The sequence below is a fragment of the Pseudomonas sp. NPDC088890 genome (assembly GCF_044900155.1).
In the GTDB taxonomy this organism is placed as follows: Bacteria; Pseudomonadota; Gammaproteobacteria; order Pseudomonadales; family Pseudomonadaceae; genus Aquipseudomonas; species Aquipseudomonas urmiensis.
Genome location: NZ_JBJDNG010000012.1, coordinates 1,941 through 113,750, shown reverse-complemented (window position 1 = coordinate 113,750; position 111,810 = coordinate 1,941). Strand labels below are relative to the sequence as shown.

Here is a 111,810-nt window from a genome sequence, read left to right as displayed (position 1 = left end):
TTCTCGCATCGAGCTGATCTTCGCTCAGCCGCAGCCCACGCCAGCCCTGCAGAGCGCCCTGGCCGCCTGCCGCCTTTAGCGCTGATCGTTGCGCCAGCGATTGTGCTCCTGGCGCCACTGCTGCATCTCGATGACGTTATCGCTGCGTGGCGGGGTCTTGATCTCGAACGGGTAGGGCGCCAGCTCGATCTGCATGGTGTGTGCGCCGAACTGGGTGACAGTGCCGGGGTGGCGTTGCTCGCCAGTGACAGTGAATTCGAAGTTATAGATCCGCGCCAGGCGCTTGCGGCCGTTGGCATCAGGCACGAAGGCAATGCGCTTGAGCGCGACGGCGTCGTCCAACAGCTCCAGGTCGAGTTTGGCGCAATGCTGCTTGACCCGTGCCAGGGCCTTCTCGCGCAGGCCATGGTTGTGCCACAGCCAGGCGCCGACCGTGGCTAGCAGCATCAGGACGAAGAGGTTCTCCAGGGTCAACATTTGCGTAGGCTCCAAACAAGTAGATCCAGCTTAACTGCGTCCCTGGTCTGTCGTACAGGTGGCAATCGAGTTCATACTGCGCGACGCTCTCATCCTGAATCGGCTTTGGAAAACTCCGCATGAAACGTACACCGCATCTGCTCGCTATCCAGTCCCATGTGGTCTTTGGCCACGCCGGAAACAGCGCCGCGGTGTTTCCCATGCAGCGGATCGGGGTCAACGTCTGGCCACTCAATACCGTGCAATTCTCCAATCACACTCAGTATGGCCAGTGGGCGGGAGAAGTGCTTGCTCCAGCGCAAATTCCTGCGTTGGTAGAAGGCATTTGCAACATTGGCGAGTTGGGCCACTGCGATGCGGTGTTGTCCGGCTACCTGGGCAGTGCCGAGCAAGGTCGGGCGATTCTCGCTGGCGTGGAACGGATCAAGGCGGTCAACCCCAAGGCGCTGTACCTGTGCGATCCGGTCATGGGCCATGCCGAGAAGGGCTGCATCGTCCCCGAGGAAGTCAGTGAGTTCCTGCTCGAACAAGCGGCTTCAAAGGCCGATATCCTGTGCCCCAATCAGCTTGAACTGGACAGCTTCAGTGGGCGTCGGGCGCAGTCGCTGGAAGATTGTGTGGCGATGGCGCGCGGCCTGCTCGAGCGGGGGCCGCAAGTGGTGCTGGTCAAGCACCTGAGCTACCCGGGCCGCGCTGAAGATACCTTTGAAATGCTGTTGGTGACCCGCGAAGAAAGCTGGCACCTGCGTCGGCCGCTGCTGTGCTTCCCGCGTCAGCCGGTAGGCGTCGGCGACCTGACCTCTGGTCTGTTCCTGGCCCGGGTGCTGTTGGGTGACAGCTGGGTGCAGGCGTTCGAGTTCAGCGCGGCCGCCGTGCACGAGGTTCTGCTCGAAACCCAGGCCAGCGCCAGCTACGAATTGCAGCTGGTACGGGCCCAGGATCGTATTGCCCATCCGCGCGTGCGCTTCGAAGCACAGCGCCTGACGGTTTAAATGGCGTCGGTCTTCAGGTCCTGGTAGCGCTTTTCCAGCTCCTGACGGATCTGCCGGCGCTGCTTGCCTTGCAGGAAGCGGCGTTTCTCTTCGCTGCTCTGCGGTAGGCGCGCAGGCACCGGCACCGGACGCCGATTGTCATCGACTGCAACCATGGTGAAGAAGCAGCTGTTGGAGTGGCGCACCGAGCGCTCGCGAATGTTCTCGGTTACCACTTTGATGCCCACCTCCATCGAGGTGTTGCCGGTGTAGTTGACCGAGGCCAGGAAGGTGACCAGTTCGCCGACGTGGACCGGCTCGCGGAATACCACCTGATCGACCGACAGGGTCACCACGTAAGTGCCGGCATAGCGGCTGGCGCACGCATAAGCCACCTCATCGAGGTACTTGAGCAAGGTGCCGCCGTGTACGTTGCCGGAGAAGTTGGCCATGTCCGGAGTCATCAGGACGGTCATAGTCAGCTGGGCGTTTCCAGGTTCCATAGTGTGCTCACGGTGAGGTTGCGCTGAAACGGGGCGGGCATCTTCGGACACTTCTTCGACCCCTGTTGAAATTTCCCATCCTGGTACGGGACGTCGGCAGGCGCTCCATCGTCACGCGATTCGCGCCATTAGCTGAGGCGAAGCGGCCGACATGTTTCTGCATATTGCACCAACGTTTTGCGCAGAGGCGCGATGTTAACCTGAGCAAGCCCATGCAACATGGGCTTTCCTGCATTTAACACAGTATGTATCTGCTGCTCGCTGATGATGACCTCGGCAGAGGAGCGGTCTGCCCGGGCAACGTGAAAAAGGAGTACCACGCCATGCATGCCATCAGCTTTATTCAGGACCTGGCAGTGATCATGCTGGTGGCGGGGGTGGTCACCATCCTGTTCCATCGCTTCAAGCAACCGGTGGTGCTTGGCTATATCGTTGCCGGCTTCATCATTGGCCCGCACACCCCACCGTTTGGCCTGATTCACGACGAAGACACGATCAAGACCCTGGCCGAGCTGGGGGTGATCTTCCTGATGTTCTGCCTGGGCCTGGAATTCAGCCTACGCAAGTTATTCAAGGTCGGCGCGACGGCATTTATCGCGGCGTTCCTGGAAATCGTCCTGATGATCTGGATCGGTTTCGAAATCGGTCGCTGGTTCGGCTGGAGCACCATGGATTCGCTGTTCCTCGGGGCGATCCTGGCGATTTCCTCGACCACCATCATCGTCAAGGCGCTCAATGACCTGAAGATGAAGAACGAGCGCTTCGCCCAGCTGATCTTCGGCGTGCTCATCGTTGAAGACATCTTGGGCATCGGCATCATTGCCCTGCTGTCGGGTATCGCCGTCAGCGGTTCGGTCAGCTCCGGCGAAGTATTCTCCACCGTCGGCAAGCTGTCGCTGTTCATGATCGTCGCGCTGGTCATTGGTATCTTGCTGGTGCCGCGGCTGTTGGCCTATGTGGCCAAGTTCGAAAGCAACGAAATGCTGCTGATTACCGTGCTGGGCCTGTGCTTCGGCTTCTGCCTGCTGGTGGTCAAGCTTGAGTACAGCATGGTCCTAGGCGCCTTCCTGATCGGCGCGATCATGGCCGAATCGCGCCAACTGCTGAAGATCGAGCGGCTGATCGAGCCGGTTCGCGACCTGTTCAGTGCGATTTTCTTCGTTGCCATCGGCCTGATGATCGACCCCCAGGTGCTGATCGATTACGCCTGGCCGATCGTGGTGATCACCTTGGCGGTGGTATTGGGCAAGATGCTCTCCTGTGGCATGGGGGCTTTTATCGCCGGCAATGATGGCCGCACTTCACTTCGGGTGGGCATGGGCCTTTCGCAGATCGGCGAGTTCTCTTTCATCATTGCCGCGCTGGGCATGACGTTGCAGGTCACCAGCGACTTTCTTTATCCGGTTGCGGTGGCCGTCTCGGCGATCACCACACTGCTCACGCCTTACTTGATTCGTGCGGCCGATCCGCTGTCGATCAAGCTTGGCAACATTGTCCCGAGCCGTGTTTCGCGAGTGCTGTCGCTGTATGGCGAATGGTTGCGCAGTATTCAGCCGCAAGGCGAGGGAGCAATGCTGGCGGCGATGATCCGGCGCATCTTGCTGCAGGTCGGGGTCAACCTAGCGCTGGTGATCGCGATCTTCTTCAGTGGCGGTTACTTCGCCGAACGGCTCGGCAGTTGGTTGAGCCAGTGGGTGGGCGACATCGGCCAGCAGAAGGCGCTGATCTGGGGCGCGGCACTGCTGTTGTCGTTGCCATTCCTGATCGCCGCCTATCGCAAGCTCAAGGCGCTATCGATGCTGTTGGCGGAGATGGGCGTGAAGCCAGAGATGGCCGGGCGGCATACCCAGCGTGTGCGTCGGGTGATCGCCGAGGTGATCCCGCTGCTGTCGCTGCTGGTGATCTTCCTGCTGCTGTCGGCGTTGTCGGCGAGCATTCTGCCGACCAATGAGTTGCTGCTGGTGATCGTAGTGGTGGCGGCAGTGGTCGTGGCGCTGCTGTGGCGCTGGTTGATTCGGGTGCATACGCGCATGCAGATCGCGTTGCTGGAGACCCTGGAAAACAACCGTGATCACTCGCACTGACAGATAAATGCTCTCTGCGCGAGATTTCATCGAAGTCCGAGGGGATGACACGGTAGCGAGTCGCCAGGCGCAGAAAGCCTGGCGATTTTACGGCCATTAATGGCTAAGAGCCATCATCTTGTGCGGATAACTCTCGTTCAGCTTTCCAGCCAGACGTCACGCGCCCAATGCCAGACCGATTCCCAGCTTTCTTCGGTGACGATCTCTTCTTCGCCGGACCACAGCACCACGGTGCCGTCCTCTTCGACGCAGTAGTAGTCGTCGCCATCCTGGCAGATCGGAATCAATTCACGTGGAACGCCAGCGTCCCAGGCAATGGCCGCCACTTCCGGCAGGTAGGTGTGCGACTGCGGATCGGTCGCGGTCACTGGCTCAAGGCTGCCATAGACCACATCGCTGACGGTCAGCAGAAATTCCTTGAACACGAACGGAATGTTGATGAACAGCTGCTCCTCGACCTCGACCAGCTGATCTTCATCAGGAAGCTCCAGGGGCACCGGTACCGGCTCATTGGCTTCACGCAGTTGTTCGATCACTTCTTCCACGGTTCACATCCTCTACCTTGATGACAACGCTGCGCGTTATACCCTAGTAGCCCGCTGAGGCAAAAGCAAAAACCCCGGGCAAGCCCGGGGTTTTTTTGTTGCAGCGTGTCAGGATCAGCCGTTCTGGCGGATACCGGCGAGCAGCCAAGGCTGGTTTTCGCCCTGAGCGCGCTCCATGTGCCAGCTTTCGCTGAAAGCTTCACCCTGATCGAAGCGCGAGGTCTTCGACTGACCACGGAAGGTCAGGGTGGCGATGGTCTTGTCGGCGCGATCATCGACGCCTTCCAGTTGCACATCGAGGTTATCGATGTAGGTGGACTGGAAGCCATCACCCAGGTCAGCACGCTCGCGCTTGAGGAACTCGAGCAGTTGCGGGGTAACGAACTCGGCGATCTTGTCCATCTCGTTGGCATCCCAGTGCTGCTGCAGCGACTGGAAGTGGCTGCGCGCGGCGGCCAGGAAGCTTTGCTCGTTGAACCAGGCCGGGGCGTTGATCACCGGCGCGGCGGCGGCAGGTGCGGCGGCGCCACCGAAGATCGACGGTTGAGCCGGTTGCTGGGTGTGTGCTTCGCGCTGGAACGGCGCGTGGCCGGCAGGCGCAGCGTGAGCCTGTTGCTGGCGACGGCGGGCGGCGATGAAGCGGAACACCAGGAAGGCGATCAGGCCCATGATCAGGAAGTCCATGATCTGCATGCCCTGGAAGCCGTCACCCATGAACATGGAGGCCAGCAGGCCACCGGCCGCGAGGCCGGCAAGTGGGCCCAGCCAGCGCGAAGCACCGCTGGCGGCGGCCGGCGCGCGACCTGGAGCGGTCGGTGCGGCAGCAGGCGTGGTTGGCGTAGCCTGGCGAGTCTGGTGGATAGGCGCGGAGCCCGAGCTCTTGCCGCCGCCGAAGCGTTTGGCGTTGGCGTCCAGGCTCAGCGTCAGGCCGACGCACAGCGCCAGGGCGATGCTAAGAAAACGTTGCATAAGTGGGATATCCCCTGATTGTGGATTGCACGCGCGTCATGGTGCACATGATGGAGCAGACATGGCTAGCGCCATAATGTTTCCAGCTTTTGCCTGAATGGTTCTACGGAAAGAGGAAAACAGGCTGTAGGGCTTTTGCTTCATGGTTGTAAGAGAAATCGTGCCGTGTCAGTTCTGGCTTCATCGCGGGCAAGCCCGCTCCTACAGGGAAAGGGAAAATCCGTGTAGGAAGGGCATGTCCTGCGATGAGGCCAGTACGGCTTCAGATTGCCTCGAGCTTGGCATACCCCAGCATCAACCACTTGCTGCCCTCGGCGAAGTTCACCTGCACTCGCGCCTGCGCGCCCGAGCCTTCGAAGTTGAGGATTACACCCTCGCCAAACACCGAATGCTGCACGCGCTGGCCGAGGGAGAAGGCTGTCTGCGGAATGCTGGCATTGGCGAAGATGCTGCTCGATTGTGTCTGCGCACCGCCGAACGGGCGGCTTACCGAGTTGGACAGGCGTACTTCCTGTACCAGCCCCGGCGGGATCTCCCGGACGAAGCGCGACACCTTGTTGTAGGTCTCGCTGCCATACAGGCGCCGGGTTTCGGCGTAGGTCATGTACAGCTGGCGCATGGCGCGGGTGATGCCCACATAGGCCAGGCGGCGCTCTTCGGCCAGACGACCGGGCTCCTCCAGGCTCATCTTGTGCGGGAACAGGCCTTCTTCCATGCCCACCAGGAACACGTAGGGGAATTCCAGGCCCTTGGCGCTGTGCAGGGTCATCAGCTGGATGCTGTCTTCGTGCTCGTCCGCCTGCGATTCACCGGCTTCCAGCGAAGCGTGGCCAAGAAATGCCGACAGCGGGGACAGCTCGGCGTCTTCTTCGCTGCTTTCGAAGTTACGCGCGGCGCTGACCAGTTCCTCAAGGTTTTCTACCCGCGCCTGGCCTTTTTCACCTTTCTCTTCCTGGTGATAGATGATCAGCCCGGACTGCTCGATAACGGTTTGAGTCATCAGGTGCAGTGGCATCTCAGCAGCTTTGGCGGCGAGGTTCTCGATCAGTTCGATGAACGCGCCCAGGGCGCTGGCAGCGCGACCCTTGAGGCCTTTGGCGGCGAGTAGTTGGCACATCGCCTCCCACATCGACAGTTGACTGTGGCGGGCGTGGTCGCGGATCGCCTCGACGGTTTTCTCGCCAATGCCACGGGGCGGCACGTTGATCACCCGTTCCAACGCTGCATCGTTACCACGGCCTTCGAGCAGGCGTAGGTAGGCCATCGCGTTCTTGATCTCGGCGCGCTCGAAGAAGCGCTGGCCGCCATAGATACGGTACGGGATACGCTCGCGCAGCAACGCCTCTTCGAGCACCCGCGATTGGGCGTTGGAGCGATACAAGATGGCAATGTCGCTGCGCGCGCTGCCTTGCTTGATCACGCTTTCGATCGACTCGACCACGTAGCGCGCTTCATCGTGCTCGTTGTAGGCGGCGTACAGCGTCAGCGGCTCGCCTTCGCCGACGTCGGTCCACAGCTCCTTGCCCAGGCGATCGCTGTTGTTGGCGATCAGGGCGTTGGCGGCCTTGAGGATGCCGCCGGTGGAGCGGTAGTTCTGCTCCAGGCGGATCATCTCGGCGTCGGGGAAGTCGTCGGTGTACTGATGGATGTTCTCGATCTTGGCGCCGCGCCAGCCATAGATCGACTGGTCGTCATCGCCCACCACCATCAGGCTGTCGCCGCCTTTGGCCAGCAGGCGCAACCAGGCGTACTGGACGGCGTTGGTATCCTGGAACTCGTCTACCAGCAGGTGGCGGAAGCGCCGCTGGTAGTGCTCGAGTAGACCTGGGTTGTCGCGCCACAAGTCCAGCGCGCGCAGCAGCAGCTCGGAGAAGTCGATGACCCCGGCGCGCTCACAGGCCTGCTCGTAGGCCACGTAGATGCTGCGCATGGTGCCCAGGAACAGGTCGCCACCCGGCTGGATGTGCTGCGGGCGCAGGCCTTCATCCTTCTGCCCGTTGATGAACCACTGCGCTTGGCGGACCGGCCAGCGTTGTTCGTCGAGGCCCAGTTCACGGATCACCCGTTTGACCAGCCGTTGCTGATCATCGCTGTCGAGGATCTGGAAGTTCTGCGCCAGCCGCGCTTCCTGCCAGTGCGCCCGCAGCAGGCGGTGCGCCAGGCCGTGGAAGGTGCCCACCCACATGCCGGCGGGGTTGATCCCCATCAACTGCTCGATCCGCTGGCGCATTTCGGCTGCGGCCTTGTTGGTGAAGGTCACCGACAGGATCGAGTGCGGCGAGGCCTGTTCGACCTGGATCAGCCAGGCGATACGGTGCACCAGCACGCGGGTTTTTCCGGAACCGGCGCCGGCAAGCACCAGTTGACGCCCCACCGAGGCTGCTACGGCCTGGCGTTGGGCATCGTTGAGAGAGTTCAGCAGGAGGGAGAGGTCATCTGTGCGCATCCGGCCATTCTAGGGCGGCGTCGGGGAACGGGCAAACCTCTACTGTATAAATATTCACCTGGCAGACTGGCCATTCATCGGGCTGACCGATGCGTCAGTGTGCCTGGCATGACTTAGAGCAGTTTGGCCGCAAGCAGCGTTTGTGTATTCTCCCAGCACGTTTGCGGTCATCCCTAACAAGAACACAACAAGAACCAGCCCTATGACCCAGGATTGCACGACGATCGGCGCATCGTCGCAGACCAGGAGCGTGCGACGGCAATTTGCCACCCAGCTCTCCATCGAGCGCACCCGCCTGCTCTACCAAGGCTCGCTGCTGCCAACACTGTTCATGCTGCTCAACGGCTTGCTCTGCGCCTGGCTGTTGTGGAGCCCTGGGCGCTATCTGCTGGTTGCTGCGTGGCTGGTCTGGCTGTTGGCGCTGGTGGCCCTTCGGGTGATCCAGGTCGCCGCGTTCGACAGGGCCACGGCTGAGCGTCAAGCCAGCCCCAACTGGTGGCGCATGTTCCTGGCAGGCTCTGCCTTCAGTGGCCTGACCCTGGCCTGCGCCGCAATCGCCTGGGTGCCTGTGGATAATTTCGCCGAACAGGCGTGGATCTTCGGTCTGCTGGGGATGGCGGCGTTGTCGGCAAGCGTCGCCTATGCCGTCAGCCTGCCGGCGTTTCTCAGTTTTGCCTTGCCCTGTCTGCTACCGCCGATTGCCTACTTGTTCTATTTCGAGGCCGGTCACCAGCGTGGCTGGGGCTGGCTTGGCCTGATCTTGCTGGCGGCGCTGATGGTGGTGGCCTGGCAGGTCAACCGGTTGATCGACCGTAGCCTGGTGCGGCGTTTCCAGAACCAGGCGCTGAGCGAGGACCTGCAGCGCATCTACGCGCAAAAAGCCCTCGAAGAGCAGCAGCGCCTCGCCTCGACGGTGTTCGAGGCGTGTAATGAAGGCATCGTTATCCTCAACGCCGAGTTCTCACTGCTGGCAGTCAACCAGGCGTTTTGCCAGATGACCGGCTACGCGCGTGCCGAACTGCTGGCGCGTGACCTGCTCGAGCTGCCTTGTAGCAGCGATGTGCGTCGTCACAACCTAGCCATCGATCAAGCCCTGCGCCAACACGGCCACTGGCAGGGCGAACTGGTGGAGGCGCGCAAAAATGGCGAGCTATACCCGCAATGGTTGCAGCTCACTGGGGTGCGCGATGCCCACGGCAATCTGAGCAATGTGGTCGGCTTCTTCACCGATCTGTCGGCCCGGCGAGCATCGGAAGAGCGTCTGCGTTACTTGGCCCACTATGACGAATTGAGCGGTCTGGCCAACCGCGCGCTATTCCGCCTGCGCTTGCATGAGGCCGGCCAGCGGGTGCGGGTCAGTGGCCGTAGCCTGGCGTTGCTGCATATCGACCTGGATCGCTTCAAGCTGCTTAACGAAAGCCTCGGTCATGAACTGGCCGACCAACTGATCAAGAAAATCGCCCAGCGCATCGCCAATGCCGTGCCGGAGGCCGATACCGTGGCGCGGCTGTCGGGTGACGAATTCGCAGTGTTGTTCGATGGCTACAGCAATCTCTCCAGCCTGGTGCGGGTGACTACCCGGCTGTTGGACAAATTGCGCGTACCGCAGCGCCTGGATGGCCACGAGGTGGTCATCAGCGCCTCGGTAGGCATCAGTGTGCTGGCCGATGCCAGCTTCGATGGCAATACCCTGATCAGCCAGGCCGACATGGCCAAGCAGCATGCTAAGCATCTGGGCGGGGATAACTTCCAGTTCTATACCGAAAGCCTGCGCGCCAGTACCGTCGAGCGCCTGCAGTTGGAGAACCAACTGCGCAAGGCCATCGATGAAGGCCAACTGCTGGTTTATTACCAGCCCAAGTTGTGCCTGCGCACCGGCCGCCTGCATGCCGCAGAAGCCCTGGTGCGCTGGCAGCATCCGCAGTTGGGGATGGTCCCGCCAGGGGAGTTCATAGGTCTGGCGGAAGAGACCGGGTTGATCGCACCGATGGGCGAATTCGTCTTGCGTCAGGCCTGCTGGCAAGCCTGTGAATGGCTGCGCGAAGGGCTGCAGATTCGCGTGTCGGTGAACCTGTCGGTCTATCAACTGCGCCAGGGCAAGTTGATCAGCCTGGTGCGCCAAGTGCTGGAGGAAACCGGCCTGGCGCCGCATCTGCTGGAGTTGGAACTGACCGAGAGCCAATTGCTCGACAGCGTCGAGCACATCATCGCCACCTTCGAGCAACTGCATGAGCTGGGGGTGAAACTGGCCATCGATGACTTCGGCACCGGCTACTCGTCACTGAGCTACCTCAAGCGCTTCCCGGTCGACTACGTGAAGATCGACCAGGCGTTCATCCGCGGGCTGCACGAGGGCAGTCAGGATGCCGCCATCACCCGCGCGATCATCGTCATGGCCCAGAGCCTGGGGTTGGGCGTGGTGGCCGAAGGGGTGGAAACCAATGAACAGCTGAGCTTTTTACGCGAGCAGGGCTGCGATGAGGCTCAGGGCTATTTGATCAGTCGCCCTGTCGATGCTTGGGCGTTCAAGGCACTGTTGCAAAGCGCATTGCAAGGTGTGACCAAGTAGGGAGCCCAGGAGGGCCCCCCACCGCGTGGGTCAGTGGGTGACCAGAATATCGGTGATGCTATGGATCAACTGCCCTTGGTAGAAGATATCCACTTTAGGGATGTTGCTGTGATCGCCCGGCATTTTGAAGGACACGGTTTTTTCCGTGACGACCTGAGGATAGATACCCTCGACAGCTTCCAGCTTGAGCTCCAGGGCCAGCGCAAAGGACTTGTCCTGAATGTCGCGAACGCTGAGGGTGGGATTGAGTCCCGGGTGTGCAACCACAACGGAGCCATATACCCGGAAGCTGACGCTGCCAGGCATGTTGTCCATTTGTGCAACCCAACCTTTGGTTTCGATAGTCATATTGCGTACTCCTTCCATGAATGCAACGTGTGTTGCGGAGTCGCCATATTTCACTTGTTCGATCTGCACATGCAGTTAGAAAACTTTCAGCTATGCCAAGCTCTTCCCTGGCGAGTCAGCAGGGTGTTGGCAGATTCGGGGCCATTACTGCCTGCGTGATAGGGGCGCGGTGCCTGGAAGTGTTCTTCCCAACCTTTGAGCATCGGGTCGATCCAGGCCCAGGCCGCCTCGACCTCGTCGCGGCGCATGAACAAGGTCGAGTCGCCGTCGAGCACATCCAGCAGCAGCCGCTCGTAGGCTTCCCAGCGACGGGTCTGGCCGAATACCTGTGCCAGGTTCAGGTCAAGTTCCACCGGTTCCAGGCGCATGCCCTTGCCTGGGCTTTTGGTCATCATGCGCAGGCTGATGCGCTCGTCGGGTTGCAGTTGGATAAGCAGTTGGTTGACCTGGCCGCCGCTGAACAGCTCATGCGGCACCGGCTTGAACTGGATGACGATCTGCGAGGTGCGGCGCGCCATGCGTTTGCCGGTGCGCAGGTAGAACGGCACGCCGGCCCAGCGCCAGTTGTCGATCTGCGCCTGGACGGCAACGAAGGTCTCGGTGTCGCTGTCATTGTCGACGTCTTTTTCAAAATAGTAGGCCGGCACTTCCTGGCCACCGATGCGCCCGGCACTGTATTGGCCGCGCACGGTCTTGTCCTGCACATCCTGGCCAGTGATCGGCTTGAGCGCGCGGAGAATCTTCACCTTCTCGTCGCGCACCGCTTCGGCGTCGAATTGCGCTGGGGGCTCCATCGCCACCAGGCACAGCAACTGCAGCAGGTGGTTTTGCAGCATGTCGCGGGTGGCGCCAGCACGGTCGTAGTAACCGCCACGATTCTCCACCCCCAAGGTTTCACAGACGCTGATCTGCACGTGATCGACCTGGCCATTGCGCCAAACCGGCTCCAGCAGGGCATTGGCAAAGCGCAGCGCCATCAGGTTCTGCACAGTTTCCTTGCCCAGGTAGTGGTCGATACGAAACACCTGCGATTCATCGAATACTGCGCCGATCGCTTCGTTGATCGCGGTGGCCGACTCCAGCGAATGGCCGATGGGCTTCTCCAGCACGATACGTGCTTCGTGATCGGCCAGCCCGGCGATGCGCAGGTGATTGGCAATGGGCACGAACAGGTTGGGCGCGGTCGCCAGGTAGTAGATCCGCGCCAGTCCTCCTGGCTCGCCGAGATAGCGCGCCAGGCGGCCGAAGTCGGCGCTTTGCGAGGCGTCCATGGGGAAGTAATCGAGCCTGGCGCTGAAGCGCCACCAGACTTCCTCTTCGAAATCGTGGCGGGCGATCTGGGCCCGGCAATGGCGCTCGGCGAGTTTCAGGTAGTCGTCACGGCTCAGGTTGCGCCGGGCCAGAGAGATGATCCGCACCGCATTGTGCAGGCGTGCCTCGCGATACAGGTGGTAGAGCGCCGGCAGCAATTTGTGCAGGGCCAGGTCGCCCGTGCCGCCGAAGACCAGAATGTCGCAAGGAATAGTCAAGCCACCACTCTCCACGTTCGTTTAACTGGGCGGGTTGCCGGTCATGTAGTATAACTACAAGAAAGCTACATCCCGGCCAGCCGATCATAACCGAGTCCAGCCCGTGAATCTGTTGCAACATATCGCCCAATCGCGCCATCTGCTGCGCAAATCGGAACTGAAAGTGGCTGACCATGTGCTACTTGATCCGGCTGCCGTCATGCACAGTTCCATGGCGGATCTGGCGCATAACGTCGGTATCAGCGAGCCGACCATCGTGCGTTTCTGCAGGGCGATTGGCTGCTCTGGATTTCAGGACCTCAAGCTCAAGCTTGCGCAAAGCCTGGCCGCTGGCGCCAGCTTCGGCCAGTTCGCGATCCATGAAGACGACTCGGTCGCCGACTACAGCCTGAAGATCTTCGACACCACCCTGCACACCTTGATGGAAGTGCGCGAGCATCTCGATCCGCACGCGCTGCAGCAGGCGGTAACGGCCATGGCCCATGCCCAGCGCGTGGAGTTCTATGGTTTTGGCGCGTCGGGTGCGGTGGCTGCCGATGCCCAGCACAAGTTCTTCCGCCTGCTGCTCAGCGCGGCGGCCTATTCCGACCCGCACATGCAGGCGATGTCGGCAGTGACCTTGAAGCCTGGCGATGTGGCGGTGTGTATCTCTCAGTCGGGGCGTTCCAAGGATCTGTTGATCACCGCCAACCTGGTGCGTGAGAGCGGCGCCAACCTGATTACCCTGTGCCCGAGCCAGACGCCGTTGGCCGAGTTGTCCACGGTCAATCTGGCGATCGATGTGCATGAAGACACCGAGATCTACACCCCGCTGACCTCGCGTATTGCTCACCTGGTGGTGATCGACGTGCTGGCCATGGGCGTGGCCATGGCGCGTGGGCCGAGCCTGGTCAATCACCTCAAGAGCGTCAAGCGCAGCTTGCGTAGCCTGAGGTTGTCGCCCAAGTCGATCAAGGCCATGGACGATTGATTCAGGGTACCGGTGGCGGTTTCATCGCGGGGCAAGCCCGCTTCCAGGTGAGACCGGCACTGACGCGGCACATTTCATCGATCTGTCACCCTTCGGCCGCGAAATCGTAAAATCTTCGAGCCAGTCTGAAACTCCCGCACTCGATCAGGGAGACAGGCAATGGCTCGTGACTTCGATGGCTCGTATCAACCCAACGCCAAGGCTCGCAAGCAAGCTGAGAAAGATCAGCGCCGGATGGAGTTTCGTCGCGCGATCGAAAGCTACTCCGAGCAACGTCAATTGCTGCGCGAAATCGCCGATTATCCCGATCTGAGGGAGATTACCGTGTGGCAGGTATCGGCGGCAGCTTCCCCGAAAAACGCTCCACAAGCGCGCTGATCAGCGCACGTTCGCTGCGAATGAACGCCAGAAATGCCAAGGCCACCGGCGACTGCCGCTTGGCCTTGGACTGCACCACGCACCAGCTGCGGTACAGCGGCAGTTCCTCGACCGGCAACTCCTTGAGCACTCCGGTGGCCAATTCCATGTTCACCGCGTGGCGGGTCAGCAGGGCAACTCCCAAGCCTGCGATCACGCATTCGCGCTGGGCATCGGCGGAGGCCACTTCGAGGGTCTGGGTGAAGTGCACGCGCTTGTCCTTGAAGTACTCCTCGCAGGCCTTGCGCGTACCCGAACCCTGTTCACGGATCAGCAGGGTATGAGGTTCCAGGTCCTGCAGGCGCAACTGCTCCAGCTTGCACAGCGGATGATCCGGCGGCGCCACGGCAACGATCGGATTGTTCAGGAATGGCAAGAACTCCAGGCCCATGTCCTGCGGCACCATGGACATGATGATCAGGTCGTCGCGGTTATCCGAAAGGCGCCGAATGGCCTGGGCGCGATTGACCACCGTCAGGGTCAGGTTGACCTCCGGGTGACGCTGTTTGAAGGCAGCGAACAGGTGTGGCACGAAGTACTTGGCGCTGGATTCGATCGCCAGTTTCAACTGCCCTTGCAGTGAACCCTGCATGTCCGACAGCTGCATATCGAGGTTCTCCAGCCGCCCGAAGATATCCCGGCTGGCGCGCTGCAAGGCCTCGGCGGCTTCGGTGAGGTAGAGTTTCTTGCCGACATATTCGAACAGTGGCTGACCGACCAGCTCTTCAAGCTGGCGGATCTGTAGACTAACGGCGGGTTGCGTCAGCGCCATCTCCTCGGCGGCCCGGCTGTAAGAACGCAAATCGCACACCTCATTGAAGATCTGCAATTGACGCAATGTCATACGCATCAATGACTTACGCATTTTTCTCCGCGCTCCGGCAAAACCTTGTTACGTGACTATAAGCTTTTGCTAATGCTGCCTCTAATAAATATTGATTTTTGTTTATCGTCCTTCAGCGCTAGGGTGAATATGCGACTGGCCAACTGCATCTGGTCACGCGCCGACCGGTAGAACCGGATCGTATGTTCCATCGGCTTTGGGAAGACTCCAGTGATAAAAAAAATCCTGATCGCCAACCGGGGTGAAATCGCAGTTCGGATCGTGCGGGCCTGCGCCGAAATGGGCATTCGCTCGGTGGCGATCTTTTCCGACGCCGACCGGCATGCCTTGCACGTCAAGCGCGCCGACGAGGCCTACAGCATTGGTGCCGAGCCATTGGCCGGCTATTTGAACCCGCGCAAGCTGGTCAACCTGGCTGTGGAAACCGGCTGTGATGCCTTGCATCCTGGCTACGGTTTCCTTTCGGAAAACGCCGAACTGGCAGAAATCTGCGCCGAGCGCGGGATCAAGTTCATCGGCCCGTCCGCCGACGTCATTCGCCGCATGGGCGACAAGACCGAAGCGCGCCGCACCATGATCCAGGCCGGGGTGCCCGTGACCCCAGGTACCGAAGGCAACGTGGCGGATATCCACGAAGCCTTGAGTGAAGGCGAGCGTATTGGCTACCCGGTCATGCTCAAGGCCACCTCCGGTGGCGGCGGCCGTGGTATTCGTCGCTGCAACAGCCGTGAGGAGCTCGAGCAAGCCTTCCCCCGGGTGATCTCCGAAGCGACCAAGGCGTTCGGTTCGGCCGAAGTGTTCCTGGAAAAGTGCATCGTCAATCCCAAGCACATCGAGGCGCAGATCCTGGGTGACAGCTTTGGCAATGTGGTGCACCTGTTCGAGCGTGATTGCTCGATCCAGCGCCGCAACCAGAAGCTCATCGAGATCGCCCCAAGCCCACAGCTGACACCGGAGCAGCGCGCCTACATCGGCGACCTGGCAGTACGTGCGGCCAAGGCGGTGGACTACGAGAACGCCGGTACCGTGGAGTTCCTGCTCGCCGATGGCGAGGTCTACTTCATGGAAATGAACACCCGGGTTCAGGTGGAACACACCATCACTGAAGAAATCACCGGCATCGACGTGGTCCGTGAGCAGATTCGCATCGCCTCCGGCCTGCCACTGTCGGTCAAGCAGGAAGACATCCAGCATCGCGGCTATGCATTGCAGTTCCGCATCAATGCCGAAGACCCGAAGAACAACTTCCTGCCCAGCTTCGGCAAGATCACCCGTTACTACGCACCGGGCGGCCCAGGCGTGCGTACCGACACGGCGATCTATACCGGCTACACCATTCCGCCGTTCTACGACTCGATGTGCCTGAAACTGGTGGTCTGGGCGTTGACCTGGGAAGAGGCCATGGACCGCGGCCTGCGGGCCCTGGACGACATGCGTGTGCAGGGGGTCAAGACCACCGCCGCGTACTACCAGGAAATCCTGCGTAATCCGGAATTCCGTAGCGGCCAGTTCAATACCAGCTTCGTTGAAAGCCACCCAGAACTGACCAACTACTCGATCAAGCGCAAACCCGAAGAGCTGGCCCTGGCCATCGCCGCCGCCATCGCCGCCCACGCAGGCCTGTGAGGAACCCCATAATGTCCAAGAAAATTCACGTAACCGACACGATCCTGCGCGACGCCCACCAGTCCCTGCTGGCCACCCGCATGCGCACCGAAGACATGCTGCCGATCTGCGAAAAGCTCGACAAGGTCGGCTACTGGTCGCTGGAAGTGTGGGGCGGCGCCACCTTCGACGCCTGCGTGCGCTTCCTCAAGGAAGACCCGTGGGAGCGCCTGCGCAAACTGCGTGCGGCACTGCCCAACACCCGCCTGCAGATGCTCCTGCGCGGGCAGAACCTGCTCGGCTACCGCCACTACAGCGATGATGTGGTCAAAGCCTTCGTGGCCAAGGCTGCGGTCAACGGCATCGACGTATTCCGCATCTTCGATGCGATGAACGACGTGCGTAACTTGCGCGTGGCCATCGAAGCGGTCAAGGCTGCCGGCAAGCACGCCCAGGGCACCATCGCCTACACCACCAGCCCGGTGCACACCATCGATGCCTTCGTTGCCCAGGCCAAGCAGATGGAAGCCATGGGTTGCGACTCGGTGGCAATCAAGGACATGGCCGGCCTGCTGACCCCATACGCCACCGGCGAGCTGGTCAAGGCGCTGAAGGCCGAGCAGTCGCTGCCGGTGTTCATCCACTCGCACGACACCGCCGGCCTGGCTGCCATGTGCCAGCTCAAGGCGGTAGAAAACGGCGCCGACCACATCGACACCGCCATCTCCAGCTTCGCCTGGGGCACCAGCCACCCAGGCACCGAGTCGATGGTCGCCGCGCTCAAGGGCAGCGAGTTCGATACCGGTCTGGATCTGGAATTGCTGCAGGAAATCGGCCTGTACTTCTACGCGGTGCGTAAGAAGTACCACCAGTTCGAGAGCGAATTCACTGCGGTGGACACTCGCGTTCAGGTCAACCAGGTGCCTGGTGGGATGATTTCCAACCTGGCCAACCAACTCAAGGAGCAGGGCGCTCTCAACCGCATGAACGAAGTGCTGGCGGAGATCCCGCGGGTGCGTGAAGACCTCGGCTTCCCGCCGCTGGTCACCCCGACTTCGCAGATCGTCGGTACCCAGGCGTTCTTCAACGTGCTGGCCGGTGAGCGCTACAAAACCATCACCAACGAGGTGAAGCTGTACCTGCAAGGCGGTTACGGCAAAGCGCCTGGCGTGGTCAACGAGCAGCTGCGCCGCCAGGCGATCGGCAGCGAAGAGGTGATCGACGTCCGCCCAGCCGATCTGCTCAAACCAGAAATGACCAAGCTGCGTGCCGAGATCGGTGCCCTAGCTAAAAGCGAAGAGGACGTACTGACCTTCGCCATGTTCCCGGACATTGGCCGCAAGTTCCTCGAAGAACGTGAAGCTGGCAGCCTCAAGCCTGAAGAGCTGCTGCCAATCCCTGAAGCGGGCGCTGCCGCGTCGGTGGGCGGCGAGGGCGTACCGACCGAGTTCGTCATCGACGTCCACGGCGAGACCTACCGCGTCGACATCACCGGTGTCGGCGTCAAGGCCGAAGGCAAGCGGCACTTCTATCTGTCGATCGATGGCATGCCGGAAGAAGTGGTGTTCGAGCCGCTCAACGACTTCGTTGGCGGTGGCGGCAGCAAGCGCAAGCAGGCCAGTGGTCCCGGCCACGTCAGCACCACCATGCCGGGCAACATCGTCGATGTGCTGGTCAAGGAAGGTGATGTGGTCAAGGCGGGTCAGGCGGTACTGATCACCGAAGCGATGAAGATGGAGACCGAAGTGCAAGCGGCCATCGCAGGCAAAGTCGTCGCCATTCATGTGGCTAAAGGTGACCGGGTAACCCCGGGCGAAATCCTGATCGAGATCGAAGGCTGAGGCCAGCCTTCATCTACAAGCGGTTAACCTCACTGGGGAGCGATAGCTCCCCTTTTTTTTGTGTTTGACCGCTATCGCGGGGCAAGCCTACCCGTGGGAGCGGGCTTGCCCCGCGATAGCGGTGGTACTGACAACGCCTCACTTCAGCTTGGCACGACAAGCTTGCAGTGATTCCACCTGCCCCTGGGCCGGTTGGTTATCCTCGCTCAACCACCGCTCAAACCCCGCCGCCACCCCTGGCCACTCTTCATCGGTAATCGAGTACCAGGCCGTATCGCGGTTCTGCCCCTTGATCACCATGTGATTGCGGAATACCCCCTCGTAGGTAAAGCCAAAGCGCTCCGCCGCCCGCTTGGAACGGGCGTTGGCGTTGTTGCACTTCCACTCCAGGCGACGATTGCCCAGCTCAAAACCCAGCTTGCCCAGCAAAAACACCGCTTCAGTACCCTTCGGTGTGCGCTGCATGGCTGCACTAAAGGCGATGTGGCCGATCTCGATGCGGCCATGCTCGGGCACGATCGACATCAGGCTGAGAATGCCCTGCACCTGGCCGTTGGTGCGGTCGATGACACTATAGAACAGCGGGTCGCGACTGGCCGCGTTGCCCTCCAGCCAGCGGTCGAAGGCGGCGCGCTCGGCAAATGGGCCGTATGGCAGGTAGTTCCACAGCGTCGGGTCAGACTCGGGGCCTTGCAGCACATCCCACAGGTCTTCGCCATGGCGTCTCGCATCAAGCTTTTCCAGGCGAATGAACCGCCCCTCGATGGGCTCGGCCTGAGGAACGATAGCGGGCTTCCAGTGCGACAGCTGACTCATATGTGGCTCCTGTGTTACAGCGCTTTGCGAAATTGGATGAAGCCCGGACGTTCCGCGACCTGTTCGTACAGGCTGATGGCGGTAGCGTTGGTCTCGTGAGTCAGCCAGTGCACCTTGATGCAGCCAGCGGCCTTGGCTGTGGCATACACCTGTTCGATCAACCGGCGGCCAACACCCAGGCCACGCTGATCTGCGTCTACGTACAGATCCTGCAGGTAGCAGGAATTTTCGATGCTCCAGTTGGAACGATGATAGATCCAGTTGACCATGCCCACCGCCTTGCCATCGACCCAGGCCAGCGCTGAATGGGTGGGCTCCTGCGGGTCGAGCAGGCGCTGCCAGGTTACCGTGCTGACCTCGGCGGGCAGCTCGGTCTGGTAGAAGCGCAGATAGGCTTGCCACAGAGGCAGCCAGGCGGCGTGGTCGTTGGCATTGACCGGGCGGATGGTGACGGTGGACATGGGGCTATCCCTTCAGAGTGGGCGCATATGCGCGGCAAGTTGTTGGTCCTGATGATCGGCGCTGTTGGCCAAGCCTTCGCGCACGCCTGCGATGTCCTCGGCCGAACGGTTCTGACTGAGCTTGCGCGCACCTTGCAGGCGGGTGATGGGCAAGCGGAAACCGACAATCGCGCGCAGCATGCCGTCGATGTAGTCACTGGGCGCGTCACTGACTTTCCATGGTTGGCTGCGGCCTTGCTCATGCAGGCCGCTCAGGCGGCTGACGATGTCCAGCAGGCCGGCTGCATCGTGGATCACTTGAGCACAGCCGTAGGCATGCACGGCCAGGTAGTTCCAGGTGGGGACCACCTTGTGGTGCTCGGCCTTGCTTGGGTAGAAGCTCGGGCTGACGTAGGCGTCGGGCCCGGCGAACACCATCAACGCTTCGCCGCCTTGTTCCAGGGCCTGCCATTGCGTGTTGGCCTTGGCCAGGTGGCCGTAGACGGTGCCGAACTCGCCTTCGCCTGTGTCGATCAGTACTGGTAGGTGGCTGGCGAGCAAGCCTTGCTCGCCATGCGTCACCAGCACGGCCAGGCGGGTTTCCAGCATCTGCTGGTGCAGGCGCCCAAGGTCGTGCTCCTGATGGGGTTTGCTGTTGTACATGGCAGGTTCCTTGTCGAATGGCCCCATCCTAGGCAGGCTATTGGTCTAGGTTAAGAGCCATTCAAGACAGATTTGATAGGTCCAATCCCATGAGCGAACGCCCCATCGTGTTGCCCTTCGACCCCGCTGGGATCGTCCTCGATCAACGTCGCGGCCTCAGCCAGCAGCTCTACCAGGCTTTGCGTGCGCGGGTGCTGGATGGCCGCCTGAGCAGCGGCACACGGCTGCCGGCCACCCGCGATCTGGCCAGCATGTTGGCGCTTTCGCGCAACAGCGTAGTGCGTGCCTACGACCAGTTGTATGCCGAGGGTTACATCGAAAGCCGGGTAGGGGACGGCACCTATGTAAGTCAGCTGCCAAAACTATCCACACAACTGTCCACAGGGTTATCCCGTGGGTTATCAACAGGCTTATCCACATTTCCTGTGTCTGATACTGTTGATTTGTCCAGCAGTGACCGCTCCAGCGAGCCTCTGGAGCGTCTGAAAAATCATCATTTGCCTGCGCCCAGAAGCGGTCCACCGCGGGCGTTTCGGGTGGGTATTCCTGCCTTCGATCTATTCCCATTCGACGTGTGGGCCAAGCTGCAAGCGGGTTTCTGGCGAAATCCAGAGCCTGCGCAGCTAGGCTATGGCGACCCGGCAGGAGAGCCTCAGCTGCGTGAATTGATTGCCGCCTACCTGCGCCGCTCCAGGGGCATGTCGTGCAGCGCTGGACAAATTGTGATCACCAGTGGCGCACAGGAGGCCATCAGCCTTTGTGCACAGTTGCTATTGCATCCCGGCGAGGCGGTGGCTGTGGAAAACCCAGGGTATCGCGCCGCTGGGCACGCCTTTGCCCTCGCCGGTGGGCGAGTGCGTGGGGTGCCAGTGGATGACGAGGGGCTCGATTGCGCCAAGCTCGCACAATTGGCTGATTGTCGTTTGGCCTATGTAACGCCGGCCCATCAGTACCCCACAGGGGTGACCATGAGCCTGGCCCGGCGTTTGTCGCTGCTGGCCTGGGCCGAGCGCCAGGATGGCTGGATCATCGAGGACGACTACGACGGTGAGTACCGCTACAGCGGCGCGCCGCTGGCGCCGTTGGCGGCACTCGATCGGCAGGGGCGGGTGCTGTACGTCGGCACCTTCGGCAAGATCGCCTTTCCCGCGCTGCGCTTGGGTTACCTGGTGTTGCCGCAGCGTTTGGTCGAGGCGTTCAGTCAGGCCCGGGCCTTGGCGGTGCGGCATTCGGAAGTGGGTACCCAGTGTGTGATGGCCCAGTTCATGGCCCAGGGGCATTTTCTGCGGCATATCCGTCGCATGCGCCGGGCGGCGTTGAGCCGGCGCAATGTGCTCAAGGCAGGGTGGCCGGAGGGAGTTGCCGGCTTGGGGGCGATGCCGGAGGTGTCGGCGGGGCTGCATGTGAAAGTGGCTGTGGATAACCTTGCCCGCGAGCGTGAATTGGTCGCACAGGCCGAGGCGGTAGGGGTGGAGGTGAATCCGTTGAGTAGTTACTGGTTGGAGGACAGCGAGGTGCCTGTGGATAAGCGGGCGGGGCTGGTGCTGGGGTTTGCGGCGGTGCCGCAGGCGCAGATTGCCGATGCGTTGATGCGCTTGCGTAAGGCCTGGAGGTAGCCAGACCTACTTTGCGGCCTATCGCGGGGCAAGCCCGCTCCCACGATTCAAGCGCTCTAGGGATCGTTGCGTGGGAGCGGGCTTGCCCCGCGATGGGCTGCGTCGCAGCCCCAAAATCTCCAATCAGGTCCCGGACTTGATTCGCGTCCAAGCCCGAGTCCGCGCCCGTTCGGCATCCCGTGGCAGCGGCTTGAGCGTGTACAGCTTGGCCATCGCTTCCTCGGTCGGATACAGATTCGGGTTATTCCGAATCGCTGGGCTGACCTTCTGCGTCGCATCCTTGTTCGGATTCGGATACCCGACAAAGTCGCTGATCGGCGCAATTACCTCCGGGCGCAGCAGGTAGTTGATGAACACATGCGCATCCTCAGGATTGGCCGCGCCTTTCGGAATCGCCAGCATATCGAACCAGATCGGCGCACCTTCTTTGGGCAGGCGCATATCCACCACCACGCCATTCTTGGCATCGCGCGCGCGGTTGGCGGCTTGGGAGAAGCTGCCGGAGTAGCCTACGGCCACACAGATATCGCCATTGGCGATGTCCGCCATGTACTTGGAGGAGTGGAAGTAGGTGATGTGCGGGCGAATCTTCAGCAACAGTGCTTCGGCTTTCTTGTAGTCATCCGGCTTGCCGCTATTAGGGTCCAGGCCCAGGTACTTCAACGCCAGTGGCAGGATCTCGGACGGCGAATCGAGCAGGGCCACACCACACTGTTTGAGCTTGGCGATGTTTTCTTCCTTGAAGATCAGGTCCCAGCTGTCCACCGGGGCATCGGCGCCGAGCACAGCCTTGACCTTGTCTGGGTTGAAGCCGATCAGCACGGTGCCGTACATGTAGGGCACGGCGAACTTGTTACCGGGATCGTTGGCTTCGATCAGCTTCATCAGTGCTGGGTCCAGGTGCTGCCAGTTCGGCAGCTTGCTGCGGTCCAGCGGCTGGAACACGCCAGCCTCGATCTGCTTGGCCAGGAACACGTTGGACGGCACCACCACGTCATACCCGGAGTTGCCGGTGAGCAGCTTGGCTTCCAACGCCTCGTTGGTGTCGAAGATGTCGTAGACCAGCTTGACCTGGCTGTCCTTCTGGAAGTCGGTCAGGGTCTGCGGGGTGATGTAGTCGAACCAGTTGTAGACGCGCAGGGTGCGCTGTTCGGCATGGGCTTGCAGGGCGCCAGCGGCAAGGCCGGCGACCAGCAAGGGGGCAAACAGTCGCTTGAGTCGTTTCATGGCCTGGCTCCTGGTTGGGCGCGCTGGAAGCCCTCCAGCACATTGACCGCGTTGATGCCGATTTCCTCCACAGCGTAGCCGCCTTCCATCACGAACAAGGTTGGCTTGCCGAGCCGGGCGATGCGCTCGCCCATTTGCAGGTAGTCGGGGCTGTCGAGTTTGAACTGCGAGATCGGGTCATCCTTGAAGGTGTCCACGCCCAGGGATATCACCAGCACGTCCGCTGCATAGGCATCGATGCGCTGGCAGGCGTCTTCCAGGGCCTGGCTCCAGGCCGCCCAGTCGCTACCGGCGGGCAACGGATAATTGATGTTGCAGCCTTCGCCAGCGCGCTCGCCAGTCTCGTCGGCGTAGCCGAGGAAGAACGGGAACTCATCGACCGGATCGCCGTGGATCGAGGCGAAGAACACATCGTTGCGGCTGTAGAAGATGTCCTGGGTGCCGTTGCCGTGGTGGTAGTCGACGTCGAGGATCGCCACCTTGCTGTGGCCTTGGTCGAGAAAGGCTTGGGCAGCGATGGCGGCGTTGTTCAGGTAGCAGTAGCCGCCCATGACTTCGCCAGCAGCGTGGTGCCCAGGAGGTCGGCACAGGGCGAACGCCGAATGGGCGCCTTGCTGGATGGCCGCCTGTGCGGTCAGCGCGACCTGCGCGGCGCTGTAGGCTGCTTGCCAGGTGCCCGCAGTGATCGGCGCGCCGGCATCGAAGCTGTAGTAGCCCAGCTCGCCGTGCAGCCCGGTCGGTTTGACCTGGCGCAGGGTGCGTGCCGGCCAGGTGAACGGCAGCAAGTCGCCGTCATGGCCCAGTGCGGCCCAGCGGGCCCAGGCGCCTTCGAAGAAGTTCAGGTAGTCGGCGCTGTGGATCCGCTGTAGGGGTGCACGGCCGAAATCGGTCGGGCCTTGGACTGGGCCCAGGTTGCGCTTTTTGACTTGATCGAGGACATGATCAGCGCGCGAGGGCATTTCAAAGCAAGGCATCAGCTTGCCATCGATCAGCTCGCAACGGCCGTGGTGCAGGCGGTGATCATCGGAATAGATCGTCAGCATTTGTTGTTCTCCGAAGGTTACTGGCGTTGGCCCATTGTCAGTGGCTGGCCGGTGCTGGAGAACGATGGTGGTGGCCAAAAGGGGATCGATGTGGCCAAGGCGTGTGAGTCGGTAAGCACGTTTTGTGGTTGATAGGTCGGGCCTCTTCGCGGGCAAGCCCGCTCCCACAGGGTTTTGCATTGCCCCTAAGATCTGTGTTGCAGGCGTGTATGCCGCTCTTGAAGCTGGCGCGGTACCTGTGGGAGCGGGCTTGCCCGCGAAGAGGCCGGAACGGGTCAACCGCGAAAATGGCTGGGCGCCACGCCGCTCCAGCGCTGGAAGGCATGGCGGAAACTGGCGGTCTCGCTGAAGCCCAAGGTCTCGGCAATCCGATAGATCGGCATTTGGTCCTCGGCCAGCAGCTGCTTGGCCCGCTCGAAGCGCAGCTCATCCAGCAGCTGTTGATAACTACTGCCCAGCGCTTGCAGATGGCGGCGCAGGGTGCGCGACGAGCAGTTCATCTGCCGCGCCAAACCTTCCAGCCCAGGCGCTGCGTCCAACTGCTGGATCAGCAACTGGCGAATCCGCCCCAGCCAGGCCTGGCGCCCGGTGAACTCAAGGTTCAATAGCCGGCAGCGCTCGCTCATGGCTTTATGAGTTACCGGATCGGCCAACGGCAGCGGCATGTCCAACCAGCGCCGTTCGAAGGCAAAGGCGTTGTCGCCGGCGGCAAACCCCAACGGGCAGGGGAATGCACCGCTATAAAGCGCGTGATAGCTGGGTTGGGCATGTTCGAAGCGTGCTGCCAGCAACGGCAGCGGGCGGCCAAGCAGGTCGTCGCAGATGGTTTTCAGCGACACCAGGCAGAACTCGGCATTGAAAGTCGCCAGCGCTGGGCTGTCGCGGTAATCGCTGGCGCTGAACCAGATTCGCTGGCCATCGTCGATCAGGCGAAGCTCGAAGACTGTTCCCAGCAGTGCCGGATAGCGCAGGGCCAGGCGCAGGGCGTCACCCAAAGTGGCACTGGAGAGCAAGGCGTAACCGAGCATGCCGTAGCACGACACATGCATGCGCCGGCCCAGCTCCAGGCCGATCTCCTCGCGCCGGGCCACGGCGTTGGCACACACCTGCAATTCTTGCTGAGTGGTGATGCGCGCATCGGCATGGCCCAGGTCAGCCGGGCCAATGCCGCTGCCGGCTAGCAGGCTCGACGCATCGCAGCCGCTCTCTTGGAAAACCTTGAGAATCAGCGAAACGGCGTTGAGGGTGGTCAGGTGGCTGTGCAGCATGCTCGGCAATCCCGTGGGTTGGGAGCCATTATGGAGCAAGTTGTGTGCCGGGCGTCTGTTCCAAGCCGGGATAAAAAAAGGGCCCGGAGCGTGCGCTCGGGCCCTTGAAAGGTCGAGAGGTGTCTAGTCCCTCAAACCTGGTGAGACAGGTTGCAGTCGTCGGTTACGCCTTCAGCGGCACCAGACGTGGAGCGATCATGTTTTCCGGACGCAGGATGTCGTTGAGCATCGCTTCGTCCAGCAGCTTCTCTTCGCGCACCAACTCCAATACGCCGCGGCCGGTTTCCAGGGCAACGCGGGCGATACGGGTGGCGTTTTCGTAGCCGATGTACGGGTTCAGGGCGGTGACCAGGCCGATCGAGTGCTCGACCAGTTCACGGCAGCGCTGTTCGTTGGCAGTGATGCCGACGATGCAGTGCTCGCGCAGCATGTCCATGGCGCGTTGCAGCAGGCGGATCGAGTCGAAGATCTTGTAGGCGATCAGCGGCTCCATCACGTTCAGCTGCAGCTGGCCACCTTCGGCGGCGACGGTCAGTGCCAGGTCGTTGCCCATGATGGCGAAGGCCACTTGGTTGACGGCTTCCGGGATTACCGGGTTGACCTTGCCTGGCATGATCGAGCTGCCTGGCTGACGCGCTGGCAGGTTGATTTCGTTGATGCCGGTACGTGGGCCGCTGGACAGCAGGCGCAGGTCGTTGCAGATCTTCGACAGCTTGACCGCGGTACGCTTGAGCATGCCGGAGAACAGCACGAAGGCGCCCATGTCGGAGGTGGCTTCGATCAGGTCGGCAGCCGGAACCAGCGGCTGGCCGCTGATGGTTGCCAGGCGCTGTACCGCCAGCATCTGGTAGCCCGGGTCGGCGTTGATGCCGGTACCGATGGCGGTGCCGCCCAGGTTGATTTCGGTGAGCAGTTCCGGCGCCAGCGAACGCAGACGGTTGAGGTCTTCGGTCATGGTGGTGGCGAAGGCGCGGAATTCCTGGCCGAGGGTCATCGGCACGGCGTCTTGCAGCTGGGTACGGCCCATCTTCAGGACGTGGTCGAACTCTTTACCCTTGGCCGCGAAGGCTTGGATCAGGCTGTCGAGGCTGGCCAGCAGGGCGTCGTGACCCAGCAGCAGACCCAGGCGGATCGCGGTCGGGTAGGCGTCGTTGGTCGACTGCGCCATGTTGACGTCGTTGTTCGGGTGCAAGTACTGGTACTCACCCTTCTGGTGACCCATGGCCTCCAGCGCGATGTTGGCGATCACTTCGTTGGCGTTCATGTTGGTAGAAGTACCAGCACCGCCTTGAATCATGTCCACCACGAACTGCTCATGGTAGTCACCGCGGATCAAACGGGCGCAAGCCTCGCTGATGGCGGCGTGCTTGGCATCGCTCAAGTGCCCCAGCTCACGGTTGGCGTCAGCAGCTGCCTGCTTGACCATCGCCAGGCCGACTACCAGTTTCGGGTAGTGCGACAGCGGAACACCGGAGAGGTGGAAGTTGTTGGCAGCGCGCAGAGTCTGGATGCCGTAGTAGGCATCGGCAGGGACTTCAAGGGTACCAAGCAGATCTTTTTCGACGCGGAACGATGCAGCGGAGGACATGATGGATATCATCTCGAGTTTGACCCGGCACCTGCCGGAATGGCGCCAATCCTAGGCCGGGGCAGATTTGTCGGCCAATGCTGTTAGACGCTAACCTATGCACAAACGGCATAGTGATTGATGTGACGTCAATTGACATTCGAGCGTGTTCCATTTTGGTGCACGCCGGGAGATGGCTTCATGAACCTCGAAAGCAAATGGCTGGAAGATTTCAGCGCGCTGGCCTCAACGCGTAGTTTTTCCCAGGCGGCGGAGCGACGTTTCGTCACCCAGCCAGCCTTCAGTCGACGCATACGCAGCCTGGAAGCAGCACTTGGCCTGACCTTGGTGAATCGTTCCCGCACGCCGATCGAACTGACTGAGGCGGGGCAGCTGTTTCTCGTCACGGCGCGTACGGTTGTCGACCAGTTGAGCGAAGTTCTGCGCCATTTGCATCATCTAGAAGGTGGCCAAGGCGAGGTCATCCAGGTAGCGGCGGCGCACTCGTTGGCGTCGGGGTTTTTCCCCCGTTGGGTGGCCCAGTTGCGCAACGATGGTTTGAACATCGCCACGCGCCTGGTTGCGACCAACGTCGGTGATGCGGTGCATGCCTTGCGCGAAGGTGGCTGCGATTTGATGCTGGCCTTCTATGACCCCGATGCGGCGCTGCAGATGGATGCCGAGATCTTCCCGTCATTGCACATGGGCACCACCGAGATGCTGCCGGTATGCGCCGTTGGTCCTGACGGCAAGCCGTTGTTCGATCTGGAAGGTGACGCCAGCGTGCCGCTGCTGGCCTACAGCGCTGGAGCATTCCTCGGGCGTTCGGTGAGTCTTCTGCTGCGCCAGCGCAACCTGCGCTATACCACTGTCTATGAAACGGCGATGGCCGACAGCCTTAAAAGCATGGCCCTCGAGGGTATGGGCGTGGCCTGGGTCCCACGGCTGTCGATGCAGGGCGAACTGGCCCGCGGTGAGCTGGCCGTTTGCGGCAGCAGCGCCTGGCACGTGCCGCTGGAAATTCGTCTGTACCGCTGCGCCCTGGTACGCAAGGCCAACGTGCGCTTGCTGTGGCGCAAGCTCGAAGGCGGCGCAGTTGACTCAAAAGTCAGCCAAACCCCCGAAAAATAAGGCTGACAGTTGGTCGCCAGGGGTGCCGAGATGCTATCGCGTTACGTTATACTGCGCGGCCCCTCGACCGGATAGATTCCGGTCATGATCAGCAAACAAGCCACGCCGGTCGTCCCGCGTGGCTTGTTGTTTTTTGACGCGCCTGCGGGCGCACAAGCGAAGAGGCTCGACGATGAGTGCACTGGTTGGCGTGATCATGGGCTCCAAGTCCGATTGGTCCACCCTTAGCCACACCGCCGATATGCTGGAAAAACTCGGCATTCCCTACGAAGTGAAGGTGGTTTCCGCCCACCGCACCCCGGATCTGCTGTTCCAGTATGCCGATGAGGCCGAAGGCCGCGGCATCGAGGTGATCATCGCCGGTGCCGGTGGCGCCGCCCACCTGCCAGGCATGTGCGCCGCCAAGACTCACCTGCCGGTACTCGGCGTGCCAGTACAGTCGTCGATGCTGTCGGGCGTCGACTCGCTGCTGTCGATCGTACAGATGCCAGCCGGTATTCCGGTTGCCACCCTGGCCATCGGCAAGGCTGGCGCGATCAATGCCGCGCTGCTGTCGGCGAGCATCCTCGGTGCCAAGCACCCGCAGTTCCACGCGGCGCTCAAGCAGTTCCGCACGGAGCAGACCGAAACCGTCCTGGACAATCCTGACCCACGTCAGGCTTGAGGCTTACGACATGAAGATCGGTGTAATCGGTGGCGGCCAGTTGGGCCGCATGCTGGCCCTGGCGGGCACTCCGCTGGGCATGAACTTCGCTTTCCTCGACCCGGCGCCGGACGCTTGCGCCGCGCCATTGGGCGAGCACCTGCGTGCCGACTACGGCGACCAGGACCATCTGCGCCAGTTGGCCGACGAAGTCGACCTGGTGACCTTCGAGTTCGAAAGCGTCCCGGCCGAGACCGTGGCCTTCCTCTCGCAGTTCGTTCCGGTCTACCCGAGCGCCGAAGCGCTGCGCATCGCCCGTGACCGCCTGTTCGAAAAGAGCATGTTCCGCGACCTGGGCATCCCTACCCCGGCGTTCGCCGACATCCTCTCTCAGGCGGACCTCGATGCGGCAGTCGCCAGCATTGGCCTGCCCGCTGTGCTCAAGACCCGCACCCTGGGTTATGACGGCAAGGGCCAGAAGGTGCTGCGCAGCGCTGAAGACGTGGTCGGCACCTTTGCCGAACTGGGCAGCGTGCCATGCCTGCTGGAAGGCTTCGTGCCGTTCACGGGCGAAGTGTCGCTGGTGGCCGTGCGTGGCCGCGATGGCGAAACCCGCTTCTACCCGTTGGTGCACAACACCCACGAGAACGGCATCCTGCGCCTGTCGGTGGCCAGCGAAGACCACCCGTTGCAGGCGCTGGCTGAAGACTACGTCGGTCGCGTGCTCAAGCAGCTCGACTATGTCGGCGTGATGGCCTTCGAGTTCTTCGAGGTCGACGGTGGCCTGAAAGCCAACGAAATCGCCCCGCGCGTCCATAACTCCGGGCACTGGACCATCGAAGGCGCCGAGTGCAGCCAGTTCCAGAACCACTTGCGCGCCATTGCCGGCTTGCCGCTGGGCTCGACTGCCAAGGTCGGCGAGAGCGCCATGCTCAACTTCATCGGCGAAGTGCCGGCAGTGGACAAGATCGTCGCCCTCGACGACTGCCACCTGCACCACTATGGCAAGGCCTTCAAGGCTGGCCGCAAGGTCGGTCACGCCACCCTGCGTTGCTCGGATATGGCTACCCTGCACGACAAGATCGCCGAAGTAGAGGCGTTGATCGCCGGCTGATTGAACCTCTGTGGCCGGCAAGGCCTCTGAGATGGCAACAAGCCAAAGCGCTGACTAGGCTTTGGCTTGTTTTCATCTTCACTGCAGAGGGATTGCCATGGGCATCATTGGAACCATCTTCATCGGCCTGATCGTCGGCCTGCTGGCCCGCTTCCTCAAGCCTGGGGACGACAGCATGGGCTGGATCATGACCATCCTGCTGGGTATCGCCGGCTCCCTGCTGGCCACCTACGGCGGCCAGGCATTGGGCATCTACCAGGCCGGGCAAGCGGCAGGCTTCTTCGGCGCACTGGTTGGCGCCATCGTGCTCCTGGTGATCTACGGTCTGATCAAGAAACGCTGATTCCAGATAGAATGCCCGGCAATTCCACCTGAGTTGCCGGGCATTTTTTATGCGTGCGTTTTTCCTTATCCCGATGTTGCTGGTCGCTAGCCTGGCTCACGCCGAACTGCCTGAAACCGACTGGCTCGAACTGATGCCCAAGTCGGACCAGAAGGCGCTGGAGCTGATGCCGGAAATCGATCACAACTCGCCTGAAGCGATGGGCACCTTCACCGACAAGGGCGGCCTCAAGCAGAGCAAAGGCTTGCCGGCGGTGATGTACTCGACCAAGACCGTGGCGGCGATGAATGGTAAACAGATTCGCCTGGGTGGGTATCCGGTGCCGCTGGAGAGCGATGCCAAGGGCAACAGCACATTGTTCTTCCTGGTGCCGTATCCAGGGGCCTGCATCCACGTGCCGCCGCCGCCGCCCAACCAGCTGGTGCTGGTGCGCTATCGGCAGGGGCTGAAGATCGATGACATCTATACGCCGCTGTGGGTCAGCGGGACGTTGAAGGTGGAAACGGTCAGCAATGACCTGGCGGATGCGGCGTATGCGCTGGATGCAGGGCAGGTGAGGGTGGTGGAGGATGCCGACCTCTGATGGTATCTGGGCCGGCCTCATCGCGGGGCAAGCCCGCTCCCGCGCAGCCCGCGTCATCAGGAGGCTGGCGTGGGAGCGGGCTTGCCCCGCGATGAGGCCGGTCAGATCAGAGCGCCTCGCTGCCAATCACCACGCTAAGGGCATGACTCGCCCCAGGCTTGAGCACTACTACATCATCCCAGACATTCGCCGTCTCGATGCATAGCATCCGCTGCCAGCCATCATCGGCCATGTCCGCCAGCTCCTTGGCGCGCTCTTTCCACGGGTTCCAGATCACTGCTGAGCGCGAGCCGCTGCTGGCCAGGGTAATCCGCCGATTCCAGTGCGGGTCGACAATGCTCAAGCGCTCAGGGGTGTGCAGATAGATCCGGTCGGTCTCCCCGGCAAAGCCCAGCGCCCCGGTTTGCGTGCGCTGCTGCCAATCGGCCAGGGTCTCGATGTAGTCCAGCCCCTGCACACCCTCAACGCGCGCCTGGCGCACATCGCTGACGGCGAAGTAGCTGTGCAGGGCCTGGCTGATGGTCACGCTGTCGTTGCCCAGGTTGTAGCTGGTCAGGGTCACGTGCAATTGCTCACCCAGCTCAATCAGCAGTTTCAACTCGACCTCATGCGCCCAGCCGGGCAGGTCGCCTTGCGCCTCGGGCAGTTCGAACTCGATCTGAAGGTTGGCGCCGACCTCTTCGACCCTGCGCAATTGCCAGTCGCGTCCGCGCGCCAACCCGTGGGCCGGAGCCTGGTCGCCTTTGTACATGGCTTGGACGGATTCGGGATTGCGCTGCAAGTTGCCAAACCACGGCCAGCACACCGGTACCCCGGCGCGCACGGATTTACCCTGGCGCAAGATGGCCTGGTCGCTCAGCCACAGCAACGGCGGTTCGCCGATTCGCTGATAGCTGAGGATCTGCGCGCCTTGCTGGGCGATCAGTAGTTCGGCATGAGCGCTGCTGATACGCCAGCAATTGAGCTCGCCGTGGAGCTCGGTTTCGACCTTGAAATTAGCCATACGCTTGTCTCGTTGATTGCATGTAGGCCTTGGACCTTGTGCCTTGCAACGAGTTTACCGCCAGCCAGGCTCAGCGACGAGGCACCGAACGGGTACGGCCACTGCCATCGATGGCGACGAACACGAACACCGCTTCGGTGACCTTGCGCCATTCGCTGGACAGCGGATCGTCGCTCCACACTTCGACCATCATCTGGATCGAGCTGCGGCCGATTTCCAGGGTCTGGGTATAGAAGGACAGTTGTGCGCCTACCGCTACCGGGACCAGGAAAGCCATGCGGTCGATCGCCACGGTGGCCACCCGGCCGCCTGCGACACGGCTGGCCATGGCGGTGCCGGCCAGGTCCATCTGCGCGACCAGCCAGCCGCCAAAGATGTCACCAAAGCCGTTGGTTTCGCGGGGTAACGCAGTAATTTGCAAGGCCAGGTCGCCCTGCGGGATAGGATCTTCTTGTTCGAGCTCAATCATGCCGTGGGGCCTCTGACCCGTGACGCTTCGTTGGTTGGCGCAATGAAGGACGCCGAGAAATCGATTCAGCTAAAAACATACTACGCTGATTTCGCTTCGCAGGGCGGCCGAAGGGAAACTCTGCGAAACCGCCTGAGCATAGTGACCGGCGTTTTCGCACAACATCCCACATCGGGAGCAACCTTTTGCTACGAATGGGCAGTATATAGAGCCTCACAGCCAGCGACGACCGCGCATTCATGAATATCTGTAGTGTTTTTGTATCGCTATGAGCGTAGCGCGCCAATTTGCTATCTTCGCTGCTCACCATTCCAGAAGCCGCGTGCCAAGCGGCCTGCACGACCTACAAGAGATAATCGATGACCTCCGTGCCCAGCAGTATCGAGCAGCCCTCGCGGCCGCTGACCCGCAGTGACTACAAGACGCTCTCATTGTCCGCCCTGGGCGGCGCGCTGGAGTTCTACGACTTCATCATCTTCGTGTTCTTCGCCACGGTAGTCGGCAAGCTGTTCTTCCCGCCGGACATGCCCGAATGGCTACGCCTGATGCAGACCTTCGGCATTTTTGCTGCCGGTTACCTGGCGCGCCCGCTCGGCGGCATCGTCATGGCGCACTTCGGCGACCTGTTGGGGCGCAAGAAGATGTTCACCTTGAGCATCTTCATGATGGCCCTGCCGACACTGATCATGGGCCTGCTGCCAACCTACGCGCAGATCGGCCTGTGGGCGCCGATCCTGCTGCTGCTGATGCGGGTCATTCAGGGCGCGGCGATTGGTGGTGAGGTGCCGGGCGCCTGGGTGTTCGTCTCCGAGCATGTGCCGGCGCGCAACACCGGCTACGCCTGCGGCACGCTGACGGCCGGGCTGACTGCCGGGATTTTGCTGGGCTCACTGGTAGCGACGCTGATCAACACGGTTTATACCGTCGAGGAAGTGGCGGATTACGCCTGGCGGATTCCGTTCCTGCTCGGTGGTGTGTTCGGCCTGTTCGCGGTCTACCTGCGCCGTTGGCTGCATGAGACGCCGGTATTCGCCGAGATGCAGCAGCGCAAGGCGCTGGCCGAAGAGCTGCCGCTGCGCGCGGTGCTGCGTGATCACCGCGGGGCGATCATCCTGTCGATGCTGCTGACCTGGCTGCTGTCGGCTGGCGTGGTGGTGGTGATCCTGATGACCCCGGCGCTGCTGCAGAGCCTCTATCACATCAGCCCGACCGATTCGCTCAAAGCCAACAGCCTGGCGATCGTGCTACTCAGCCTGGGCTGCATCGGTTCCGGCAGCCTGGCGGATCGCTTTGGTGCTGGGCGAGTATTCGTGATCGGCAGCCTGGCGTTGCTGGTGACCTCGTGGACGTTCTACCACAGCCTGCCGACTCGGCCGGACCTGCTGTTCCCGCTGTACGCGCTGACGGGCCTGTGCGTCGGGGTGATTGGCGCAGTGCCGTATGTGATGGTCAAGGCGTTCCCGGCGGTGGTGCGGTTCAGTGGGTTGTCGTTCTCCTACAACGTCGCCTACGCCATTTTCGGTGGCCTGACGCCGATGGTGGTGACTGCGCTGCTCAAGCTCAGCCCGATGGCGCCTGCTTACTACGTGGCGGGGTTGTGTGCCGTTGGTCTGTTGGTTGGGGTTTACCTGTTGGCGAACAAGCGCTGAGTAATCGGTAAGGCTGGAGGATTTGGGGCTGCTTTGCAGCCCATCGCAGGCAAGCCAGCTCCTACAGGCATTGAGCCAACCTCATGGCTTGCGCGGCCCCTGTAGGAGCTGGCTTGCCTGCGATGGGCCGCAAAGCGGCCCCAACCACCGCATAACCTTGAAACATCCTGAAAGGCCATCCCGCATTCGCGGTGATGGCCTTTCATCCAATTGTCACATTGGAGTCATATCGTGTTCATGCGGCCTGCAGATACTTGGGCCCGATCCATCCAACACCCCAAATATTCCTGCTAGGAGCAAGGCATGAAACTGAAGCGTTTGATGGCGGCCCTTACCTTCGCCGCCGCTGGCGTTGCCACCGCCAATGCGGTAGCCGCTGTCGACCCAGCAATCCCGACCTACACCAAGACCACCGGTGTTTCGGGCAACCTCTCCAGCGTAGGTTCCGACACCCTCGCCAACCTGATGACGCTGTGGGCCGAGGCCTACAAGAAGGAATATCCGAACGTAAACATCCAGATCCAGGCGGCCGGCTCCTCCACCGCGCCACCCGCGCTGACCGAAGGCACCGCCAACCTCGGCCCGATGAGCCGCAAGATGAAGGACGTCGAGCTGCAGGCCTTCGAGCAGAAGTACGGCTACAAGCCAACCGCCATCCCGGTTGCCGTCGACGCCCTGGCCGTATTCGTGCACAAGGACAACCCGATCAAGGGCCTGACCATGGCGCAGGTCGATGCGATCTTCTCCTCGACTCGCCTGTGCGGCGGCAAAGCCGACGTGAAAACCTGGGGCGACCTGGGCGTGACTGGCGACCTGGCCAACAAGCCAGTGCAGCTGTTCGGCCGCAATTCGGTATCCGGCACCTACGGCTACTTCAAGGAAGAAGCCCTGTGCAAAGGCGACTTCAAGCCTAACGTCAACGAACAGCCTGGCTCGGCTTCGGTCGTGCAGTCGATCAGCAGCTCGCTGAACGGCATCGGCTACTCGGGCATTGGTTACAAGACCGCCAGCGTCAAGACTGTAGCCCTGGCCAAGAAAGAAGGCGGCGAGTTCGTTGAAGACAACGAAAGCAACGCCCTGAACGGCACCTACCCGCTGTCGCGCTTCCTCTACGTCTACGTCAACAAGGCGCCGAACAAGCCTCTGGCCCCGCTGGACGCCGAGTTCATCAAGCTGGTCCTGTCGCAAGCTGGCCAGCAGGTCGTGGTCAAGGATGGCTACATCCCACTGCCGAAGAAAGTGGTCGACAAGGCCATGGCGGACCTCGGTCTGTCGCACAACGGTAACGTTGCCAAGAAGTAAGTGAGACCCCGGCGAGGGCTGGCCTGCGGCTAGCCCTCCCACCCATTCTCGGTCCGAAGCCAGAACTCCTGAGCGGCGGGCTTTTTTGCGTCAATGCACTGTCATGTTTTTGTAATACGGGACCGCTAGGGTGTGCGCATGAATGATCTGGCCAACTCCACCATGACCCAAAATTCTCCCCCCGTGCGGATTGATTTCAATACGCCCGAGTTGCAACGCAAGCGCAAGATGCGTGCGTTCAAGGATCGCCTGACCCGCTGGTATGTACTGGTGGGCGGGCTTGCCGTGCTGGCGGCGATTACCCTGATCTTCTTCTATCTGGCCTATGTCGTGCTGCCACTGTTCCAGGGCGCCGAACTGACCAGCAAGAAGGCCCTGGAGCCGACCTGGCTGCAGCAGGATGCCGGCAAACCGCTGATGATCGCCCTCGAGGAGCAAAACCTGGTCGGCATGCGTGTGTCCGATAAAGGCCAGGCGCTGTTTTTCGACACCAAGAGCGGTGCTGAAATCAATCGCGTGAACCTGCCCGTGCCGGCCGGCGCCCAGGTGACGTCGATCAGTACCGACCAGCCGGGTAGCCCGCTGATCGTGCTGGGCTTGTCCAATGGTCAGGCGGTGGTGTTCCACCACACCTACAAGATCACCTACCCGGACAACAAAAAGACCATCACCCCTGGCATCGATTTCCCGTATGGCCAGGAGCCGTTCGTGCTCGACGAGCAGGGCCGCGCGCTTGAGCACGTCAGCGTCAACGTCAACGGCGAGACCGTGACGGTAGCCGGTTCGCATGGTTCGCAACTGCTGGTGACCCAGCTGACTCGCGAAGAGAACATGATGACCGGTGAGGTCACCAGCGAGCAGAACCGCATCGACCTGCCGCAAATGACCGAGCCGGTGAAGGCGATCTTCATCGACCCGCGCCAGCAATGGCTGTATGTGGTCAACGGTCGCGCCCAGGCCGACGTGTTCAGCCTGCGCGACAAGAGCCTCAATGGTCGCTACAAGCTGCTCGACGACGGCCAGGCCGAGATCACCGCCAGTGCCCAGCTGGTCGGCGGTATCTCGCTGATCTTCGGCGATTCCAAAGGTGGCCTGAGCCAGTGGTTCATGGCCCGTGACCCGGATGGCGAGCAGCGCTTCAAGCTGATTCGCAGCTTCCAGATGGGCAACGCCCCGGTGGTGCAGATCGACGCCGAAGAGCGCCGCAAAGGTTTCATCGCCCTGGACAGCGCCGGCAAGCTCGGCGTGTTCCACAGCACCGCGCATCGTACCCTGCTGGTCGAGCCTGCCGCCGAAGGCGCGGGTATCCTCGCGCTGTCGCCACGCGCCAACCGCATCTTCATCGAAGAAGGCGGCAAGCTGCTGCCGCTGAGCCTGAAGAACCCGCACCCGGAAGTGTCCTGGAGCGCACTGTGGAGCAAGGTCTGGTACGAGAACTACGACGAGCCCAAGTACGTTTGGCAGTCGACTGCTTCGAACACCGACTTCGAGCCTAAGCTGAGCCTTTCGCCACTGACCTTCGGTACCCTCAAGGCCGCGTTCTACGCGATGATCCTGGCGGCGCCGCTGGCCATTGCCGCAGCGATCTACACCGCTTACTTCATGGCCCCTGGCATGCGCCGCAAGGTCAAGCCGGTGATCGAGCTGATGGAAGCGATGCCGACGGTGATCCTCGGCTTCTTCGCCGGCCTGTTCCTCGCGCCGTACCTTGAAGGCCACCTGCCGGGTGTGTTCAGCCTGTTCCTGTTGATGCCGATCGGTATCCTGCTGGCCGGCTTCACCTGGAGCCGCCTGCCGGAATCGCTGCGCCTGCGTGTGCCGGATGGCTGGGAAGCCGCGATTTTGATCCCGGTGATCCTGTTCACCGGCTGGTTCGCCCTGTACATGAGCCCGTTCATTGAAACCTGGTGGTTCGGCGGCGACATGCGCCTGTGGATCAGCAACGACCTGGGTATCACCTACGACCAGCGCAACGCCCTGGTAGTCGGTATCGCCATGGGCTTCGCGGTGATCCCGAACATCTACTCGATCGCCGAAGACGCCGTGTTCAGCGTGCCACGCAGCCTGACCCTGGGTTCGCTGGCGCTGGGTGCTACGCCGTGGCAGACCCTGACCCGTGTGGTCATCCTCACGGCCAGCCCGGGTATCTTCTCGGCGCTGATGATCGGCATGGGCCGTGCAGTGGGCGAGACCATGATCGTGTTGATGGCCACCGGTAACACCCCGGTCATGGAGATGAACCTGTTTGAAGGCATGCGTACCCTGGCCGCCAACGTCGCGGTGGAGATGCCCGAGTCGGAAGTCGGCGGCAGCCACTACCGCGTGCTGTTCCTCGCCGCGCTGGTACTGCTGATGTTCACCTTCGTGATGAACACCCTGGCCGAGCTGATTCGTCAGCGTCTGCGCAAGAAATACTCGTCGCTTTGATAGAAAGGTAGAGATCCGTGAAAAAGGATTCCCTCAAAGGCTGGTTCAAGAGCGGCGCCCCCGGCGTCTGGATCAGCGGTGGCGCGGTCGCCATCGCAGTGATCATGACCGTGGGCCTGCTGGCGGTGATCGCCGTGCGTGGCCTGGGCCACTTCTGGCCGGCCGACCTGATCCAGGCCACCTATAAGGTGCCTGGCCAGGCTGATCATGTAGTCATCGGTGAAGTGGTACAGAAAGAAGAAGTCCCGCTGGCGCGCTTGAAGGGCGCCGGTCTGCCGGTGCCGGATAACGGCCCGGAGTTCATGACCCGCGAGCTGATCAAGGTCGGTAACCGCGACCTCAATGGCAGCGACTTCACCTGGGTGGTCGGTGACTGGCTGGTGGATCAAACCACCCCCGCCGAACTGATCGCCCTGGAGCGCCGCGAATGGGGCAACTTCTACGGCTACCTGGTCAGCGTCAAGGAGAACGGCAAGGTCGTCGCCGAAGGCCAAGCGGCCTGGACCGAACTGCAAGCGCGCCTCAAGCGTGCCAGCAAACTGGCCGGCGAGCTGCAGACCCTTGAGAAGAAAGACATCGGTGCGATCAACCATGGCCTGGAGCGCCTGCGCCTGCACAGCCGTAAGCTTGAGCTCGACGGCAAGCTGGACGCCGCTGCTCAGGCGGACATGGACGCCGAGCGCGCCGAGCTGAACAGCCGCTACAAGGCCATCGAAGACCGCCTCGGCGCGCTGCACAGCGAGTTCAGCCGTGACAGCCTGGTTGCCCGTGATGGCAATGGCCGCGAAGTCGAGATCAACCTGGACAAGGTGGTGCATGCCTATCAGCCAAACGGCATGGGTACCTTCACCAAGCTGGGTACCTACTTTGCCAAGGTCTGGGAGTTCTTGAGCGACGACCCGCGTGAAGCCAACACCGAGGGCGGTATCTTCCCGGCCATCTTCGGTACGGTGATGATGACCCTGATCATGGCCGTGATCGTCACCCCGTTCGGCGTGCTGGCTGCGGTGTATCTGCGTGAATATGCCCGCCAGGGCCCGGTAACGCGGCTGATCCGCATCGCGGTGAACAACCTGGCGGGTGTTCCGGCGATCGTCTACGGCGTGTTCGGCCTGGGCTTCTTCGTCTACGTGCTGGGTGGTTCGATCGACCGGCTGTTCTTCCCTGAAGCCCTGCCGGCGCCAACCCTGGGGACTCCAGGCCTGCTGTGGGCTTCGCTGACCCTGGCCCTGCTGGCCGTGCCGGTGGTGATCGTGGCTACCGAAGAAGGTCTGGCGCGGATCCCGCGGACCGTGCGCGAGGGCTCGCTGGCCCTCGGCGCGACCAAGGCCGAGACGCTGTGGAAGATCGTCCTGCCAATGGCCAGCCCGGCGATGATGACCGGCATGATCCTCGCCGTGGCACGTGCCGCCGGTGAAGTGGCGCCGCTGATGCTGGTGGGTGTGGTCAAGCTGGCGCCATCGCTGCCAGTGGACGGTAACTACCCTTACCTGCACCTGGACCAGAAGATCATGCACCTGGGCTTCCACATCTATGACGTCGGCTTCCAGAGCCCGAACGTCGAGGCCGCGCGACCGCTGGTGTACGCCACCGCGCTGTTGCTGGTGCTGGTGATCGCCACCCTCAACCTTTCGGCGGTGTGGATCCGTAACCACCTGCGCGAGAAGTACAAGGCGCTCGACCACTGAGTCTGATTAGCAAGCATGCCGCCTGCAAGCCGGGCGGCGCTTTGAAACGAATTGATAGCGTATGGAGTTGACCATGCAGCAAGAATCCCACACCCACGGCATCGACATGTCCGCCCTGGGTCGCGACAAGCAGAGCCTGCGCCTGGCCGAAGAGACCGTTGCCATCGAAGTGCCTGGCCTGTCCCTGTACTACGGCGACAAGCAGGCGTTGTTCGACGTCAGCATGAACATCCCCAAACAGCGCGTGACCGCCTTCATCGGCCCGTCCGGCTGCGGTAAGTCGACCCTGCTGCGCACGTTCAACCGCATGAACGACCTGGTCGATGGCTGCCGCGTCGAAGGCGAGATCAACCTGTACGGCAATAACATCTATCGCAAAGGCGAAGACGTCGCCGAGCTGCGTCGGCGGGTCGGCATGGTGTTCCAGAAGCCTAACCCGTTCCCCAAGACCATTTATGAAAACGTGGTCTACGGCCTGCGGATCCAGGGCATCAACAAGAAACGCACCCTCGATGAGGCGGTTGAGTGGGCACTCAAGGGCGCGGCCCTGTGGGATGAGGTCAAAGACCGCTTGCACGAGTCGGCGCTGGGCCTGTCCGGTGGTCAGCAGCAACGTTTGGTCATCGCCCGTACCATTGCCGTCGAGCCTGAAGTGCTGCTGCTCGATGAACCGTGCTCGGCACTCGACCCGATCTCGACCTTAAAGGTCGAAGAGCTGATCTACGAATTGAAATCCAAGTACACCATCGTCATCGTTACCCACAACATGCAACAGGCGGCGCGTGTCTCGGACTACACCGCGTTCATGTACATGGGCAAACTGATCGAGTTCGGTGATACCGATACGCTGTTCACCAACCCGGCGAAGAAACAGACCGAAGACTACATCACCGGTCGTTACGGCTAGAGGCCGCACGAACGACTCGGACCCTGTGGGAGCGGGCTTGCCCGCGAACAAGGGCGAAGCCCTTGCCATGCGCCGTAGGCGCCTGCTTCGCGGGCAAGCCCGCTCCCACACGAACAAACTTGAAGCTTGCAGCTCGCGGAGCGAACGCATGATCAACAAAGAAAGCCTTACCCATCACATCTCCCAGCAGTTCAACGCCGAGCTCGAAGAGGTTCGCAGCCACCTCCTGGCGATGGGTGGGCTGGTCGAGAAGCAGGTCAACGACGCCGTCACTGCGCTGATCGAAGCCGACTCTGGCCTGGCTCAGCAGGTGCGTGAAGTCGATGAACAGATCAACCAGATGGAGCGCAACATCGACGAGGAATGCGTGCGCATCCTCGCCCGTCGCCAGCCAGCGGCCTCCGACCTGCGCTTGATCATCAGCATCTCCAAGTCGGTGATCGACCTGGAGCGCATCGGTGACGAGTCGACCAAGATCGCCCGTCGCGCCATCCAGCTGTGCGAGGAAGGCGAGTCGCCGCGCGGTTACGTAGAGGTGCGCCACATTGGCGATCAGGTGCGCAACATGGTCCGTGACGCGCTGGACGCGTTCGCCCGCTTCGATGCCGAACTGGCCCTGTCGGTGGCCCAGTACGACAAGACCATCGACCGCGAATACAAGACCGCCCTGCGCGAGCTGGTCACCTACATGATGGAAGACCCGCGTTCGATCTCGCGCGTCCTCAGCGTGATCTGGGCCCTGCGTTCGCTGGAGCGGATCGGCGACCACGCTCGCAACATCGCCGAGCTGGTGATCTACCTGGTGCGCGGCACCGACGTGCGTCACCTGGGCCTAAAGCGGATGAAGGCGGAAGTCGAGGGGAAAGCCGGGGTCGAGGGTGAAATCGCTAATGTTCCGGCTGAATCAGACGATAAATAGGATTGCTCCCGAGCATGAACGCCCGGCCTGTGCCGGGCGTTTTCGTTTGCGGTCGAGCAGCCAGCAGGCACCCGCGAACAAGGTGAGAACTCCCGGCGTGACCAGTGGTTTGGCAAATGGCCATCAGTCAGCGGTATGCTAGTCGGGATCAAGAGGAGTATTGATGAGTAAAGTCAATGTGCTGGTCGTGGATGACGCGCCGTTCATCCGTGACCTGGTAAAGAAGTGCCTGCGCAATGCGTTCCCCGGCATGGTCATCGAAGACGCGGTCAACGGTCGCAAGGCCATGGCGATGCTGAGCAAGGAAACCTACGACCTGGTCCTATGCGACTGGGAGATGCCGGAGATGTCCGGCCTCGAACTGCTCACCTGGTGCCGCCAGCAGCCTGAAATGAAAGCCCTGCAGTTCATCATGGTGACCAGCCGCGGTGACAAGGAAAACGTCATTCAGGCGATTCAGGCCGGCGTTTCCGATTTCGTCGGCAAACCGTTCACCAACGAGCAGCTGCTGACCAAGGTGAAGAAGTCGCTGAGCAAGATCGGCAAGCTGGACAGCCTGCTGGCAGGTGGGCCGGCGCGGGTCAATTCGGCGTTCGCCAACGATTCACTCAGCGCCCTGACCGGTGGGCGGCCTGAAGCGGTCAAAGCTGCGCCAGCCCCGGCTGCTACTGCTGCTGCCAAACCGCTGATCAATGCCCCCACTCCGCGTACGGCGGCTGCCGCTGCGCAGAGTGGTCGCGGCCAAGGCCAGTTGCGTTTGTCCAGCGGCACCCAGCAATGCGTGATCAAGGCATTGAGCCTCAAGGAGGCGCTGCTGGTCGTGCGTCGCAGCGCCAACCTGCCACAAGTGTTGGAAGGCGCGGTGCTGGACCTGGAGCAGGGCGAGAACGCCGAAGTGGCGCGGCTCAACGGCTATCTACATGCCATTGCGGCGCTGGAACCCAAGCCTGAGAGCGACTGGTTGCAGCTGACGTTCAAGTTCGTCGACCAGGATGCGCAGAAGCTCGATTACCTGTCGCGACTGATTGCCCGTGGGACTACCCAGAAGCACTTCACCCCGGGCGCTTGAGCGCCGGTTCAGGACTCATCGTGCAGCAAGCCCAGCTCGTGGCAGCGGGCTTGCCCCGCGATGAGGCGCGCACTGCCTGATCCAGGCGACCAACTGCACCTACACCCCCGGCACTGGGCTGCTAGGCTTCGACAGATCTAACCTGTCAAAAAGCCACTATCATGCCCAGCCGCCTGCTGCTGTTCTGTGCCTTGCTCCTGGCCTCAGCGTCGAGCCTGGGCATGACCATCTACAAGACCACTGACGAATTCGGAGTGGTGTCCTACTCCGAGCGGCCAAGCCCGGGTGCCAAACCTCTGATTTTCCGCGAACCGATGGTCGAACGTTTGGAAGGCCAGGTACGCCTGAACACTGAGGCTTTCGCTGGAGGCGTTCGGTTTTCGGCACGTAACGAGCTGTTCGCACCCGTCGAGGTCGAGTTACGGCTGCTGCGCTTGAGCAATGCCGTTGGCGGCAATGCACCGCGTATCGTCCGGCGGGTGCTACCGCCGCGCTCGACCCAGGTGCTCAGCGTGGTGAAGGTGCGGCCAGGCGCGAAGCTGGGTTATCAGAGCAAGTTGAACTACGCCATGGGCGACCCGGTGCAGCGGCCACAGGCGTTTCGCTACCCGTTCCCCTGGCGTGGCGGGCCATTCCGTCTGACCCAAGGGCCGAACGGTCGCTACAGCCATTTTGGCGCCAAAGGCCGCTACGCCATGGACATCGCCATGCCTGAAGGTACGCCTATCGTCGCCGCGCGTGGCGGGGTGGTGGTGAAGATCGAGAACAGCCAGAGCGGACGCGGCACCCATCCTTCCGGCAATTTTGTGCGCATCCTGCACCCGGACGGCACCATGGGGGTGTACTTGCACCTGATGCGCGGATCGGTGCTGGTGGGGGAAGGTCAGCGGGTGGGGCAGGGCGAGGTCCTGGCCAAGTCGGGCAATACCGGTAACAGCAGTGGGCCGCACCTGCATTTTGTGGTGCAGCGCAATGTCGGGTTGTCGCTGGAGTCGATTCCGTATCAGTTCGACCGGCCGCTTGGCGGGCTACCGAATTTCACTGCCGGCAATCCCTGAAACCCTGGGGCTGCTCTACAGCCCCATTTCCTGCAAGGCAGCTAGGTATCTGGACTACCTGTAGGCGCTGGCTTGTCGGGGCGCCGAACCGCTGCGATGGGCCGCAAAAAGCGGCCCCAGCGGGTCAGTCGAGCTTGAGCACCTTGGCTAGCACGATCTTCGGCCCTTTCATCTTCTTGATGATGATCCGCAGCCCTTCCACCTCGAGCAGTTCTTCTTCCTCAGGCACCCGCTTGAGCGTCTCGTACACCAAGCCTGCCAGGGTCTCCGCCTCGATGTGGTCAAGGTCCACGCCCAACAAACGTTCGACCTTGAACAGCGGTGTATCACCGCGCACCAGCAATTTGCCCGGCTGGTAAGCGAGGATGCCGCGCTCGGTCTTGCGGTGCTCGTCCTGAATGTCGCCAACCAGCACTTCCAGTACGTCTTCCATGGTCAGGTAACCGATCACCTTGCCATCGGCTTCTTCGACCAGCACGAAGTGTGCACCGCCCTTGCGGAACTGCTCCAGCAGCTGCGACAGCGGCATGTGTCGGGACACACGCTCCAGCGGCCGGCACAAGTCTTCCAGGTCGATGGTGCCGGGGATGTGGTCCAGGTCGGCCAGCTCCAGCAACAGATCCTTGATGTGCAACAGGCCGGTGAACTCCTCACGCTCGGCGTCGTACACCGGGTAGCGGCTGAACTTGTGCCGGCGGAACATCGCCAGGATTTCCTTGAGCGGCGCCTTGGCGTCGAGGCTGATCATGTCTTCGCGGGAGTTGGCCCAGTCGACCACTTCCAGCTCGCCCATCTCCACGGCCGAGGCCAGCACGCGCATGCCTTGGTCGCTAGGGTCCTGGCCGCGGCTGGAGTGCAGGATCAGTTTGAGCTCTTCGCGGCTGTAGTGATGCTCATGGTGCGGACCAGGCTCGCCCTGGCCCGCAATGCGCAAGATGGTGTTGGCGCTGGCGTTGAGCAGGTAGATGGCCGGGTACATCGCCCAGTAGAACACGTACAGCGGCACTGCCGTCCACAGCGACAGCAGCTCGGGTTTGCGGATCGCCCACGACTTGGGCGCCAGCTCGCCGACCACGATATGCAGGTAGGAGATGACGAAGAAGGCGACGAAGAACGAGATGCCCTTGATCAACTCTGGCGTATCGACGCCAAGGTAGGCCAATAGCGGTTCGAGCAAATGTGCAAACGCAGGTTCACCGACCCAGCCCAAGCCCAGCGAGGCCAGGGTGATACCCAGCTGGCAGGCCGACAGGTAGGCGTCCAGTTGGTTGTGCACCTTGCGCAGTATGCTGCCACGCCAGCCATGCAGTTCGGCGATCGACTCGACGCGGGTGGAGCGCAGCTTGACCATGGCGAACTCGGCGGCAACGAAAAAACCGTTGAGCAAGACCAGGAACAGCGCAAAAAGAATCATGCCGAAGTCGGCAAACAGAGAGGTAAAGCTGATACCAGGGGAAGGGTCCATGATGGGGTTTTACGGGGTCCGTCTTCGAAAAGGATGAAAAACAAGTGCCAGCAGAGGCTGGCACAGGACAGCCAATGTAGCGGCTGAGGCCGCAAAAGCAAAGGGTATGGTGCTGTGGAGCTGGCTTGGCGGGGCGCCGAAGCGCTGGGATGGACCGCGGAGCGGCCCCAGCGATGCTTGGCGCTTATGCTTTGTTGGACACCAGCTGTCCCGGCGCAAAGTGGCAGGTAAAGGTACTGCCATGCCCCGGTACACTGCTGATCTCCAACCGACCGCGATGGCGCAGCAGCACATGCTTGACGATCGCCAAGCCCAACCCGGTGCCGCCAGTGTTGGAGTTGCGGCTCGAATCAACCCGGTAGAAACGCTCGGTCAGGCGCGGCAAATGCTTGGCATCGATGCCCATCCCCGAGTCTTGTACCGACAGATGCGCGCCTTGCTCGTCCGACCACCAACGAATACGGATGTGGCCTTCATCCTGGGTGTACTTGACCGCATTGAACACCAGGTTGGAAAACGCGCTGCGTAGCTCCGACTCGCTGCCCTTGAGATAAACCCCGGGCGCCGCCTCCAGGCTGATCCGCTGGTTGCGCGGCCCGGACAGGGCCTGGGCGTCGCTCTTGATCGCATTGAGCAGGGCATCCACCGCCACTGGCTGGTTGTCCGAGGGGTAGTCGGTGGCTTCGAGCTTGGCCAACAGCAGCAGGTCGTTGAGCAGGGTCTGCATGCGTGAGCCTTGTTGGCTCATCTGCTGCAGCGCCCGGCTCCAACGGGGGTTGACGTCTTCGACGTTGTCCAACAGCGTCTCCAGGTAGCCGGTGATCACCGTCAGTGGCGTGCGCAGCTCATGGGAGACGTTGGCGACGAAGTCCTTGCGCATCTGTTCGAGCTGATGGATGCGCGTGACATCGCGCACCAGCATCAGATGCTCGTTGTTGCCATACCGGGTGATATGCAGCTGGACCCGCATGCGGTCGTTGATCGGCGAGGGAATTTCCAGCGGTTCGAGGTAGTTCTCCGCTTCGAAGTATTCCTTGAAGCGCGGGTGACGGACCAGGTTGGTCACCTGCTGGCCGCCGTCCTGCGGGGTCTTGAAGCCCAGCAGGGTCTCGGCGGCGCGGTTCCACCATTCCAGGTTGCCATCGCTGTCGAGCATGATCACCGCATCGCGCAGCGCGGCGGTGGACTCCTGGACCCGGTCGATCACGGCCTGCAGCCGGCCGCGCACACGTTGGTCGCGCCGTTGCAGGTGATAGATGCTGTCGAACACTTCACCCCACAAGCCATAGCCGTCGGGTGGTGCTTCGTCGGGTTGATGGTTGCGCAGCCAGTCGTGCAGGCGCAGCAACTGCTTGAGGGTCCAACCCAGGTAGAGCGCCAGGCCAAGGGCCAGGCTCCAGCCGTAATAGCCGCTGATCAACCCGCCGATCAGGCAGACGGTGATCAACAGCAGCAGGTGACGAATCAGGGTCGCGTGCCAGTTCTGGTTCAATTGACGGTCCTTGTACAGCGGCGTGCAGCTAGGCGCTCGGGCTTCGATCAGCTCTTGGTCGAGAAGCGATAGCCGGTGCCCCGGACGGTTTGTACCAGATTTTCGTAGGCCTCACCCAGCGCTTTGCGCAGGCGACGGATGTGCACGTCGACGGTGCGCTCCTCGACATAGACGTTGCCGCCCCAGACCTGGTCGAGCAACTGGCCACGGGTATAGGCGCGCTCCTGGTGGGTCATGAAGAACTGCAGCAGGCGGTACTCGGTGGGGCCCATCTCGGCCGGCTTGCCATCGATGGTCACCCGGTGGCTGATCGGGTCGAGCAGCAGGCCGCCGACTTCGATTGGCGCTTCGCTGTCGCTGGGGCCGGTGCGGCGCAGCACGGCCTTGAGCCGGGCCACCAGTTCACGCGGCGAGAAGGGCTTGGTGATGTAGTCGTCGGCGCCAACTTCCAGGCCCTGGATCTTGTTGTCCTCTTCACCCTTGGCGGTCAGCATGATGATCGGGATGTCGCCCGTCAGCTCGTCGCGCTTCAGGCGGCGGGCCAGCTCGATGCCGGAGGTGCCCGGGAGCATCCAGTCGAGCAGGATCAGGTCTGGCTTGCGGTCGACGATGATGGCGTGGGCCTGTTGCGAATTTTCCGCTTCCAGGCAGTCGTAGCCGGCCATTTCCAACGCAACGGCGATCATCTCGCGAATCGGTGCCTCGTCGTCGACGATCAGAATGTTCCTGCCAACCATGCTCAAAACCTCTCCTGGATACGGTGTCTTGGCCCGCATTAGATAACGGAATTATTGCAGTCGTGTGACATGTCGTGGGCCGTTGCGGCAAGTATGGATGACTGAGCTAGGCTTTAAATCCCACACCCGAACAAAAACGGTGAAATCCAATGACACGAAAAACGCTGAACTGGATGGCCCTTTTCGCTGTGCTGGCACTGCCGGGCGTGGCATCTGCCCACCATGCCATGGAGAAAGATGGCATGTGGGTCGACCATGACGGTATGACGCTGTACACGTTCGATAAGGATGCCGGCGGCAAGTCCATGTGCAACGGCGATTGTGCCAAGAACTGGCCGCCGTTGATGGTCAAGCCGGATGATGAAGCGGCCAAAGGCAAGTGGACCCACATCACCCGCGACGATGGCAGCATGCAGTGGGCCTATGACGGCAAGCCGCTGTATACCTTCGTCAAGGACAAGAAGGCTGGGGAGACCACGGGTGATGGTATGAAGGACGTTTGGCACGTTGCCAAACCTTGAAGCGCCCTACGCACTGACAAGTTTGGGTCTGCGTTGCGGCCCTTTGCGGGCAAGCCCGCTCCCACAGGGATAGCCAAGCTCTGAAGAGTTGCGCGGAACTAGTGGGAGCGGGCTTGCCCGCGAAGGGCCGCAACGCGGCCCCAATGCAGACGCCCCCAAGCTCAAATGGTGTGTTCAAGCCAACGCGTAGTCCAGCACCACCCCAATGAACACCAGTAACCCCGCCCAGTGATTGTGTAGGAACGCCTTGAAGCACGAGTCGCGATCCAGCTTGCGCGTCGACCAGAACTCCCAGGCAAAACACACCGCCGCACCCATCAGCCCCAGGTGGAACCAACCGCCCAGCTCGAACTGATTGCCCGCCAATAGCAAGCAGCCCAGCGACAGCATCTGCAAGGTCAGGATGATCGCCCGGTCTGCTTCGCCGAACAGGATGGCGGTGGATTTCACGCCAATCTTGAGGTCGTCATCACGATCGACCATCGCGTAATAGGTGTCGTAACCCACCGTCCACAGCAGGTTGGCGATGTACAACAGCCAGGCGCTGGCCGGCAGCTCGCCGCCCGCTGCGGTGAAGGCCATCGGGATACCCCAGGAGTACGCTGCGCCCAGCACCACCTGAGGGTAGTAGGTGTAGCGTTTCATGAACGGGTAGCAGAACGCCAAGGCCACCGCGCCGAACGACAGCCACACCGTGCGCGCATTGGTGCACAGCACCAGCAGGAAGCTCACCCCCACCAGAGTCGCGAACAGCACCAGCGCCTCTCGCGATTTCACTCGGCCGCTGGCAAGGGGGCGGTCGGCGGTGCGTTTGACGTGGCCATCGACCTTGCGATCGGCAAAATCATTGATGCAGCAACCCGCCGCACGCATCAGGACCACGCCCAGGCCGAAGATCAGTACGTTGGCAACACTAGGCGAGCCATCGCCGGCGATCCACACCGCAGCCAGGGTCGGCCATAACAGCAGGTAGATGCCAATGGGGCGGTCCATGCGGCTCAGTTGGACGAAGTCCCAGGCGCGTGGGTGCAGGCGGTTGAGCGACTTGAGCAGTTGCAGGTACATCAGCGGTGGTCCTCCTTGTCCGCTTGCCACAGCGCCGGTAGGAACACTTCGGCCACCAGCAGGTCGAGGCCATCGCGCTCAAAGCGCGAGCGCCGGCCCCATAGGCCGTTATCGGCAGTTTCAGGCGGCAGCCAGGCCTGTGGATAAGTACACACTTGCAGGGGGTGGCGCACAAACGCCTGGTCGCAGAACAACAGCTCGCCGAGCGAGCGACTGCCGAGCGTTTCCAGATCCAGGCCACCACGCTCCAAGGCGCTGCGTGCGGCCACGCTGCGGGCGAATACCCACGGCTGGCCGTGGCCGCGTAGGTACACCTCGCGCACCCAGCCTTGCGCGCCTGGCTCAAGGTTCAGGGCCTGGCATTCATCGTCACGCAGGGGCTGCCAGCCCTCGAACAGCGGGGTGACGGAGAAATGATAGTGGGACAGGGCGGTCAGACGGCGGGTCAGAGAACCCTCGTCGAAGAGCCAGTCGAGGGTAGGCTGGTCGATGTCGGCAGCCAGCTGTGAATACGCCAGCCACGCGACAGCGGCTGCTTGCGAGGATTCGTACGACACGTCGGTATGCTTGTTACAGCCAGAGAGGCGGCGAGCTTAGCATGTTTGCCCATGCTGCTTGCATACTGCTGGCAGGGCCAGTACAAAGCCCCCTGGCTGCCGCGCACGCCAAGAATCTGCAGTCGCGGGCATGCCTGCTACACGCTTGCTTTGTGGTTCGGGACAACGTGGCAGCGGGCTTGCCCCGCGATAGCCCCACAAAGCAGCGGTGCCAAGCCTGAGCCTGACGAGGAGGTATTGATGAAGAAGTGGCAATGTATTGTCTGTGGCCTGATCTACGACGAAGCAGAAGGTTGGCCGGATGACGGCATCGCTCCAGGCACGCGCTGGGAAGATGTACCAGAAGATTGGCTGTGCCCAGACTGCGGCGTGGGCAAGATGGACTTCGAAATGATCGCCATCGGCTGATCGCAACGCTATTCAACGAACGAGGAAGCATGACATGACGTCCCCTGTGGTGATCATTGGTACCGGCCTTGCGGGCTACAACCTGGCCCGGGAGTTTCGCAAGCTCGATGGCGAAACGCCGCTGTTGCTGATCACTGCCGACGACGGTCGTTCTTACTCCAAGCCGATGTTGTCCACCGGCTTCGCCAAGGACAAGGACGCCGACGGCCTGGTCATGGCCGAACCTGGTGCCATGGCCGAGCAGCTCAAGGCCGAGATCCGCACCCACACCCGCATCAGCGGCATCGACCCTGGCCACAAGCGTTTGTGGATCGGTGAGGAAGCGGTCGAGTACCGCGACCTGATCCTGGCCTGGGGCGCGCAGACCGTACAGGTGCCGATCGAAGGCGATGCTGGCGAGTGGGTGTTCCCGATCAACGACCTGGAGGACTATGCGCGCTTTCGCGCCGCGGCCGCAGGCAAGCGTCGGGTGCTGATCCTGGGCGCTGGCCTGATCGGTTGCGAGTTCGCCAATGACATGAGCCTGGGCGGATTTCAGGTCGAGCTGGTCGCACCCTGCGAGCAGGTGATGCCGACCTTGCTGCACCCGGCGGCCGCTGGCGCGGTCCAGGCTGGCCTTGAGCGCATGGGTGTGCGTTTGCACTTGGGCCCGGTCTTGACTCGTTTGCAGCGTGTGGCTGATGGCCTGGAGGCGCACCTGTCGGACGGTGGCGTGATTGCTTGCGATCTGGTGGTTTCGGCCATCGGCCTGCGTCCACGCACCGACCTGGCCGCCGCTGCCGGGTTGCAGGTCAATCGCGGCGTGGTGGTGGATCGCGAGCTGCGCACTTCACACGCCAACATCTTCGCCTTGGGAGACTGCGCCGAAGTCGCGGGGATCAACCTGTTGTACGTGATGCCATTGATGACCTGTGCTCGTGCTCTAGCGCAAACCCTGACCGGCAAACCTACGGCAGTCGCCTATGGGCCAATGCCGGTCACTGTGAAGACCCCGGTTTGCCCGTTGGTAGTCTCGCCACCACCACAAGGCCGTGAGGGTAACTGGCAAGTTGAAGGGCAGGGCGCTGATCTCAAAGTGCTGTGCCGTGATGCGCAGGGCAACCTCTTGGGCTACGCCTTGACCGGCACGGCCGTGATGGAAAAGCTGGCGCTGAATCGGCAGTTACCGCCACTCATGGCGTAAACGGCGGGCGTTCTGTCGGGTTTACCTTGTTGTTGAAGGCACATTGGCCGCCCAGACACTGGCGCGGTCCCTATCGGCGTGCCATTCTCAGTCGCGTCTGCCGCAGTTTAGAGCCTGCGGCGCCTTGAGCGCTGCTTTGCCAAGCAGCACGGCAATAACAACAAGAATTCCCGTCCAAGAGGCTTCACTATGCGTAAACCAGAACTCGCCGCCGTCATCGCAGAAAGGACCGATCTGACCAAGGAAAAGGCCAATCAGGTGCTGAATGCGATCCTAGACAGCATCATGGATGCCCTCGACAAGGACACCGTCACCTTGGTCGGCTTTGGCACTTTCGAGAAGCGTCATCGTGGTGCCCGCACCGGCAAGAATCCGCAGACCGGTCAGCCGGTTAAGATCAAAGCCAGCAACACTGTCGCCTTCAAACCTGGCAAGAACCTGAAAGACAGCGTCAATCCGCCGGCTGCTGCGGCCAAATCCGCAAAGAAAAAGTAATCACTGGTTAATGCTTCAACTGTGATCCGAACGGGCGCCCATGTGGCGCCCGTTGTGCTTTACACACGGTAACTGTGGCGAACTTGCATAAATAGGTCGGGATAAGGATAAACTGCGCGACTCAGTCATTTTTCAATCGAGGCGCGTCGATGAAGTTTCGTTTTCTTCTCTGGGCCATGGGGCTGCTGATGGCGCGGGCCAGTCGCAATAACCCGGCGTTCCAGCAGCAATTGCGCGACAAGGAGCTGGTGTTCCAGATGCAGACGCTCGATGGCAAGGTCGCTCGGCATTTCCTGGTCAGTAACGAGCGGATCAGCAGCAAGGGCGGCCAGCACCCGCAGCCGGCGTTTGCCATTGCCTTCAAGGACGCCGCGTATGGCTTCGCCACCCTGCAGGCGGGCAACAAGCAATTGGCGTTCATGCAGGGCATTCAGGATAAGAGCATCCAGATCAAGGGCAACCCGGCGCTGGTGATCTGGTTCCAGGGCTTGATGAAGTACCTGAAGCCGAAAAAGAACAAGGCCTGAGAGTATTGGGCCGTCCAAGCGGCCCCAATTATCAACTCAGTGCGGCGTCTGGAACTGCGAAGCCAATTCGCGCAACAGCGCCTCTGCCTCCAATACCTTGCTGACCACATCTTCAGCCTTGTCCCGGCTCAGCCCCAGACGCTCGAACAGCGCATCCGGAATCTCCTCCTGCGGCCCCGAGCCAATCCCACGCGAGCGCAGCAGGCGCGTAGCCAGGCAAACCAGATTCGGATATGCCGACAACTCGCCATCGTAGGATGGGTCGTGCTGGAAACGCAGGGCCGTGCGCAGCTCATCGGGCATATCCCACAGCTTCATCAACCAGGCGCCGATCTGCTCACGGCTGATGCCCAGCAAATGCTGCTCGACGTAGGTATGGCACAGGTGCGGATTGACCTCCAGATGGCGGCAGATCAGCGAGAAGTGCGGCGGGAATACATGCGCCAGCAGCAGGTAGCCAAAGTTGTGCAGCAGGCCGGCCAGGTAGGTCAGGCCGCTTTCGGGGCGCTCGGCGCGGGGCATGGCGCGGGTCAGGCCCTCGATGACAGCAGCGGTGTAGATCGACTGCTGCCAGTACGGGGTTGCCTGTTGCGGATGGTCTTTCGGCAGGCTCAAGGTCTTGCCCAGGGCCAGGCCCAGGGCGAGGTTGATCACCAGATCAAAGCCCAGCACGCGCACGATGGCGTCTTCCACCGAGCGGATCTTGCCGGGCGAGGCGTAGTAGGGCGATGCCGCCCAGCTGACGACCTGGGCGGCCAGGGCCGGATCGGTCTCGACCACGCCGGTGATGTCATCGATGCTGGCATTGGGGTCGACGCGCAGCTTGATGATCTTCTGCGCGGTGTCGGCCAGCGGCGGGATCTCGATGGTCTCTTCGAGACGTTTCTGGATCCGCCGGGCGGTGAAGTTCTCCACAGCCTGGGTGATCTCATGGCGGTCATCGTCCGGGCGATCGAGGTTAGGCCGAATGTCTTTGAGCTCCTGGCCGAAGCTGCTGGCGCTGGCTTTGGCAAGTAACTTCTTGAAGTCTTTTTGTTCGATCTCCAGCAACAGGCCCGCTTCCCCGGAGTGAATCCTCACGGTTTCGGCATCCAGCAGGCTCTTTTCGTACTGGCAGGGCGAACTGGTCAATGCCGGGATGGCTGGCAGGTTCTTGAGCTGATGCTTATCGAGCATGTGCTTGAGCCGCTCAACCGGAACGGCGGTGAGTTTGCGGCCAGTCAGCTCGGTCAGGCGATTCAGGTCCAGCAGCTGGCTCTGCGGGAACAGCACCATCAAGGCGCCGATCTCATCGTCGAGCAATACTGCCTGAACGCGAGAGGCGGCGGGCAACGACGGGTGCTCAGGCACTTCGCAGTAGGCTACGCCGAGTTTGTCGAGCAACAGCCGGATGACAGACGGTGCGTGTAGGGTTGCGGTGTCCAGGGCAACTTCAGTCATGGTCTGTATCCAAGAAATTCTTTAAACGCAAAGTATAACCAGCCTGACCGACAGACTGGATCCATTCCGAGAGCTGCGTCACACCTGGCCATATTGCTGGCCGTGGCGCAACCAACGGTCGAGCAGCGGGCTGACATGATCCGGCCAGCGCGCCAGCAGCGCCTGGGCGGCGTCGCGCACCGACGGCAGCAGGTCGGCATCGCGCATCAGGTCGGCGACCTTGAACTGTAGCAGGCCGGTCTGGCGGGTTCCGAGCATCTCGCCGGGGCCGCGCAGTTCCAGGTCCTTTTCGGCAATGATGAAGCCGTCGTTGGTTTCCCGCATGATGCCCAGACGTTCGCGGCCGATCTGCGACAGGGGCGGGTGATAGAGCAATACACAGTGGCTGGCAGCACTGCCTCGACCGACCCGCCCGCGCAGCTGGTGCAACTGGGCCAGACCCAGCCGTTCAGGGTTCTCGATGATCATCAGGCTGGCGTTAGGGACATCCACGCCCACCTCGATCACCGTGGTCGCCACCAGCAACTGCAAGTTGCCAGCCTTGAACTCGGCCATCACAGCGGCTTTCTCGACAGGCTTCATACGGCCGTGGATCAGCCCTACGCGCAGCTCGCCCAAGGCGCTGCCGAGGTCTTCGTAGGTGCTCTCAGCCGCTTGGCAGGTGAGCTCTTCGGATTCTTCGATAAGCGTGCACACCCAGTACGCCTGGCGGCCTTCAGCGCAGGCGGCGCGAACCCGCTCAACCACTTCGAAGCGGCGGCTGTCGGCGACCAGCACGGTATTGACCGGCGTTCGACCCGGCGGCAGCTCGTCGAGGATCGAGGTGTCCAGGTCGGCGTAGGCGCTCATCGCCAGGGTTCGCGGGATCGGTGTGGCGGTCATGATCAGCTGGTGCGGGCACAGCTCGCCGGCGACGCCTTTCTTGCGCAGGGCCAGGCGCTGCTGGACGCCGAAGCGGTGCTGTTCGTCGATGATCGCCAGGGCCAGGTGCTTGAACTGAACCTCGTCCTGGAACAGCGCATGGGTGCCGACCACCATCGGTGCGCCGCCGGCGATCTGCTCCAGGGCGCTGGCGCGGGCCTTGCCCTTGAGCTTGCCAGCCAGCCAGGCAACTTCGATGCCCAGCGGCTCCAGCCAGCGCTTGAAGGTGATGAAGTGCTGTTCGGCGAGGATCTCGGTCGGTGCCATCAGGGCAACCTGGTACCCGGCTTCCAAGGCTTGCAGTGCGGCAAGGGCGGCAACCACCGTCTTGCCGGCACCGACATCGCCCTGAACCAGGCGCATCATCGGCTCACCCTGGCTGAGGTCGTAGGCGATCTCGTTGCCGACCCGTTGCTGGGCACCGGTGGGGGCGAAGCCGAGGTTGGCCAAGTATTGCGCCGGCAAGCGGCTGGCCTTGGGCAATACCGGTGCACGCAAGGCGCGCAGGCTTTCGCGCAGGCGTTGCTGAGACAGCTGATGGGTCAGCAGTTCTTCGAAGGCCAGCCGGTGCTGGGCCCAATGATGGCCCAAGGCGAGCTCTTCGAGGTCAGCGTCGGCGGGCGGATTGTGCAGATAGCGAATGGCATCATCCAGCGGCGCCAGGTGATAGTCGTTGGCCAGTTCATGCGGCAGCCAGTCGGGCAGGCTGCGAGGGCCGAGCAGGGTCAGGCTTTGCTGGCAGAGCTGGCGCAGGCGTTGCTGGGTCAGGCCCTCGGTGGTCGGGTAGATCGGCGTCAAGGTCTGCTCTACCGGCGGCGCCGGCTCGCTGCCATTGAGCGCGCGATACTCCGGGTGATAGATCTCCAGGCCCGAAGCGCCCGGACGGGCCTCGCCGTAGCAGCGCAGGTGGGTGCCTCGCTTGAGGCCTTCTTTCTGAGCGTTGCTGAAGTGGTAGAAGCGCAGGCTCAGCACCCCCGTGCCGTCACCCAGGCGCACCACCAGGCTGCGGCGCTTGCCCATGGTCACATCGGTGCCGCTGACCACGCCTTCGATGACTGCATCCTGGCCAGGCCTTAGTTGGCCGATGGGAACTACGCGGGTACGGTCCTGGTAGCGCAGGGGCAAGTGGAACAGCACATCCTGCAGGTTCTCGAGGCCGACCTTGGCGAGCTTCTCCGCCATCGCCTCGCCGACGCCTTTGAGTTCGGTGACCGGGACCTTCGACAGCTCGCTCATGGGTCAGGCCGGTTGTTCCACGGCGGCCGGTTTGGCTACCGAGCACAGGCGGATCGAGTCAGCCAGGATCTCGATCGCTTTCGGCCGCGGGAAGCTGGCGCGCCAGGCAATCGCCACGGTGCGGAACGGCGCCGGAGCGGTCAGTGGACGCACTTCGATCACGCCTGGGGCGTAATGGTGGCTGTGTACCGCCGACAACGGCAGGATCGAGATGCCCAGGCCGGAGGCGACCATGTGGCGGATGGTTTCCAGCGAGCTGGACTCCACGGTGGTGTGCTTGGAGCCTTCACCACCCTTGTTCAGGGTCGGGCAGGCTTCCAGGACCTGGTCGCGGAAGCAGTGACCTTCGCCCAGCAGCAGCAAGCTCTTGTCATTGAGCATGGCGGTGTCGATGGTCTTTTTCGCGGTCCACGGGTGGTCGGCCGGCATCAGTGCGCAGAACGGCTCGTCGTACAGCGGCAGGGTCAGCACGTCAGCTTCATTGAACGGCAGGGCGATGATCACCGCGTCCAGTTCGCCATTGCGCAGTTTCTCGCGCAGGACGTGGGTGAAGTTCTCTTCGATGTACAGCGGCATCTGCGGGGCGACCCGGTGCAGCTGCGGAATCAGGTGCGGGAACAAGTACGGGCCAACAGTATAGATAGCACCGACTTTCAGCGGAGCGGTCAGCTGGTTTTTACCCGCCTGGGCCAGCTCGCGAATCCCTTGGGCTTGCTCCAGGACCTTCTGCGCCTGGGCAACGATGCTTTCGCCGACCGGGGTCAGGCGCACCGCGCTCTTGCTGCGCTCGAAGATCAGTACGCCCAGCTCGTCCTCAAGCTTCTTGACACCGACGGACAGGGTCGGCTGGCTGACATGGCAACGCTCGGCGGCGTGACCGAAGTGCTGCTCCTGGGCGAGGGTGACGATATAGCGGAGTTCTGTGAGGGTCATAACGTGCGTCCATGAAGTTGCGGCCCCAGCATAGCGGGTGCAATCGATAGACGCACGTTATCAGACTTGCCGTTTTGTGACAGAACCAAAGTATCAGCGTTTGTCCAGCGAGTAGACGAAAGGTGCTACCACTTCGATCGAGCCATTGTTCAGCAATTCTGCCGGCGGCTTAGGCACAGTGCCGGCCCGACGGATCATCTCCAGGGTAGCCCGGTCCAGGGCCGCGCTGCCAGAGCCACCGGCCAGCGAGTAGGACACGACCTTGCCTTCGGCATCGACTACGAAGCGCAGGCGGTTGATGCCCTGCAAACCACGACGGCGAGCGTCTTCCGGATAGCGCTTGTATTTTGCCAAGTGGCGCAGCAGGTCGCTTTGCCAGGTCGGCAAGGCCTTGCTGTTAGACGCGATGCTCGGTGCTGGCGCTGCCGATTTCTGCGGTGGCGCATTGCTCGGCGGCGTATCGGCAACCTCTTGGTCAACCGGAGGCTCATCTTTCGGCGGCTCAGGCTTTTTCTCAGGCTTGGGCGGCTGTGGCTTGGCCTTGGGCTTGGGCGGCTTGGCGATGGCGATCTTCGGTTTAGGCGCTTCTACCAGTTTCGGCAGCGGCGGTTCTTCAACCGGCGCCGGTGGTTGCGGTGCGACTTTCGGGGGTGGTGGCGGCGCTGGCTCAGGCAGCGGTGCCAGTTCGACCATCATCGCTGCCGGAGGCAGCTCGATGGCTTGGGGCACCGACCAATTGAGCGTCAGCAGCACAGCGACGGCATGGAGGCCCAGCACGATCGCCAAGCTGCCGCTGTAACGCGCCAGATTGTGCCGCGTCTTGGTCATTTTTTGGCTGCCGTCTCGAGACCTACCAGACCGACTTTGAGGTAGCCGGCCGCGCGCATGTTGTTCATCACTTCCATCAGGTCACCATAATCCACGCCTTTGTCGGCTTGGAAGAAGATGGTGGTTTCCTTGTCGCCCTTGGTCTTGGCGTCGAGCATCGGGCCAAGCTGGTCGGGTTGGGCAACCTGATCGTCGCCGACGTAGAGCTTCTGGTCGGCCTTGACGCTGACGAACACCGGTTTCTCCGGCCTCGGCGCCGGCTTGGCGGTGGAGGCGGGCAGGTCGACCTTGATGTCGACGGTGGCCAGGGGCGCGGCGACCATGAAGATGATCAGCAGGACCAACATCACGTCGATGAACGGCGTGACGTTGATTTCGTGGTTTTCGGCGAGGTCGTCGCCACCTTCGTTGAGATGCAGGCCCATGGCTTACCCCACTTTCACCATGTGCGGGGCGGCGCGCTCGCCACCTTGGTGGTCCAGGTCACGGCTGACCAGCAGCAGAACCTGTGCCGAAGCATCGGACACCTGAGCCTTGTAGCCGGCAATGGAGCGGGCGAAGACGTTGTAGATGACTACCGCCGGGATTGCGGCGACCAGGCCCAGGGCCGTGGCAAGCAGGGCTTCGGCGATACCTGGAGCAACCACCGCCAGGTTGGTGGTCTGGGTCTTGGCGATGCCGATGAAGCTGTTCATGATGCCCCATACGGTACCGAACAGACCGACGAACGGCGCGGTGGAGCCGATGGTAGCCAGCACGCCAGTGCCGCTGCTCATGTTACGGCCGCTGGCGGCAACCAGGCGCTCAAGACGGAAGCTGACGCGCTCCTTGATGCCTTCTTTCTCGCGGGCGTTGGCCGACAGGCGCATTTCTTCCAGCGCGTCGTGAACCAGAGTATGGGCCAGGGTGCCTTCCTTGTTGGAGGCTTCGCTGGCTTCCTTGAGGCTGACGACCTTCTTCAGCACTTCGACTTCACCGCGCAGACGACGCTTGGCGCCCATCAGCTCGAAGCCCTTGGCGATCCAGATGGTCCAGGTGATGATCGAGGCGATGGCCAGGCCGATCATGACGATCTTCACGACGATGTCGGCGTTCTTGTACATGCCCCAAGGGGACAGGTCATGGGCCATACCCAGCGAGGTATCCTCGACCAGCGCTTCGACGTTCTCGCCTGCTGGGGCCTGGCCATCAGCCACGCTGGCTTGAGTGGCGGCGCCATCGGCAGGGGCCTGGGCAGCTGCGCCTGCGGCAGGTGCGCTGGCGTCTGCTGGAGCAGCGGCGGCGGCCGGGGTGCTGGCTGCCGGGGCGACAGGCTCATCGGCCATGGCGACCGGGGCCAGTACCAGGCTGAACATCAGCGCGGCAATGGCGCGCCATGCGCGCGACGTGGTTGGCGAAGCGGAAGGTTGAGTACGAGTCATGCTGGCCGGACCTGATGAAGAAAATGAGTTGACGTTCACCACGGCCTCGAGGCAGGCCGAGAACAGATAGGGCGCCATTATTGCAAGTAATTCTTGTTAACAAAAGTAATAAGGTTGCTTTTTTTCACCTTTGTCTAGCCGCTGATCGCGTAATACGGCTAGCCTGACCCTTTGAGAAATGGAGTTTAGAGATGTCGGATTTATCTGCTTTGATCGTCGGCTGCGGGGATGTAGGCGGTCGTCTAGCCCGTCAGTTACTGACTTGTGGCTGGCAGGTCAGCGGCCTGCGGCGGTCGGTCGAGCAGTTGCCTGAAGGCGTGAGGCCAGTTGCTGCGGACCTGGCCGACAGCAGCATTCCCGCTGCCTGGCCTGAGCAGTCACCCGACTATCTGGTGTACTGCGTGGCTGCCAGCCAGCATGACGAGGCTGGCTATCAGGCGGCCTACGTCGAAGGCTTGCGCAATGTTCTGGAGTGGTTGCAAGCGCGTGGTCAGCGTCCGCGGCGGCTGCTGTTCGTGTCCAGCAGCAGCGTATTCGCCCAGCAAAACGGCGAGTGGATCGATGAAACCGCTGCGACCGAGCCTGAGGGCTATTCGGGAAGGGTGATGCTTGAGGCCGAGCAATTGGCGCTGCACAGCGGTATCCCGACCAGCCTGGTGCGTTTGACCGGTATTTATGGTCCGGGTCGTGAGTGGCTGCTTAGCCAGGTGCGTCAGGGCTATCGCGTCGCTGAACAGCCGCCGCTGTATGGCAATCGAATCCATGCCGAGGATGCGGCGAGCTTGCTGGCGTACCTGCTGCAGGCGGATGCGCGCGGGGTTGCGTTGGACGATTGCTACATCGGTGTGGATGACGATCCGGCGGCGCTGGCCGATGTGGTCGCCTGGCTGCGCGGTCATATGGGGGTTACCGAGTGGTCGGATGAGCAGCGCGTGCGGCGCACCGGCAGCAAGCGCTGCAGCAATGCACGGGCGCGGGCGTTGGGCTGGGTGCCGCAGTATCCGAGTTATAAAGAGGGCTATGCAGCGATTCTTGAAGGGCGCGAGTGATACACCTATTGCTCTGTGGGGCTTGCCGGCCTATCGCGGGACAAGCCCGCTCCTACAGGGTTCGCGTTGATCCAGAAGGCGACACATCTGGTGTAGGAGCGGGCTTGCCCCGCGATGGGCTCGTAGTGATCAGCTGCGTTCCAGCACCCACTGCCGTGGGCCCGGCGTCAGCTGCGGTATCTCATCTGGCAATGCATTGTTGACCGCGCGGAAGATCTCCAGCTTGTCACCCTCACGTTTGAAGATGAACGGACCGCCACGCTGGTTGCGTTCCAGCCACAGGGTGTCGTTTTCTCCCCCCATGGTCGCGCAATCACCTTCCAGGCACAGCGCGTAACGATCAGGCCCTGGCAGGCCGGTCACGCTGCCGTTGTCGGCGAAGCGAACCACGCCGCCGCTGCCTTGACCCTCGACGATCTTCCATTCGCCACCCAGGTACGCTTTATAGAGGGCCTTCTCGAAGCTGCCGCCTAAAGGGGCATCAGCAGGTGCGGGGTGTTCGGGCTTTACAAAATCCTGCTGTTTGCCGTTCGGGTCGGTGACGTGTAGCGCCTTGCCGGACAGCTTGATGCGCTCGATGTAGTTGCGCTCGAACCTGGCTTCCCACTCGTCCCCTACAGCGCTCAGTTGGCCGTCCCCAGCTTCGAAACCATTGCTGAAGCTGGCCTGCTGGCAGGCAACGTCGAGTTTCCATTCGAACACTGGGCCATGCGCTCTGAGGGCCTGGCGCAGGCTGCCACCTTCTGCGGCGGCATCGATGGCGGCCTGGTTGATCCAGGTGCCGTTGTAATCTTCGGGTTTATGGCTGGCGCAGCCGCCCAGGAGCAGGGCTGCCAGCGCGAGAGGCAGGGCTTTACGCATGATGAAAAACCTTGAGGCAGGGAAGGTGACGGGCAGGGCGCCCGTCACCAGGGGCATCACTCGATGACCAGGATCGCGTCCATCTCGACCTGTGCGCCCTTTGGCAGGGCGGCCACGCCAATGGCGGCGCGGGCTGGGTAGGGCTGCTCGAAGTAGCGGCCCATGATCTCGTTGACCTTGGCGAAGTGGCTCAGGTCGGTGAGGAAGATGTTCAGCTTGACGATGTCCTTGAACGAACCGCCAGCAGCCTCGGCCACCGACTTGAGGTTCTCGAACACCTGCACGGTCTGGGCTTCGAAGCCTTCGACCAGTTCCATGGTTTTCGGGTCCAGGGGGATCTGGCCAGACATGTACACGGTGTTACCGGCCTTGATCGCCTGGGAGTAGGTGCCGATGGCGGCTGGGGCCTTGTCGCTGTTGATGACGGTCTTGGTCATGATGACTCCTTGCGGTTGGCGGACTACGCACGCATGCGGGTGATGCGGACCACGCCGGTCAGGGTGCGCAACTTCTTGATCACACGAGCCAGGTGCACACGGTCGTGCACGCTGACCACCAGCTGGACCACGCTGATACGGCCGTCGCGTTCGTCCATGCTGATCTTCTCGATGTTGCCGTCGGCAGCGTTGACGCTGCTGGCCAGCAGGGCGATCAGGCCGCGCTGATGCTCAAGCTCGACACGCAGCTCGACGTTGAACTCGCCAGTGACGTCCTTGGCCCAGGAGAGTTGCAGGCACTTCTCCGGGTTATGGCGGATTTCACTAATGTTGCGGCAGTCTTCCAGGTGCACGACCATGCCCTTGCCCGCCGACAGGTGGCCGACGATCGGGTCGCCCGGGATCGGCGTGCAGCACTTGGCGTAGCTGAGCACCAGGCCCTCGGTGCCGCGGATCGCCAGCGGGCCTTCCGGCGCTGGCAACTGCTCGCCTTCGGCAGACAGTAGGCGACGAGCGACCACATAGGCCATGCGGTTGCCCAGGCCGATGTCTTCGAGCAGGTCTTCGACGACTTCCAGGCGGTACTCGGTAAGGATCGGCTGGATGCGTTCGTGGGGGATCTTGTCCAGGCTGCTGTCGAAACCGGTCAGCACCTTGTTCAGCAAGCGTTCGCCGAGGCTGATCGACTCGGAGCGGCGTTGCTGCTTGAGCGCGTGGCGGATGTGCGTGCGCGCCTTGCCGGTCACCACGAAGTTGAGCCAGGCCGGATTGGGTCGGGCGCCCGGGGCGCTGACGATTTCCACGGTCGAGCCGCTTTGCAGTGGCTCGGACAGCGGCGCCAGGCGGCGGTTGATGCGACAGGCGATGCAACTATTGCCGACGTCGGTATGCACCGCGTAGGCGAAGTCGACGGCAGTGGAGCCTTTGGGCAGCTCCATGATCCGCCCTTTGGGCGTGAACACGTAGACCTCGTCCGGGAACAGGTCGATCTTCACGCTTTCGATGAATTCCAGCGAGTTGCCAGCGCGCTGCTGCAACTCGAGGATGCCCTTGACCCACTGACGGGCGCGGGCATGGCTGCCTTTTGGCTGTTCATCGTCGTTGGACTTGTACAGCCAATGCGCGGCGATGCCGTTGTTGGCCATTTCTTCCATTTCGCGGGTGCGAATTTGGATTTCGATGGGCACGCCATGCATGCCGAACAGCGTGGTGTGCAACGACTGGTAGCCGTTGGCCTTGGGGATCGCGATGTAATCCTTGAAGCGTCCAGGCAGCGGCTTGTACAGGTTGTGCACGGCGCCGAGCACGCGGTAGCAGGTGTCGACCTTGTCGACGATGATGCGAAACGCGTAGACATCCATGATCTCGTTGAAGGCGCGGCGCTTGCCGCGCATCTTCTTGTAGATGCCATAGAGGTGCTTCTGGCGGCCGCTGACTTCGCCTTCGATGCCGTCGGTGGCCAGGCAGTTGGCCAGCGATTGTTCGATCTTGGCGACGATCTCTTTGCGGTTGCCACGGGCGCGCTTGACCGCCTGGTGAATGCGCGATGAGCGCATCGGGTGCATGGCCTTGAAGCCCAGGTCCTCGAACTCTACGCGCACGGTGTGCATGCCCAAGCGGTTGGCGATCGGGGCGTAGATCTCGAGGGTTTCCTTGGCGATGCGTCGGCGTTTTTCGCCCGACAGCACTTCCAGGGTGCGCATGTTGTGCAGGCGGTCGGCCAGCTTGACCAGGATCACGCGGATATCGCGGGCCATGGCCATGGCCATCTTCTGGAAGTTTTCCGCCTGCGCCTCGGCCTTGGTCTCGAAGTTCATCTGGGTCAGTTTGCTGACCCCATCGACCAGTTCGGCAACCGTCTCGCCAAACTGCTGGCTGAGGGCTTCCTTGGCGATGCCGGTGTCTTCGATAACGTCGTGCAGCATGGCCGCCATCAGGCTTTGATGGTCCATGTGCATGTCGGCGAGGATGCCGGCGACTGCCAGCGGATGAGTCACGTAGGGTTCGCCACTGCGGCGGCGTTGCCCATCGTGCGCCTGTTCGGCGTAGAAGTAGGCTCGGCGGACCAGGTTGACCTGCTCCGGACCGAGGTAGGTCGACAGCCGTTCGGCGAGGGTGTCTATGCTCGGCATGGGTTTACCTCCTGCCGAGGAAGAGGTCCTGTTGCCGCACGACGTCGACCGGGCATCAATCAGACAGCCTCGTTGGACTCGTCCTCGAACGCGGCGAACACCGGATCCTCGGTGACGATCTCTTCGGCTGCGATGAATTCATTGGTGACGATGCCTTCGGCGATTTCGCGCAGGGCGACTACGGTCGGCTTGTCGTTTTCCCATGCAACGCGTGGCTCTTTACCACCGGTGGCCAGCTGACGGGCGCGCTTGGTGGAGAGCATGACCAGCTCAAAGCGGTTATCCACGTGTTCCAGGCAGTCTTCAACAGTTACGCGGGCCATGGTCTTCCTCAGTAGCAATGCGGTAGGCGTACAGCCCAGAATGGGCAGGCGGACTGTGTAGTTTAAAAAATCACCAGCCAATAGGGAAGGGCTGTTTTGTCCTTCCTTGGCGCTGCAAAACCCTGTGGGAGCGGGCTTGCCCGCGAAAGGGCCGGTACAGACGCCTTGTATGCCTCTGACGATAACGGCTTCACGGGCCAGAACACAACAGGCGATAACGCCCTAACGCAATAACGCACCGCGCAGATGCGGTGTCAGCTCCTCGAACAGTGTCTGCACCGAACGCAGGGCGCGGCAATCTGGGCGGGTCAGCAGCCACAGCTGGGTGTCGCAGCCCGGTAGCGGCGCACTCAGCGCCTCGACGTCGGCCATGCCACGCACCATGTAGTCCGGCAGCGCCGCCACGCCCAGGCCGGTGCTGACCAGCTGGGCAATGGTCGACATGCCGCTGCACTGGTAGCGTGGGATCAAGTTGGGGTACTGCTGGTTGCGCCAGACCACGGTGGGGTGGTCTTGCATCGAGTCGTCCGGGGCGATCCACGGCACGCTGTTGGCCGACTCGGACAGGCGCTCGCGCAGGCTTGGGTGGCCGCAGATGACATAGGAGGTCGAACCCAGGCAGCGGCCAACCAGATGCTCGGGCGGCGTGTTGGTCAGGCGCAGGGCGATGTCGGCGTCGCGTCGGCTGAGGTTGGCGAAGGTATTCGAGGTGCCCAGCTCCAGCGACAGCGCGGGGTAGTTGGGCATGAAGGTCGCCAGCGCCGGCAGCAGCAGGCTGTGCAGTACCGCCTCGGTGCAGGTCAGGCGCACCGTGCCGCTGACAACTTGCTCACCGCTGGTCAGGGCAATCCGCGCTGCCTCCAGCGCAAGTTCGGCTCGCTCGGCTTGCTCGGCCAGGGCTTGGGCAGTGTCGGTGGGCAGGTAGCCCTTGCGGCTTTTGACGAACAGCGCAGTGCCTAGCGCCGATTCCAGTCGGCGAATCGAGCGGAACACCGTCGAAACGTCGACCTTGAGTAGCTCGGCGGCCTTGGCCAGCGACCGCCCCCGCTCCAGGGCCAGGACCAGGGAGAGGTCGGCGTGGGAGATTTGATATTGCATTGGTGCACGCTCTGCTTGCCGAAATGCCAATGTCTGTTGCGTTGGGGCCATTTTATAGTGAAACGGCCTGCCCGAATCAATGCACTCGGTCGGGTCGATAAATCCCCACGATGGGACAGTGAAAAGAACAACAGCAGCAACCATCGTCGCCCGTGAGGCGCCAGCCGTATCTCCCCACATCGCCGCTCCACATCAAAGGATGTACAGCCATGACGTCGGTCACCCCGTGCGCCAGTTCTTCCAGCGAGATGAAAGACTTCCTCCAGGCTCATCCAGACACCCAATACGTTGATCTGCTGATCTCCGACATGAATGGCGTGGTGCGTGGCAAGCGCATCGAGCGCGCCAGCCTGCACAAGGTCTACGAGAAAGGCATCAATCTGCCGGCCTCGTTGTTCGCCCTGGACATCAACGGCTCGACCGTGGAGAGCACCGGCCTTGGCCTGGACATCGGCGATGCTGACCGGATCTGCTACCCGATCCCTGGCACCCTGTGCGACGAACCCTGGCAAAAGCGCCCTACCGCGCAGTTGCTGATGACCATGCACGAGCTCGAGGGCGAGCCGTTCTTCGCTGATCCGCGTGAAGTACTGCGTCAGGTGGTGAGCAAGTTCGATGACCTGGGCCTGGACATCTGCGCGGCGTTCGAGCTGGAGTTCTACCTGATCGATCAAGACAACCTCAACGGTCGCCCGCAGCCGCCGCGCTCGCCCATCTCCGGCAAGCGCCCGCAGTCGACCCAGGTGTACCTGATCGACGACCTCGACGAATACGCCGACTGCCTGCAAGACATGCTCGAAGCCGCCAAGGAGCAGGGCATTCCGGCGGATGCCATCGTCAAGGAAAGCGCCCCGGCACAGTTCGAGGTCAACCTGCACCACGTCGCCGATGCGATGAAGGCCTGCGACTACGCGATCCTGCTCAAGCGCCTGATCAAGAACGTTGCCTACGACCATGAGATGGACACCACCTTCATGGCCAAGCCCTACCCGGGCCAGGCGGGCAACGGCCTGCACGTACACATCTCGCTGCTCGACAAGAAGACCGGCAAGAACATCTTCACCAGTGACGACCCGCTCGAAAGCGAGCAACTGCGCCATGCGGTCGCCGGGGTGCTGGAAACCATGCCAGCGTCGATGGCCTTCCTCTGCCCGAACATCAACTCCTACCGCCGCTTCGGCGCCCAGTTCTACGTGCCCAACGCGCCGAGCTGGGGCCTGGACAACCGTACCGTGGCCGTGCGCGTGCCGACCGGCAGCAGCGACGCCGTGCGCATCGAACACCGCGTGGCGGGCGCCGATGCCAACCCCTACCTGATGATGGCGGCCATCCTTGCCGGCATCCATCACGGCCTGGTCAACAAGCTCGAACCGGGGGAGCCAATCGAAGGCAACTCGTACGAGCAGTTGGAGCAGAGCCTGCCGAACAACCTGCGTGACGCCCTGCGTGCGCTGGATGACAGCGAGATCCTCAACCAATACATCAGCCCGGACTACATCGATATCTTCGTCGCCTGCAAGGAAAGCGAGCTGGCCGAGTTCGAAGTGTCGATCTCCGACCTCGAGTACAACTGGTACCTGCACACGGTGTAAGCCCATGAGCGCAAATGCGGTCCCTCTGATCGGTGTCAGCGCCTGCCGCCAGCAGGTGGGGAAGAACTCGTCGCACACGGTAGGCGACAAGTATGTGGAGGCGGCCGGCTTTGCCGGGACCCCGCTGATTCTCCCGGCCCGCGATGTCGCCAGCGACCCACAGGCGTTGCTGGCCATTCTCGACGGCATTGTTTTTACCGGTTCGCCTTCAAATGTCGAGCCGCATCATTACAATGGCGCCCCCAGCGCCGAGGGCACCCGGCATGACCAGGCGCGTGACCGACTGACCTTGCCGTTGCTGCAGGCGGCGATTGCCGCTGGCGTGCCGGTGCTGTGCATCTGCCGTGGTTTCCAGGAATTGAACGTCGCCCTTGGCGGCAGCTTGCACCAGCGGGTGCAGGAGCTGCCGGGCTACCTGGACCACCGCGAACCTGAGGACGCACCCTTGGCGGTGCAATACGGCCCTCGTCATGCTGTCCGCATCGAAGCGGGCGGGATGTTCGAGCGCTTTGGTCTGGCTGAGCAGTTTGAGGTCAACTCGCTGCACAGCCAGGGGGTCGACCGCTTGGCTCCAGGCCTGCGCGTCGAGGCTAAGGCACCGGATGGCCTGATCGAAGCGGTGTCCATGCTGGACGCGCCGGGCTTTGTGCTCGGCGTGCAATGGCACCCGGAATGGCGTTTCGCCGAAAACCCGGTCTCGCTGCGTCTATTCCAGGCGTTTCGCGAGGCCTGCATCGCCCACGCTGTACGGGAGGGTTCGCGCCAGAAGGCATTCTGACGTCACCCGAAGGTCTCGGATGACTCGCCCCCACGCAGCAGCTTTCAATGAGTGAAAGCGGACCCTCTTCGGACGGTCTGTGAAAACAATACCAATATCGACGGCGAATACTCATGAGCAATTACACTGAATCCGGCCGCCCACCCGATGTGGCGACCGATGCAGGCAACAGCGGCACGCGCGTCAGCAAAGGCTTGGCCAAGGGCCGTTTGGGCCTGTTGGCCAGCGTGGTGCTGGGCATTTCCACCATTGCCCCGGTCTATACCCTGACCGGAGCTCTCGGCCCTACCGTGCGCGAGGTGGGTGCCCACCTTCCCGCCGTATTCATCGTTGGCTTCCTGCCGATGCTGCTGGTCGCCCTCGGCTACCGCGAGCTGAACGCGGCAGAGCCGGACAGCGGCACATCCTTTACCTGGTCGGCACGTGCCTTTGGCCCGATGATCGGCTGGATCGGCGGCTGGGGCTTGGTGGTGGCTACCACCATCGTACTGTCCAACCTGGCCGGGGTTGCCGTCGACTTCTTCTATTTGTTCCTTGGCCAGATTACCGGCGACCAGTCGTTGGCGGCGTTGGCTGACAATTTATTGGTCAATATCAGCACCTGTTGCGTGTTCATCGCCCTGGCAGTGTGGATCTGCTGCCGGGGCATGGGCACGACCATGACCGTCCAGTACGGCCTGGTGGCCCTGCAACTGCTGGTGTTGATCGGCTTTGGCTTTGCCGCGTTCGGTGAAACCGCCGCGCCGCCGCCGCTTGAGTTCGATTTCGCCTGGTTCAACCCGTTTGGCGTCGAATCGTTCTCGGCATTTGCCGCAGGCCTGTCGCTGTCGATCTTCATTTTCTGGGGTTGGGACGTGTGCCTGACGGTCAGCGAAGAGTCGGTCGGTAGCGATGAGGTGCCGGGCAAAGCGGCAACCTGGACCGTGCTGCTGATCCTCGCCTTGTACCTGTTCACTGCGATTGCCACCTTGCAGTTTGCCGGTATCAGTGACGTCGGCTTGGGCCTGGGTAACCCGCGCATTCAAGAAAACGTGTTCGCCCACCTGGCCGGTCCAGTGATGGGGCCGCTGGCGATCCTGATGTCGATTGCGGTATTGGCCAGTACCGCTGCCTCCTTGCAGTCGACCTTCGTTTCGCCTGCGCGGACCTTGTTGGCGATGGGTTACTACGGCGCTGTGCCACAGCGTTTCGCCAAGGTTTGCCCACGTTCGCAGACGCCGCAGTACGCCACGATCTGCGCCGGCATCGCTGCGGCGCTGTTCTACGTGACCATGCGTACCCTGAGTGAAAACGTACTGGCCGACACCATCACTGCCTTGGGCATGATGATCTGCTTCTACTATTCGCTGACGGCGTTTGCCTGCGTCTGGTACTTCCGCCACAGCCTGTTCGACAGCCTGCGCCACTTCTTCATGCGCGGCGTGTGCCCGTTGCTCGGGGGTGTGATTTTGTCGGTGATCTTCGTGCGCACGGCAATCGACAGCGCTTCGCCAGACTTTGGCAGCGGCTCGCATGTAGGGGGCTTGGGGCTGGTGTTCGTGATCGCGGCGATCATCTCGCTGCTGGGGATTTGCTTGATGATGCTGTCGCGGCTGCGGCTGCCGGCGTTCTTCCTTGGGGCTACCTTGCAGCAGCAGGCTACCCTGCAGATTCAGGAATAAAGCTATCGCGGGGCAAGCCCGCTCCCACGTAGCCCGCGAAAGGTCGGGGCTGGCGTGGGAGCGGGCTTGCCCCGCGATGTTTTTTAGCCAACCAATTGCTTGAGCAGCGCCCCATGGCGCTGTTTCTGTTTATCCAGCAGCAGACGGTTCGAGCGGAATACCGCTTTGATGTCTTCAAGCGCAGTCGCGAAATCGTCATTGATGATGACGTACTCGTATTCGCCGTAGTGCTCCATCTCGCTGACCGCTTCCTTCATGCGCCCCTCGATGATCTCCTCGCTATCCTGCCCGCGCCCGGTCAGGCGCTCACGCAGCGCCTCCTGGCTTGGCGGCAGAATGAAGATCGACAGTGCCTGCGGCATCAGCTCGCGAACCTGCTGCGCACCTTGCCAGTCGATCTCCAGGATCAGGTCGATGCCTTGATCCAGGGTCTGCTGCAATGCGCTGCGCGACGTTCCGTAGAAGTTGCCGAACACCTCGGCATGCTCAAGGAAGTCACCCTTGGCGATCAGCGCCTTGAACTCTTCATGCCCCACGAAGTGGTAGTTCACCCCGTGCTCCTCGCCCTGACGCTTGGCACGAGTAGTGTGCGAAACCGAGACGCGGATGTTCTTGTCGGCCTGGGTCAACGCTGTAACCAGGCTGGTCTTGCCAGCGCCGGAGGGCGCCGAGACGATATAAAGGGTGCCGCTGCTGTGATTCATGGTAGGGGTGGCCTTACTCGATGTTCTGTACTTGTTCACGCATCTGTTCGATCAACACCTTCAGGTTGACCGCCGCCTGCGTACTGCGCGGGTCGAAGGCCTTGGAGCCGAGGGTGTTGGCTTCGCGATTGAGTTCCTGCATCAGGAAGTCCAGGCGTCGCCCCGCAGCACCGCCGGACTTCAGCACCCGGCGCACTTCGGTGATGTGGGTATTGAGCCGATCCAGCTCTTCGGCAACATCGCTCTTCTGCGCCAGCAACACCATCTCCTGCTCCAGGCGCTGCGGGTCGAGCTCGGCCTGCATGTCGTGGAAGCGGTCGAGGATTTTCTGCCGCTGCGCAGCGAGCATCTGTGGCACCTGGGCACGCAAGGTGGTGACCTCGGTCGCCATGCCGTCCAGGCGTTCGTTGATCAGTCGGGCCAGTTCCTGGCCTTCGCGTTGGCGACCGGCCTTGAGCTCCTTGAGGGCTTCGTCGAACAGGGCGATGGCTTCGGCATTGAGTGCCTGCGGATCGCTGGCATCACCCACCAGCACGCCAGGCCAGGCCAGCACCTCCAGCGGGTTGAGCGCGGCCGGTTGCTTGATCAGGCTGGCGATGGTTTCGGCAGCGGCAACTAGCTGCGCGGCGCGCTCGCGATCGACCTGCAAGGGTTTGCCGGTGCTCTCTTCACTCAGGCGCAGGGTGCATTCCACCTTGCCGCGCGACAAACCTTGGCGCAAGCCTTCGCGCACCGCGCCTTCGAGGTCGCGCAGGGCTTCTGGCAGGCGCAGGTGCGGTTCCAGGTAACGATGATTGACCGAGCGCAGCTCCCACGCCAGAGTGCCTTGGCTGCCGGCGCGCTCGACGCGAGCAAAAGCGGTCATGCTGTGCACCATGGGGGAGTACCTCGCAAAAGATGGGAAACAGGGAAGCCTTTCGGCTGCAAGGCGCAGGATTGTAGCGCAGTGCGGCCCGGGCGCCCAATCCACCCATCCTATCGACAGCCTACGCGGCAAGTGGGAAAAGGCGACAGGCTGCCCGGGGCGCGACAATAGGCATGTCCCTGCCGGGCTACGGGCTCTATAATGCTCGGCAGATTCAAGTCCCAGTACAGGTATCCCAGATGAAACGTCCAAGTGGTCGCGCCGCCGATCAGCTCCGCTCGATCCGCATTACCCGCAACTACACCAAGCACGCCGAGGGGTCGGTACTGGTCGAGTTCGGTGACACCAAAGTCATCTGCACGGTCAGCGTCGAGAATGGTGTTCCCCGCTTCCTCAAAGGCCAGGGCCAAGGTTGGCTGACCGCCGAATACGGCATGCTGCCGCGTTCGACCGGTGAGCGTAACCAGCGTGAAGCCAGCCGTGGCAAGCAGGGTGGTCGCACCCTGGAAATCCAGCGTCTGATCGGCCGTGCCCTGCGCGCAGCGCTGGACATGAAAAAGCTCGGTGAGGTCACCCTGTACGTCGACTGCGACGTGATCCAGGCCGATGGCGGCACCCGCACAGCATCGATCACCGGTGCCATGGTCGCCCTGGTCGATGCCCTGCGCGTGATCAAGAAGCGCGGCGGCCTCAAGGGCGGTGACCCGCTCAAGCACATGATCGCTGCCGTATCGGTCGGCATGTACCAAGGCGAAGCAGTGCTCGACCTGGACTACCTGGAAGACTCCGCTGCCGAGACCGACCTGAACGTGGTCATGACCAGCGCCGGTGGTTTCATCGAAGTGCAGGGCACCGCCGAAGGTGCGCCGTTCCAGCCTGAAGACTTCAACGCCATGCTGGCGCTGGCACATAAGGGCATGAACGAAATCTACGAACTGCAGAACGCCGCACTGGCCGACTGAGCGCAATGCCAAGGAGGTGCGGACATGAGTGATCCGAACGTACCGGTCAATCTGCCCAATTCCGAGATCCGCCAATGGGCGATGTTCTGTCACCTCTCGGCACTGCTCGGCCTGGCAGTGCCCCTTGGGCATTTGCTGGGGCCGTTGGTGATGTGGATCTGGAAGCGTGAGCTTGATCCGTTCATCGATGCCCAGGGCAAGGAAGCGCTGAATTTTCAGATCAGCGTGACCATTGCCGGGTTTATCTGCTTCCTGCTGACGTTCGTGCTGATCGGGCTGGTGCTGTTCGCCATCCTGGCGGTGGCGGTGCTGATCCTGATCATTCTGGCGGGGGTCAAGGCTAATGAGGGGCAGGCGTATCGCTATCCCTTCATCTGGCGGCCGATCAAGTAGAACGAGTTGGGGCCGCTTCGCGCCCCATCGCAGGCAAGCCAGCTCCTACAGCAATCGTGCTGATTGTAGGCGCTGGCTTGCCTGTGATGGGGCGCGAAGTGGCCCCACCTTGTATCAGATGGTCAGCGTCCAGTCGTAATCGACGATCAGCGGCGCATGCTGGGAGAATCGCGGCTGGCGCGGCAGGCGGGCGTTGCGCACGAAGCGGCGCAAGCCTGGGGTGAGGATCTGGTAGTCGAACCGGTAACCCAGGTTGAGCATTTCGGCCTGCTCGTTATCCGGCCACCAGCTGTACTGGTCGCCTTCACGGCTGACTTCGCGCAGGGCATCGACATAGCCCATGTCGCCGACAATCGAGTCCATCCACGCGCGCTCGGGCGGCAGGAAGCCTGGCGATTGCTGGCTGTCGCGCCAGTTCTTGATGTCGAGCTTCTGCTGCGCAACGTAGAACGACCCGCAGTAGATGTACTCGCGGCGCTTGCGGCGCTGCTTGTCCAGGTACTTGCCGAAATCGTCCATCAACTTGAATTTCTGGTTCAAGTCTTCGTCGCCGTTCATGCCCGAAGGCAGCAACAGGCTGGCAATACTGACTTTGTCGAAGTCTGCTTGCAGGTAACGTCCGTAGCGGTCGGCTGTCTCGAAGCCCAGGCCGGTGATGACTGCCTTGGGCTGCATCCGCGAATAGAGCGCCACGCCACCTTGGGCAGGCACCTCCGCATCGCAGGCATAAAGGAAATAGCCATCGAGCTGGAAAGCTGGGTCGTCGAGTTCAAAGGCCGAGGCGCGGGTATCCTGAAGGCAGATGACGTCGGCATTCTGGGCTTGTAGCCAGCTGAGCAATCCACGCTCGGCGGCAGCCTGAATGCCATTTACGTTCACACTGATGATCCGCATAAATGGCCCCAAAAATCTCGTGCGTGTATGATACCCGAGCTCAACTCATTTAGCTAAATCCGTGGTGTCTGGGACTCTTCATGCAGCCGTATCAGCGCGACTTCATTCGTTTTGCCATCGATCGAGGCGTTTTGCGCTTCGGTGAATTCACCCTGAAATCGGGGCGTACCAGCCCGTACTTCTTCAATGCCGGCCTGTTCAACACAGGATCTGCCCTGGCTGAACTGGGGCGTTGCTACGCGGCGGCGATCGTCGACAGCAAGATCCCCTTCGACGTACTGTTTGGCCCGGCCTACAAAGGCATCCCGCTGGCTTCGGCCACTGCGGTGGCCCTGGCCGATCACCACCAGCGCGACGTGCCATGGTGCTTCAACCGCAAGGAAGCCAAGGCCCACGGCGAGGGCGGCAGCCTGGTGGGCGCGCCGCTTGAAGGCAACGTGCTGATCATCGATGACGTGATCACTGCCGGTACTGCCATTCGTGAAGTCATGCAGATCATCAGCGCCCAGCAGGCCACCGCCGCCGGTGTGCTGATTGCCCTGAACCGCGAAGAGCGCGGTAATGGCGAGCTGTCGGCGATCCAGGAAGTGGAGCGCGACTTCGGTATTCCGGTGGTCAGCATCGTTTCGCTGACCCAGGTGCTGGAATTCCTCGCCGATGACCCGCAGCTCAAGCAGCATCTGCCGGCTGTCGAGGCGTATCGGGCGCAGTACGGGATCTGACCGTCCTGAAATGAAAAAGGCGACCTTTGCAGGTCGCCTTTTTTTTGCCTGTACCGGCCTCATCGCGGGGCAAGCCCGCTCCCACGCCAACCCTAGTGCTGCTGCGCCTGCGTGGGAGCGGGCTTGCCCCGCGATGGGCCGCAAAGCGGCCCCGGGCTATCAGTAGTGACGCTTGCGGTTGGTGATCAGGGTGCCCACGCCGCTGTCGGTGAAGATCTCCAGCAGCACCGCGTTCGGCACGCGACCGTCGATGATGTGCGAGCTCTGTACGCCACCTTGCACCGCATCCAGGGCGCATTTGATCTTCGGCAGCATGCCGCCGTAGATGGTACCGTCGGCAATCAGCTCGTTGACCTGCTCGGTATTCAGGCCGGTCAGTACCTCGCCTTTCTTGTCCATCAAGCCAGCGATGTTGGTCAGCAGCATCAGCTTCTCAGCCTTCAGCGCCTCCGCCACCTTACCGGCCACCAGGTCGGCGTTGATGTTGTACGACTCACCGTTGGCACCCACGCCGATTGGCGCGATCACCGGGATGAAATCGCCCTTGACCAGCATGTTCAACAGATCGGTGTTGACCCCAACGACTTCGCCGACGTGGCCGATGTCGATGATTTCCGGAGTGGTCATCTCGGGCGTCTGGCGCGACACGGTGAGCTTCTTGGCGCGGATCAGCTCCGCGTCCTTGCCGGTCAGGCCGATGGCGCTGCCGCCGTGGCGGTTGATCAGGTTGACGATGTCCTTGTTGACCTGGCCACCGAGGACCATCTCGACCACGTCCATGGTCGCCGAGTCGGTGACGCGCATGCCGTCGATGAAGTGGCTCTCGATCGACAGGCGCTTGAGCAAGTCACCGATCTGCGGGCCACCGCCGTGCACCACCACCGGGTTGATGCCAACTGCTTTCATCAACACGATGTCGCGGGCAAAACCGGTTTTGAGCTCTTCGCTCTCCATCGCGTTGCCACCGTACTTGATCACCAAGGTCTTGCCGACGAAGCGGCGAATGTAGGGCAGCGCTTCGGACAAAACCTCGGCTACATGGGAAGCGGCATCGCGATCGAGGGTCATGCAGGGCTCCTGTAAGGAACAGATAGTCGGTCAGAACGGCAGTTGCAGCTCAGGGGCAACCCGCAGCAACTGGGCGCGGAAAACATCCTTGATACGTTGCAACTCGGCGTCGCTGTCGGCCTCGAAGCGCAGCACCAGCACAGGCGTAGTGTTGGAAGCGCGTACCAGGCCCCAGCCGTGGGCGTAGTCGACCCGCACACCATCGATGGTGGTCAGGTTGGCGTCGCCCCAGTCAGCGTCGCGTTGCAGTGCATCAATGATGCTGAATTTACCCTCGTCGGTCACATCAATATTGATTTCCGGCGTGGAAATGTCGTTCGGGAACGCAGCAAACAGGCTTTCGGCGTCTTGCCCGGCCTTGCTGAGGATCTCCAGCAGGCGCGCGGCACTGTAGATGCCGTCGTCAAACCCGTACCAGCGCTCCTTGATGAAGATGTGCCCGCTCATCTCGCCTGCGAGCAAGGAGCCGGTCAGTTTCATCTTCTTCTTGATCAACGAGTGACCGGTCTTCCACATTAGCGCGCGACCGCCGTGCTGTTCGATCAGCGGGGTCAGGCGACGGGTGCATTTGACGTCGAAGATGATCTCGGCGCCTGGGTTGCGTTCCAGGACATCCAGGGCGAATAGCATCAGCAGGCGGTCGGGGTAGACGATGTTGCCCGTGTTGGTCACCACGCCTACGCGGTCGCCGTCACCGTCGAAGGCCAGGCCGATATCGGCGCCGACTTCCTTGACCTTGGCGATCAGGTCTTCCAGGTTCTCAGGCTTGCCCGGATCTGGATGGTGGTTAGGGAAGTTGCCGTCGACCTCGCAGAACAGCGGGATCACCTCGCAGCCCAGGGCTTCGATCAGCTGCGGGGCGATCACCCCAGCTGCGCCGTTACCGCAGTCGACCACCACCTTGAGCTTTTTCTTCAGCTGGATGTCGGCGGTGACCTGGTCGAAGTAGCGACCGAGGATCTCGACCTTTTCCACACGGCCTTCGCCATGGCTCAAGTCGTTGGTCTTGATGCGGTTCAGCAGGGCCTGGATCTGCTCATTGGCCAAGGTGTCGCCGGCAATGACGATCTTGAAGCCGTTGTAATCGGAGGGGTTGTGGCTGCCGGTGAGCATGACACCGGACTTGCCCGCCAGCACGTTGGCGGCGTAGTACAGCGCAGGAGTCGGCACCATGCCGACGTCGCTGACCTGGCAACCGGCGTCGACCAGGCCCAGGATCAGTTGCTCGACCAGCATCGGCCCGGACAGTCGACCGTCGCGGCCAACCGAGATGTTCGGTTCGCCCTGGGCCAGGGTCTGCGCACCGATGGCGCGGCCGATCCAGTAGGCGGTTTCGGCATGCAGGGTTTTGCCGACCACGCCACGGATGTCGTAGGCGCGGAAGATGCTTTCGGGCAGTGCGGGTACCCGCTGGGCCATGTCATTCATCTCTGGGAGCTCCAATCTTCAAAGGCTTCTGGGTAGACGCAAACTGAACGCTTGGACGGCTCTTTCGCCAGAGAGTTCGCCATCCTTGGCGGCAACGCGGTGCTATCGGCTCAGTGGCTGCCGGAGTGGCCAAAGCCACCGGCGCCGCGCTGGCTCTCGTCGAAGGCCTCGACGATGTCGAAATGCGCTTGCACCACAGGCACCAGCACCAGCTGCGCGATGCGCTCGCCAATGGCGATGGTGAACGGCGTGTTGCCGCGGTTCCAGCACGATACCATCAGCTCGCCCTGGTAATCCGAGTCGATCAAGCCGACCAGGTTGCCCAGCACGATGCCGTGCTTATGGCCCAGGCCCGAGCGCGGCAGGATCATCGCCGCCAGGCCTGGGTCGCCGATGTAGATCGACAGGCCAGTTGGGATCAGCAGGGTCTGGCCGGGCTCAAGCACGGTGTCTTGCTGGAGCATGGCGCGCAGGTCCAGGCCAGCAGAGCCGGGGGTGGCGTACTGCGGCAGGGGGAATTCGGCGCCAATGCGCGGGTCGAGGATCTTGGCTTGAAGAGCGTGCATGTAACTTATTGAACCTGATTGAGTCGTTCGGCGATGAAGGCAACCAGCTGGCGGGCGATCTTGCCCTTGCTGGTCTGCGCGAAGAGGGTCTGGTGCTGCTGGCGATCGATCACGGTCAAGGCGTTCTCCTCGCTGTTGAAGCCGATGCTGGGGTTGGCCACATCATTGGCGACGATCAGGTCGAGGTTCTTGTCCTTGAGCTTGCGCGTGGCGTAATCGAGCAAGTGTTCGGTCTCGGCGGCAAAGCCGACGCTGAACGGACGGTCGGCCCGGCCAGCAATGGTCGCAAGGATATCCGGATTACGCACCATCTGCAGCAGCATGCCGTCGCCGGTCGTAGGATCCTTCTTGAGTTTTTGCGCGGCGACCACTTCCGGACGGTAGTCCGCGACCGCCGCCGAGGCGATGAACAGGTCGCATGGCATCGCCGCTTCGCAGGCCGCGAGCATGTCCCGCGCGCTGACCACGTCGATCCGGTTGACCCGATCCGGGGTCTGCAGGTGCACAGGCCCCGTGACGAGGGTCACCCTAGCCCCCGCTTCTGCGGCCGCTTCGGCCAGGGCAAAGCCCATCTTGCCGGAGCTATGATTGGTGATGTAACGCACCGGGTCGATGTTTTCCTGGGTCGGGCCGGCAGTGATCAACACGTGCTTGCCGGTCAGCGCCTGGCGCTTGAAGCTCTCTGCTGCGCACCAGGCCAGGTCGCTGGCTTCGAGCATGCGCCCCAGGCCAACGTCGCCACAGGCCTGGCTGCCAGAGGCCGGGCCGAACACCTGGATGCCGCGGCTTTGCAGCAACTCAAGGTTGGCCTGGGTAGCCGGGTCGCGCCACATCGCCTGGTTCATCGCCGGAGCTACGGCCACGGTGGCGTCGGTGGCCAGCACCAGGGTGGTCAGCAGGTCATCGGCCATGCCTTGGGCTATGCGCGCCATCAGGTCGGCAGTGGCTGGGGCGATCAGCACCAGATCGGCCCATTTGGCCAGTTCGATATGACCCATGGCCGCTTCGGCGGCGGGGTCGAGCAAATCCATGTGCACCGGATGGCCGGACAGGGCCTGCAGGGTCAGTGGAGTGATGAACTCGGCACCGCCGCGGGTCATGACGACGCGCACCTGCGCGCCGTGTTCCAGGAGTCGGCGAATCAGCTCGGCGCTCTTGTAGGCGGCGATGCCGCCACCCACGCCGAGAACGATGCGCTTGCGATACAGCCGCTGCATAGGCTTGCCTTTTTCCAGTGAGAGCGGGCGGCGACGCATGAAAACTGCCTGCGGCAGAACGTCGCATTAAACGAGGCGAAATAGATTAACACAGGGCTTGAACGCGCCGCAGTATGAGGCAAGGAGCAGGGATGAACATCAGGGAGTGGCCGATAAACGAACGGCCAAGAGAGAAGCTGCTACACAAGGGCGCCGCTAGCCTGTCGGATGCTGAGCTGCTGGCCGTGTTCCTCGGCTCTGGCGTGCGAGGTTGCAATGTCGTGGAGCTGGCGCGTGGGCTATTGGCGAAGTACGGCAGTTTGCGACAGTTATTGGAAGCCGACAGGGCTGATTTTCTGGCTGAACTAGGGCTTGGGCCGGTCAAATACAGCCAATTGCAGGCGCTACTGGAGATCGGTCGCAGAAACCTGGAGATGGCGATTGAGCGTAAGTCCGCCGTGGAAAGCCCGCAGGCAGTTCGCCGTTATCTGAAATCGATGCTGCGCCACGAGCCCAGCGAGGTGTTCGGCTGCCTGTTTCTCGACTCCAAGCACCGGCCATTGGCCTTCGAGATCCTGTTTCGCGGCACCATCGACCGCGCCAGCATCTACCCCCGCGAGGTGGTGCGGCGCTCGCTGCTGCACAACGCAGCGGCGTTGATCCTGTGTCACAACCACCCTTCGGGCAACTGCGAGCCGAGCCAGGATGACGTGCACATGACCCTGTCGCTCAAGCGCGGGTTGGCGATGATCGATGTGCGGGTGCTCGATCATGTCATCGTCGGCGATGGCGAGCCGTTGTCGATGGTCGAGCAAGGGTGGATCGCGGGCTAACGGGTTTTGTCAGTCAGGGCCTCTTCGCGGGCAAGCCCGCTCCCACAAGGTTTTGTGCAGGCTTCGAGAGCGTATCGAGCCTGTGATTGTCCATGCCTGGCGCAGCCTCTGAAGACGACACTAGCCCCTGTGGGAGCGGGCTTGCCCGCGAAGAGGCCGCAACTGACACCCCGCCTTGCCGTGGCCTCAGCGAGTCAGCGAAACCTTGCTGAAATCCAGCCGCCCAAACGGATTCACCTGATACCCCTCGACCCCCTGGCGGAGCAATGTGGCGGCAGTGGGGTGGGCCAGTGGCAGCCACAGTGCCTGCTGCTGGATCAGCGCCTGTGCCTGCTGGTACAGCCGGCTGCGCACGCTTTGGTCATTGGTGGTGCGGCCGGCACTGATCAGCTGATCCAAGCGGCTGTCGCAGAACCGCGCAAAGTTGGTCCCGGACTTGACCGCCGCGCAGGAAAACTGCGGGCTGAGGAAGTTGTCCGGGTCACCGTTGTCACCGGCCCAGCCCATGAACAGCAGGTCATGCTCGCCGGCCTTGGCGCGACGGATCAGCTCGCCCCATTCGATCACCTTGATCTCGGCCTTGATGCCTACCTTGGCCAGGTCGGCTTGCAGCATTTGCGCGCCCAGGCTTGGGTTAGGGTTGAGCAGGCTGCCGGAAGGGCGGGTCCAGATAGTGGTGCTGAAGCCATCTGCCAGGCCGGCCTTGGTCAGCAGGGCCTTGGCTTTTTTCAGGTCTATCGGATAACCCGGCAGGTCCTTGGCGTAGCTCCAGGTATTGGGTGGGTAGGGGCCGTTGGCCGCGATAGCGGTGTCTTCGAATACGGCCTTGAGGTAGCTGGTCTTGTCGAAGGCGAGGTTGATCGCCTGGCGCACTTCAGGCTTGTCCAGCGGCGGGTGCTGGCTGTTGATGGCGACGAAAGCCGTCATGAAGGCCGGGGTGGTGGCGACCTTGAGGTGGTCATCCTTGCCGGCTTCGGCGATGTCCAGTGGCTTGGGCGACAGGGCCATCTGGCACTCGCCTCGCTTGAGCTTTTGCAGACGCACATTGGCGTCCGGGGTGATGGCATAGATCAGCGGATCGACCGCAGGCTTGCCAGCAAAGTAGTCGGCATTGGCGCGATAGCGCACCACGGCGTCCTTCTGGAAGCGCTGGAAGACGAACGGGCCGGTGCCGATTGGCTGGCTGTTGAGCTTCTCCGGGGTACCAGCTTTGAGCAGTTTGTCGGCGTATTCGGCGGAATAGATCGAGGCGAAGCCCATGCTCAGGGTGGCCAGGAAGGTGGCGTCGGCGTGGGTCAGGGTGAAGCGCACGGTGTGCGGCTCTGGGGCATCGATCGACTTGATCAGGCTGCCCAGCTGCAGCGACTGGGCGTGCGGATAGCCGCCGGGCGCAGTCTTGTGCCAGGCATGGGCCGGGTAGAGCATGCGCTGGAAGCTGAACAGCACGTCGTCGCCATCCAGCTCGCGGGTGGGCTTGAAGTAGGGCGTGGTGTGGAACTTCACGTCGCTGCGCAGCTTGAAGTCGTAGATCAGGCCGTCGGCCGAGACCGTCCAGCTTTCGGCCAGGCTAGGCACGACCTTGCCCTGGCCGGGGTCGAACTCCACCAGGCGGTTCATCAGCACGTCGGCCGAGGCGTTGGTGGTGGTCAGCGAGTTGTACTGCACCACGTCGAAGCCTTCGGGGCTGGCCTCGGTGCAGACAGCGAGTGGCGCCGCCTGGGCGAGGCCGGCGAACAAAAGGCTGGAAGAGAACAGTAGGGAAAGCGCGGCGGCACGCATCGAAGCTCCTTGGCGAGATCAGTGGCCCATCTGCCAGTGCAGTCTGGAAACGTCCTACCCTAGTGCGAGCGTCGGTAAATGACCACACCCTTTTTTACAAACCCTGCGACGAGCGGTCGACAGCCCGCCGGCCTTGTCGCTATGCTGGCCGCACTCACTTGGCCGACTGCAGAAACGCATCTTCTGTTGTTGCAGCCGAGTCTTTCTGGTATAAAGCAGCGCTCTTTTCTAGGGGCTCGCTCTGTCGCGAAAGCGGATACGGTCGATAAGACCCCCGGAAACACGGCGCCTGGCGCCATAGACTGAGAGATTAAGCGGCCAACCCATGCCGGGTTGGGCATGTGGTTTTAGAGGGCTGAGGCATGTCGAGAGTCTGTCAAGTTACCGGTAAGGGTCCGGTAACTGGGAATAACATTTCCCACGCAAACAACAAAACCCGTCGTCGTTTCCTGCCAAACCTGCAGCACCACCGTTTCTGGGTTGAATCCGAGAAGCGTTTCGTGCGTCTGCGCGTTTCCGCCAAGGGCATGCGTATCATCGACAAGCGCGGCATCGATGCCGTTCTGGTTGACATCCGCCGTGCCGGCGCCAAGGTTTAAGGGAGAGCATCATGCGTGAATTGATCCGTCTGGTATCGAGTGCTGGCACTGGCCACTTCTACACCACCGACAAGAACAAGCGCACCACCCCGGACAAGATCGAGATCAAGAAATACGATCCGGTCGTCCGTAAGCACGTGACCTACAAGGAAGCCAAGATCAAGTAATTGATCGGCAACCTGAAAAAACCCGCCTCCTCACGGAAGCGGGTTTTTTTATGCCTGGGAATTCATCGCGGGGCAAGCCCGCTCCCACGCGAAGCGATCTGGGCTGTTATTTCTGCTCGAACATCACATAGATCTTGCGGCACGGCTCCAGCACTTCCCAGGTGCCTTTGAAGCCAGCCGGGATAACAAACCGATCACCGGCACGCAGGGTCTTGGCGCCCCCGGCCTCATCACGCAGCACCGAAACGCCCTGCACGATCTCGCAGTACTCATGTTCGGTGTAGTTGACGGTCCACTGCCCGACCTCGCCTTCCCAGACGCCCGCAGCGAACTGGCCGCAGGGGCTGGAGTAGTGGTTGTAGACAGCCTGGTCTGGCTCACCCTTGAGGATTTTCTCCGCCGCCGGGCGATAGCGTTCAGCCTCGGTCAGCACTTGGGCAAAGTCGATAATGCCGGTGATAGTCATGGTTCTCCCCTCTTGTTGTTTAATAAAATGCACATCAGTAGGCTTTTGAGCCTTCCGTGTCAAATATATTGATAGTTTACACTGGCTGGTTTAGGGTGACGGGTGCCAGTGTGCGCTTGTCGCCCGGCCAGAATTTCTGACAGCGCCCGTGAGTCTCCAGTGCGGCGTTGCACCTTAACAAGAGGAGGAGTTTCGTATGACCACCCTGACTCGTGCGGACTGGGAACAGCGTGCCCAGCAATTGAAGATCGAAGGCCGCGCCTTCATCAACGGTGAGTACACCGACGCCGCATCCGCTGAAACCTTCGACTGCCTGAGCCCGGTGGACGGACGCTTCCTGGCCAAGGTCGCCAGCTGCGACCTGGCTGACGCCAACCGCGCTGTGGAAAACGCCCGCGCCACCTTTGATTCCGGCGTTTGGTCGCGCCTGGCTCCGGCCAAGCGTAAAGCCAAACTGATCCGCTTCGCCGAGCTGCTGCGTAAGAACGTAGAAGAGCTGGCGCTGCTGGAAACCCTGGACATGGGCAAGCCGATTGGCGACTCCTCGAGCATCGACGTACCAGGCGCGGCGCAAGCCCTGCACTGGAATGCCGAAGCCATCGACAAGGTCTACGATGAAGTCGCGCCAACTCCGCACGACCAACTCGGCCTGGTAACCCGCGAGCCAGTGGGTGTGGTTGGCGCCATCGTGCCGTGGAACTTCCCGCTGCTGATGGCCTGCTGGAAACTCGGCCCGGCGCTGGCCACCGGCAACTCGGTGGTGCTCAAGCCGTCCGAAAAATCGCCACTGACCGCCATCCGTATCGCCCAATTGGCGATTGAAGCCGGCATCCCGGCAGGCGTGCTCAACGTGCTGCCAGGCTACGGCCACACCGTCGGCAAGGCCCTGGCCCTGCATATGGATGTCGACACCCTGGTATTCACCGGTTCGACCAAGATCGCCAAGCAACTGATGATCTACGCTGGCGAATCGAACATGAAGCGCATCTGGCTGGAAGCTGGCGGCAAGAGCCCGAACATCGTCTTCGCCGACGCGCCTGACCTGCAGGCCGCTGCCGAAGCCGCTGCCAGCGCCATCGCCTTCAACCAGGGCGAAGTCTGCACCGCAGGTTCGCGCCTGCTGGTCGAGCGCTCGATCAAGGACAAGTTCCTGCCGCTGGTAGTCGAAGCGCTGAAAGCCTGGAAGCCAGGCAACCCGCTGGATCCGGCGACCACAGTGGGTGCGCTGGTCGATACCCAGCAGATGAACACCGTGCTGTCGTACATCGACGCAGGTCACCAGGACGGCGCCAAGCTGCTGGCCGGTGGCAAGCGTATCCTCGAAGAGACTGGCGGCACCTACGTCGAGCCGACCATCTTCGACGGCGTGACCAATGCCATGAAGATCGCCCAGGAAGAGATCTTTGGCCCGGTGCTGTCGGTGATCACTTTCGACACCGCCGAAGAAGCCGTGGCCATCGCCAACGACACGCCGTATGGCCTGGCCGCAGGTATCTGGACTGCCGACATCTCCAAGGCGCACAAAACTGCACGTGCCGTGCGCGCCGGTAGCGTCTGGGTCAACCAGTACGACGGCGGCGACATGACTGCACCGTTCGGTGGCTTCAAGCAGTCGGGCAACGGCCGTGACAAGTCGCTACATGCGCTGGAGAAGTACACCGAGCTGAAGGCGACCTGGATCAAGCTGTAATACCAGGTAGGCATCGCCGGGCCAGCCCGCTCCCATGCAGCCAGCGTAATGCCCTGGTTGACGTGGTAGCGGGCTGGCCCCGCGATCGATCCAGAACCAGCCGGGCCGGCGCTATGCCGTCCCGGCTGTGTCGTCTCTGCGATTCACAAATTTTGCCTAGGAGGCTGTCATGCGTTGGGGAACCTACTTTGCCGTACTGGCGTCGGTGCTCAGCGTCGGGCTCGCGCTCGGCGTGAGCATGCCGCTGGTATCCCTGCGCCTGGAAGGCTGGGGCTACGGCGGGTTTGCCATCGGCGTGATGGCAGCGATGCCCGCTATTGGTGTGCTGCTCGGTGCCAGCCTGGCCAGCCGCCTGGCCGGTTGGGTCGGCGTGCCTGCGGCCATGCGCCTGTGCCTGTGGGGCGGGGCGCTGTCGATCGGACTGCTAGCGCTGTTGCCCAGCTATCCGCTGTGGCTGGCGTTGCGCTTGCTGATCGGCATGTCGCTGACCGTGGTGTTCATCCTCGGTGAAAGCTGGATCAACCAGTTGGTCGTCGAGCAATGGCGTGGCCGGCTGGTAGCGCTGTATGGCAGCAGCTACGCCTTGAGCCAGCTGGCCGGGCCGCTGGTACTGGGCTTTCTGGGTTCGGATGATGACTTCGGTTTCTGGGCGGCGACCGCCCTGTTGATCGTAGCGCCGCTGGTGCTATTGGGGCGCGGGGGCGCGCCGACCACCGAAGCCTACAGCGTCACCTTCCGGGACCTGTTCGCCTTCTGCCGACGCCTGCCGGTGATCGCCTGGGCCATTGCTCTGTTCGCCGCCTTCGAGGCGATGATCCTGACCTTGCTGCCGGTGTACTGCCTGCAACAGGGGTTCACGGCGGAAGTGGCGCTGTTCATGGTCAGCACTGTGGTGGTGGGGGATGCGGTGTTGCAGCTGCCGATCGGCGCCTTGGCCGACAAGATGTCGCGACAGACGCTGTTCAGTGGTTGTGCGCTGACCTTGCTGGTCTCCAGCCTGGCGATTCCATTGCTGCTGGAAACAGCGCTGATCTGGCCGGTGTGGGTACTGTTCGGCGCCAGTGCCGGGGGCTTGTTCACGCTATCGCTGATTCTGATCGGCGAGCGTTATCGAGATGATGCACTGGTGCGGGCCAATGCTCACGTGGCGCAACTGTGGGGCATCGGTTGCCTGCTCGGGCCGCTGTTGGCGGGGGCGGGGAGCCAGTGGATTAGTGGCCATGCGTTGCCGCTGTTGATGGCGGTCGGGGCTGCTGGGTTGGTGCTATTGACGCGGCGGCGAGGCGCCTTTGAGCCGGCGTCGGTCTGAGCCGATGCTATCGCGGGGCAAGCCCGCTGCCACGCCGAATGTTTAGGTACAGGCAAGCGTGGGAGCGGGCTTGCCCCGCGATTGGCCCTAGAGCATTTTCTCCAGCCCCACGGCTTTGCTGATCCAGGCATTGAACCTGCGCCACATGCCGCCCGGCTCGGTGGTGAGCATGTGCCGTTTACCATTGTCCTCGGTTACCCACACCAACTTGCCAGCCACCAGCGTCGGCTGGTAACTGAGCGCTGGTGCCATGCCCTGCACCGCCAGGTCGCGGGTGTACTCGGCCAGCTCCGGGCTGTCGACCAACACCCCGACCTCGGTATTCCACAGCACTGACCGCGGGTCGAAGTTGAACGAGCCGATAAAGGTCTTGCGCCGATCGAACACGATTGCCTTGCTGTGCAGGCTGGAATCCGAACTGCCATGGAAGTTGATGCCACGACTGGCACTCGGATCACCCGGCTGACGGCGCAGCTCATACAGCTGCACGCCATGCTCCAGCAGGGCGCGGCGGTACGGCGCATAGCCGCCATGCACGGCCGGCACGTCAGTGGCTTCCAGCGAGTTGGTCAGCAATTTGACTGAAATGCCCGCGTCGGCATGGCTGGTCAGGTACAGCAGACCTTCTTCACCGGGGACGAAATAGGCCGACACCAGAATCAGCTCGTGATCGACATTGTTCAGGTCCGGCGCCAGTTGCTGGCTCATCAGCAGCTGCGGATCTGGCTCGTCCTGGGCCAGGACCTTGCTCGGCGCATCCCACAGGGCCTGGCTGTGCGCCCAGATCAGCTCATTGCGCCAGACATCCAGGCGCGGCTGGGACTGGTAAGCCATCAGTCGGTCATACAGCGCCTTGCGCTTGATCCGCGCTTCGGCCAAGGACACTTCCAGGCGATGGCGGCTGGCGCGCAGGTCGTCGGCATCCGGCTCGCGCCAGAGAAAATCGCCGATAGGCCGGCTCAGGGCGCTGTTCCAGTATTGGTCGAAACCGTGCCCAAGCTGCTCGGCCACCGGGCCGACGCCGAGCAGGTCGATGTCAGTGAAATTGAGATTGGGCTCGGCGTCGAAATACTCATCGCCCAGGTTGCGCCCGCCGACGATGGCCATGCTGTTGTCGACCAGGAACAGCTTGTTGTGCATGCGTCGGTGCTGGCGCGACAGATTGAACAGCCGGCCCATGGCGCGGGTGACGCCGGTACTGCGCCCTAGGTGCAGTGGGTTGAAGACGCGGATATGGATGTTCGGGTGGGCGGCGAGGGTGCCCATCAGGGTATCGAGGCCGTCGCTGGTGGTGTCGTCGAGCAGGATGCGCACGCGCACGCCGCGGTCGGCGGCACGCAGCAGTTCGTGGACCAGCGCCCGCGTGCTCAGGCCGTCATGGACGATGTAGTACTGCAGGTCGATGCTGGCCTGGGCGTTGCGAATCAGCTCAGCCCGCGCGCGGAAGGCCTCGTTGCTGTTGGGCAGCAGGCGAAAACCCGAGCGGCCTTCATAAGGTGCCGCCTGGCGCAGCACCGAGCGGCCGAAGGCCGAGTCGTTGGCCGGCAGCGCCTGGCTGACTTCACGCGGGGTTCCGACGCTGGCGCACCCGGCAAGGCCGAGCGCTAGCGCCAGCAAGAGGGGCAGAGCTCGCTGGAGTCTCAAGTAAGGGTCGTCCTGTACAGCAAATGCCTATGAGCTATGGACCATGGAGGGCGGCGCAAAGTTACGCTTGGCTGTGTTCTTCGACCAGTAGACGAAGGGCGGTTTCACCCACCTTGCGCACCGCTGCCTCGATTTGCGGGGTGGGCCGCGCGGCGTAATTCATCCGCAGGCAGTGCCGGTACTTGCCGGAGGCCGAGAAGATACTGCCCACGGCAATCTGCACCCCTTGCTCCAGTAAAGCGCGGTTCAGCCGTAGCGTATCGAAACTTTCCGGCAATTCGACCCACAGCATGAAGCCGCCCTGAGGCCGGCTGGCGCGGGTGCCAGGCGGGAAGTAGCGGGTAACCCAATCGATCATCTGCTCGCGGCCGCGCTGGTACTGGCTGCGCATGCGCCGCACATGCGGGTGATAGTGCCCCGCCTCGATGAAGTCGGCGATGGCCAGCTGTGGTTGGGCTGAGGTGCTGCCGGTGCTGATGTACTTCATGTGCAGCACCCGCTCCAGGTAGCGCCCGGGCGCGACCCAGCCGATGCGCAGGCCTGGCGCCAAGGTCTTGGAGAAGGAACTGCACAACAGCACCCGGCCATCTTCATCGAACGACTTGACCGTGCGTGGGCGCGGGTAGGTGTAGGCCAGGTCGCCATACACATCGTCTTCGAGGATCGCTACATCGTAGCGCTGGGCCAGGGTCAGCAAGGCCTTCTTGCGCGCCTCGGGCATGATGTAGCCCATTGGGTTGTTGCAGCTGGGCGTGATCTGGATGAGCTTGATCGGCCACTGTTCCAGGGCCAGTTCCAACGCCTCCAGGCTGATCCCGGTGATCGGGTCGGTGGGGATCTCCAAGGCCTTCATGCCCAGGCCCTTGAGCGTCTGCATGGCGCCGTGAAAGCTGGGCGAGTCCACCGCGACGATATCGCCGGTTTCACAGACGGCGCGGATGCTGGTCGACAACGCCTCGTGGCAACCGGTGGTCACCACCAAATCGGCAGGGTTCACCCGGCAGCCGGAATCGAGCATCAGCCGGGCGATCTGCTCGCGCAGGGCGAGATTGCCGTGGATGTTGTCGTAATACAGGCCGGGCATGTCCTGCCGCCGGCTAATCTGCGCAAGGCTGCGCAGCAGCGGCTTGAGGGTCGGGCTGTTGACATCGGGCATGCCACGGCCGAGCTGGATCACGTCTGCTTGCGGGGTGCTGCGTACCAGCTCCAGCACCTGTTCCCATTGCGAGATATCCACTGGCCGCTGCGCCGGCCGGCTGATCGCTGGCAGGGCAGGGAGGCTGCGGTGGTCAGTGACGAAATAGCCAGATTTGGGCCGTGGCGCGACCAGGCCGTTGTCTTCGAGCATGCGATAGGCCTGCTGTACGGTGCTCAGGCTCACGCCGTGTTCCAGGCTCAAGGAGCGTACCGATGGCAAGCGTTGGCCAGGACGGTACAGGCCCTGCTCGATGCGGGCGCCGAGTAGCTCGGCGAGGTTCAGGTAAAGTGTCACGGCATACTCCTGCGCTCAGGATGCTGAGCGACCAGTACAGATCGCTGAAAAATACAGCATTCAGCGGTTATTCAGCTAATTCTGTATGGGAATAATAAGCCTGTATTGGGTCTGTATTGTCATGCTCGCGCACGCGCATGCTTTCTCCACGGTATGAGCTGATCAGGAGGAGGCAGCGATGGGTGGCTTGAGCGATGTGCGCTTGCAACTGTTGGGCAAAGAGCTTGAGGAGGGGCAGCTGCAGCGGGTCTACAGTGCCCCGGCTGGGCTAGGGCGACTGGGCTTGATGCTGCATCGCTGGAATACCCGCAAGTCGCTGTTGCAGCTTGATGAGGCGCAGTTGCGAGATGTTGGGTTGACTTGGGATCAGGCGCGCACTGAAGGGCGCAAGCCGTTCTGGAAGGATTGATCAACGGTTGGGATTCTTGGAGCCGCGTTGCGGCCCATCGCAGCCAAGCCAGCGCCTACAGGCAGCACGGTCCCTGTGGGAGCTGGCTTGCCTGCGATGGGCTGCAAAGCAGCCCGAAAATGGCTCTGGCAACAAAGCCCCAGGATCAAACCAATTCTTTCAACCGATGCCAAAGCATCCCCAACGCCAACAATGGTGAACGCAGATGCCTACCCCCCGGGAAGGTCACGTGCGGCACCTGCGCAAACAGATCGAAGCGCCCGCTCTGCTGGCCACTGATCGCCTCACCCAGCAAGCGCCCAGCCAAGTGCGTGGCATTCAGCCCATGCCCGGAGTAGGCCTGGGCGTAATACACATTCTGCTGGCTGGCCAGGCGACCGATCTGCGGCAGGCGGTTGGCGCCGATGCCGATCATCCCGCCCCACTGAAAATCGATTCGAACATCGGCCAGTTGCGGGAACACCTTGAGCATCTTTGGCCGCATATAGGCGGCGATGTCCTTGGGGTCACGCCCGGAATAGTGGCAAGCGCCGCCGAACAACAGACGCTTGTCGGCCGAAAGCCGATAGTAGTCCAGCGCCACCCGCTGATCACACACCGCCATATTCTGCGGCAGCAACGAACGCGCGCGTTCCTCGCCCAGGGGCTCGGTGGCGATGATGTAGCTGCCAGCGGGCAACACTTTGCCCCCTAGCTCGCGGTTCAGATCGTTGTGATAGGCGTTGCAGCACAGCACCAGAGTGTTGGCGCGAACCCGGCCGCGGGCGGTGTGCACATGCACCTGCGGCCCGTAGTCGATGCGGGTCACCGCCGACTGCTCATGCAGCTTCACGCCCAGCTGGCTGGCCACGGTCGCCTCACCCAGCGCCAGGTTGAGCGGATGCAGATGGCCCGAGCCCATGTCGATCAGACCGCCGACATAGCGCTCTGAACCCACCACGGTATGGATCTGTTCAGCCGACACCAGTTTTAGCTCATGGGCATAGCCCAGGCTGCGCAGCTCTTCGGCGTCTTCGGCAAAACCTTGCAGCTCGCCCGGCTTGTTGGCCAGGTCGCAGTAGCCCCAGGTCAGGTCGCAGTCGATCGCGTGGCGTTCGACCCGCTGGCGCACGATGTCCACTGCTTCCAGGCCCATCAGTTTCAGGCTGCGCACGCCTTGCTCGCCGATGACCGGTAGGAACTGCTCGACGCCATGGCCAACGCCGCGGATCAGTTGCCCGCCATTGCGCCCGCTGGCGCCCCAGCCGATCTTGTGTGCTTCGAGAAGGATCACTGAGAGGCCGCGCTCGGCCAGTTCGATGGCGGTGTTCAGGCCCGAGTAGCCGCCGCCGACGATGCACACGTCTGCGCTGTGCTCGCCTTCCAAGGCCGGGTAGTCAGGCTGCGGCGCGCTGCTGGCGGCGTAATAGGAGGCGGCGTGCTGCGCGCTGTGGATCATTGGCTCGGCCCTGGGTGTTTGTGGAGGGATGCGAGGATAAGCTGGGGTGGGTGGTGCGGCAACCGGCGCTATCGCGGGGCAAGCCCGCTCCCACGTGACCACAGGTATAGGCTACGTGGGAGCGGGCTTGCCCCGCGAATGGGCCTATAATTGAGCACATTCTCTTGATTCTAGCGCCGCCATGTCCTGCAATCGCCACAAGATCCACTTCCTGCGCGAGCTCATTCCTTCGTTCGAATGCGAGCCCGGCTGCCACGACTGCTGCGGTCCGGTCACTACTTCAGCAGAAGAAATGGCCCAGCTACCGCGCAAGTCTCAGGCCGAGCAGGACGCCGCCCTCGAGCGCCTGGACTGCGTGCACCTAGGCCCGCAAGGCTGCACTGTCTACGAAGATCGGCCAATGATCTGCCGCCTGTTCGGCACCACCCCGCGCATGGCCTGCCCACGTGGGCGTGGGCCGCAGCAGCCCATCGACCCGCAGGCCGAGCAGTTGGTCCACCAGTTCATCGCCAGTACGCGCCAGGTCCTGGTCTGAGCAGCCTCAATCGGGGATCGGCAGGCACAGGCTCTCTTTGACTTCTTCCATGACGATATAGCTCTTGGACTCGCGCACATGCGGCAGCTTGAGGAGGATGTCGCCCAGCAGCTTGCGGTACGAGGCCATCTCGGAAATCCGTGCCTTCACCAAGTAGTCGAAGTCGCCCGAGACCAAGTGGCATTCGAGTACATGCGGGAGCTTGAGCACGGCGCGACGGAACTCCTCGAAGGTGTCGCCCGACTTGTAGTCCAGGCTGATTTCGACGAACACCAGCAGGCTGCCTTTAAGGTGCTGCGGATTGAGCCGGGCGTTGTAGCCCATGATGATCCCCTCGCGCTCCAGGCGGCGCACGCGCTCGGTGCAAGGGGTCGTGGAAAGCCCTACTTTTTCGCCCAGTTCGGTGAAGGAAATACGCCCGTCACTCTGCAGGATCCGCAGGATGTTGCGGTCGATCTTGTCCAGTTCACGCTTGCTCTGATGCTGGGTTCTCATAGGGGATGCCCCTCCGTGAAAGGCCAATTTGCCAAGAATTGTCGCCAAATATAGGCTTTTATATAGTGAAATGCACTGGCCTGTCCTTCTTATACTGCGCGCATCCATGCCATATCAACAAAAGACTGCGGTGCGCCGCGTGCGAGGGATAAACGATGCGAGTTCTGGTACTTGGTAGCGGTGTAATCGGAACCGCCAGTGCCTACTATCTGGCCCGGCAAGGTTTCGAAGTCACGGTGGTCGACCGCCAGCCAGCGGTGGCCATGGAAACCAGCTTTGCCAACGCCGGCCAGATCTCGCCCGGCTATGCCTCGCCCTGGGCTGCCCCTGGCGTGCCGCTCAAGGCCATCAAGTGGCTGCTCGAACGCCACGCCCCGCTGGCCATCAAGCTGACTGGCGACGTCGATCAGTACCTGTGGATGGCGCAGATGCTGCGCAACTGCACCGCCAGCCGTTATGCGGTGAACAAGGAGCGCATGGTGCGTCTGTCCGAGTACAGCCGTGACTGCCTCGACGAGCTGCGCGCCGAAACCGGCCTGAGCTATGAAAACCGCGCGCTGGGCACCACCCAGTTGTTCCGCACCCAGGCCCAGGTAGACGCCGCCGCTAAAGACATCGCCGTGCTCGAACAATCCGGCGTGCCCTACGAGCTGCTCGACCGCGACGCCATTGCCCGCGTCGAACCGGCCCTGGCCGGGGTCAAGGACATCCTCGCCGGCGCCCTGCGCCTGCCCAACGACCAGACGGGCGACTGCCAGCTGTTCACCACCAAGCTGGCTGAGATGGCGATCAAGCTGGGCGTTGAATTCCGCTTCGGCCAGGACATCCAGCGCCTGGATTTTGCTGGCGACCGGATCAACGGTGTGTGGATCGACGGCAAGCTGGAAACCGCTGACCGCTACGTGCTGGCGCTGGGCAGCTATTCGCCGCAGATGCTCAAGCCGCTGGGCATCAAGGCGCCGGTCTACCCGCTCAAAGGCTATTCGCTGACCGTGCCGATCACCGACCCGGCGATGGCCCCGACCTCGACCATTCTCGACGAAACCTACAAGGTCGCCATCACCCGTTTCGACAACCGTATCCGCGTCGGCGGAATGGCTGAAATCGCCGGTTTTGACCTGTCGCTGAACCCGCGTCGACGCGAAACGCTGGAGATGATCGTCAACGACCTTTATCCTCGCGGCGGTGACCTGAGCCAGGCCAGCTTCTGGACCGGCCTGCGTCCGGCGACTCCGGACGGCACGCCGATCGTCGGTGCCACACCGTTCCGTAACCTGTTCCTCAACACCGGTCACGGCACCTTGGGCTGGACCATGGCCTGCGGCTCCGGCCGTTTGCTGGCCGACCTGATTGCCCGGCGCAAGCCGCAAATCAGTGCCGAAGGCCTCGATATTTCCCGTTACGGCAACAACAAGGAGATCGCCAAGCATGGCAATCCAGCGCCAGCTCACCAATGAGCGAATGAGCCAGATCGTCACCCACAACGGCACCGTTTACCTGGCGGGCCAAGTGGCTGACGACATGAGCGCCGGCATCGAACAGCAGACCCGCGAAACCCTGGCCAGCATCGAGAAGCTGCTGGATCAGGCCGGCACCGACAAGACTCGCCTGCTGTCGGTGACCATCTATCTGAAGGACATCGATGCGCACTTCGCCGGCATGAACGCAGTGTGGGACCAGTGGCTGCCAGAAGGCGTCGCCCCGGCCCGTGCCACGGTCGAAGCCAAGCTGTGCGAGCCAGAAATCCTCGTTGAGCTGTCGGTAGTCGCCGCACTGCCGTAACCCGTTCCCTCACCCCGGCGCGGTGGCACCTACCCCCCGTCTGCCGTGCCGGGGATTTATTCAAACCAGAACTGCCAAAAGGCTGCCGCCATGCGTCCCGCCCGTGCCCTGATCGATCTTCAAGCCCTGCGTCACAACTACCGTCTGGCCCGTGAGTTATCCGGCGCCAAGGCCCTTGCCGTGATCAAGGCCGATGCCTATGGCCACGGCGCGGTACGTTGTGCCCTGGCGCTCGAGGCCGAGGCTGATGGCTTTGCCGTGGCCTGCATCGAGGAAGCCCTGGAGCTGCGTGCGGCGGGCATCAAGGCCCCGGTGCTATTGCTCGAAGGCTTCTTCGAGGCCAGCGAACTGGCCCTGATCAGCGAGCATGAGCTGTGGTGCGTGGTGCACTCGCTGTGGCAGCTGGAAGCGATCGAGCAGACCCCAGTCAGCAAGCCGCTGAAGATCTGGCTCAAGCTCGATACCGGCATGCACCGGGTTGGCGTGCATCCGAAGGATTACCACGACGCTTACCAGCGCCTGCTGGCCAGCGGCAAGGTTGCGCGCATCGTGCTGATGAGCCACTTCGCCCGCGCCGACGAGTTGAACGTCGACGCGACGGCGCAACAGGTGGCGGTATTCGAAGCCGCCCGTCAGGGCCTGAGCGCCGAGTGCAGCCTGCGCAACTCCCCGGCAGTGCTGGGCTGGCCGCACGTGCCAAGCGACTGGGTGCGCCCCGGCATCATGTTGTACGGCGCTACCCCGTTCGAAGTCGCCCAGGCTGAGGCCGCACGCTTGCAGCCGGTGATGACCCTGCAATCGCGGATCATCAGCGTGCGCGAGCTGCCGGCTGGCGAGCCGGTGGGTTATGGCGCCAAGTTCGTCAGCCCGCGCCCGACCCGCGTCGGCGTGGTGGCCATGGGGTATGCCGATGGCTATCCGCGTTTGGCGCCTACCGGTACGCCGGTGATGGTCGCCGGCAAGCTCAGCCAGTTGATCGGTCGAGTGTCGATGGACATGCTCTGCGTCGACCTCACCGACATCCCCGAAGCGACCCTGGGCAGCCCGGTCGAGCTGTGGGGCAAGCAGGTACTGGCCAGCGACGTGGCGATGGCTGCGGGCACCATCCCCTACCAGATCTTCTGCAACCTCAAACGCGTGCCGCTGGACTATATCGGCGAATAAGGCGCTGAAGCGGACAGGCTGGGGTCTCGAGTGTTGTAAATACTGAACGGCATTGCCATGATATCGTTCACATTCGACCCCATCTCGACCGTTTCAGGAGGCTCCAGCTTTGGACGTCGGCGAACGACTGCAAGCCATCCGCAAGCTCAAGGGCCTGTCCCAGCGTGAACTCGCCAAGCGCGCGGGGGTAACCAACAGCACCATCTCGATGATCGAGAAGAACAGCGTGAGCCCGTCGATCAGCTCCCTGCGCAAGGTGCTCAGCGGCATTCCCATGTCCATGGTCGAGTTCTTTTCGGTCGAGCTGGCGTCGGAGAGTCCCACGCAGATCGTCTACAAAGCACACGAGCTGATCGATATCTCCGATGGTGCGGTGACCATGAAGCTGGTCGGCAAGTCGCACCCCAATCGGGCGATTGCCTTCCTCAACGAGGTTTATCCACCGGGTGCTGACACCGGCGAAGAAATGCTGACCCATGATGGCGAAGAGACCGGCATCTTGCTCGAAGGCCGCCTGGAGCTGGTGGTCGGCACCGAGACCTTCCTGCTCGAAGCCGGCGACAGCTACTACTTCGAAAGCACCCGCCCGCACCGTTTTCGCAACCCCTTCAACGAGCCTGCCCGGCTGATCAGCGCTGCCACGCCGTCGAACTTTTGATCCAGCGCAGCGTATTGTTTCGCCAATACCCCTTTCCAGTGTGTGGTCGTTTCACGCCTGTTGGGATCCCGCTATACTTTTCAACGCCCGCAATTCGTGGCTGCGGGCGTGATTAGCCACCATGAGGGTGTACGCGTGAACCAAATCAAGAAGATGCTGGCCGTACCAGCAGCCGTTTTCGCCCTCTGGGCACTCAATGCACACGCAGCGACCAACGATGAACTTGCCAAGCGCCTGGAGCCGGTCGGCCAGGTGTGTGTCCAGGGCCAGGAGTGCAAAGGCATGGAAGTGGCAACCGCTGCCAGCGGCGGTGGAGCGAAGACGCCTGATGAGGTTATCGCCAAGCACTGCAACGCCTGCCATGGCACCGGCCTGCTGAATGCGCCGAAGATTGGCGATACCGCCGCGTGGAAAGAGCGCGCCGATCACCAGGGCGGCTTGGATGGCATCCTGGCCAAGGCGATCACCGGCATCAACGCCATGCCGCCGAAAGGCACCTGCGCCGATTGCTCGGATGAAGAGCTCAAGGCTGCGATCAAGAAGATGTCTGGCCTTTGAGCCTTAACTGAATTTGCACAGCCCGCCGTTTGGCGGGCTTTGTGTTTGCGGGCTTGAATGGGTGCTGTCCTTTTCGCGGGCAAGCCCGCTCCCACAGGGATCATCGCTCACCCTGTGGGAGCGGGCTTGCCCGCGAATAGGCCTATGCAGCAATTGCAGGCTGCCCACGGTCCAACCCCTGAATGCACGGATGTCACAGGAGGCACAGATGGCCCACAGCTGTTCCATCGACCAGGCGGTCGAGCATGTCCTCGCTCACCTGCCGGCGCACATCCACATGGGCCTGCCCCTGGGCCTGGGTAAGCCCAATGCCTTCGTCAATGCGCTCTACGCCAGAATTCGCGGGTTGCCGGAACGCCGCTTGACCATCTACACCGCGCTGACCCTGGGCCGCCCACCGCTGGGCGACGGCCTGCAACGGCGCTTCCTCGAACCCTTCATCGAACGGGTGTTCGCCGACTACCAAGAGCTCGACTACCTCGCCGACCTGCGCAATGACCAACTGCCCGCGAACATCCGCGTCGAGCAGTTCTTCATGCAGCCCGGCAGCCTGCTGCACAGCGCCATGGCCCAGCAGGACTACGTCAGCAGCAACTACAGCCATGCCGCCCGCGACATCAACGCCAAGGGCCTCAACCTGGTGGCGCAGTTGGTGGCCGCAACCCCGGAGCATCCTGATCAGCTGAGCCTGGCCTGCAACCCGGACATCACCCTCGACCTGCTACCCATGATCGCCAAGCGTCGCGCAGCTGGCGAAACCATCCTGATCCTCGGCCAGGTGCACAGCGAGTTGCCCTACATGCCGGGTGCTGCGCAGCTGGGGCGAGAGGCGTTCGACGTGCTGATCGACGAGCCGGAGGAGCGGCGGCTGTTCTCGACCCCCAATATGCCGGTTGTGACCCAGGATCACTGCATCGGTTTATACGCCAGCACCCTAGTGCGTGACGGCGGCACCCTGCAGATCGGCATCGGCGCCATGGGCGACGCCGTGGCTGCAGCCTTGCTGGCGCGTCAGGGCGACAACCAGGGCTACCGCGCCTTGCTCAGCGAGCTGGACGTCGGCCCCTGGCAGTCACTGATCGACAGGGAAGGTGGCCTGGATGCATTCGCCCAAGGCTTGTATGGCTGCAGCGAAATGTTCGTCAACGGCCTCTTGGCGTTGGCCGAAGCTGGCGTGGTGCGCAGGCCTGCCGATGAGCACGGGGTACTGGTGCATGGCGGATTCTTCCTCGGTCCGCGCGCGTTCTACCAGCGCCTGCGCGAGATGCCGCTGGAGCAGCGCAAGCAATACGCCATGACCGCCATCAGCTTCATCAACGAACTGTACGGCCAGGAAGAACTCAAGCGCCGTCAGCGCCGCGATGCTCGCTTCATCAACACGGTGTTCGGCATGACCCTGCTAGGCGCCGGGGTGGCCGATCAGTTGGAAGATGGCCGCGTGCTCAGCGGCGTCGGCGGCCAGTACAACTTCGTTGCCCAGGGCCATGCGCTGGAAGGCGGGCGTTCGATTCTGCTGCTCAGGAGCTGGCGCGAGGCGGGCGGCGAGGTGACCTCGAACCTGTTCTGGACCTATGGCCACTGCACCATTCCCCGTCATCTGCGCGACATCGTGGTGACCGAGTACGGCATTGCGGACCTGCGCGGGCAGACTGACAGCGAGGTGATCGCGCGGTTGCTGGCGATCAGCGATTCACGCTTTCAGGCTGAATTGATGGAGCAGGCCAAGGCGGCGGGCAAGCTGGCCAAGGATTTCGAGTTGGACGAGCGCTTCAGGGACAACACACCTGAGCGGCTTGAGGCGCTGCGTGAACATCATCCGCGGTTGTTCCCGGAGTATCCGCTGGGGAGTGATTTCACCGCCGAAGAGCGGGATTTGCTGCGGGCGCTGAACTGGCTCAAGAGCAAGTTCAAGCTGAGCGAGGTGTTGCAGTTGGGCAAGGCGGCACTGGATGCGCCGGCGCCTGAGGCCTATCCGACGCAGCTGGCGCGGATGGGGCTGGAGCAGCCGCAGGGGCTGAAGGAGGAGCTGTACCAGCGGTTATTGCTGGCCGGATTGCAGGCGACTCGCTGATTTTGGGGCCGCTGCGCGCCCCTTCGCGGGCAAGCCCGCTCCCACAGAGTGCGAGTCGATCACAGGTGATGTGAACAACGCAGAACTTGTGGGAGCGGGCTTGCCCGCGAAGGGGCGCGCAGCGGCCCCAATCAAGCCACCATCAGTCGATGAAGCTGACCACGCCGCCTTCCAGCGATTTCACCCGAGCCAGCGACTCAACGCGATAGCCCTGGCTATCGAGCTCGGCACGCCCACCCTGGAACGACTTCTCGATGACGATGCCCAGACCAGCAACGGTTGCGCCCGCCTGCTTGATGATCGAGATCAGCGCTTGCGATGCCTTGCCGTTGGCCAGGAAGTCGTCGATCACCAGTACCCGGTCGCTGCTGTTGAGGTGACGCGGCGAGATCGCCACGGTGTTCTCGGTCTGTTTGGTGAAGGAATACACCGAGGCGGTCAGCAGGTTCTCGGTCAGGGTCAGCGACTGGTGCTTGCGGGCGAAGATCACCGGCACACCTAGCTTCAGACCCGTCATCACCGCCGGGGCGATGCCCGAGGCTTCGATGGTGACGATCTTGGTCACGCCGCTGTCTGCATACAGACGGGCGAATTCGTCACCGATCAGCTGCATCAGCGCAGGGTCGATCTGGTGGTTGAGAAACGCGTCGACTTTGAGAACCTGGTCGGAAAGCACGATGCCTTCTTCGCGAATCTTCTGCTGCAGTGCTTCCACTGGTGTATTCCTCGATGTAGCAAAAATGGCCACGGCGATGTGCTGTGGCAAAGTTTAAAGGTGATTAGCGCTTGAGCATGGCCCGTATATCGGCCAATGCGTTGTTGCCACGCGCGGCTTTGACTTCCACCGGCGCATCATCCAGGCCTTCCCACGACAGATCGTCCGGCGGCAGTTCGTCGAGGAACCGGCTGGGCGTGCAGTCGATGATTTCGCCGTATTGCTTGCGCTTGGCGGCGAAGGTGAAGGCCAGGGTCTGGCGCGCGCGGGTGATGCCCACGTAAGCCAGGCGCCGCTCCTCTTCGATGGTGTCGGCCTCGATGCTGGAGCGGTGCGGGAGGATCTCTTCTTCCATGCCCATGATGAACACGTAGGGAAATTCCAGGCCCTTGGAGGCGTGCAAGGTCATCATCTGCACGCCTTCGGCGTTCTCTTCTTCTTCCTGCTGGCGCTCGAGCATGTCGCGCAGCACCAGCTTGCCGATGGCGTCTTCGATGGTCATGTCACCCTCTTCGTCTTTCTCGAGGGTGTTCTTCAGCGCATCGATGAGGAACCAGACGTTGCTGATACGAAAATCCGCGGCTTTGTCGCTGGCGGTGTTCTGGCGGATCCAGTTCTCGTAGTCGATGTCGCGGACCATTTCGTGCAGCGCGGCGATCGGGTCGTCCAGTGCCACCTTTTGGCGGACCCCATCGAGCCAATGCTTGAAACGCTGCAAGCGCTCGGTATAGCGCGCGTCGAGGTGCTCGCCCAGGCCCATCTCGTCACTGGCGGCGTACATCGACACGCCCCGCTCGGTGGAGTAGTTGCCGAGCTTTTCCAGGGTGGTCGAGCCGATTTCCCGGCGTGGTACGTTGATTACCCGCAAGTAGGCGTTGTCGTCATCCGGGTTGACCAACAGGCGCAGGTAGGCCATCAGGTCCTTGACCTCCTGGCGACCGAAGAAGCTGTTACCGCCCGACAGGCGATACGGCACCTGGTGGTGCTGCAGCTTCAACTCGATCAGCTTGGCCTGGTAGTTGCCCCGGTAAAGGATGGCGAAGTCGCTGTAGGGGCGGTCGGTGCGCAGGTGCAAGGTGAGAATTTCCATGGCTACCCGCTCGGCCTCGGCTTCTTCGTTCTTGCAGCGGATCACGCGGATCTCGTCGCCGTGGCCCATCTCGCTCCACAGCTGTTTCTCGAACGCATGCGGGTTGTTGGCGATCAGCACGTTGGCGCAGCGCAGGATGCGGCTGGTGGAGCGGTAGTTCTGCTCGAGCATCACCACTTTCAAGGACGGGTAGTCGTCCTTGAGCAGCATCAGGTTCTCTGGACGGGCGCCACGCCAGGCATAGATCGACTGGTCATCGTCGCCCACCACGGTGAACTGGTTGCGCATGCCGATCAGCATCTTCACCAGCAAGTACTGGCTGGCGTTGGTGTCCTGGTATTCGTCGACCAGCAGGTAGCGCACCTTGTTCTGCCAGCGCTCCAGCACTTCTGGGTTTTCCTGGAACAGCTTGACCGGCAGCAGGATCAGGTCGTCGAAGTCCACCGCGTTGAACGCCTTGAGCGTGCGCTGGTAGTGGGTGTAGACGATGGCGGCGGTCTGCTCGCGCGGGTTGCGGGCGTTCTCCAGGGCCTCGGCGGGCATGATCAGGTCGTTTTTCCAGGCACCGATCATGTTCTTGATCTCGTCGATGCCGTCGTCGCCGGAGTATTCCTTTTGCATGATGTCCGACAGCAACGCCTTGATGTCGGTCTCGTCGAAGATCGAGAACCCCGGCTTGTAGCCCAGGTGCTGATGCTCCTTGCGGATGATGTTCAGGCCCAGGTTGTGGAAGGTGCACACCGTCAGCCCACGGCCTTCCCCGGCGCGCAGCAAGGTGCCGACCCGCTCCTTCATCTCGCGCGCGGCCTTGTTGGTAAAGGTCATCGCGACGATGTACTGGGCGCGGATGCCGCAGTTCTGGATCAGGTGGGCAATCTTGCGCGTGATCACGCTGGTCTTGCCGGAGCCTGCACCGGCGAGCACCAAAAGAGGGCCGCCGACGTAGTCACAGGCTTCCTGTTGCCGGGGATTGAGTCGGGACATGCTAGAAACCGGGGGTCGCCAGAAAATAGCCGCGCATTCTAACAGGCAAGTGGTGCTTATGGCGCGACCGTCTGACGCCAGAGTCAGACTTTTGTGGCCTCATCGCGGGTCAAGTCCTCTCTTGCACCGTCAGTGAGATACCGCTGGTGCGGGCTTGTCCCGTGATGAGGACCACGCAAATCGGATTTGCCGCTCAGCCAACTTTCGCGCAGGATGCACGACAAAATACGTCGGACCGCAGGCCATGGAAGGGTATGTATTAAAGTGAAAATCATTTTCAATCATGAGGTAGGATACTTCGCGTTCACCGTACTACCGACCAAGCCCTAAGGAGCCAGCTTGTCCACGCCTGTCGAACCCTTGCGTTTGCTGCTGTTGGCCGATGAGCCGGAATGGGCCGCCTGTTTGCGCGACTGCTTGAAGCCACTGGCGGGCAGCGCGGTACTGCTGACCGCGCCGAACTGGGAGGCCGTCGACAGCCTGTTTGCCCACGACCGCCAGGCTGTGGTGCTGGCCACCCCGGCCTTGCTGCCCAGCCCCGGCCGCTGCGACCTACCGACCATCCTGTTGTTGGAGCATGAGCCTGAGGCACCTCCCGCCGGGGTCAGCGACTGGTTGGTGCAGGCCCAGTTGACCTGCGACACCCTACGCCGCTCGCTGCGCCATGTGCGTGAACGGGGCGTATTGGTGGCCACCTTGCAGCGCCTGGCCGAGCAAGACCCACTGACCGGCATCGCCAACCGCCAGGGCTTCCAGGCCCTGCTGACTACCCGCCTGGCCGAGAACGACGGCCGCGGCGTGGCCCTCGGTCATCTCGATCTGGACAACTTTCGCCACGTCAACGACGCCTTGGGCCACCAGGGCGGCGATCGGCTGATCCTGCAAGTGGTCACCCGTCTCAAGCATCAGCTGGATGCCGGCGACCAGCTGGCCCGCCTGGGTAGCGACGAATTTGCCCTGCTGATCGACACCCGCCGCGATGCCAATCGCGCCGAGTGGATCGCCGAACGCATCGTCGAAGCCCTCGCCGAGCCGTATTGGATCGATGGAGAAAGCCTGCTGGTTGGCTGTAGCCTGGGCCTGGCCCACGCCCGCGCACAAGGGGGCGCCGACCCGCTGATGTGGCACGCGCACATCGCCATGCGCCAGGCCAAGAGCAGCCAGGGCTGCACCTTCCATGTGTTCAACGAGCGGATCAACCGCAACGCCCGCAGCCTTGCCGACCTTGAGGGCGAGCTGCGCCGCGCCTTGCGCCGCGATGAGCTGGAGCTGCATTACCAGCCGCGACTCAATCTTGCCGATGGCCGTATCGTTGGCCTTGAGGCGCTGGTGCGCTGGAATCACCCGGAGCGCGGTTTGCTGGCACCCAGCGAGTTCGTGCCGTTGGCCGAACAGAGCGGGCTGATCGTGCCGTTGGGTTACTGGGTCATCTCGCGTGCCCTGCGTGACATGCAGGCGCTGCGCGAACACGGCCTGCAGCCATTGCACATGGCGGTCAACCTGAGCTTTCGCCAGTTCCAGGACAGCCAGCTGCTGGCGACCCTGAGCCGGCTGATCATCGAGCATGGCGTCGATGCGCGCTGGTTGGAGTTCGAGCTGACCGAAACGGCGGTGATGCGCCGCAATGAGCTGGTGCGCCAGACCATGGATGCGCTGGGCCGGCTGGGCGTGCGCTTCTCGCTGGATGACTTCGGCACCGGGTTCTCTTCGTTCGTCCACCTCAACAGCTTGCCGATCACCCTGCTCAAGGTCGATCGCAGCTTTGTCGGTGGCATGGAAATGCGCGAGGAGAACCGCAAGTTGGTGCACGCGATGATCAACCTGGCGCATAACCTCAACCTGGAGGTCGTGGCCGAAGGGGTCGAGAGTGAGGAGCAGATGGCGTTACTGCGCGGTTTTGGTTGCGATCAGGTGCAAGGGTTCCTGGTCAGCAGGCCGTTGCCGGTGGGGGAGTTGATCGAGTATCTGACACGCACGCCAGCAGCGGGTATCTGCGCTGTCTGATCTGGCCTCATCGCGGGGCAAGCCCGCTCCCACGCAAGCCCGCTCCCACGCAATGCTCCAACACGGGGTGTCGCATGCGTGGGAGCGGGCTTGCCCCGCGATGAGGGCCTCAAGATCAAGCCGAAACCGCCGCCTTACCGCCAATCCCAGCCTTGCGCATCAACCGCTTCATCCGCCACTCGAAACCAAACGTCAGCGCCACCGAAGCACAGGCCAGCCCCAACGCCAGCCCCCACCAGATCCCTACCGCCCCGCCGCCCAGGTTAAAGGCAAACAGCCAGGCCGCCGGCGCCCCTACCAGCCAGTAACAGCACAGGCCAATCAGGAACGTGGTCTTGGCGTCTTTCAGCCCGCGAATCGAACCCATGGCGATGGTCTGCACGCCATCGAACAATTCAAACCAGGCCGCCACCATCACCAGGCTCACCGCCAGCTGGAAGATCCCGGCAAACGCTGGATCATCACGGTTGATAAACAGCCCCACCAGCTCTTGCGGCAACAGCCAGAACAGCGCAGCAAAGCCGAACATCAGCAGTGCGCCAAAGCCGATGCCTACCCGCCCGGCACTGCGTGCGGCAAGCAGATTACCGGCGCCGAAGTACAGCCCTACACGCATGGTCACCGCATAGGACAAACCGGTCGGCACCATGAATGCGGTAGACACGATCTGCAGGGCAATCTGGTGCGCGGCCAGCTCGGTACTGCCCAGCACGCCCATGCACAACGCGGCGAAAGCGAACAAGCCGACCTCGACCATATACGTGCCACCAATCGGCAGGCCCAGGCGCCATAGCTCGCGCAGTGCTGGCAACGACGGCCGCGACAGGCCCTTGCGCAGCGGGTAGGCGGCATAGAACGAGTGCCAGCGGATATACAAGGCCAGGGCGATGGCCATGCCCAGCGAAACCAGGGCGGTCACCATGCCGATGCCCATCAAACCGAGCTTGGGCAGACCGAACATGCCCTCGATCAAGGCATGGTTGAACAGGTAGTTGAGCACCGTGCCGACCAGGCTGATGACCATCACCGGGGTCGAGCGGCCCAGGGCGCTGGTAAAGCCGCGCAGGGCCATGAACGTCAAGTAGCTGGGCAGGGCCAGCGGCAGCAGGGTGAGAAACTGCATGGCGGCATCGACGTTGGCCGGCTGCTGGCCAAACATCAGCAACACCGGCCCCAGGTTCCACAGCACCAGCGCTGCGCCCAACGCCAGGCCCCAGGCCAGCCAGATACCGGCTTGGGCCAGGCGCGTGGCGCCGGCAATGTCGCCTGCGCCCTTGCGAATCGCCACCAGGGTGCCGACTGCGGCGATCACCCCCAGGCAGAAAATCGACACGAACGAATAGCTCGCCGCACCCAGGCCGCCACCGGCGAGGGCCTGCGGGCTGATGCGGGCCATCATCAGGGTGTCGGTGAGCACCATCAGCATGTGCGCCAACTGCGAGGCGATCAGCGGCCCGGCCAGGCGCAGCAAAGCCTTGAGTTCAGTGGTGGGCGCGACATGCATGGGTAGGGTCCTTTTTCCTTGGGGGTGGGGCAAGGCGAGGATTCTGAGGCTTTGGTCAACTTTGCACAAAAGGATAAATGCGATCGTTGGCATGAGTTCTACTCATGCCTGTATGATTTCCAAGATCACTTGCATGCCCCCAGATCATAGGTGCGATATGTCCCGTCAGCTTCCTCCGTTGTATGCGCTGCGCGCATTCGAGGCCGCAGCCAGGCACAGCTCTTTCACCCGTGCGGGCGAAGAGTTGTCGATCACCCAGAGTGCAGTCAGCCGGCATATCCGTACCCTTGAGGAGCACTTCGCCTGTCGCTTGTTCGTGCGCAGCGGCCGTAGCTTACAACTGACCGAGGCTGCGCGGGTGCTGTTGCCGGGGGTGCGCGATGGCTTTGCCGCCTTGGAGCGAGCCTGCGACACCTTGCGCGGCGAAGATGACATTCTGCGCATGAAAGCCCCCTCGACCTTGACCATGCGCTGGTTGCTGGCGCGGCTGAGCCGCTTTCGCCACCTGCAGCCGGGCAACGAAGTGCAACTGACCAGTGCCTGGATGGATGTCGATCATGTGGACTTCAATCAGGAGCCGTTCGATTGCGCGGTGCTGCTCAGTGATGGCGTCTTCCCTGCGGATTGGGAAGTGCGCCGGCTGTTCTCGGAACTGCTGATCCCTGTCGGCGCGCCGGAGCTGCTCAAGGAGGGGCTGTGGGATGAGCGGCGCCTGGCCGGCATTGAGCTGCTTCACCCAACCCCGGACAAACGTGACTGGCGCAGCTGGCTGGCGCGCATGGGGCTGAGCGACAAGGTCTCGCTCAAGGGCGGGCAGGTGTTCGATACCCTGGAGCTGGGGATGATTGCCGCGGCGCGTGGCTACGGCATCTCCATGGGCGATTTGCTGATGGTGGCCGAGGATGTGGCGCAGGGGCGGCTGAGCCTGCCGTGGCCGACGGCGGTGGCAAGCGGCATGGATTACTACCTGGTGTGGCCGCGGACCCGGCCGGGTGGCGAGCGCTTGCGCCGGCTCAGTGGGTTTTTGCAGGAAGAGGCAGCGGCTATGGATCTGCCCGATGTACAGATCCTATCGGCGGGCGCCTAACAAGACGCGAGGGAGCGGGCCCTACTGCGTAGAAAACGTTTGCGAATCTCCCGGTCCGACACTCAAGTATTCGCCCGCGACGCCGATTCAGTGGCACCAGCGTCCCGCTAGAGGATGCGTTTCCCCGTAGATCGAAGTGGGCGGTCAGCGTGATCAGGATGATCCCGGCCTCTTGCCAGGAGCTTCCTCATGTCTGAACCCCGTGCCCGGATTGCCTCGCAACTCGGTATCGCCCTCGCCATCGTGCTGGCGTTGGTCATCACCGGTAGTACCTTGTTCGCCCTGCGTTCGCTGGACAGCGCCAACCTCGCCACCCGCCAGGAACACCTGGCCAGCGAAGCGCGGCTGCTGGCTGACCAGCTCGATACCTTCCACGGTTCGCTCAAGGACAACACCCAGCGCCTGAGCGGCCTGTTCGAGCGCCGCTTCGCTTCTGGCCTGGCGCTGCACGCAGGAGAAACCGTCAGTGTCGCAGGCCAAGCCACCCCGGCCCTGTACCTGGGCGAGCACCTGCTGAACAACGACTTCCGGCAAGTCGACGAATTCCAGCAGATGACTGCTGGTGTCGCGACGCTGTTCGTGCGTAGCGGCGACGACTTCATTCGCATCAGCACCTCGCTGACCAAACAGGACGGCAGCCGCGCCATCGGAACCCAGCTCGACCGCCAGCACCCGGCGTATGCCAAGCTGATGGCCGGGCAGACCTATGTCGGCCGGGCGCTGCTATTCGAACGCAACTACATGACCCGCTACGTGCCAGTGCGCGATGGCGGCGGGCGGGTGATCGCCGTACTGTTCGTCGGCTTCGACTACACCGACGCACAGAACGCCCAGTTGGCCAATCTCAAGCGTTTTCGTATTGGCCACACCGGCTCGCTGGCGCTGCTCGACGAGCAGGGTAAATGGTTGGTCCAGCCGGCCGATGTGCGCGACCCCGATAGCGCTGCACAAGCAGTGAAGGCACTGGCGGCGCAGCCGGGCAGCGGCAGCTTCTGGGCCAGTGGCAAAGAGCAGGTGTTCAGCGTTGCGATGCCGTTTGCCGAAGGCCCATGGACTGTCGTGGCGAGCATGCCTGAAGCAGAAATCCGCGACGTCACCTGGAGTGTCGGCCTGCGGCTGGCCATCGGCAGCCTGCTGGCCATGCTGTTGGCAGTGGCCGCGACGTTGTTCCTGCTGCGACGCAAGCTGCGCCCGCTGGGTGACCTGGTGCGTCAGGCCGAAGCCTTGGGCGCGGGTAACTTGAGTGCGCGCCTGGCCGTCAGCAGTCATGACGAGATCGGCCAGTTGGCGCGCAGCTTCAACCAGATGGGTGATGCGCTGTCGACCATGGTCGAGCACATCCGCAGCGCTTCCGAGCAAGTCAGTGGCCGCGCGCGTTCGCTGGCCGGGTTGTCCTCCGGCGCCTGTGAGGGGATGGAGCAGCAGTCGGGCGAGATCACCAGCATGGCGGGTGCGGTGGAAGAGTTCAGCGCTACCTCGATGAACATCGCCGACAACATGGCTGGCACCGAGCGCATGGCCCGCGACAACGTCCAGCACACCAGGGTGGGGCGCTCGGCGATGGACGAAGCGTCGGCCTCGCTACGCCAGATTGCCGATGCCTTGGGTGGCACTGCCGAGGTGATGGACACCCTCGGTGCGCGCTCGCAGGAAATTGGCGGCATCGTTGGAGTGATCACCGCCATCGCCGAACAGACCAACCTGCTCGCGCTCAACGCCGCCATCGAAGCCGCCCGCGCAGGCGAGCAGGGCCGTGGCTTTGCCGTAGTTGCCGATGAAGTGCGTGGCCTGGCTGCGCGTACTCGCTCGGCGACCGATGAAATTTCCGCGATGATTGGCAGCATTCAGCAGCAGACCGGGCATGCCATCAGCACCCTGGAGCAGGGCAACCGCCTGATGCAGGAAGGCCTGGAGCGTAATGACAAGGTGGCTGACGCCCTGGCGCGTATCGATGAACAGAGCCGCAGCGCGGGCGAACAGTTTGCCGCGATCAGCACCGCGACCCAGGAGCAGAGCAGTACGGCGAACGTACTGAGCCGCAATCTGCAGAGCATCGCCCAGGCCAACAGTGAGCAGCGCGATGTGGCCAATGAGCTGGCCACCACTGCGCGGGAGCTGGAAGGGTTGGCGGCGCAGTTGCGCCAGGAAGTCGATCGGTTTCGGGTGAACTGATCGGCTGCAAGATCTGCACTGACTCGGCGGGCTTCTTCGCGGGCAAGCCCGCTCCCACAGGGTTCCCGCTGTTCCTAAATCAGCGGGGGGCCTGTAATGGCGCCGCCCTTGTGGGAGCGGGCTTGCCCGCGAAGGGCCGCAAAGCGGCCCCTAGCAATCTAAAGCATTACAACGAGCCTAGGCTCAACGCCTGCGCACACGCTTGCAACGAGCGCTGCTCACTCTGCGCATACAGCGCCAATTCATCCTGCACCTGCAACCCCAGCGCCGCTTCGAAGGCCTCGCGGTTGGCATTGCTGCCGTACTCCGCCTGCGCATCGTCGCCCAGGTTGGACTGGAAAATCCCCGCCGCACTCACCGGCAGGAAGTCCTCGTACACCAACGCCTCGAAATGCACATGCCCGGCATCGATCAGCCCTTGCAGATCGCTCGGTCGCTCGGCCAGATCGCGTGCGGCCAAACCCTTGTCGGTGGCGAAATAGCGGAAATACGCCAAGCCCTGCTCACGCATCTGCGTCAGGTCATCGGGGAAGGCTGCAAAGGTCTGCGCCAGCAATGTGCGGTAGCGTTCGGCATTGGCTTCGGCAGGCACGCCGCCCAGCGCCGCGCGGGTGGCATCGAGCAGCTTGTCGTAGAGCTGGCGGCCTTTTGGGGTCAACGCCGCACCGCGCTGTTCGATCTCGCCGAAACGTGCGGTGTGACTGCCCTCGCTGCCGTGTTGATCACTGAACGCAACCTTCTCTTGCAGCGCCTTGAAGCTGGTCTGGCGCAGCAGGATCGGGTGACGGCGGGTGGGCGGGCCTTCGACCAACGCTTTAGGCGGGATGCCTTTGGCCGGCATGCCAACCTGGATCGCATCGATGTCCAGGGTGCGCGGGGTCAGGTGGTTGATGTGCGGGCCTTTGAACGCCACCACATCGGCGATCAGGCGATGCTGGTCGTGCAGTTGCTGGTACTGCTCGGCGGTGACTGTCGCGTCCTGGTGCCAGCGGAAGGTGTGCAGCGCTTCGCTGACGAACGCCTCGGCGTCAGTTGCACTCAAGCCACCATCGCGTTCGCACTGGGCGATCAGCTCCAGTGCACGCGGGGTGAAGATCTGCCGCTTGGCCAAAATGCTCTCGGCCAGGGCGCGCAGTTGCGGGTTGTCGATCAGCTCCAGGCGCAGCAGCGAGGTGAACACCCGGAACGGGCTGACATGCAGCGACTGCTCGTGCACCGCGCGGAATGCAGTGGAGTGCACCGGTACACCCGCCGAGCTTAGGTCGTAGTAGCCGACCGGTTGCATGCCCATGACTGCGAACAGACGGGCAATGGTTGCCAGCTCGGCAGCAGTGCCGACGCGGATGGCGCCATGGCGTTCCTGGTCGAGCCGCTCGATTTCACCGGTCCAGCGCAGGGCCTCGGCGACCTGCGGCTGCTGCTGCATAACCTGCTGGTTGATCTCGCTTACCAGCTCCAGCAGCGTGCCGTAGAGGGGCACTTCCTGTTTGTACATGAGCGACATGGCGGCAGAGAACTGCGCGCGGATGCTGTCTGGGCTGACGAAATCATGGGCGGGCATCGCAAGCTTCCTGGTGGTGAATGGGACCGTTACATGAAAGCGGGGAATGCACATGGGCCACAAGCGAAAAAAAGTAGAGGTGTCATTCCCTTTTCGATCGATGTTAGCTGTGTTGGGGCCGCTGTGCGGCCCTTCGCGGGCAAGCCCGCTCCCACAGGGCTTCGCAGCGCCGCCCAACCGCTGCGATGGGCTCAAAAGCAGCCGCAAAAATCTCCCTACCCCAACTGCTCCCGCGTCCACTCCACCAGAGCCCTGACCTTAGGCACCTCTGCCGCGTGCTCGGCAAACGCCAGGTAATGCGCGCCATGGCTACGCATCGCATGATTCCAGGCAATCACTAGGCTGCCATCGCCCAGCTCCTTTTCCACCAGATAGCGCGGCACTAACGCCACCCCACAGCCTGCCTGCGCAGCACTCAAGGCCATATAGAACGTATCGAAGCGCGGCCCGTGGTAACTGTTATCGGTATGCAGCCCCTGTTCCAGGAACCACTCATGCCATGCTTCTGGCCGCGACGCACTCTGCATCAGCACCAACTCCGCCACCTGCGCCGCATCGGTCAACTCGCGCCCCTGTAGCAGCTCTGGCGCGCACACCGGCACCACCTCTTCACGGAACAGCTCCACGCACGTTGCACCCGGCCAGGTGCCTTGGCCAAAGAAGAACACCACATCGGCAGAGCCTTGCAGCAGCGAGAACGGCTCCATCTCGTTGCGGATATCCAGGTGGATGTTCGGGTGGCGTTTACCGAAACCCTTGAGGTGCGGAATCAACCAGCGCACACCAAAACTCGGCTGAGTGGCTACCTTCAATATCTCGGTCTGCTCGCCATAGGTCAGGATGTAGCGGCTGGACATGTCGACCTGGTTGAGGATCTTGTTCACCTCGGCCAGGTACAGGCTGCCGGCCGGCGTCAGTTGCAGGCGCCGACGAATACGCAGGAACAGGTGATTGCGCAGCATCTCTTCGAGCTGCGCGACTTGCTTGCTGACCGCGCTCTGGGTCAGGTGCAGTTCTTCTGCGGCGCGGGTGAAGCTTAAGTGACGGGCTGCGGCTTCGAAGCACTGCAGGGCCGTCATCGACGGCACCAGACGTTTGGACATAGCAGTCTCTATGGCAAGGGATCATGAGCTGAGGGAATGATATGCGGAATAAAGGTCGTTTGTTGCACCGCTGTGATCGGATTAATACTGATCCACATCACCTTTACCACCCTTCACCCGATGTAGGAGAAGCACAATGGTTGCTGCATTGCTCGAGCGTCTAGGCGTCGCTGCCCAGGCTTACACCCAGGGCGACTACCCTGTTCACACCCCGATCGATGGTAGCCAGATCGCCACGGTGAAGCTGCTCGGCAAGGCCGAGACCACTGCGCGCATCGACCAGGCCCATGCTGCCTTTGAAGCCTGGCGCAGTGTGCCGGCCCCGCGTCGCGGTGAGTTGGTGCGCCTGTTCGGTGAAGTGCTGCGCGAACACAAGGCCGACCTCGGTGAGCTGGTCTCGGTCGAAGCCGGCAAGATCACTCAGGAAGGCCTGGGTGAAGTACAGGAAATGATCGACATCTGCGACTTCGCCGTAGGCCTGTCGCGCCAGCTGTACGGCCTGACCATCGCCTCCGAGCGCCCTGGCCACCACATGCGTGAATCCTGGCACCCGCTGGGCGTGGTCGGCGTGATCAGCGCCTTCAACTTCCCGGTCGCGGTCTGGGCATGGAACACCGCGCTGGCGCTGGTCGCCGGTAACGCCGTGGTGTGGAAACCTTCGGAGAAGACCCCGCTGACCGCCCTGGCGTGCCAGGCGCTGTTCGACAAAGCCCTGAAAGCCTTTGGCGATGCCCCTGAAGGTTTGGCCCAGCTGGTCATTGGCGGCCGCGAAGCCGGCGAAGCACTGGTCGATGACGTGCGTGTCCCACTGGTCAGCGCCACCGGCAGCACCCGCATGGGCCGTGAAGTCGGCCCACGGGTGGCTGCACGTTTTGGCCGCAGCATTCTTGAACTCGGTGGCAACAACGCGATGATCCTCGCGCCGAGCGCCGATCTGGACCTGGCCGTGCGCGGCATCCTGTTCTCCGCTGTCGGCACTGCCGGCCAGCGCTGCACCACCCTGCGCCGGCTGATCGTCCATCGCTCGATCAAGGACGAAGTGGTGGCCCGCGTCAAAGCCGCCTACGGCAAAGTGCGCATCGGTGATCCACGCGAGAACAACCTAGTGGGCCCGCTGATCGACAAGCAGTCGTTCGATGCCATGCAAGGTGCGCTGGCCAAGGCCCGCGACGAGGGCGGCCAGGTGTTTGGCGGTGAGCGTCAGCTGGCCACCGAGTACCCCAATGCCTACTACGTCTCGCCGGCCATCGCCGAGATGCCAGGGCAGAGCGACGTGGTCCGTCACGAAACCTTCGCGCCGATCCTCTACGTGCTGGCCTATGACGATTTCGAAGAGGCGCTGCGCCTGAACAACGAAGTGCCACAAGGCTTGTCCTCGTGCATCTTCACCACCGACATCCGCGAAGCCGAGCGCTTCCAGAGCGCCTCGGGCAGTGACTGCGGTATCGCCAACGTCAACATCGGCACCAGCGGCGCCGAGATTGGCGGCGCATTCGGTGGCGAGAAAGAGACTGGCGGCGGCCGTGAGTCCGGTTCGGATGCCTGGAAAGGCTACATGCGTCGACAGACCAACACCGTCAACTACTCGCGTGAGCTGCCGCTGGCGCAAGGGATTGTGTTCGACTGATGATCGTAGGCGGGGGCCATCGCCCCCGTTCGCGGGACACGTCGCAGCGGCGCACCGCCGCGACTTGACCCGCGATAGGGCCTACGCGGCCCGACCCGCAATAAGAACAATATGCTGGAGCCGGTCATGCCCCAATTGCGTCAAGAATGTTTGTGGGAATTCGTCACCAAGCCTACCGTCGCCAGCCAGGCCCTGGCTGGTGAACACCAGGCCGATGTCTGTGTGATCGGTGGCGGCATCACAGGCCTGTCTGCCGCGATCCATCTGCTCGAACAGGGTAAGTCGGTGATCTTGCTTGAGGCCTGGAAGATCGGCCACGGTGGCTCGGGGCGCAACGTCGGCCTGGTCAACGCTGGCACCTGGATCCGCCCCGATGACGTCGAGGCCACCTTGGGCCACAAGCAGGGGAGCCGCCTGAACAAGGCTTTGGGCGATGCGCCTGGCGAAGTGTTCGCCATGATCGAGCGGCTTGGCCTCGACTGCCAGGCCCAGCACAAAGGCACTCTGCACATGGCGCACAACGCCACCGGCATCGCCGACCTTGAGGCTCGCCACCAGCAATGGACCCGGCGTGGCGCCGATGTCGAGTTGCTGACCGGCGCGCAATGCCAGGAATACTGCGGTACCGACAAGATCTCCGCCGCGCTGCTCGACCGCCGCGCCGGCACCATCAACCCCATGGGCTACACCCAAGGCCTGGCTGGCGCCGTGGCGCGTTTAGGCGGCAAGGTGTTCCAGCAGTCCTCGGTCGAAGGCCTGGAGCGCGAGGGTGATGGCTGGCGGGTGAAGACCGCGCGCGGCTCGGTACGCGCCGACAAGGTGGTAATTTCCACCGGCGCCTACACCGAAGGCGACTGGAGCAATCTCCAGAAGCACTTCTTCCGTGGTTACTACTACCAGGTCGCCTCGACGCCCTTGCAGGGTGCGGCTGCCGACAAGGTGCTGCCGCATGGCCAGGGCTCGTGGGACACCCGCACCGTGCTCAGCAGCATTCGTCGTGACGACCAGGGCCGGCTGCTGCTTGGCAGCCTCGGCCGGGTCGATAACAAGCCAGCCTGGTTCGTGCGCAGTTGGGCCGATCGCATCCAGAGCCACTACTACCCGGAGCTGGGCAAGGTCGAGTGGGAGATGCACTGGACGGGCTGCATCGACTTCACCCCGGACCACCTGATGCGCCTGTTCGAACCGGCCCCAGGGCTGGTGGCGGTGACTGGCTACAACGGCCGTGGCAACACCACCGGAACGGTGATCGGACGGGCGTTTGCCGAGTTCCTGCTCAAAGACGACCCGGACAGTTTGCCGGTGCCGTTCTCGCCGATGAAGGCGGTCAGCGCGCCGTCGTTGCGCACAGCTTTCTACGAGTCGGGTTTCTCGCTGTATCACGCGGGGCAGTGCCTGCGGGTGGTGCTCTAAGTCGAGGTCTGTTGCGTCCCAGTAGCGGGCCGTGGGAGCAGCTCGTGGGAGCGGGCTTGCCCCGCGATGGCGGCAGAACAGGCGCCATCTGGGCAATCCCTGCCGCTATCGCGGGGCAAGCCCGCTCCCACGCCTAATAACCCGTTGGCACACTCAACTGTGCAGCCAACTCAGGAAACCGCCTTTGTTCATCACCGTCTGCTGATGCATCAACAGTGATTCCCGTCTACTAGAGGCTCTCCACAATAGTTAAGTTATGTGCGGTCCCTGTGGGAGCGGGCTTGCCCGCGAAGAGGCCAGTACTGACACACAGTCACTCGTGCAGCCAACTCAGGAAGCCGCCTTTTTTCACCACCGTAGGCTTCTGCATCAACAGTGATTCCCGTCTACTAGAGGCCCACCACAATAGTTAAGTTATGTGCGATTCATGTGGGAGCGGG

General features: G+C 62.3%; 102 protein-coding genes and 2 pseudogenes (1 of these 104 cut by a window edge). 53 read left to right on the top strand and 51 right to left on the bottom strand.

All coding sequences use genetic code 11. The features are described 5' to 3' along the window. Nucleotides 1-79 carry the final stretch of a CobW family GTP-binding protein gene (locus ACI2JX_RS21630; protein ID WP_404690953.1) on the top strand. It extends 890 nt beyond the left edge of the window, so only the last 79 of its 969 coding nucleotides appear in the window; its start codon lies beyond the left edge, outside the window; the stop codon is at nt 77-79. Here the strand turns inward: ACI2JX_RS21630 and ACI2JX_RS21625 are convergent. Continuing rightward, on the bottom strand, nt 76-477 hold the full coding sequence (locus ACI2JX_RS21625; protein WP_264234099.1) for a DUF3301 domain-containing protein: 402 nt from the start codon (nt 475-477) through the stop codon (nt 76-78). The two genes, ACI2JX_RS21630 and ACI2JX_RS21625, sit on opposite strands and share 4 nt — an antisense overlap. Before the next feature lie 119 nt (nt 478-596). Here ACI2JX_RS21625 and pdxY point away from each other — a divergent pair, with 119 nt between their 5' ends. Then, nucleotides 597-1,469, top strand: coding sequence for a pyridoxal kinase PdxY (gene pdxY, locus ACI2JX_RS21620; protein WP_264234097.1), 873 nt, complete (start codon nt 597-599; stop codon nt 1,467-1,469). Here pdxY and ACI2JX_RS21615 read toward each other — a convergent pair. Further along, nucleotides 1,466-1,951, bottom strand: coding sequence for an acyl-CoA thioesterase (locus ACI2JX_RS21615; protein ID WP_186553080.1), 486 nt, complete (start codon nt 1,949-1,951; stop codon nt 1,466-1,468). The genes pdxY and ACI2JX_RS21615 overlap by 4 nt on opposite strands. Nucleotides 1,952-2,274: 323 nt before the next feature. On the opposite strand from ACI2JX_RS21615, the gene ACI2JX_RS21610 reads away from it, so the two are divergent. Then, complete coding sequence (locus tag ACI2JX_RS21610) at nt 2,275-4,035, top strand: cation:proton antiporter (RefSeq protein ID WP_264234094.1); 1,761 nt, start codon at nt 2,275-2,277, stop codon at nt 4,033-4,035. Nucleotides 4,036-4,172: 137 nt separating this feature from the next. Here the strand turns inward: ACI2JX_RS21610 and ACI2JX_RS21605 are convergent, their stop codons facing one another. From ACI2JX_RS21605 to uvrD, 3 genes are all read right to left on the bottom strand, one after another. Beyond that, nucleotides 4,173-4,580 (bottom strand): SMI1/KNR4 family protein, encoded by a 408-nt coding sequence (locus tag ACI2JX_RS21605; protein ID WP_404690952.1) that lies wholly within the window; start codon nt 4,578-4,580, stop codon nt 4,173-4,175. A 114-nt stretch (nt 4,581-4,694) separates the two neighbouring features. Further along, entirely contained in the window at nt 4,695-5,549 is an 855-nt protein-coding gene (locus ACI2JX_RS21600; RefSeq protein WP_404690951.1) for a Tim44 domain-containing protein, read from the bottom strand. Between the two features lie 262 nt (nt 5,550-5,811). Further along, on the bottom strand, nt 5,812-7,995 hold the full coding sequence (gene uvrD / locus ACI2JX_RS21595; RefSeq protein WP_186553076.1) for a DNA helicase II: 2,184 nt from the start codon (nt 7,993-7,995) through the stop codon (nt 5,812-5,814). 250 nt (nt 7,996-8,245) lie between these two features. Here uvrD and ACI2JX_RS21590 point away from each other — a divergent pair, with 250 nt between their 5' ends. Then, nucleotides 8,246-10,564 (top strand): putative bifunctional diguanylate cyclase/phosphodiesterase, encoded by a 2,319-nt coding sequence (locus ACI2JX_RS21590; RefSeq protein ID WP_404690950.1) that lies wholly within the window; start codon nt 8,246-8,248, stop codon nt 10,562-10,564. Between the two features lie 30 nt (nt 10,565-10,594). Here ACI2JX_RS21590 and ACI2JX_RS21585 read toward each other — a convergent pair whose 3' ends face one another. Next, nucleotides 10,595-10,912, bottom strand: coding sequence for a hypothetical protein (locus tag ACI2JX_RS21585; protein WP_312153639.1), 318 nt, complete (start codon nt 10,910-10,912; stop codon nt 10,595-10,597). A gap of 86 nt (nt 10,913-10,998) precedes the next feature. Beyond that, a complete protein-coding gene (zwf, locus tag ACI2JX_RS21580) occupies nt 10,999-12,441 on the bottom strand; it encodes a glucose-6-phosphate dehydrogenase (protein ID WP_264234084.1) in 1,443 nt (480 codons plus the stop codon). 103 nt (nt 12,442-12,544) lie between these two features. Here zwf and hexR point away from each other — a divergent pair, with 103 nt between their 5' ends. Together hexR and ACI2JX_RS21570 are read left to right on the top strand one after the other, a co-directional pair. Further along, nucleotides 12,545-13,411 (top strand): transcriptional regulator HexR, encoded by an 867-nt coding sequence (gene hexR, locus ACI2JX_RS21575; protein WP_186553073.1) that lies wholly within the window; start codon nt 12,545-12,547, stop codon nt 13,409-13,411. Between the two features lie 159 nt (nt 13,412-13,570). Beyond that, the gene (locus ACI2JX_RS21570; protein WP_264234082.1) at nt 13,571-13,789 is read left to right on the top strand and encodes a PA3496 family putative envelope integrity protein; all 219 of its coding nucleotides are present in this window, start codon (nt 13,571-13,573) and stop codon (nt 13,787-13,789) included. Here the strand turns inward: ACI2JX_RS21570 and ACI2JX_RS21565 are convergent. Then, nucleotides 13,731-14,693 (bottom strand): LysR family transcriptional regulator, encoded by a 963-nt coding sequence (locus ACI2JX_RS21565; protein ID WP_319004487.1) that lies wholly within the window; start codon nt 14,691-14,693, stop codon nt 13,731-13,733. The genes ACI2JX_RS21570 and ACI2JX_RS21565 overlap by 59 nt on opposite strands. Nucleotides 14,694-14,882: 189 nt before the next feature. On the opposite strand from ACI2JX_RS21565, the gene ACI2JX_RS21560 reads away from it, so the two are divergent. Next, on the top strand, nt 14,883-16,298 hold the full coding sequence (locus ACI2JX_RS21560) for an acetyl-CoA carboxylase biotin carboxylase subunit (protein WP_186553070.1): 1,416 nt from the start codon (nt 14,883-14,885) through the stop codon (nt 16,296-16,298). A gap of 11 nt (nt 16,299-16,309) precedes the next feature. After that, on the top strand, nt 16,310-18,118 hold the full coding sequence (gene oadA / locus ACI2JX_RS21555) for a sodium-extruding oxaloacetate decarboxylase subunit alpha (RefSeq protein ID WP_264234080.1): 1,809 nt from the start codon (nt 16,310-16,312) through the stop codon (nt 18,116-18,118). A gap of 138 nt (nt 18,119-18,256) precedes the next feature. Here oadA and ACI2JX_RS21550 read toward each other — a convergent pair whose 3' ends face one another. From ACI2JX_RS21550 to ACI2JX_RS21540, 3 genes are read right to left on the bottom strand one after another with little or no spacing between them, the layout of a single operon-like run. Then, a complete protein-coding gene (locus tag ACI2JX_RS21550) occupies nt 18,257-18,934 on the bottom strand; it encodes a GNAT family N-acetyltransferase (protein ID WP_404690949.1) in 678 nt (225 codons plus the stop codon). A 14-nt stretch (nt 18,935-18,948) separates the two neighbouring features. Further along, nucleotides 18,949-19,395, bottom strand: coding sequence for a GNAT family N-acetyltransferase (locus ACI2JX_RS21545; protein ID WP_264234077.1), 447 nt, complete (start codon nt 19,393-19,395; stop codon nt 18,949-18,951). 12 nt (nt 19,396-19,407) lie between these two features. Then, entirely contained in the window at nt 19,408-20,037 is a 630-nt protein-coding gene (locus tag ACI2JX_RS21540) for an FMN-binding negative transcriptional regulator (RefSeq protein WP_404690948.1), read from the bottom strand. Nucleotides 20,038-20,126: 89 nt separating this feature from the next. Here ACI2JX_RS21540 and ACI2JX_RS21535 point away from each other — a divergent pair, with 89 nt between their 5' ends. Beyond that, on the top strand, nt 20,127-21,653 hold the full coding sequence (locus ACI2JX_RS21535) for a PLP-dependent aminotransferase family protein (protein ID WP_404690947.1): 1,527 nt from the start codon (nt 20,127-20,129) through the stop codon (nt 21,651-21,653). A 123-nt stretch (nt 21,654-21,776) separates the two neighbouring features. Here ACI2JX_RS21535 and ACI2JX_RS21530 read toward each other — a convergent pair whose 3' ends face one another. From ACI2JX_RS21530 to aspA, 4 genes are all read right to left on the bottom strand, one after another. Continuing rightward, the gene (locus ACI2JX_RS21530; RefSeq protein ID WP_264234071.1) at nt 21,777-22,880 is read right to left on the bottom strand and encodes a polyamine ABC transporter substrate-binding protein; all 1,104 of its coding nucleotides are present in this window, start codon (nt 22,878-22,880) and stop codon (nt 21,777-21,779) included. Continuing rightward, complete coding sequence (locus tag ACI2JX_RS21525; protein ID WP_404690946.1) at nt 22,877-23,923, bottom strand: histone deacetylase family protein; 1,047 nt, start codon at nt 23,921-23,923, stop codon at nt 22,877-22,879. Before ACI2JX_RS21525 ends, ACI2JX_RS21530 begins: the two co-directional genes overlap by 4 nt. 275 nt (nt 23,924-24,198) lie before the next feature. Next, nucleotides 24,199-25,191 (bottom strand): AraC family transcriptional regulator, encoded by a 993-nt coding sequence (locus ACI2JX_RS21520; RefSeq protein ID WP_264234067.1) that lies wholly within the window; start codon nt 25,189-25,191, stop codon nt 24,199-24,201. A 163-nt stretch (nt 25,192-25,354) separates the two neighbouring features. Next, on the bottom strand, nt 25,355-26,779 hold the full coding sequence (gene aspA, locus ACI2JX_RS21515) for an aspartate ammonia-lyase (protein WP_186553061.1): 1,425 nt from the start codon (nt 26,777-26,779) through the stop codon (nt 25,355-25,357). Nucleotides 26,780-26,959: 180 nt separating this feature from the next. On the opposite strand from aspA, the gene ACI2JX_RS21510 reads away from it, so the two are divergent. The 5 genes from ACI2JX_RS21510 (at nt 26,960) to ACI2JX_RS21490 (ending at nt 30,572) form a co-directional block, all read left to right on the top strand. Continuing rightward, nucleotides 26,960-27,889, top strand: a complete 930-nt coding sequence (locus ACI2JX_RS21510; protein WP_264234064.1) for a LysR substrate-binding domain-containing protein — start codon at nt 26,960-26,962, stop codon at nt 27,887-27,889. A 172-nt stretch (nt 27,890-28,061) separates the two neighbouring features. Then, a complete protein-coding gene (purE, locus tag ACI2JX_RS21505; RefSeq protein ID WP_264234062.1) occupies nt 28,062-28,553 on the top strand; it encodes a 5-(carboxyamino)imidazole ribonucleotide mutase in 492 nt (163 codons plus the stop codon). Between the two features lie 10 nt (nt 28,554-28,563). Then, nucleotides 28,564-29,646 carry a 5-(carboxyamino)imidazole ribonucleotide synthase gene (locus tag ACI2JX_RS21500; RefSeq protein WP_264234060.1) on the top strand — a complete coding sequence of 361 codons (1,083 nt, stop codon included), beginning with the start codon at nt 28,564-28,566 and terminating at the stop codon, nt 29,644-29,646. Nucleotides 29,647-29,743: 97 nt separating this feature from the next. Further along, nucleotides 29,744-29,989 carry a GlsB/YeaQ/YmgE family stress response membrane protein gene (locus ACI2JX_RS21495; RefSeq protein ID WP_264234058.1) on the top strand — a complete coding sequence of 82 codons (246 nt, stop codon included), beginning with the start codon at nt 29,744-29,746 and terminating at the stop codon, nt 29,987-29,989. Nucleotides 29,990-30,038: 49 nt separating this feature from the next. Continuing rightward, on the top strand, nt 30,039-30,572 hold the full coding sequence (locus tag ACI2JX_RS21490; protein ID WP_404690945.1) for a DUF3299 domain-containing protein: 534 nt from the start codon (nt 30,039-30,041) through the stop codon (nt 30,570-30,572). A gap of 106 nt (nt 30,573-30,678) precedes the next feature. On the opposite strand, the gene ACI2JX_RS21485 is transcribed toward ACI2JX_RS21490, so the two are convergent. Beyond that, the gene (locus tag ACI2JX_RS21485; RefSeq protein ID WP_404690944.1) at nt 30,679-31,575 is read right to left on the bottom strand and encodes a D-hexose-6-phosphate mutarotase; all 897 of its coding nucleotides are present in this window, start codon (nt 31,573-31,575) and stop codon (nt 30,679-30,681) included. 70 nt (nt 31,576-31,645) lie between these two features. Further along, nucleotides 31,646-32,044 (bottom strand): acyl-CoA thioesterase, encoded by a 399-nt coding sequence (locus tag ACI2JX_RS21480; RefSeq protein WP_003253317.1) that lies wholly within the window; start codon nt 32,042-32,044, stop codon nt 31,646-31,648. A gap of 359 nt (nt 32,045-32,403) precedes the next feature. Here ACI2JX_RS21480 and ACI2JX_RS21475 point away from each other — a divergent pair, with 359 nt between their 5' ends. From ACI2JX_RS21475 to ACI2JX_RS21440, 8 genes are all read left to right on the top strand, one after another. Beyond that, nucleotides 32,404-33,693: an MFS transporter gene (locus ACI2JX_RS21475; RefSeq protein ID WP_404690943.1), complete on the top strand. Its 1,290-nt coding sequence runs from the start codon at nt 32,404-32,406 to the stop codon at nt 33,691-33,693. A 303-nt stretch (nt 33,694-33,996) separates the two neighbouring features. Then, the gene (locus tag ACI2JX_RS21470) at nt 33,997-34,995 is read left to right on the top strand and encodes a phosphate ABC transporter substrate-binding protein PstS (protein WP_186553054.1); all 999 of its coding nucleotides are present in this window, start codon (nt 33,997-33,999) and stop codon (nt 34,993-34,995) included. Nucleotides 34,996-35,133: 138 nt separating this feature from the next. Next, the gene (locus ACI2JX_RS21465; RefSeq protein WP_186553053.1) at nt 35,134-37,422 is read left to right on the top strand and encodes an ABC transporter permease subunit; all 2,289 of its coding nucleotides are present in this window, start codon (nt 35,134-35,136) and stop codon (nt 37,420-37,422) included. Nucleotides 37,423-37,439: 17 nt separating this feature from the next. Next, nucleotides 37,440-39,110 carry a phosphate ABC transporter permease PstA gene (gene pstA, locus ACI2JX_RS21460; protein WP_264234051.1) on the top strand — a complete coding sequence of 557 codons (1,671 nt, stop codon included), beginning with the start codon at nt 37,440-37,442 and terminating at the stop codon, nt 39,108-39,110. Between the two features lie 73 nt (nt 39,111-39,183). After that, entirely contained in the window at nt 39,184-40,017 is an 834-nt protein-coding gene (gene pstB / locus ACI2JX_RS21455; protein ID WP_186553051.1) for a phosphate ABC transporter ATP-binding protein PstB, read from the top strand. Nucleotides 40,018-40,165: 148 nt separating this feature from the next. After that, nucleotides 40,166-40,936: a phosphate signaling complex protein PhoU gene (gene phoU / locus ACI2JX_RS21450; protein ID WP_264234048.1), complete on the top strand. Its 771-nt coding sequence runs from the start codon at nt 40,166-40,168 to the stop codon at nt 40,934-40,936. A gap of 163 nt (nt 40,937-41,099) precedes the next feature. Further along, nucleotides 41,100-42,005 (top strand): response regulator, encoded by a 906-nt coding sequence (locus tag ACI2JX_RS21445; RefSeq protein WP_404690942.1) that lies wholly within the window; start codon nt 41,100-41,102, stop codon nt 42,003-42,005. 161 nt (nt 42,006-42,166) lie between these two features. Beyond that, the gene (locus tag ACI2JX_RS21440; RefSeq protein ID WP_404690941.1) at nt 42,167-43,063 is read left to right on the top strand and encodes a peptidoglycan DD-metalloendopeptidase family protein; all 897 of its coding nucleotides are present in this window, start codon (nt 42,167-42,169) and stop codon (nt 43,061-43,063) included. A 124-nt stretch (nt 43,064-43,187) separates the two neighbouring features. Here ACI2JX_RS21440 and ACI2JX_RS21435 read toward each other — a convergent pair whose 3' ends face one another. The 3 genes from ACI2JX_RS21435 to phoB form a co-directional block, all read right to left on the bottom strand. Beyond that, the gene (locus ACI2JX_RS21435; RefSeq protein WP_186553047.1) at nt 43,188-44,528 is read right to left on the bottom strand and encodes a hemolysin family protein; all 1,341 of its coding nucleotides are present in this window, start codon (nt 44,526-44,528) and stop codon (nt 43,188-43,190) included. A 184-nt stretch (nt 44,529-44,712) separates the two neighbouring features. Continuing rightward, a complete protein-coding gene (phoR, locus tag ACI2JX_RS21430; protein WP_368972894.1) occupies nt 44,713-46,020 on the bottom strand; it encodes a phosphate regulon sensor histidine kinase PhoR in 1,308 nt (435 codons plus the stop codon). Nucleotides 46,021-46,067: 47 nt separating this feature from the next. Further along, nucleotides 46,068-46,757 carry a phosphate regulon transcriptional regulator PhoB gene (gene phoB / locus ACI2JX_RS21425; RefSeq protein ID WP_003253341.1) on the bottom strand — a complete coding sequence of 230 codons (690 nt, stop codon included), beginning with the start codon at nt 46,755-46,757 and terminating at the stop codon, nt 46,068-46,070. A 149-nt stretch (nt 46,758-46,906) separates the two neighbouring features. Here phoB and ACI2JX_RS21420 point away from each other — a divergent pair, with 149 nt between their 5' ends. Next, nucleotides 46,907-47,278, top strand: coding sequence for a hypothetical protein (locus ACI2JX_RS21420; protein WP_186553045.1), 372 nt, complete (start codon nt 46,907-46,909; stop codon nt 47,276-47,278). Between the two features lie 174 nt (nt 47,279-47,452). On the opposite strand, the gene ubiA is transcribed toward ACI2JX_RS21420, so the two are convergent. Next, nucleotides 47,453-48,343, bottom strand: a complete 891-nt coding sequence (ubiA, locus tag ACI2JX_RS21415; RefSeq protein WP_404690940.1) for a 4-hydroxybenzoate octaprenyltransferase — start codon at nt 48,341-48,343, stop codon at nt 47,453-47,455. After that, a complete protein-coding gene (locus tag ACI2JX_RS21410; RefSeq protein ID WP_404690939.1) occupies nt 48,343-48,900 on the bottom strand; it encodes a chorismate--pyruvate lyase family protein in 558 nt (185 codons plus the stop codon). Before ACI2JX_RS21410 ends, ubiA begins: the two co-directional genes overlap by 1 nt. A 240-nt stretch (nt 48,901-49,140) precedes the next feature. Here ACI2JX_RS21410 and ACI2JX_RS21405 point away from each other — a divergent pair, with 240 nt between their 5' ends. The 4 genes from ACI2JX_RS21405 to ACI2JX_RS21390 all read left to right on the top strand — a co-directional run bounded on the left by ACI2JX_RS21405 (nt 49,141) and on the right by ACI2JX_RS21390 (nt 51,513). Continuing rightward, nucleotides 49,141-49,308 (top strand): rubredoxin, encoded by a 168-nt coding sequence (locus tag ACI2JX_RS21405; protein ID WP_186553042.1) that lies wholly within the window; start codon nt 49,141-49,143, stop codon nt 49,306-49,308. Between the two features lie 34 nt (nt 49,309-49,342). Beyond that, nucleotides 49,343-50,491: an NAD(P)/FAD-dependent oxidoreductase gene (locus tag ACI2JX_RS21400; RefSeq protein WP_404690938.1), complete on the top strand. Its 1,149-nt coding sequence runs from the start codon at nt 49,343-49,345 to the stop codon at nt 50,489-50,491. A 189-nt stretch (nt 50,492-50,680) separates the two neighbouring features. Beyond that, nucleotides 50,681-50,986 carry an HU family DNA-binding protein gene (locus ACI2JX_RS21395; protein ID WP_404690937.1) on the top strand — a complete coding sequence of 102 codons (306 nt, stop codon included), beginning with the start codon at nt 50,681-50,683 and terminating at the stop codon, nt 50,984-50,986. 149 nt (nt 50,987-51,135) lie between these two features. Continuing rightward, nucleotides 51,136-51,513 carry a helicase gene (locus ACI2JX_RS21390; protein WP_264234029.1) on the top strand — a complete coding sequence of 126 codons (378 nt, stop codon included), beginning with the start codon at nt 51,136-51,138 and terminating at the stop codon, nt 51,511-51,513. 36 nt (nt 51,514-51,549) lie between these two features. Here the strand turns inward: ACI2JX_RS21390 and ACI2JX_RS21385 are convergent, their stop codons facing one another. From ACI2JX_RS21385 to exbB, 6 genes are all read right to left on the bottom strand, one after another. Then, nucleotides 51,550-52,953, bottom strand: a complete 1,404-nt coding sequence (locus ACI2JX_RS21385) for an aminoacyl-tRNA deacylase and HDOD domain-containing protein (protein WP_404690936.1) — start codon at nt 52,951-52,953, stop codon at nt 51,550-51,552. Nucleotides 52,954-53,031: 78 nt separating this feature from the next. Beyond that, nucleotides 53,032-55,110 carry an ATP-dependent DNA helicase RecG gene (gene recG / locus ACI2JX_RS21380; RefSeq protein ID WP_404690935.1) on the bottom strand — a complete coding sequence of 693 codons (2,079 nt, stop codon included), beginning with the start codon at nt 55,108-55,110 and terminating at the stop codon, nt 53,032-53,034. A 3-nt stretch (nt 55,111-55,113) separates the two neighbouring features. Further along, nucleotides 55,114-56,043, bottom strand: coding sequence for a hydrogen peroxide-inducible genes activator (locus tag ACI2JX_RS21375; protein ID WP_186553036.1), 930 nt, complete (start codon nt 56,041-56,043; stop codon nt 55,114-55,116). Nucleotides 56,044-56,136: 93 nt separating this feature from the next. Beyond that, entirely contained in the window at nt 56,137-56,871 is a 735-nt protein-coding gene (locus tag ACI2JX_RS21370; RefSeq protein WP_264234019.1) for an energy transducer TonB, read from the bottom strand. After that, nucleotides 56,868-57,296 carry a TonB system transport protein ExbD gene (gene exbD / locus ACI2JX_RS21365; protein WP_186553034.1) on the bottom strand — a complete coding sequence of 143 codons (429 nt, stop codon included), beginning with the start codon at nt 57,294-57,296 and terminating at the stop codon, nt 56,868-56,870. Before exbD ends, ACI2JX_RS21370 begins: the two co-directional genes overlap by 4 nt. Before the next feature lie 3 nt (nt 57,297-57,299). After that, a complete protein-coding gene (gene exbB / locus ACI2JX_RS21360) occupies nt 57,300-58,292 on the bottom strand; it encodes a tonB-system energizer ExbB (protein ID WP_368973408.1) in 993 nt (330 codons plus the stop codon). A 191-nt stretch (nt 58,293-58,483) separates the two neighbouring features. On the opposite strand from exbB, the gene ACI2JX_RS21355 reads away from it, so the two are divergent. Then, nucleotides 58,484-59,341 (top strand): NAD-dependent epimerase/dehydratase family protein, encoded by an 858-nt coding sequence (locus tag ACI2JX_RS21355; protein WP_404690934.1) that lies wholly within the window; start codon nt 58,484-58,486, stop codon nt 59,339-59,341. A gap of 129 nt (nt 59,342-59,470) precedes the next feature. On the opposite strand, the gene ACI2JX_RS21350 is transcribed toward ACI2JX_RS21355, so the two are convergent. The 5 genes from ACI2JX_RS21350 to ACI2JX_RS21330 form a co-directional block, all read right to left on the bottom strand. Beyond that, complete coding sequence (locus ACI2JX_RS21350; protein ID WP_404690933.1) at nt 59,471-60,202, bottom strand: hypothetical protein; 732 nt, start codon at nt 60,200-60,202, stop codon at nt 59,471-59,473. 56 nt (nt 60,203-60,258) lie between these two features. Beyond that, on the bottom strand, nt 60,259-60,639 hold the full coding sequence (locus ACI2JX_RS21345) for a RidA family protein (protein WP_186553030.1): 381 nt from the start codon (nt 60,637-60,639) through the stop codon (nt 60,259-60,261). A gap of 23 nt (nt 60,640-60,662) precedes the next feature. After that, nucleotides 60,663-62,771, bottom strand: coding sequence for a bifunctional GTP diphosphokinase/guanosine-3',5'-bis pyrophosphate 3'-pyrophosphohydrolase (gene spoT, locus ACI2JX_RS21340; protein ID WP_264234008.1), 2,109 nt, complete (start codon nt 62,769-62,771; stop codon nt 60,663-60,665). A gap of 59 nt (nt 62,772-62,830) precedes the next feature. Continuing rightward, nucleotides 62,831-63,094 (bottom strand): DNA-directed RNA polymerase subunit omega, encoded by a 264-nt coding sequence (rpoZ, locus tag ACI2JX_RS21335; RefSeq protein WP_012312123.1) that lies wholly within the window; start codon nt 63,092-63,094, stop codon nt 62,831-62,833. Nucleotides 63,095-63,316: 222 nt separating this feature from the next. Then, nucleotides 63,317-64,192, bottom strand: coding sequence for a LysR family transcriptional regulator (locus ACI2JX_RS21330; RefSeq protein ID WP_264234004.1), 876 nt, complete (start codon nt 64,190-64,192; stop codon nt 63,317-63,319). A 248-nt stretch (nt 64,193-64,440) separates the two neighbouring features. Here ACI2JX_RS21330 and ACI2JX_RS21325 point away from each other — a divergent pair, with 248 nt between their 5' ends. The 3 genes from ACI2JX_RS21325 to ACI2JX_RS21315 all read left to right on the top strand — a co-directional run bounded on the left by ACI2JX_RS21325 (nt 64,441) and on the right by ACI2JX_RS21315 (nt 68,223). Further along, the gene (locus ACI2JX_RS21325) at nt 64,441-65,784 is read left to right on the top strand and encodes a glutamine synthetase family protein (RefSeq protein WP_372353292.1); all 1,344 of its coding nucleotides are present in this window, start codon (nt 64,441-64,443) and stop codon (nt 65,782-65,784) included. 4 nt (nt 65,785-65,788) lie between these two features. Then, nucleotides 65,789-66,562 carry a gamma-glutamyl-gamma-aminobutyrate hydrolase family protein gene (locus tag ACI2JX_RS21320; protein WP_404690932.1) on the top strand — a complete coding sequence of 258 codons (774 nt, stop codon included), beginning with the start codon at nt 65,789-65,791 and terminating at the stop codon, nt 66,560-66,562. Nucleotides 66,563-66,675: 113 nt separating this feature from the next. After that, nucleotides 66,676-68,223 (top strand): APC family permease, encoded by a 1,548-nt coding sequence (locus tag ACI2JX_RS21315; protein ID WP_186553025.1) that lies wholly within the window; start codon nt 66,676-66,678, stop codon nt 68,221-68,223. Between the two features lie 83 nt (nt 68,224-68,306). Here ACI2JX_RS21315 and gmk read toward each other — a convergent pair whose 3' ends face one another. Together gmk and ACI2JX_RS21305 are read right to left on the bottom strand one after the other, a co-directional pair. Beyond that, nucleotides 68,307-68,927: a guanylate kinase gene (gmk, locus tag ACI2JX_RS21310; RefSeq protein WP_404690931.1), complete on the bottom strand. Its 621-nt coding sequence runs from the start codon at nt 68,925-68,927 to the stop codon at nt 68,307-68,309. A gap of 13 nt (nt 68,928-68,940) precedes the next feature. Beyond that, complete coding sequence (locus ACI2JX_RS21305) at nt 68,941-69,804, bottom strand: YicC/YloC family endoribonuclease (protein ID WP_186553023.1); 864 nt, start codon at nt 69,802-69,804, stop codon at nt 68,941-68,943. 227 nt (nt 69,805-70,031) lie between these two features. On the opposite strand from ACI2JX_RS21305, the gene rph reads away from it, so the two are divergent. Continuing rightward, nucleotides 70,032-70,754: a ribonuclease PH gene (gene rph, locus ACI2JX_RS21300; protein ID WP_264233997.1), complete on the top strand. Its 723-nt coding sequence runs from the start codon at nt 70,032-70,034 to the stop codon at nt 70,752-70,754. A 24-nt stretch (nt 70,755-70,778) separates the two neighbouring features. Beyond that, nucleotides 70,779-71,147, top strand: a complete 369-nt coding sequence (locus ACI2JX_RS21295) for a DUF4870 domain-containing protein (RefSeq protein ID WP_186553021.1) — start codon at nt 70,779-70,781, stop codon at nt 71,145-71,147. A gap of 114 nt (nt 71,148-71,261) precedes the next feature. Here ACI2JX_RS21295 and ACI2JX_RS21290 read toward each other — a convergent pair whose 3' ends face one another. Continuing rightward, nucleotides 71,262-72,041: an exodeoxyribonuclease III gene (locus ACI2JX_RS21290; protein WP_186553020.1), complete on the bottom strand. Its 780-nt coding sequence runs from the start codon at nt 72,039-72,041 to the stop codon at nt 71,262-71,264. Nucleotides 72,042-72,121: 80 nt separating this feature from the next. On the opposite strand from ACI2JX_RS21290, the gene pyrE reads away from it, so the two are divergent. Further along, nucleotides 72,122-72,763, top strand: coding sequence for an orotate phosphoribosyltransferase (pyrE, locus tag ACI2JX_RS21285; protein ID WP_264233995.1), 642 nt, complete (start codon nt 72,122-72,124; stop codon nt 72,761-72,763). 159 nt (nt 72,764-72,922) lie between these two features. Here pyrE and argB read toward each other — a convergent pair whose 3' ends face one another. The 4 genes and pseudogenes from argB to coaBC form a co-directional block, all read right to left on the bottom strand. Next, on the bottom strand, nt 72,923-73,831 hold the full coding sequence (gene argB / locus ACI2JX_RS21280) for an acetylglutamate kinase (RefSeq protein ID WP_186553019.1): 909 nt from the start codon (nt 73,829-73,831) through the stop codon (nt 72,923-72,925). Between the two features lie 30 nt (nt 73,832-73,861). Continuing rightward, a pseudogene (locus ACI2JX_RS21275) lies at nt 73,862-75,241 on the bottom strand (phosphomannomutase/phosphoglucomutase); the annotation flags it as partial. Nucleotides 75,242-75,369: 128 nt separating this feature from the next. Continuing rightward, nucleotides 75,370-75,825: a dUTP diphosphatase gene (dut, locus tag ACI2JX_RS21270; protein ID WP_186553017.1), complete on the bottom strand. Its 456-nt coding sequence runs from the start codon at nt 75,823-75,825 to the stop codon at nt 75,370-75,372. Nucleotides 75,826-75,830: 5 nt separating this feature from the next. Beyond that, nucleotides 75,831-77,042, bottom strand: a complete 1,212-nt coding sequence (gene coaBC, locus ACI2JX_RS21265) for a bifunctional phosphopantothenoylcysteine decarboxylase/phosphopantothenate--cysteine ligase CoaBC (protein WP_404690960.1) — start codon at nt 77,040-77,042, stop codon at nt 75,831-75,833. 131 nt (nt 77,043-77,173) lie between these two features. On the opposite strand from coaBC, the gene radC reads away from it, so the two are divergent. Further along, nucleotides 77,174-77,854 (top strand): DNA repair protein RadC, encoded by a 681-nt coding sequence (radC, locus tag ACI2JX_RS21260; protein WP_264233992.1) that lies wholly within the window; start codon nt 77,174-77,176, stop codon nt 77,852-77,854. Nucleotides 77,855-78,040: 186 nt separating this feature from the next. Here the strand turns inward: radC and ACI2JX_RS21255 are convergent, their stop codons facing one another. Continuing rightward, nucleotides 78,041-79,633, bottom strand: coding sequence for an ABC transporter substrate-binding protein (locus ACI2JX_RS21255; RefSeq protein ID WP_404690930.1), 1,593 nt, complete (start codon nt 79,631-79,633; stop codon nt 78,041-78,043). 362 nt (nt 79,634-79,995) lie between these two features. Here ACI2JX_RS21255 and rpmB point away from each other — a divergent pair, with 362 nt between their 5' ends. Further along, nucleotides 79,996-80,232 (top strand): 50S ribosomal protein L28, encoded by a 237-nt coding sequence (gene rpmB, locus ACI2JX_RS21250; protein WP_023629974.1) that lies wholly within the window; start codon nt 79,996-79,998, stop codon nt 80,230-80,232. Nucleotides 80,233-80,243: 11 nt separating this feature from the next. Continuing rightward, on the top strand, nt 80,244-80,399 hold the full coding sequence (gene rpmG / locus ACI2JX_RS21245; protein WP_021702025.1) for a 50S ribosomal protein L33: 156 nt from the start codon (nt 80,244-80,246) through the stop codon (nt 80,397-80,399). A gap of 106 nt (nt 80,400-80,505) precedes the next feature. On the opposite strand, the gene ACI2JX_RS21240 is transcribed toward rpmG, so the two are convergent. After that, complete coding sequence (locus ACI2JX_RS21240; protein WP_186553014.1) at nt 80,506-80,865, bottom strand: cupin domain-containing protein; 360 nt, start codon at nt 80,863-80,865, stop codon at nt 80,506-80,508. 196 nt (nt 80,866-81,061) lie between these two features. On the opposite strand from ACI2JX_RS21240, the gene ACI2JX_RS21235 reads away from it, so the two are divergent. Both ACI2JX_RS21235 and ACI2JX_RS21230 read left to right on the top strand, forming a co-directional pair. Beyond that, nucleotides 81,062-82,555: an aldehyde dehydrogenase gene (locus ACI2JX_RS21235; RefSeq protein ID WP_264233984.1), complete on the top strand. Its 1,494-nt coding sequence runs from the start codon at nt 81,062-81,064 to the stop codon at nt 82,553-82,555. Nucleotides 82,556-82,724: 169 nt separating this feature from the next. Continuing rightward, nucleotides 82,725-83,864 carry an MFS transporter gene (locus ACI2JX_RS21230; protein ID WP_264233982.1) on the top strand — a complete coding sequence of 380 codons (1,140 nt, stop codon included), beginning with the start codon at nt 82,725-82,727 and terminating at the stop codon, nt 83,862-83,864. Nucleotides 83,865-83,951: 87 nt separating this feature from the next. Here the strand turns inward: ACI2JX_RS21230 and ACI2JX_RS21225 are convergent, their stop codons facing one another. Continuing rightward, nucleotides 83,952-85,508: a phospholipase D family protein gene (locus ACI2JX_RS21225; protein ID WP_368973477.1), complete on the bottom strand. Its 1,557-nt coding sequence runs from the start codon at nt 85,506-85,508 to the stop codon at nt 83,952-83,954. A 61-nt stretch (nt 85,509-85,569) separates the two neighbouring features. Continuing rightward, the gene (locus tag ACI2JX_RS21220) at nt 85,570-87,000 is read right to left on the bottom strand and encodes a PLP-dependent aminotransferase family protein (RefSeq protein ID WP_404690929.1); all 1,431 of its coding nucleotides are present in this window, start codon (nt 86,998-87,000) and stop codon (nt 85,570-85,572) included. Between the two features lie 178 nt (nt 87,001-87,178). Between ACI2JX_RS21220 and ACI2JX_RS21215 the strand changes: the two genes are divergently transcribed. After that, nucleotides 87,179-87,409 carry a DUF1127 domain-containing protein gene (locus tag ACI2JX_RS21215; RefSeq protein ID WP_368973476.1) on the top strand — a complete coding sequence of 77 codons (231 nt, stop codon included), beginning with the start codon at nt 87,179-87,181 and terminating at the stop codon, nt 87,407-87,409. 145 nt (nt 87,410-87,554) lie between these two features. Here the strand turns inward: ACI2JX_RS21215 and ACI2JX_RS21210 are convergent, their stop codons facing one another. Continuing rightward, nucleotides 87,555-88,847, bottom strand: coding sequence for an NAD(P)/FAD-dependent oxidoreductase (locus ACI2JX_RS21210; protein ID WP_404690928.1), 1,293 nt, complete (start codon nt 88,845-88,847; stop codon nt 87,555-87,557). 181 nt (nt 88,848-89,028) lie between these two features. On the opposite strand from ACI2JX_RS21210, the gene ACI2JX_RS21205 reads away from it, so the two are divergent. Then, entirely contained in the window at nt 89,029-89,382 is a 354-nt protein-coding gene (locus ACI2JX_RS21205) for a YkgJ family cysteine cluster protein (RefSeq protein ID WP_186553007.1), read from the top strand. Nucleotides 89,383-89,388: 6 nt separating this feature from the next. On the opposite strand, the gene dadR is transcribed toward ACI2JX_RS21205, so the two are convergent. Next, the gene (gene dadR, locus ACI2JX_RS21200; protein WP_039581953.1) at nt 89,389-89,877 is read right to left on the bottom strand and encodes a transcriptional regulator DadR; all 489 of its coding nucleotides are present in this window, start codon (nt 89,875-89,877) and stop codon (nt 89,389-89,391) included. Between the two features lie 155 nt (nt 89,878-90,032). On the opposite strand from dadR, the gene dadA reads away from it, so the two are divergent. The 6 genes from dadA (at nt 90,033) to ACI2JX_RS21170 (ending at nt 96,110) form a co-directional block, all read left to right on the top strand. Then, nucleotides 90,033-91,334 carry a D-amino acid dehydrogenase gene (dadA, locus tag ACI2JX_RS21195; RefSeq protein WP_368973106.1) on the top strand — a complete coding sequence of 434 codons (1,302 nt, stop codon included), beginning with the start codon at nt 90,033-90,035 and terminating at the stop codon, nt 91,332-91,334. Then, on the top strand, nt 91,306-91,659 hold the full coding sequence (locus ACI2JX_RS21190; RefSeq protein WP_186553005.1) for a RidA family protein: 354 nt from the start codon (nt 91,306-91,308) through the stop codon (nt 91,657-91,659). The genes dadA and ACI2JX_RS21190 overlap by 29 nt, the downstream gene beginning before the upstream one ends. 90 nt (nt 91,660-91,749) lie before the next feature. Then, nucleotides 91,750-92,823, top strand: coding sequence for an alanine racemase (gene alr, locus ACI2JX_RS21185; RefSeq protein ID WP_404690927.1), 1,074 nt, complete (start codon nt 91,750-91,752; stop codon nt 92,821-92,823). Between the two features lie 109 nt (nt 92,824-92,932). Next, on the top strand, nt 92,933-93,481 hold the full coding sequence (locus tag ACI2JX_RS21180) for a cupin domain-containing protein (RefSeq protein WP_186553003.1): 549 nt from the start codon (nt 92,933-92,935) through the stop codon (nt 93,479-93,481). A 135-nt stretch (nt 93,482-93,616) separates the two neighbouring features. Continuing rightward, the gene (locus ACI2JX_RS21175; RefSeq protein ID WP_312153681.1) at nt 93,617-94,039 is read left to right on the top strand and encodes a c-type cytochrome; all 423 of its coding nucleotides are present in this window, start codon (nt 93,617-93,619) and stop codon (nt 94,037-94,039) included. A gap of 208 nt (nt 94,040-94,247) precedes the next feature. Further along, the gene (locus ACI2JX_RS21170) at nt 94,248-96,110 is read left to right on the top strand and encodes an acetyl-CoA hydrolase/transferase C-terminal domain-containing protein (protein ID WP_404690926.1); all 1,863 of its coding nucleotides are present in this window, start codon (nt 94,248-94,250) and stop codon (nt 96,108-96,110) included. A 142-nt stretch (nt 96,111-96,252) separates the two neighbouring features. Here the strand turns inward: ACI2JX_RS21170 and ACI2JX_RS21165 are convergent, their stop codons facing one another. Next, nucleotides 96,253-96,825 (bottom strand): xanthine phosphoribosyltransferase, encoded by a 573-nt coding sequence (locus ACI2JX_RS21165; protein ID WP_264233965.1) that lies wholly within the window; start codon nt 96,823-96,825, stop codon nt 96,253-96,255. Nucleotides 96,826-96,889: 64 nt separating this feature from the next. Further along, complete coding sequence (rep, locus tag ACI2JX_RS21160; RefSeq protein WP_186553000.1) at nt 96,890-98,899, bottom strand: DNA helicase Rep; 2,010 nt, start codon at nt 98,897-98,899, stop codon at nt 96,890-96,892. A gap of 339 nt (nt 98,900-99,238) precedes the next feature. Here rep and ACI2JX_RS21155 point away from each other — a divergent pair, with 339 nt between their 5' ends. Continuing rightward, nucleotides 99,239-100,903 (top strand): bifunctional diguanylate cyclase/phosphodiesterase, encoded by a 1,665-nt coding sequence (locus tag ACI2JX_RS21155; RefSeq protein WP_264233962.1) that lies wholly within the window; start codon nt 99,239-99,241, stop codon nt 100,901-100,903. A gap of 115 nt (nt 100,904-101,018) precedes the next feature. Here the strand turns inward: ACI2JX_RS21155 and ACI2JX_RS21150 are convergent, their stop codons facing one another. Next, complete coding sequence (locus ACI2JX_RS21150) at nt 101,019-102,407, bottom strand: NorM family multidrug efflux MATE transporter (protein ID WP_404690925.1); 1,389 nt, start codon at nt 102,405-102,407, stop codon at nt 101,019-101,021. Between the two features lie 157 nt (nt 102,408-102,564). Here ACI2JX_RS21150 and ACI2JX_RS21145 point away from each other — a divergent pair, with 157 nt between their 5' ends. From ACI2JX_RS21145 to ACI2JX_RS21135, 3 genes and pseudogenes are all read left to right on the top strand, one after another. Then, nucleotides 102,565-103,494, top strand: coding sequence for a LysR substrate-binding domain-containing protein (locus ACI2JX_RS21145; RefSeq protein ID WP_264233958.1), 930 nt, complete (start codon nt 102,565-102,567; stop codon nt 103,492-103,494). A gap of 189 nt (nt 103,495-103,683) precedes the next feature. Continuing rightward, nucleotides 103,684-104,805: pseudogene (locus ACI2JX_RS21140) on the top strand (Cache 3/Cache 2 fusion domain-containing protein); the annotation flags it as partial. Further along, nucleotides 104,800-105,666, top strand: a complete 867-nt coding sequence (locus tag ACI2JX_RS21135) for a methyl-accepting chemotaxis protein (protein WP_372353291.1) — start codon at nt 104,800-104,802, stop codon at nt 105,664-105,666. The pseudogene ACI2JX_RS21140 and the gene ACI2JX_RS21135, both read left to right, overlap by 6 nt. A 166-nt stretch (nt 105,667-105,832) precedes the next feature. Here the strand turns inward: ACI2JX_RS21135 and ACI2JX_RS21130 are convergent, their stop codons facing one another. Together ACI2JX_RS21130 and ACI2JX_RS21125 are read right to left on the bottom strand one after the other, a co-directional pair. Next, a complete protein-coding gene (locus tag ACI2JX_RS21130) occupies nt 105,833-107,227 on the bottom strand; it encodes a VOC family protein (protein ID WP_404690924.1) in 1,395 nt (464 codons plus the stop codon). Nucleotides 107,228-107,442: 215 nt separating this feature from the next. After that, the gene (locus ACI2JX_RS21125; RefSeq protein ID WP_404690923.1) at nt 107,443-108,330 is read right to left on the bottom strand and encodes a LysR family transcriptional regulator; all 888 of its coding nucleotides are present in this window, start codon (nt 108,328-108,330) and stop codon (nt 107,443-107,445) included. Nucleotides 108,331-108,466: 136 nt separating this feature from the next. Between ACI2JX_RS21125 and ACI2JX_RS21120 the strand changes: the two genes are divergently transcribed. Together ACI2JX_RS21120 and ACI2JX_RS21115 are read left to right on the top strand one after the other, a co-directional pair. Continuing rightward, nucleotides 108,467-109,957 carry an aldehyde dehydrogenase family protein gene (locus ACI2JX_RS21120; RefSeq protein ID WP_312152074.1) on the top strand — a complete coding sequence of 497 codons (1,491 nt, stop codon included), beginning with the start codon at nt 108,467-108,469 and terminating at the stop codon, nt 109,955-109,957. 126 nt (nt 109,958-110,083) lie between these two features. Further along, a complete protein-coding gene (locus ACI2JX_RS21115; RefSeq protein ID WP_404690922.1) occupies nt 110,084-111,370 on the top strand; it encodes an NAD(P)/FAD-dependent oxidoreductase in 1,287 nt (428 codons plus the stop codon). Nucleotides 111,371-111,810: the final 440 nt, after the last annotated feature.

What these genes read in the sequence shown, in the direction of transcription:
- ACI2JX_RS21625 (WP_264234099.1), bottom strand. Translation starts at nt 477, where the DNA reads ATGTTGACCCTGGAGAACCTCTTCGTCCTGATGCTGCTAGCCACGGTC.
- pdxY (WP_264234097.1), top strand. Translation starts at nt 597, where the DNA reads ATGAAACGTACACCGCATCTGCTCGCTATCCAGTCCCATGTGGTCTTT.
- ACI2JX_RS21615 (WP_186553080.1), bottom strand. Translation starts at nt 1,951, where the DNA reads ATGGAACCTGGAAACGCCCAGCTGACTATGACCGTCCTGATGACTCCG.
- ACI2JX_RS21610 (WP_264234094.1), top strand. Translation starts at nt 2,275, where the DNA reads ATGCATGCCATCAGCTTTATTCAGGACCTGGCAGTGATCATGCTGGTG.
- ACI2JX_RS21600 (WP_404690951.1), bottom strand. Translation starts at nt 5,549, where the DNA reads ATGCAACGTTTTCTTAGCATCGCCCTGGCGCTGTGCGTCGGCCTGACG.
- uvrD (WP_186553076.1), bottom strand. Translation starts at nt 7,995, where the DNA reads ATGCGCACAGATGACCTCTCCCTCCTGCTGAACTCTCTCAACGATGCC.
- ACI2JX_RS21585 (WP_312153639.1), bottom strand. Translation starts at nt 10,912, where the DNA reads ATGACTATCGAAACCAAAGGTTGGGTTGCACAAATGGACAACATGCCT.
- ACI2JX_RS21570 (WP_264234082.1), top strand. Translation starts at nt 13,571, where the DNA reads ATGGCTCGTGACTTCGATGGCTCGTATCAACCCAACGCCAAGGCTCGC.
- ACI2JX_RS21565 (WP_319004487.1), bottom strand. Translation starts at nt 14,693, where the DNA reads ATGCGTAAGTCATTGATGCGTATGACATTGCGTCAATTGCAGATCTTC.
- oadA (WP_264234080.1), top strand. Translation starts at nt 16,310, where the DNA reads ATGTCCAAGAAAATTCACGTAACCGACACGATCCTGCGCGACGCCCAC.
- ACI2JX_RS21550 (WP_404690949.1), bottom strand. Translation starts at nt 18,934, where the DNA reads ATGAGTCAGCTGTCGCACTGGAAGCCCGCTATCGTTCCTCAGGCCGAG.
- ACI2JX_RS21545 (WP_264234077.1), bottom strand. Translation starts at nt 19,395, where the DNA reads ATGTCCACCGTCACCATCCGCCCGGTCAATGCCAACGACCACGCCGCC.
- ACI2JX_RS21540 (WP_404690948.1), bottom strand. Translation starts at nt 20,037, where the DNA reads ATGTACAACAGCAAACCCCATCAGGAGCACGACCTTGGGCGCCTGCAC.
- ACI2JX_RS21535 (WP_404690947.1), top strand. Translation starts at nt 20,127, where the DNA reads ATGAGCGAACGCCCCATCGTGTTGCCCTTCGACCCCGCTGGGATCGTC.
- ACI2JX_RS21530 (WP_264234071.1), bottom strand. Translation starts at nt 22,880, where the DNA reads ATGAAACGACTCAAGCGACTGTTTGCCCCCTTGCTGGTCGCCGGCCTT.
- ACI2JX_RS21525 (WP_404690946.1), bottom strand. Translation starts at nt 23,923, where the DNA reads ATGCTGACGATCTATTCCGATGATCACCGCCTGCACCACGGCCGTTGC.
- ACI2JX_RS21520 (WP_264234067.1), bottom strand. Translation starts at nt 25,191, where the DNA reads ATGCTGCACAGCCACCTGACCACCCTCAACGCCGTTTCGCTGATTCTC.
- aspA (WP_186553061.1), bottom strand. Translation starts at nt 26,779, where the DNA reads ATGTCCTCCGCTGCATCGTTCCGCGTCGAAAAAGATCTGCTTGGTACC.
- ACI2JX_RS21510 (WP_264234064.1), top strand. Translation starts at nt 26,960, where the DNA reads ATGAACCTCGAAAGCAAATGGCTGGAAGATTTCAGCGCGCTGGCCTCA.
- purE (WP_264234062.1), top strand. Translation starts at nt 28,062, where the DNA reads ATGAGTGCACTGGTTGGCGTGATCATGGGCTCCAAGTCCGATTGGTCC.
- ACI2JX_RS21500 (WP_264234060.1), top strand. Translation starts at nt 28,564, where the DNA reads ATGAAGATCGGTGTAATCGGTGGCGGCCAGTTGGGCCGCATGCTGGCC.
- ACI2JX_RS21495 (WP_264234058.1), top strand. Translation starts at nt 29,744, where the DNA reads ATGGGCATCATTGGAACCATCTTCATCGGCCTGATCGTCGGCCTGCTG.
- ACI2JX_RS21490 (WP_404690945.1), top strand. Translation starts at nt 30,039, where the DNA reads ATGCGTGCGTTTTTCCTTATCCCGATGTTGCTGGTCGCTAGCCTGGCT.
- ACI2JX_RS21485 (WP_404690944.1), bottom strand. Translation starts at nt 31,575, where the DNA reads ATGGCTAATTTCAAGGTCGAAACCGAGCTCCACGGCGAGCTCAATTGC.
- ACI2JX_RS21480 (WP_003253317.1), bottom strand. Translation starts at nt 32,044, where the DNA reads ATGATTGAGCTCGAACAAGAAGATCCTATCCCGCAGGGCGACCTGGCC.
- ACI2JX_RS21475 (WP_404690943.1), top strand. Translation starts at nt 32,404, where the DNA reads ATGACCTCCGTGCCCAGCAGTATCGAGCAGCCCTCGCGGCCGCTGACC.
- ACI2JX_RS21470 (WP_186553054.1), top strand. Translation starts at nt 33,997, where the DNA reads ATGAAACTGAAGCGTTTGATGGCGGCCCTTACCTTCGCCGCCGCTGGC.
- ACI2JX_RS21465 (WP_186553053.1), top strand. Translation starts at nt 35,134, where the DNA reads ATGAATGATCTGGCCAACTCCACCATGACCCAAAATTCTCCCCCCGTG.
- pstB (WP_186553051.1), top strand. Translation starts at nt 39,184, where the DNA reads ATGCAGCAAGAATCCCACACCCACGGCATCGACATGTCCGCCCTGGGT.
- phoU (WP_264234048.1), top strand. Translation starts at nt 40,166, where the DNA reads ATGATCAACAAAGAAAGCCTTACCCATCACATCTCCCAGCAGTTCAAC.
- ACI2JX_RS21445 (WP_404690942.1), top strand. Translation starts at nt 41,100, where the DNA reads ATGAGTAAAGTCAATGTGCTGGTCGTGGATGACGCGCCGTTCATCCGT.
- ACI2JX_RS21440 (WP_404690941.1), top strand. Translation starts at nt 42,167, where the DNA reads ATGCCCAGCCGCCTGCTGCTGTTCTGTGCCTTGCTCCTGGCCTCAGCG.
- ACI2JX_RS21435 (WP_186553047.1), bottom strand. Translation starts at nt 44,528, where the DNA reads ATGGACCCTTCCCCTGGTATCAGCTTTACCTCTCTGTTTGCCGACTTC.
- phoB (WP_003253341.1), bottom strand. Translation starts at nt 46,757, where the DNA reads ATGGTTGGCAGGAACATTCTGATCGTCGACGACGAGGCACCGATTCGC.
- ACI2JX_RS21420 (WP_186553045.1), top strand. Translation starts at nt 46,907, where the DNA reads ATGACACGAAAAACGCTGAACTGGATGGCCCTTTTCGCTGTGCTGGCA.
- ubiA (WP_404690940.1), bottom strand. Translation starts at nt 48,343, where the DNA reads ATGTACCTGCAACTGCTCAAGTCGCTCAACCGCCTGCACCCACGCGCC.
- ACI2JX_RS21405 (WP_186553042.1), top strand. Translation starts at nt 49,141, where the DNA reads ATGAAGAAGTGGCAATGTATTGTCTGTGGCCTGATCTACGACGAAGCA.
- ACI2JX_RS21400 (WP_404690938.1), top strand. Translation starts at nt 49,343, where the DNA reads ATGACGTCCCCTGTGGTGATCATTGGTACCGGCCTTGCGGGCTACAAC.
- ACI2JX_RS21395 (WP_404690937.1), top strand. Translation starts at nt 50,681, where the DNA reads ATGCGTAAACCAGAACTCGCCGCCGTCATCGCAGAAAGGACCGATCTG.
- ACI2JX_RS21390 (WP_264234029.1), top strand. Translation starts at nt 51,136, where the DNA reads ATGAAGTTTCGTTTTCTTCTCTGGGCCATGGGGCTGCTGATGGCGCGG.
- ACI2JX_RS21385 (WP_404690936.1), bottom strand. Translation starts at nt 52,953, where the DNA reads ATGACTGAAGTTGCCCTGGACACCGCAACCCTACACGCACCGTCTGTC.
- recG (WP_404690935.1), bottom strand. Translation starts at nt 55,110, where the DNA reads ATGAGCGAGCTGTCGAAGGTCCCGGTCACCGAACTCAAAGGCGTCGGC.
- ACI2JX_RS21375 (WP_186553036.1), bottom strand. Translation starts at nt 56,043, where the DNA reads ATGACCCTCACAGAACTCCGCTATATCGTCACCCTCGCCCAGGAGCAG.
- ACI2JX_RS21370 (WP_264234019.1), bottom strand. Translation starts at nt 56,871, where the DNA reads ATGACCAAGACGCGGCACAATCTGGCGCGTTACAGCGGCAGCTTGGCG.
- exbD (WP_186553034.1), bottom strand. Translation starts at nt 57,296, where the DNA reads ATGGGCCTGCATCTCAACGAAGGTGGCGACGACCTCGCCGAAAACCAC.
- exbB (WP_368973408.1), bottom strand. Translation starts at nt 58,292, where the DNA reads ATGACTCGTACTCAACCTTCCGCTTCGCCAACCACGTCGCGCGCATGG.
- ACI2JX_RS21355 (WP_404690934.1), top strand. Translation starts at nt 58,484, where the DNA reads ATGTCGGATTTATCTGCTTTGATCGTCGGCTGCGGGGATGTAGGCGGT.
- ACI2JX_RS21350 (WP_404690933.1), bottom strand. Translation starts at nt 60,202, where the DNA reads ATGCGTAAAGCCCTGCCTCTCGCGCTGGCAGCCCTGCTCCTGGGCGGC.
- ACI2JX_RS21345 (WP_186553030.1), bottom strand. Translation starts at nt 60,639, where the DNA reads ATGACCAAGACCGTCATCAACAGCGACAAGGCCCCAGCCGCCATCGGC.
- spoT (WP_264234008.1), bottom strand. Translation starts at nt 62,771, where the DNA reads ATGCCGAGCATAGACACCCTCGCCGAACGGCTGTCGACCTACCTCGGT.
- rpoZ (WP_012312123.1), bottom strand. Translation starts at nt 63,094, where the DNA reads ATGGCCCGCGTAACTGTTGAAGACTGCCTGGAACACGTGGATAACCGC.
- ACI2JX_RS21330 (WP_264234004.1), bottom strand. Translation starts at nt 64,192, where the DNA reads ATGCAATATCAAATCTCCCACGCCGACCTCTCCCTGGTCCTGGCCCTG.
- ACI2JX_RS21325 (WP_372353292.1), top strand. Translation starts at nt 64,441, where the DNA reads ATGAAAGACTTCCTCCAGGCTCATCCAGACACCCAATACGTTGATCTG.
- ACI2JX_RS21320 (WP_404690932.1), top strand. Translation starts at nt 65,789, where the DNA reads ATGAGCGCAAATGCGGTCCCTCTGATCGGTGTCAGCGCCTGCCGCCAG.
- ACI2JX_RS21315 (WP_186553025.1), top strand. Translation starts at nt 66,676, where the DNA reads ATGAGCAATTACACTGAATCCGGCCGCCCACCCGATGTGGCGACCGAT.
- gmk (WP_404690931.1), bottom strand. Translation starts at nt 68,927, where the DNA reads ATGAATCACAGCAGCGGCACCCTTTATATCGTCTCGGCGCCCTCCGGC.
- ACI2JX_RS21305 (WP_186553023.1), bottom strand. Translation starts at nt 69,804, where the DNA reads ATGGTGCACAGCATGACCGCTTTTGCTCGCGTCGAGCGCGCCGGCAGC.
- rph (WP_264233997.1), top strand. Translation starts at nt 70,032, where the DNA reads ATGAAACGTCCAAGTGGTCGCGCCGCCGATCAGCTCCGCTCGATCCGC.
- ACI2JX_RS21295 (WP_186553021.1), top strand. Translation starts at nt 70,779, where the DNA reads ATGAGTGATCCGAACGTACCGGTCAATCTGCCCAATTCCGAGATCCGC.
- ACI2JX_RS21290 (WP_186553020.1), bottom strand. Translation starts at nt 72,041, where the DNA reads ATGCGGATCATCAGTGTGAACGTAAATGGCATTCAGGCTGCCGCCGAG.
- pyrE (WP_264233995.1), top strand. Translation starts at nt 72,122, where the DNA reads ATGCAGCCGTATCAGCGCGACTTCATTCGTTTTGCCATCGATCGAGGC.
- argB (WP_186553019.1), bottom strand. Translation starts at nt 73,831, where the DNA reads ATGACCCTCGATCGCGATGCCGCTTCCCATGTAGCCGAGGTTTTGTCC.
- dut (WP_186553017.1), bottom strand. Translation starts at nt 75,825, where the DNA reads ATGCACGCTCTTCAAGCCAAGATCCTCGACCCGCGCATTGGCGCCGAA.
- coaBC (WP_404690960.1), bottom strand. Translation starts at nt 77,042, where the DNA reads ATGCAGCGGCTGTATCGCAAGCGCATCGTTCTCGGCGTGGGTGGCGGC.
- radC (WP_264233992.1), top strand. Translation starts at nt 77,174, where the DNA reads ATGAACATCAGGGAGTGGCCGATAAACGAACGGCCAAGAGAGAAGCTG.
- ACI2JX_RS21255 (WP_404690930.1), bottom strand. Translation starts at nt 79,633, where the DNA reads ATGCGTGCCGCCGCGCTTTCCCTACTGTTCTCTTCCAGCCTTTTGTTC.
- rpmB (WP_023629974.1), top strand. Translation starts at nt 79,996, where the DNA reads ATGTCGAGAGTCTGTCAAGTTACCGGTAAGGGTCCGGTAACTGGGAAT.
- rpmG (WP_021702025.1), top strand. Translation starts at nt 80,244, where the DNA reads ATGCGTGAATTGATCCGTCTGGTATCGAGTGCTGGCACTGGCCACTTC.
- ACI2JX_RS21240 (WP_186553014.1), bottom strand. Translation starts at nt 80,865, where the DNA reads ATGACTATCACCGGCATTATCGACTTTGCCCAAGTGCTGACCGAGGCT.
- ACI2JX_RS21235 (WP_264233984.1), top strand. Translation starts at nt 81,062, where the DNA reads ATGACCACCCTGACTCGTGCGGACTGGGAACAGCGTGCCCAGCAATTG.
- ACI2JX_RS21230 (WP_264233982.1), top strand. Translation starts at nt 82,725, where the DNA reads ATGCGTTGGGGAACCTACTTTGCCGTACTGGCGTCGGTGCTCAGCGTC.
- ACI2JX_RS21215 (WP_368973476.1), top strand. Translation starts at nt 87,179, where the DNA reads ATGGGTGGCTTGAGCGATGTGCGCTTGCAACTGTTGGGCAAAGAGCTT.
- ACI2JX_RS21210 (WP_404690928.1), bottom strand. Translation starts at nt 88,847, where the DNA reads ATGATCCACAGCGCGCAGCACGCCGCCTCCTATTACGCCGCCAGCAGC.
- ACI2JX_RS21205 (WP_186553007.1), top strand. Translation starts at nt 89,029, where the DNA reads ATGTCCTGCAATCGCCACAAGATCCACTTCCTGCGCGAGCTCATTCCT.
- dadR (WP_039581953.1), bottom strand. Translation starts at nt 89,877, where the DNA reads ATGAGAACCCAGCATCAGAGCAAGCGTGAACTGGACAAGATCGACCGC.
- dadA (WP_368973106.1), top strand. Translation starts at nt 90,033, where the DNA reads ATGCGAGTTCTGGTACTTGGTAGCGGTGTAATCGGAACCGCCAGTGCC.
- ACI2JX_RS21190 (WP_186553005.1), top strand. Translation starts at nt 91,306, where the DNA reads ATGGCAATCCAGCGCCAGCTCACCAATGAGCGAATGAGCCAGATCGTC.
- alr (WP_404690927.1), top strand. Translation starts at nt 91,750, where the DNA reads ATGCGTCCCGCCCGTGCCCTGATCGATCTTCAAGCCCTGCGTCACAAC.
- ACI2JX_RS21170 (WP_404690926.1), top strand. Translation starts at nt 94,248, where the DNA reads ATGGCCCACAGCTGTTCCATCGACCAGGCGGTCGAGCATGTCCTCGCT.
- rep (WP_186553000.1), bottom strand. Translation starts at nt 98,899, where the DNA reads ATGTCCCGACTCAATCCCCGGCAACAGGAAGCCTGTGACTACGTCGGC.
- ACI2JX_RS21150 (WP_404690925.1), bottom strand. Translation starts at nt 102,407, where the DNA reads ATGCATGTCGCGCCCACCACTGAACTCAAGGCTTTGCTGCGCCTGGCC.
- ACI2JX_RS21145 (WP_264233958.1), top strand. Translation starts at nt 102,565, where the DNA reads ATGTCCCGTCAGCTTCCTCCGTTGTATGCGCTGCGCGCATTCGAGGCC.
- ACI2JX_RS21135 (WP_372353291.1), top strand. Translation starts at nt 104,800, where the DNA reads ATGGGTGATGCGCTGTCGACCATGGTCGAGCACATCCGCAGCGCTTCC.
- ACI2JX_RS21130 (WP_404690924.1), bottom strand. Translation starts at nt 107,227, where the DNA reads ATGCCCGCCCATGATTTCGTCAGCCCAGACAGCATCCGCGCGCAGTTC.
- ACI2JX_RS21125 (WP_404690923.1), bottom strand. Translation starts at nt 108,330, where the DNA reads ATGTCCAAACGTCTGGTGCCGTCGATGACGGCCCTGCAGTGCTTCGAA.
- ACI2JX_RS21120 (WP_312152074.1), top strand. Translation starts at nt 108,467, where the DNA reads ATGGTTGCTGCATTGCTCGAGCGTCTAGGCGTCGCTGCCCAGGCTTAC.
- ACI2JX_RS21115 (WP_404690922.1), top strand. Translation starts at nt 110,084, where the DNA reads ATGCCCCAATTGCGTCAAGAATGTTTGTGGGAATTCGTCACCAAGCCT.